109 protein-coding genes, 1 pseudogene and 1 riboswitch (1 of these 111 running past the window's edge) are annotated in these 115,343 nt (G+C 46.2%); of the genes and pseudogenes, 27 read left to right on the forward strand and 83 right to left on the reverse strand.

Features of this window, described 5'->3' with window-relative positions:
• On the forward strand, nucleotides 1-194 hold a 194-nt coding region (locus CEG13_RS18980), incomplete at its 5' end, for a hypothetical protein (RefSeq protein ID WP_204758493.1).
• Here CEG13_RS18980 and CEG13_RS13600 read toward each other — a convergent pair.
• Both CEG13_RS13600 and mbcS read right to left on the reverse strand, forming a co-directional pair.
• Nucleotides 181-2,319, reverse strand: coding sequence for an ATP-dependent Clp protease ATP-binding subunit (locus CEG13_RS13600; protein ID WP_100012445.1), 2,139 nt, complete (start codon nucleotides 2,317-2,319; stop codon nucleotides 181-183). The two genes, CEG13_RS18980 and CEG13_RS13600, sit on opposite strands and share 14 nt — an antisense overlap.
• A 279-nt stretch (nucleotides 2,320-2,598) precedes the next feature.
• The gene (gene mbcS / locus CEG13_RS13605; RefSeq protein WP_100012446.1) at nucleotides 2,599-4,179 is read right to left on the reverse strand and encodes an acyl-CoA synthetase MbcS; all 1,581 of its coding nucleotides are present in this window, start codon (nucleotides 4,177-4,179) and stop codon (nucleotides 2,599-2,601) included.
• 183 nt (nucleotides 4,180-4,362) lie between these two features.
• Between mbcS and CEG13_RS13610 the strand changes: the two genes are divergently transcribed.
• A complete protein-coding gene (locus CEG13_RS13610) occupies nucleotides 4,363-4,704 on the forward strand; it encodes a YflT domain-containing protein (protein WP_100012447.1) in 342 nt (113 codons plus the stop codon).
• A gap of 178 nt (nucleotides 4,705-4,882) precedes the next feature.
• Here CEG13_RS13610 and pdaA read toward each other — a convergent pair whose 3' ends face one another.
• Together pdaA and CEG13_RS13620 are read right to left on the reverse strand one after the other, a co-directional pair.
• Nucleotides 4,883-5,671, reverse strand: coding sequence for a delta-lactam-biosynthetic de-N-acetylase (pdaA, locus tag CEG13_RS13615; RefSeq protein ID WP_100012448.1), 789 nt, complete (start codon nucleotides 5,669-5,671; stop codon nucleotides 4,883-4,885).
• Nucleotides 5,672-5,966: 295 nt separating this feature from the next.
• Nucleotides 5,967-7,277, reverse strand: a complete 1,311-nt coding sequence (locus tag CEG13_RS13620; protein ID WP_100012449.1) for a Na+/H+ antiporter family protein — start codon at nucleotides 7,275-7,277, stop codon at nucleotides 5,967-5,969.
• On the opposite strand from CEG13_RS13620, the gene CEG13_RS13625 reads away from it, so the two are divergent.
• Nucleotides 7,243-7,539, forward strand: a complete 297-nt coding sequence (locus CEG13_RS13625) for a hypothetical protein (RefSeq protein ID WP_143469679.1) — start codon at nucleotides 7,243-7,245, stop codon at nucleotides 7,537-7,539. The genes CEG13_RS13620 and CEG13_RS13625 overlap by 35 nt on opposite strands.
• A gap of 315 nt (nucleotides 7,540-7,854) precedes the next feature.
• Here the strand turns inward: CEG13_RS13625 and CEG13_RS13630 are convergent, their stop codons facing one another.
• The 5 genes from CEG13_RS13630 to CEG13_RS13650 form a co-directional block, all read right to left on the reverse strand.
• A complete protein-coding gene (locus tag CEG13_RS13630) occupies nucleotides 7,855-8,454 on the reverse strand; it encodes a response regulator (protein WP_100012451.1) in 600 nt (199 codons plus the stop codon).
• A complete protein-coding gene (locus CEG13_RS13635; RefSeq protein WP_100012452.1) occupies nucleotides 8,451-9,593 on the reverse strand; it encodes a sensor histidine kinase in 1,143 nt (380 codons plus the stop codon). The genes CEG13_RS13630 and CEG13_RS13635 overlap by 4 nt, the downstream gene beginning before the upstream one ends.
• An 84-nt stretch (nucleotides 9,594-9,677) precedes the next feature.
• Nucleotides 9,678-10,730 carry a Delta(5) desaturase DesA gene (desA, locus tag CEG13_RS13640; protein ID WP_100012453.1) on the reverse strand — a complete coding sequence of 351 codons (1,053 nt, stop codon included), beginning with the start codon at nucleotides 10,728-10,730 and terminating at the stop codon, nucleotides 9,678-9,680.
• A 213-nt stretch (nucleotides 10,731-10,943) separates the two neighbouring features.
• On the reverse strand, nucleotides 10,944-11,741 hold the full coding sequence (locus CEG13_RS13645; protein WP_100012454.1) for a YfkD famly protein: 798 nt from the start codon (nucleotides 11,739-11,741) through the stop codon (nucleotides 10,944-10,946).
• A gap of 96 nt (nucleotides 11,742-11,837) precedes the next feature.
• Nucleotides 11,838-12,230, reverse strand: coding sequence for an OsmC family protein (locus tag CEG13_RS13650; RefSeq protein ID WP_100012455.1), 393 nt, complete (start codon nucleotides 12,228-12,230; stop codon nucleotides 11,838-11,840).
• Nucleotides 12,231-12,479: 249 nt separating this feature from the next.
• Between CEG13_RS13650 and CEG13_RS13655 the strand changes: the two genes are divergently transcribed.
• Nucleotides 12,480-13,640, forward strand: a complete 1,161-nt coding sequence (locus tag CEG13_RS13655) for an MFS transporter (protein WP_100012456.1) — start codon at nucleotides 12,480-12,482, stop codon at nucleotides 13,638-13,640.
• 243 nt (nucleotides 13,641-13,883) lie between these two features.
• On the opposite strand, the gene CEG13_RS13660 is transcribed toward CEG13_RS13655, so the two are convergent.
• The 6 genes from CEG13_RS13660 to CEG13_RS18800 all read right to left on the reverse strand — a co-directional run bounded on the left by CEG13_RS13660 (nucleotide 13,884) and on the right by CEG13_RS18800 (nucleotide 18,277).
• Entirely contained in the window at nucleotides 13,884-14,567 is a 684-nt protein-coding gene (locus tag CEG13_RS13660; RefSeq protein ID WP_100012457.1) for an amino acid ABC transporter permease, read from the reverse strand.
• Between the two features lie 11 nt (nucleotides 14,568-14,578).
• The gene (locus CEG13_RS13665) at nucleotides 14,579-15,460 is read right to left on the reverse strand and encodes a transporter substrate-binding domain-containing protein (protein ID WP_100012458.1); all 882 of its coding nucleotides are present in this window, start codon (nucleotides 15,458-15,460) and stop codon (nucleotides 14,579-14,581) included.
• 120 nt (nucleotides 15,461-15,580) lie between these two features.
• Complete coding sequence (locus CEG13_RS13670) at nucleotides 15,581-16,408, reverse strand: YihY/virulence factor BrkB family protein (protein ID WP_100012459.1); 828 nt, start codon at nucleotides 16,406-16,408, stop codon at nucleotides 15,581-15,583.
• A 24-nt stretch (nucleotides 16,409-16,432) separates the two neighbouring features.
• Complete coding sequence (locus CEG13_RS13675) at nucleotides 16,433-16,729, reverse strand: hypothetical protein (RefSeq protein ID WP_100012460.1); 297 nt, start codon at nucleotides 16,727-16,729, stop codon at nucleotides 16,433-16,435.
• A gap of 172 nt (nucleotides 16,730-16,901) precedes the next feature.
• The gene (locus CEG13_RS13680) at nucleotides 16,902-17,897 is read right to left on the reverse strand and encodes a glutaminase (RefSeq protein WP_100012461.1); all 996 of its coding nucleotides are present in this window, start codon (nucleotides 17,895-17,897) and stop codon (nucleotides 16,902-16,904) included.
• Between the two features lie 224 nt (nucleotides 17,898-18,121).
• Nucleotides 18,122-18,277, reverse strand: coding sequence for a hypothetical protein (locus CEG13_RS18800; protein WP_158234697.1), 156 nt, complete (start codon nucleotides 18,275-18,277; stop codon nucleotides 18,122-18,124).
• A 167-nt stretch (nucleotides 18,278-18,444) separates the two neighbouring features.
• Between CEG13_RS18800 and CEG13_RS13685 the strand changes: the two genes are divergently transcribed.
• Complete coding sequence (locus tag CEG13_RS13685) at nucleotides 18,445-19,350, forward strand: nuclease-related domain-containing protein (protein WP_100012462.1); 906 nt, start codon at nucleotides 18,445-18,447, stop codon at nucleotides 19,348-19,350.
• A gap of 353 nt (nucleotides 19,351-19,703) precedes the next feature.
• On the opposite strand, the gene CEG13_RS13690 is transcribed toward CEG13_RS13685, so the two are convergent.
• Nucleotides 19,704-20,687 carry a CAP domain-containing protein gene (locus CEG13_RS13690; RefSeq protein WP_338033015.1) on the reverse strand — a complete coding sequence of 328 codons (984 nt, stop codon included), beginning with the start codon at nucleotides 20,685-20,687 and terminating at the stop codon, nucleotides 19,704-19,706.
• 328 nt (nucleotides 20,688-21,015) lie between these two features.
• On the opposite strand from CEG13_RS13690, the gene mreBH reads away from it, so the two are divergent.
• From mreBH to CEG13_RS13720, 6 genes are all read left to right on the forward strand, one after another.
• Nucleotides 21,016-22,023, forward strand: a complete 1,008-nt coding sequence (gene mreBH, locus CEG13_RS13695; RefSeq protein WP_100012609.1) for a rod-share determining protein MreBH — start codon at nucleotides 21,016-21,018, stop codon at nucleotides 22,021-22,023.
• Nucleotides 22,024-22,140: 117 nt separating this feature from the next.
• Complete coding sequence (kynU, locus tag CEG13_RS13700) at nucleotides 22,141-23,412, forward strand: kynureninase (protein ID WP_100012463.1); 1,272 nt, start codon at nucleotides 22,141-22,143, stop codon at nucleotides 23,410-23,412.
• Nucleotides 23,412-24,053: an arylformamidase gene (gene kynB, locus CEG13_RS13705; protein ID WP_100012464.1), complete on the forward strand. Its 642-nt coding sequence runs from the start codon at nucleotides 23,412-23,414 to the stop codon at nucleotides 24,051-24,053. The genes kynU and kynB overlap by 1 nt, the downstream gene beginning before the upstream one ends.
• Nucleotides 24,053-24,889, forward strand: coding sequence for a tryptophan 2,3-dioxygenase (gene kynA, locus CEG13_RS13710; protein ID WP_100012465.1), 837 nt, complete (start codon nucleotides 24,053-24,055; stop codon nucleotides 24,887-24,889). The genes kynB and kynA overlap by 1 nt, the downstream gene beginning before the upstream one ends.
• Nucleotides 24,890-25,105: 216 nt before the next feature.
• Nucleotides 25,106-26,449 (forward strand): sodium-dependent transporter, encoded by a 1,344-nt coding sequence (locus CEG13_RS13715; protein WP_100012466.1) that lies wholly within the window; start codon nucleotides 25,106-25,108, stop codon nucleotides 26,447-26,449.
• A 17-nt stretch (nucleotides 26,450-26,466) separates the two neighbouring features.
• Nucleotides 26,467-27,807, forward strand: a complete 1,341-nt coding sequence (locus CEG13_RS13720) for a CoA-disulfide reductase (protein WP_100012467.1) — start codon at nucleotides 26,467-26,469, stop codon at nucleotides 27,805-27,807.
• A 212-nt stretch (nucleotides 27,808-28,019) separates the two neighbouring features.
• Here the strand turns inward: CEG13_RS13720 and CEG13_RS13725 are convergent, their stop codons facing one another.
• From CEG13_RS13725 to CEG13_RS13745, 5 genes are all read right to left on the reverse strand, one after another.
• Nucleotides 28,020-28,691, reverse strand: coding sequence for a hypothetical protein (locus CEG13_RS13725; RefSeq protein WP_100012468.1), 672 nt, complete (start codon nucleotides 28,689-28,691; stop codon nucleotides 28,020-28,022).
• A 109-nt stretch (nucleotides 28,692-28,800) separates the two neighbouring features.
• Complete coding sequence (locus CEG13_RS13730; protein WP_100012469.1) at nucleotides 28,801-29,853, reverse strand: C45 family autoproteolytic acyltransferase/hydrolase; 1,053 nt, start codon at nucleotides 29,851-29,853, stop codon at nucleotides 28,801-28,803.
• Nucleotides 29,854-29,923: 70 nt separating this feature from the next.
• Nucleotides 29,924-30,493 carry a hypothetical protein gene (locus CEG13_RS13735; RefSeq protein ID WP_100012470.1) on the reverse strand — a complete coding sequence of 190 codons (570 nt, stop codon included), beginning with the start codon at nucleotides 30,491-30,493 and terminating at the stop codon, nucleotides 29,924-29,926.
• Nucleotides 30,494-30,640: 147 nt separating this feature from the next.
• Complete coding sequence (locus tag CEG13_RS13740; RefSeq protein ID WP_100012471.1) at nucleotides 30,641-32,530, reverse strand: ABC-F family ATP-binding cassette domain-containing protein; 1,890 nt, start codon at nucleotides 32,528-32,530, stop codon at nucleotides 30,641-30,643.
• 292 nt (nucleotides 32,531-32,822) lie between these two features.
• Complete coding sequence (locus CEG13_RS13745) at nucleotides 32,823-33,404, reverse strand: redoxin domain-containing protein (protein WP_338033016.1); 582 nt, start codon at nucleotides 33,402-33,404, stop codon at nucleotides 32,823-32,825.
• A 135-nt stretch (nucleotides 33,405-33,539) separates the two neighbouring features.
• Between CEG13_RS13745 and CEG13_RS13750 the strand changes: the two genes are divergently transcribed.
• Nucleotides 33,540-34,526, forward strand: coding sequence for a DmpA family aminopeptidase (locus CEG13_RS13750; protein WP_100012472.1), 987 nt, complete (start codon nucleotides 33,540-33,542; stop codon nucleotides 34,524-34,526).
• A gap of 18 nt (nucleotides 34,527-34,544) precedes the next feature.
• Here CEG13_RS13750 and CEG13_RS13755 read toward each other — a convergent pair whose 3' ends face one another.
• The 5 genes from CEG13_RS13755 to CEG13_RS13775 form a co-directional block, all read right to left on the reverse strand.
• Nucleotides 34,545-35,060: a DUF6933 domain-containing protein gene (locus tag CEG13_RS13755; protein ID WP_100012473.1), complete on the reverse strand. Its 516-nt coding sequence runs from the start codon at nucleotides 35,058-35,060 to the stop codon at nucleotides 34,545-34,547.
• Nucleotides 35,061-35,082: 22 nt separating this feature from the next.
• Nucleotides 35,083-35,745, reverse strand: coding sequence for a VC0807 family protein (locus CEG13_RS13760; protein ID WP_192869556.1), 663 nt, complete (start codon nucleotides 35,743-35,745; stop codon nucleotides 35,083-35,085).
• Between the two features lie 45 nt (nucleotides 35,746-35,790).
• The gene (locus tag CEG13_RS13765; RefSeq protein ID WP_100012474.1) at nucleotides 35,791-36,147 is read right to left on the reverse strand and encodes a TipAS antibiotic-recognition domain-containing protein; all 357 of its coding nucleotides are present in this window, start codon (nucleotides 36,145-36,147) and stop codon (nucleotides 35,791-35,793) included.
• 62 nt (nucleotides 36,148-36,209) lie between these two features.
• The gene (locus CEG13_RS13770; RefSeq protein ID WP_100012475.1) at nucleotides 36,210-36,485 is read right to left on the reverse strand and encodes a MerR family transcriptional regulator; all 276 of its coding nucleotides are present in this window, start codon (nucleotides 36,483-36,485) and stop codon (nucleotides 36,210-36,212) included.
• Between the two features lie 91 nt (nucleotides 36,486-36,576).
• Nucleotides 36,577-36,807: an excisionase family DNA-binding protein gene (locus CEG13_RS13775; RefSeq protein ID WP_100012476.1), complete on the reverse strand. Its 231-nt coding sequence runs from the start codon at nucleotides 36,805-36,807 to the stop codon at nucleotides 36,577-36,579.
• Nucleotides 36,808-37,010: 203 nt separating this feature from the next.
• Between CEG13_RS13775 and CEG13_RS18805 the strand changes: the two genes are divergently transcribed.
• The gene (locus CEG13_RS18805) at nucleotides 37,011-37,166 is read left to right on the forward strand and encodes a hypothetical protein (RefSeq protein ID WP_158234698.1); all 156 of its coding nucleotides are present in this window, start codon (nucleotides 37,011-37,013) and stop codon (nucleotides 37,164-37,166) included.
• A gap of 145 nt (nucleotides 37,167-37,311) precedes the next feature.
• On the opposite strand, the gene CEG13_RS13780 is transcribed toward CEG13_RS18805, so the two are convergent.
• Together CEG13_RS13780 and CEG13_RS13785 are read right to left on the reverse strand one after the other, a co-directional pair.
• Complete coding sequence (locus CEG13_RS13780) at nucleotides 37,312-37,596, reverse strand: GNAT family N-acetyltransferase (protein WP_100012477.1); 285 nt, start codon at nucleotides 37,594-37,596, stop codon at nucleotides 37,312-37,314.
• Between the two features lie 167 nt (nucleotides 37,597-37,763).
• Nucleotides 37,764-38,102, reverse strand: coding sequence for a hypothetical protein (locus CEG13_RS13785; RefSeq protein WP_100012478.1), 339 nt, complete (start codon nucleotides 38,100-38,102; stop codon nucleotides 37,764-37,766).
• Between the two features lie 338 nt (nucleotides 38,103-38,440).
• Between CEG13_RS13785 and CEG13_RS13790 the strand changes: the two genes are divergently transcribed.
• The 6 genes from CEG13_RS13790 to CEG13_RS13815 all read left to right on the forward strand — a co-directional run bounded on the left by CEG13_RS13790 (nucleotide 38,441) and on the right by CEG13_RS13815 (nucleotide 45,915).
• Nucleotides 38,441-39,781, forward strand: a complete 1,341-nt coding sequence (locus tag CEG13_RS13790; protein ID WP_100012479.1) for a D-serine ammonia-lyase — start codon at nucleotides 38,441-38,443, stop codon at nucleotides 39,779-39,781.
• A 600-nt stretch (nucleotides 39,782-40,381) separates the two neighbouring features.
• Complete coding sequence (locus tag CEG13_RS13795) at nucleotides 40,382-40,759, forward strand: GntR family transcriptional regulator (RefSeq protein WP_100012480.1); 378 nt, start codon at nucleotides 40,382-40,384, stop codon at nucleotides 40,757-40,759.
• Nucleotides 40,756-41,625: an ATP-binding cassette domain-containing protein gene (locus CEG13_RS13800; protein ID WP_100012481.1), complete on the forward strand. Its 870-nt coding sequence runs from the start codon at nucleotides 40,756-40,758 to the stop codon at nucleotides 41,623-41,625. The genes CEG13_RS13795 and CEG13_RS13800 overlap by 4 nt, the downstream gene beginning before the upstream one ends.
• Complete coding sequence (locus tag CEG13_RS13805; protein WP_100012482.1) at nucleotides 41,622-42,419, forward strand: hypothetical protein; 798 nt, start codon at nucleotides 41,622-41,624, stop codon at nucleotides 42,417-42,419. Before CEG13_RS13800 ends, CEG13_RS13805 begins: the two co-directional genes overlap by 4 nt.
• Before the next feature lie 164 nt (nucleotides 42,420-42,583).
• Nucleotides 42,584-43,777 (forward strand): DUF418 domain-containing protein, encoded by a 1,194-nt coding sequence (locus CEG13_RS13810; protein ID WP_100012483.1) that lies wholly within the window; start codon nucleotides 42,584-42,586, stop codon nucleotides 43,775-43,777.
• A 95-nt stretch (nucleotides 43,778-43,872) separates the two neighbouring features.
• The gene (locus tag CEG13_RS13815; protein ID WP_100012484.1) at nucleotides 43,873-45,915 is read left to right on the forward strand and encodes a S9 family peptidase; all 2,043 of its coding nucleotides are present in this window, start codon (nucleotides 43,873-43,875) and stop codon (nucleotides 45,913-45,915) included.
• Nucleotides 45,916-46,010: 95 nt separating this feature from the next.
• Here the strand turns inward: CEG13_RS13815 and CEG13_RS13820 are convergent, their stop codons facing one another.
• Entirely contained in the window at nucleotides 46,011-46,781 is a 771-nt protein-coding gene (locus tag CEG13_RS13820) for an SDR family NAD(P)-dependent oxidoreductase (RefSeq protein WP_100012485.1), read from the reverse strand.
• Nucleotides 46,782-46,942: 161 nt separating this feature from the next.
• Between CEG13_RS13820 and CEG13_RS13825 the strand changes: the two genes are divergently transcribed.
• The gene (locus CEG13_RS13825; protein WP_100012486.1) at nucleotides 46,943-47,089 is read left to right on the forward strand and encodes a prolyl oligopeptidase family serine peptidase; all 147 of its coding nucleotides are present in this window, start codon (nucleotides 46,943-46,945) and stop codon (nucleotides 47,087-47,089) included.
• A 117-nt stretch (nucleotides 47,090-47,206) separates the two neighbouring features.
• Here the strand turns inward: CEG13_RS13825 and CEG13_RS13830 are convergent, their stop codons facing one another.
• Genes CEG13_RS13830 through CEG13_RS13840 form a run of 3 tightly spaced genes read right to left on the reverse strand, consistent with a single transcriptional unit; the run spans nucleotide 47,207 to nucleotide 49,922 of the window.
• A complete protein-coding gene (locus CEG13_RS13830; RefSeq protein ID WP_100012487.1) occupies nucleotides 47,207-47,773 on the reverse strand; it encodes an NADPH-dependent FMN reductase in 567 nt (188 codons plus the stop codon).
• Nucleotides 47,774-47,785: 12 nt separating this feature from the next.
• On the reverse strand, nucleotides 47,786-48,844 hold the full coding sequence (locus CEG13_RS13835) for an LLM class flavin-dependent oxidoreductase (RefSeq protein WP_100012488.1): 1,059 nt from the start codon (nucleotides 48,842-48,844) through the stop codon (nucleotides 47,786-47,788).
• Nucleotides 48,845-48,866: 22 nt separating this feature from the next.
• Nucleotides 48,867-49,922: an LLM class flavin-dependent oxidoreductase gene (locus CEG13_RS13840; RefSeq protein WP_100012489.1), complete on the reverse strand. Its 1,056-nt coding sequence runs from the start codon at nucleotides 49,920-49,922 to the stop codon at nucleotides 48,867-48,869.
• 119 nt (nucleotides 49,923-50,041) lie between these two features.
• Between CEG13_RS13840 and CEG13_RS13845 the strand changes: the two genes are divergently transcribed.
• Nucleotides 50,042-50,389 (forward strand): winged helix-turn-helix transcriptional regulator, encoded by a 348-nt coding sequence (locus CEG13_RS13845; RefSeq protein WP_100012490.1) that lies wholly within the window; start codon nucleotides 50,042-50,044, stop codon nucleotides 50,387-50,389.
• A 121-nt stretch (nucleotides 50,390-50,510) separates the two neighbouring features.
• On the opposite strand, the gene CEG13_RS13850 is transcribed toward CEG13_RS13845, so the two are convergent.
• From CEG13_RS13850 to CEG13_RS13950, 22 genes are all read right to left on the reverse strand, one after another.
• Entirely contained in the window at nucleotides 50,511-51,131 is a 621-nt protein-coding gene (locus tag CEG13_RS13850; protein WP_275661810.1) for a class I SAM-dependent methyltransferase, read from the reverse strand.
• Between the two features lie 44 nt (nucleotides 51,132-51,175).
• Entirely contained in the window at nucleotides 51,176-52,456 is a 1,281-nt protein-coding gene (locus CEG13_RS13855; protein ID WP_158234699.1) for an MFS transporter, read from the reverse strand.
• 49 nt (nucleotides 52,457-52,505) lie between these two features.
• A complete protein-coding gene (locus CEG13_RS13860) occupies nucleotides 52,506-53,624 on the reverse strand; it encodes a winged helix-turn-helix domain-containing protein (RefSeq protein ID WP_158234700.1) in 1,119 nt (372 codons plus the stop codon).
• 283 nt (nucleotides 53,625-53,907) lie between these two features.
• Nucleotides 53,908-54,894 (reverse strand): tRNA dihydrouridine synthase, encoded by a 987-nt coding sequence (locus tag CEG13_RS13865; RefSeq protein ID WP_100012611.1) that lies wholly within the window; start codon nucleotides 54,892-54,894, stop codon nucleotides 53,908-53,910.
• Between the two features lie 220 nt (nucleotides 54,895-55,114).
• Nucleotides 55,115-56,497, reverse strand: coding sequence for a 23S rRNA (uracil(1939)-C(5))-methyltransferase RlmD (rlmD, locus tag CEG13_RS13870; protein ID WP_100012494.1), 1,383 nt, complete (start codon nucleotides 56,495-56,497; stop codon nucleotides 55,115-55,117).
• A gap of 103 nt (nucleotides 56,498-56,600) precedes the next feature.
• Complete coding sequence (locus tag CEG13_RS13875; RefSeq protein WP_100012495.1) at nucleotides 56,601-57,509, reverse strand: diacylglycerol kinase; 909 nt, start codon at nucleotides 57,507-57,509, stop codon at nucleotides 56,601-56,603.
• A 252-nt stretch (nucleotides 57,510-57,761) separates the two neighbouring features.
• Complete coding sequence (gatB, locus tag CEG13_RS13880) at nucleotides 57,762-59,189, reverse strand: Asp-tRNA(Asn)/Glu-tRNA(Gln) amidotransferase subunit GatB (protein ID WP_100012496.1); 1,428 nt, start codon at nucleotides 59,187-59,189, stop codon at nucleotides 57,762-57,764.
• Nucleotides 59,189-60,655 carry an Asp-tRNA(Asn)/Glu-tRNA(Gln) amidotransferase subunit GatA gene (gatA, locus tag CEG13_RS13885; protein ID WP_100012497.1) on the reverse strand — a complete coding sequence of 489 codons (1,467 nt, stop codon included), beginning with the start codon at nucleotides 60,653-60,655 and terminating at the stop codon, nucleotides 59,189-59,191. Before gatA ends, gatB begins: the two co-directional genes overlap by 1 nt.
• Before the next feature lie 12 nt (nucleotides 60,656-60,667).
• Nucleotides 60,668-60,958, reverse strand: a complete 291-nt coding sequence (gatC, locus tag CEG13_RS13890) for an Asp-tRNA(Asn)/Glu-tRNA(Gln) amidotransferase subunit GatC (RefSeq protein WP_100012498.1) — start codon at nucleotides 60,956-60,958, stop codon at nucleotides 60,668-60,670.
• 277 nt (nucleotides 60,959-61,235) lie between these two features.
• Nucleotides 61,236-61,379, reverse strand: a complete 144-nt coding sequence (locus CEG13_RS18810; protein WP_158234701.1) for a hypothetical protein — start codon at nucleotides 61,377-61,379, stop codon at nucleotides 61,236-61,238.
• Nucleotides 61,380-61,392: 13 nt separating this feature from the next.
• Nucleotides 61,393-62,658, reverse strand: coding sequence for a helix-turn-helix domain-containing protein (locus CEG13_RS13895; protein ID WP_100012499.1), 1,266 nt, complete (start codon nucleotides 62,656-62,658; stop codon nucleotides 61,393-61,395).
• A gap of 564 nt (nucleotides 62,659-63,222) precedes the next feature.
• On the reverse strand, nucleotides 63,223-64,344 hold the full coding sequence (locus tag CEG13_RS13900) for a CamS family sex pheromone protein (RefSeq protein WP_100012500.1): 1,122 nt from the start codon (nucleotides 64,342-64,344) through the stop codon (nucleotides 63,223-63,225).
• A 15-nt stretch (nucleotides 64,345-64,359) separates the two neighbouring features.
• Nucleotides 64,360-66,369, reverse strand: a complete 2,010-nt coding sequence (gene ligA / locus CEG13_RS13905) for an NAD-dependent DNA ligase LigA (RefSeq protein WP_100012501.1) — start codon at nucleotides 66,367-66,369, stop codon at nucleotides 64,360-64,362.
• A 12-nt stretch (nucleotides 66,370-66,381) separates the two neighbouring features.
• The gene (gene pcrA, locus CEG13_RS13910; protein WP_100012502.1) at nucleotides 66,382-68,604 is read right to left on the reverse strand and encodes a DNA helicase PcrA; all 2,223 of its coding nucleotides are present in this window, start codon (nucleotides 68,602-68,604) and stop codon (nucleotides 66,382-66,384) included.
• 21 nt (nucleotides 68,605-68,625) lie between these two features.
• A complete protein-coding gene (gene pcrB / locus CEG13_RS13915; RefSeq protein WP_100012612.1) occupies nucleotides 68,626-69,300 on the reverse strand; it encodes a heptaprenylglyceryl phosphate synthase in 675 nt (224 codons plus the stop codon).
• A gap of 361 nt (nucleotides 69,301-69,661) precedes the next feature.
• A complete protein-coding gene (locus CEG13_RS13920) occupies nucleotides 69,662-69,958 on the reverse strand; it encodes a YerC/YecD family TrpR-related protein (protein WP_100012503.1) in 297 nt (98 codons plus the stop codon).
• 21 nt (nucleotides 69,959-69,979) lie between these two features.
• Nucleotides 69,980-71,068, reverse strand: coding sequence for a DUF3048 domain-containing protein (locus CEG13_RS13925; RefSeq protein ID WP_100012504.1), 1,089 nt, complete (start codon nucleotides 71,066-71,068; stop codon nucleotides 69,980-69,982).
• Nucleotides 71,069-71,234: 166 nt separating this feature from the next.
• A complete protein-coding gene (locus CEG13_RS13930) occupies nucleotides 71,235-72,977 on the reverse strand; it encodes an adenine deaminase C-terminal domain-containing protein (RefSeq protein ID WP_100012613.1) in 1,743 nt (580 codons plus the stop codon).
• Between the two features lie 114 nt (nucleotides 72,978-73,091).
• Nucleotides 73,092-74,000, reverse strand: coding sequence for an aminoglycoside phosphotransferase family protein (locus CEG13_RS13935; RefSeq protein WP_100012505.1), 909 nt, complete (start codon nucleotides 73,998-74,000; stop codon nucleotides 73,092-73,094).
• Nucleotides 74,001-74,019: 19 nt separating this feature from the next.
• Nucleotides 74,020-74,556: a DUF3267 domain-containing protein gene (locus tag CEG13_RS13940; protein ID WP_100012506.1), complete on the reverse strand. Its 537-nt coding sequence runs from the start codon at nucleotides 74,554-74,556 to the stop codon at nucleotides 74,020-74,022.
• Nucleotides 74,557-74,570: 14 nt separating this feature from the next.
• Nucleotides 74,571-75,293, reverse strand: coding sequence for a 3-ketoacyl-ACP reductase (locus tag CEG13_RS13945; protein ID WP_100012507.1), 723 nt, complete (start codon nucleotides 75,291-75,293; stop codon nucleotides 74,571-74,573).
• Nucleotides 75,294-75,321: 28 nt separating this feature from the next.
• Complete coding sequence (locus CEG13_RS13950) at nucleotides 75,322-76,032, reverse strand: AAA family ATPase (protein WP_100012508.1); 711 nt, start codon at nucleotides 76,030-76,032, stop codon at nucleotides 75,322-75,324.
• Nucleotides 76,033-76,207: 175 nt separating this feature from the next.
• Between CEG13_RS13950 and CEG13_RS13955 the strand changes: the two genes are divergently transcribed.
• On the forward strand, nucleotides 76,208-77,575 hold the full coding sequence (locus tag CEG13_RS13955) for an alanine/glycine:cation symporter family protein (RefSeq protein ID WP_100012509.1): 1,368 nt from the start codon (nucleotides 76,208-76,210) through the stop codon (nucleotides 77,573-77,575).
• Nucleotides 77,576-77,960: 385 nt separating this feature from the next.
• On the opposite strand, the gene purD is transcribed toward CEG13_RS13955, so the two are convergent.
• The 24 genes from purD to CEG13_RS14080 form a co-directional block, all read right to left on the reverse strand.
• Nucleotides 77,961-79,205: a phosphoribosylamine--glycine ligase gene (gene purD / locus CEG13_RS13960; RefSeq protein ID WP_100012510.1), complete on the reverse strand. Its 1,245-nt coding sequence runs from the start codon at nucleotides 79,203-79,205 to the stop codon at nucleotides 77,961-77,963.
• A gap of 17 nt (nucleotides 79,206-79,222) precedes the next feature.
• Nucleotides 79,223-80,746 (reverse strand): bifunctional phosphoribosylaminoimidazolecarboxamide formyltransferase/IMP cyclohydrolase, encoded by a 1,524-nt coding sequence (gene purH, locus CEG13_RS13965; RefSeq protein WP_100012511.1) that lies wholly within the window; start codon nucleotides 80,744-80,746, stop codon nucleotides 79,223-79,225.
• A gap of 10 nt (nucleotides 80,747-80,756) precedes the next feature.
• A complete protein-coding gene (purN, locus tag CEG13_RS13970; RefSeq protein WP_100012512.1) occupies nucleotides 80,757-81,323 on the reverse strand; it encodes a phosphoribosylglycinamide formyltransferase in 567 nt (188 codons plus the stop codon).
• A complete protein-coding gene (gene purM / locus CEG13_RS13975) occupies nucleotides 81,320-82,336 on the reverse strand; it encodes a phosphoribosylformylglycinamidine cyclo-ligase (protein ID WP_100012513.1) in 1,017 nt (338 codons plus the stop codon). The genes purN and purM overlap by 4 nt, the downstream gene beginning before the upstream one ends.
• 14 nt (nucleotides 82,337-82,350) lie before the next feature.
• On the reverse strand, nucleotides 82,351-83,757 hold the full coding sequence (gene purF / locus CEG13_RS13980) for an amidophosphoribosyltransferase (protein WP_100012514.1): 1,407 nt from the start codon (nucleotides 83,755-83,757) through the stop codon (nucleotides 82,351-82,353).
• A complete protein-coding gene (purL, locus tag CEG13_RS13985; protein WP_100012515.1) occupies nucleotides 83,733-85,961 on the reverse strand; it encodes a phosphoribosylformylglycinamidine synthase subunit PurL in 2,229 nt (742 codons plus the stop codon). The genes purF and purL overlap by 25 nt, the downstream gene beginning before the upstream one ends.
• Entirely contained in the window at nucleotides 85,945-86,628 is a 684-nt protein-coding gene (gene purQ / locus CEG13_RS13990; RefSeq protein ID WP_100012516.1) for a phosphoribosylformylglycinamidine synthase subunit PurQ, read from the reverse strand. Before purQ ends, purL begins: the two co-directional genes overlap by 17 nt.
• Nucleotides 86,625-86,876: a phosphoribosylformylglycinamidine synthase subunit PurS gene (gene purS, locus CEG13_RS13995; RefSeq protein ID WP_100012517.1), complete on the reverse strand. Its 252-nt coding sequence runs from the start codon at nucleotides 86,874-86,876 to the stop codon at nucleotides 86,625-86,627. Before purS ends, purQ begins: the two co-directional genes overlap by 4 nt.
• The gene (gene purC, locus CEG13_RS14000) at nucleotides 86,876-87,586 is read right to left on the reverse strand and encodes a phosphoribosylaminoimidazolesuccinocarboxamide synthase (protein ID WP_100012518.1); all 711 of its coding nucleotides are present in this window, start codon (nucleotides 87,584-87,586) and stop codon (nucleotides 86,876-86,878) included. Before purC ends, purS begins: the two co-directional genes overlap by 1 nt.
• 32 nt (nucleotides 87,587-87,618) lie before the next feature.
• Nucleotides 87,619-88,911: an adenylosuccinate lyase gene (gene purB / locus CEG13_RS14005; protein WP_100012519.1), complete on the reverse strand. Its 1,293-nt coding sequence runs from the start codon at nucleotides 88,909-88,911 to the stop codon at nucleotides 87,619-87,621.
• Nucleotides 88,908-90,038, reverse strand: a complete 1,131-nt coding sequence (purK, locus tag CEG13_RS14010) for a 5-(carboxyamino)imidazole ribonucleotide synthase (protein ID WP_100012520.1) — start codon at nucleotides 90,036-90,038, stop codon at nucleotides 88,908-88,910. The genes purB and purK overlap by 4 nt, the downstream gene beginning before the upstream one ends.
• Nucleotides 90,025-90,516, reverse strand: a complete 492-nt coding sequence (gene purE, locus CEG13_RS14015) for a 5-(carboxyamino)imidazole ribonucleotide mutase (RefSeq protein WP_100012521.1) — start codon at nucleotides 90,514-90,516, stop codon at nucleotides 90,025-90,027. The genes purK and purE overlap by 14 nt, the downstream gene beginning before the upstream one ends.
• A gap of 122 nt (nucleotides 90,517-90,638) precedes the next feature.
• A riboswitch (purine riboswitch) is annotated at nucleotides 90,639-90,738 on the reverse strand.
• Nucleotides 90,739-91,160: 422 nt separating this feature from the next.
• Entirely contained in the window at nucleotides 91,161-93,086 is a 1,926-nt protein-coding gene (locus CEG13_RS14020; protein ID WP_239984658.1) for an FUSC family protein, read from the reverse strand.
• 180 nt (nucleotides 93,087-93,266) lie between these two features.
• Entirely contained in the window at nucleotides 93,267-94,772 is a 1,506-nt protein-coding gene (locus tag CEG13_RS14025) for an acyl-CoA synthetase (protein WP_100012523.1), read from the reverse strand.
• A 125-nt stretch (nucleotides 94,773-94,897) separates the two neighbouring features.
• On the reverse strand, nucleotides 94,898-95,641 hold the full coding sequence (gene fabG, locus CEG13_RS14030; protein ID WP_100012524.1) for a 3-oxoacyl-ACP reductase FabG: 744 nt from the start codon (nucleotides 95,639-95,641) through the stop codon (nucleotides 94,898-94,900).
• A complete protein-coding gene (gene phaZ / locus CEG13_RS14035) occupies nucleotides 95,642-96,556 on the reverse strand; it encodes an intracellular short-chain-length polyhydroxyalkanoate depolymerase (RefSeq protein WP_100012525.1) in 915 nt (304 codons plus the stop codon). It abuts the gene before it with no gap.
• Between the two features lie 646 nt (nucleotides 96,557-97,202).
• On the reverse strand, nucleotides 97,203-98,225 hold the full coding sequence (locus tag CEG13_RS14045) for a 3-oxoacyl-ACP synthase (protein WP_100012527.1): 1,023 nt from the start codon (nucleotides 98,223-98,225) through the stop codon (nucleotides 97,203-97,205).
• 18 nt (nucleotides 98,226-98,243) lie between these two features.
• Entirely contained in the window at nucleotides 98,244-99,230 is a 987-nt protein-coding gene (locus CEG13_RS14050; RefSeq protein WP_100012528.1) for a branched-chain amino acid ABC transporter permease, read from the reverse strand.
• Between the two features lie 6 nt (nucleotides 99,231-99,236).
• Nucleotides 99,237-100,097 (reverse strand): branched-chain amino acid ABC transporter permease, encoded by an 861-nt coding sequence (locus tag CEG13_RS14055; protein WP_100012529.1) that lies wholly within the window; start codon nucleotides 100,095-100,097, stop codon nucleotides 99,237-99,239.
• A gap of 15 nt (nucleotides 100,098-100,112) precedes the next feature.
• A complete protein-coding gene (locus tag CEG13_RS14060) occupies nucleotides 100,113-100,820 on the reverse strand; it encodes an ABC transporter ATP-binding protein (protein WP_100012530.1) in 708 nt (235 codons plus the stop codon).
• A complete protein-coding gene (locus CEG13_RS14065) occupies nucleotides 100,804-101,568 on the reverse strand; it encodes an ABC transporter ATP-binding protein (protein WP_100012531.1) in 765 nt (254 codons plus the stop codon). The genes CEG13_RS14060 and CEG13_RS14065 overlap by 17 nt, the downstream gene beginning before the upstream one ends.
• 85 nt (nucleotides 101,569-101,653) lie before the next feature.
• The gene (locus tag CEG13_RS14070; RefSeq protein ID WP_100012532.1) at nucleotides 101,654-102,859 is read right to left on the reverse strand and encodes a substrate-binding domain-containing protein; all 1,206 of its coding nucleotides are present in this window, start codon (nucleotides 102,857-102,859) and stop codon (nucleotides 101,654-101,656) included.
• Nucleotides 102,860-103,222: 363 nt separating this feature from the next.
• Nucleotides 103,223-106,480 (reverse strand): AfsR/SARP family transcriptional regulator, encoded by a 3,258-nt coding sequence (locus tag CEG13_RS14075; protein ID WP_100012533.1) that lies wholly within the window; start codon nucleotides 106,478-106,480, stop codon nucleotides 103,223-103,225.
• A gap of 166 nt (nucleotides 106,481-106,646) precedes the next feature.
• A complete protein-coding gene (locus tag CEG13_RS14080; protein WP_239984659.1) occupies nucleotides 106,647-107,291 on the reverse strand; it encodes a DUF2179 domain-containing protein in 645 nt (214 codons plus the stop codon).
• A 311-nt stretch (nucleotides 107,292-107,602) separates the two neighbouring features.
• Between CEG13_RS14080 and CEG13_RS19390 the strand changes: the two are divergent.
• A pseudogene (locus CEG13_RS19390) lies at nucleotides 107,603-107,698 on the forward strand (DUF1648 domain-containing protein); the annotation flags it as partial.
• Between the two features lie 6 nt (nucleotides 107,699-107,704).
• The gene (locus tag CEG13_RS19145; protein ID WP_239984660.1) at nucleotides 107,705-108,010 is read left to right on the forward strand and encodes a hypothetical protein; all 306 of its coding nucleotides are present in this window, start codon (nucleotides 107,705-107,707) and stop codon (nucleotides 108,008-108,010) included.
• 119 nt (nucleotides 108,011-108,129) lie between these two features.
• Here the strand turns inward: CEG13_RS19145 and CEG13_RS14090 are convergent, their stop codons facing one another.
• Nucleotides 108,130-108,735 (reverse strand): MOSC domain-containing protein, encoded by a 606-nt coding sequence (locus tag CEG13_RS14090; RefSeq protein ID WP_100012535.1) that lies wholly within the window; start codon nucleotides 108,733-108,735, stop codon nucleotides 108,130-108,132.
• A gap of 111 nt (nucleotides 108,736-108,846) precedes the next feature.
• Between CEG13_RS14090 and msrA the strand changes: the two genes are divergently transcribed.
• Nucleotides 108,847-109,371, forward strand: a complete 525-nt coding sequence (gene msrA, locus CEG13_RS14095; RefSeq protein WP_100012536.1) for a peptide-methionine (S)-S-oxide reductase MsrA — start codon at nucleotides 108,847-108,849, stop codon at nucleotides 109,369-109,371.
• Between the two features lie 191 nt (nucleotides 109,372-109,562).
• Here the strand turns inward: msrA and CEG13_RS14100 are convergent, their stop codons facing one another.
• Nucleotides 109,563-110,873 carry a lysine N(6)-hydroxylase/L-ornithine N(5)-oxygenase family protein gene (locus CEG13_RS14100; RefSeq protein WP_100012537.1) on the reverse strand — a complete coding sequence of 437 codons (1,311 nt, stop codon included), beginning with the start codon at nucleotides 110,871-110,873 and terminating at the stop codon, nucleotides 109,563-109,565.
• A gap of 126 nt (nucleotides 110,874-110,999) precedes the next feature.
• Entirely contained in the window at nucleotides 111,000-111,728 is a 729-nt protein-coding gene (locus tag CEG13_RS14105; protein WP_100012538.1) for a gamma-glutamyl-gamma-aminobutyrate hydrolase family protein, read from the reverse strand.
• 211 nt (nucleotides 111,729-111,939) lie between these two features.
• Between CEG13_RS14105 and CEG13_RS14110 the strand changes: the two genes are divergently transcribed.
• Entirely contained in the window at nucleotides 111,940-113,112 is a 1,173-nt protein-coding gene (locus tag CEG13_RS14110; protein ID WP_100012539.1) for an MFS transporter, read from the forward strand.
• 455 nt (nucleotides 113,113-113,567) lie between these two features.
• On the forward strand, nucleotides 113,568-114,419 hold the full coding sequence (locus CEG13_RS14115; RefSeq protein ID WP_100012540.1) for a formate/nitrite transporter family protein: 852 nt from the start codon (nucleotides 113,568-113,570) through the stop codon (nucleotides 114,417-114,419).
• 193 nt (nucleotides 114,420-114,612) lie between these two features.
• Here the strand turns inward: CEG13_RS14115 and CEG13_RS18815 are convergent, their stop codons facing one another.
• Together CEG13_RS18815 and CEG13_RS14120 are read right to left on the reverse strand one after the other, a co-directional pair.
• Nucleotides 114,613-114,765, reverse strand: coding sequence for a hypothetical protein (locus tag CEG13_RS18815; RefSeq protein ID WP_158234702.1), 153 nt, complete (start codon nucleotides 114,763-114,765; stop codon nucleotides 114,613-114,615).
• A 124-nt stretch (nucleotides 114,766-114,889) separates the two neighbouring features.
• Nucleotides 114,890-115,343, reverse strand: partial view of an NADPH-dependent FMN reductase gene (locus tag CEG13_RS14120; RefSeq protein ID WP_100012541.1) — the 3' portion only. Its footprint extends 128 nt past the window's final position; 454 of the gene's 582 nt are visible here — the last part of the coding sequence; its start codon lies off the right edge, out of view; the stop codon is at nucleotides 114,890-114,892.

Below are 115,343 nucleotides of genomic sequence, written 5' to 3' on the forward strand. Positions count from 1 at the left end.
GGAAGTTTTCTCTCTCGGGCGGAAGTTTTCTCTCTCGGGCGGAAGTTTTCTCTCTCGGGCGGAAGTTTTCTCTCTCGGGCGGAAGTTTTCTCTCTCGGGCGGAAGTTTCCGCCCGTCGTTCGACCCCCACGCCAAACACAAAAACCCTGCTGGCAAAACCAGCAGGGCTATCACATTCACTTATCCTCTTTTAACCGCAATTTCGCCTTCTTCCACATCAACCTGTACCGATTCAACTGTTTCTTCTTCCAGAACCAGGTCGGTCAGCTGATCTTCAATTTTGTCCTGGATCACCCGGCGCAATGGTCTTGCCCCAAACCGTTTGTCATATCCAAGACGGACCAGTTCGCGTTTCGCTGCTTCGGAAATGCTGATCTTAATGTCGTTTTCCTCGATGTTCTCTTGCAGATCTGCAAGCATGAGGTCTACGATTTCCATTAAGTTATCCTCTGACAGTTCATTGAAGTTGATGATCGCATCGAAACGGTTCAGGAATTCCGGCTTAAAGTAGTCACTCAGGTTTTCCAGTGTGGAAACAGATTCATGGGCGGCCTTGTTAAAGCCGACATTGACTGTTTTCACACCGGTTCCTGCATTGCTTGTCATGATAATCACGGTTTCCTTAAAGCTTACCGTGCGTCCATGGGAATCGGTCAGATGCCCGTCTTCCATAATTTGCAGAAACATATTCTGTACGTCCGGATGAGCTTTTTCAATCTCATCCAGCAAAATAATTGAATATGGGTTATGGCGGACTTTTTCCGTCAGCTGACCTGCTTCCTCATGACCGACATAGCCTGGAGGAGAACCGATAATTTTTGACACCGTGTGTTTTTCCATATATTCGCTCATGTCGAGACGAATCAACGAGTCACGTGAACCGAATAATTCCTCGGCAAGTGCTCTGGTCAATTCTGTTTTACCAACACCGGTCGGTCCGACAAACAGGAAGGAACCGATTGGACGATATTTGGATTTCAGTCCTGCGCGGCTGCGGCGGACGGCCTTAGCCACTTTGTTGACTGCCTCATTCTGACCGATTACTTTCGTGCCAAGCTGATCAGCCAGATTTTTCATTTTTTCCCGTTTATCTGTTTGTAGCTTCGTCACAGGAATGCCAGTTTTTTCTTCAACAATTAGTTGAATATCGGAAACATCGACATCAATTACCTGTTCCTCGTCTTTGGCTTTTTCCAGCTGTTTTTGCAGCTGAATTTCCTGATACCTCAAGTTGGCAGCACGTTCATATTCTTCCTGCTCAGCTGCTTCTTCTTTTTCCTTGATGATCTCTTCAAGACGCTGATTGATGGTACCAGAGTCTTTTTGCGCATTGGACAAATTCAGGCGGGAGCCGACTTCATCCATCAGATCAATTGCTTTGTCCGGGAGGAAGCGGTCTTGGATATAGCGGCTTGATAGTGTGACAAACGCCTGAATTGCTTCCTCGGAATAGCGCACTTCATGGAATTTTTCGTAACGGTCTTTAATGCCATTCAGAATCTGTACGGCCTCTTCAGCAGTCGGTTCTTTGACCATAATCGGCTGCAAACGGCGTTCCAGTGCAGAGTCTTTCTCAATCTGACGGTATTCCTTCAGTGTTGTTGCCCCGATTAATTGGAGTTCGCCGCGGGCTAGTGCAGGTTTTAAAATATTGCCTGCATCCATTTGCGAGCTTTCCGCTGTGCCGGCACCTACCAGCAGGTGGACCTCATCGACAAACAAAATGACCTCGTCACGCTGCTGCAGTTCCTGAATCAGCTGTTTCATCCGTTCTTCAAACTGACCGCGCATGCTTGTATTTGCTACAAGGGACGCCACATCCAGCACATAAACTTCTTTGTTGATCAGCTTGGCAGGGACATCGCCTTCTGTAATTTTGACGGAAAGTCCTTCCGCGATCGCTGTTTTACCAACACCTGGTTCACCAATCAGTACAGGGTTGTTTTTATTTCTTCTATTCAGTGTTTCAATAACACGTTTGATTTCATTTTCCCTGCCGATGACGGAATCAACTTTTCCTGATCTTGCATCATCAGTGACATTTTTGCCTAATTGATCCAGCAGGCCATTGCCGCGTTTTCCTTGTTTTTGCTTCGTTCTTGTTCCGGTTTGGCCGCTGCCTCCCTGGGCAAAGTTCTGAGAATATGCATCATGCGCATTTCCAAATGGAGAATTCGAGAAAAAGTCATTGGAATTCATCATTTTCCCCTGAATTTCACGGAAACAATCATTGCAGAGATGCACTTGTGTCTTTTGATTATTAATATTCATCGCCAAGTTAATATTCGCTTGGTTCTCACCACAATTTTGACAAAGCATGTGCTAATTCCTCCTTATATATTGGCTGATAATTAAATTTGACTTTGACTATCTTTGACCTATTAATTACATTATAATCTTCCTTTTGCTGTTTGACAAAAGATTTGTTTACAGCTTTCGGTTATTGATATATCAAGCTTGTTGTTGATTTGACTATTTTTGACCTTTGACTTTATTATACATTGACCTTCTTTGACTTTCAAGGACTTTGGTTAAATTTTTTTAGAGAAATTGAAAAGACAGACAAGCACACTGCCTGTCTGTCCATTCTCTTCTCTATTATTTTGCTGCCGGGTTGCTGCTGGCGCGGAGTTCCACCCGTCGAATCTTGCCTGATGTTGTTTTCGGCAGTTCATCGATAAACTCGATCTCGCGCGGATATTTATAAGGAGCAGTGAGCTTCTTGACATGATCCTGCAGCTCCTTCACAAGTTCATCCCTGTCTGACTTTACGTTTTCTTTCAAAACTACAAAAGCTTTGACGATGCTGCCTCTGACCTCATCCGGCGCAGCAACAACGGCACATTCCTGGACGTATGGGTGTCTTACCAGGGAATCTTCCACTTCAAACGGCCCAATAGTATAGCCGGAGCTGATGATAATATCATCACGGCGGCCTTCAAACCAGAAATAGCCGTCCTCATCCTTGGATGCCTGGTCCCCGGTAATATAGTAATCCCCGATCTGCGACATTTTTGTCCGCTCCGGATCTTTGTAATATTCGCGGAACAATGCCGGACAGTCCTGCTTCACCGCAATATCGCCGACCACATTTGGCGCGGCAGGGTTGCCATCTTCATCGATAATCTCCACATCATTTCCCGGTGTCGGCTTGCCCATCGATCCTGGCCTTACTTCCATTCCTTTGACAAATCCGAGCAGCAGCGTATTTTCCGTCTGACCATAGCCATCTCTTACAGTAAGATCAAAATGTCTGCGGAACGTATCGATCACTTCAACATTCAGCGGCTCACCTGCTGAAACGGCGTCGTGCAATGCTGGCAGCTGATAGTCCTCCAGGTTGTCCACTTTTGCCATCAGCCTGTATTCCGTCGGGGTGCAGCAGAGCACGTTAATTTGTTTATCCTGTAGTAGCTGCAGATATTTGGACGGGTTAAACTTGCCATCATAAATAAACCCGGTCGCTCCTGAGCCTAACACGGATAAAAATGGACTCCAGATCCACTTCTGCCAGCCTGGCCCGGCTGTCGCCCAAACTGTGTCCCCTTCCTCAATGCAGAGCCAGTTTTCCGGCGCTGTCTTCAGATGGGCAAACCCCCAGCCGTGTGTATGTACAACCCCTTTTGGATTGCCCGTTGTCCCTGAGGTATATGGCAAAAAGGCGATATCATCACGGGTTGTTGGTGCCATCGCTCTCTGCCCGTCCGCATCTTCTTTCAGTTCATCAAGAAACAACCAGTCTTCAGCAGGGCCGCCAACCGAAAATTTGACGAGCTGATCATATTCCCCGATATCTTTAAACTGTCCGGTGAAAGCTGCCTGACTGACAACTGCCTTGGCTTCCCCGTGACTGATTCGATATTGTAAATCTTTTGTCTTCAGCATTTCCGAGCTTGGTATGATAACAATCCCGCTTTTCAGTGCAGCAAGATATACTTCATACACTTCGATCGAACGTGGAATCATGACCAGGATTTTATCTCCTTTTTCCAGACCATTTTCCGCAAAAATATTTCCGATTCGGTTTACGTTTTTCATCAGTTCGGTGTAGGTTATCTCGCGTGTGTCTCCTGCTTCATTTTCATAGATCAGGGCTTTTCTGCTTCCCGTTCCTGCATATTTTTCCATTTCCATTACGATATTATAGTCATTTGGTGCAATCAGATCTTGTCTCTCCACTCCGTTCACTCCCCCTTGCTGATTTGTCCCTCTATTATAACAAAGGTTGTGAAATTTTTAAACGTTCCAATCCCTCGAAACCTGATCCCGATGTGAAAAATTGGAGTACATTCTACGTTCCTGTTTTCTGTTTACCTGACAATAAAGGAGGGTATTCATATTTAAAACAAGGAGGGATTCAGAGTGGAACCTAAATATAAGATATTCCATGATGATGATCAATTGAGTGAATCGATTGATAAACTTAGAAATGACGGCACACCGGATGACGATATTTATCTTCTTGCGCATGATAACGATCATGACAGGCGTGCCAGAAAGGAAACAGATGCTAATAAAATCGGTGTGAAGGTAACAGGAATAGGCACTGCTACGAAAAATATCTTTAGAGGTAAAGGGGACACTTTAAGATCAAAAATGGAGGAAATCGGGTTTGATAAATCGAAGGCAGAGCAATTGAAAGTAGAACTCGACAAGGGTAAATCGTTATTAGTGGTCACCAATCAAGATAAAGTTGAGTTTTAAAACATGAGCTTGCGGAGGAACGATTGTTTTTCTGCAAGCTCTTTAGGCATTGAAATCCTTACGGTTGAAGCATGCCTTTTCGACGTCTACGTTTTCACAAGACTTTTGAACACCTTCTAAAAATAAAACAGACGGGACATCCATCTGTCCCGTCTTCCATTACTGCTCTCGCCACAAACTAATAACCATATATCACTTTCGGCAGTTTATCCCGCAGCACTAAGTCATCCAGGCTCTTAAAGGAGTAACCCTGATCTTTCAATTCACTGATCATCTGCTCCAACCCCTTAGCATTATCCTCAGACACCGTATGAAGCAGGACAATAGCCCCTGGGTGGATTTGTTTCATTACCTCGTCAAATGCGTACTCCCAGCCTTTTTGCTTGTTGGTTTCCCAGTCCACAAATGCAAGGGACCAGAAAATGTGAATATAACCGAGCTCGTTGGCCCATTCCAATGTCTGTTCATTAAACATTCCTCGCGGCGGCCTCAAATATTTCAATTCTTCCTGGTCCGACACTTCTGCCACAGCATCTTCCAGTGTTTCCAATTCCTTTTTCATCGATTTCTTGGAAATCACGGAGAAATCCGGGTGATGATAGGAATGGTTGCCAATAATGTGTCCTTCCTCCACCATACGCTGGACAAGCTCCGGTTCACTTTCCACGTATTGGCCAGTGACAAAAAACGTTGCCGGCACATCGGTTTTTTCCAGCACATCCAATATGCTGTCGGTATAACCTTGCTCATAGCCATTGTCAAAGGTAAGATAGATGTTTTTCTCCCCGGAAAGATCGGCATAATAGGCGTTGTACTTATTCAGCATTTGCTGATAGCTGCCTATCTCGGGAACTTCATGTTCGGTGTTTTTCTTAAAACCCCATCCATATCCGTCGGCAACCACTGCAGTAGTCCCAACAGAAAAGACAAGAAAAATGATGAATGGTGCCACAATTAATTTGCGCATAATAACCCACCCTGTTTTTTCTTACCTTTTCCTGTTGGTGTGTGATTTATTCAAGTTGCAGAGGATGTTCAAATACGCGCGGTGCGTCTTCTGGGAGGTGTGCTACTAAAAACTCGGTTCTTTACAACATTCCGGGCGCTCTTCCCGCCAGTTTTGTTGGAGAGAACGACTCTCTAATGCATTTCAACCACTCTGCTTGATACTTTTGCACGAGAGAAAGCTTCTCTAATGCATTTCGGGCGCTCACCCTGCCAGTTTTGACGGAGAGAACGACTCTGTCCGCATGTACCTCTACTTACAGCACAAGCGCGGCAACCCATCCAAAAATAAACAGGGGAATATTATAGTGTATAAAGGTCGGCACCACGGTATCCCAAATGTGGTGGTGCTTGCCATCTGCATTTAAGCCGGAAGTCGGTCCAAGCGTACTGTCAGAAGCTGGTGAACCTGCATCGCCTAAACCTCCAGCCGTACCAATTAATGCCGCGGTTGCTAGCGGCGAGAATCCGGCACCTACACAGATTGGCACAAACAGCGCAGCCACGATCGGTATCGTGCCAAAAGATGAACCAATCCCCAGGGTTACAATTAATCCGACAAGCAACAAGACGAACGCAATCAGTGGCTGATTATCTCCCAGGATTCCGGAAGACATTTCAACCAGCGCCTCAATTGAACCTGTCTCTTGAAGCACCTGAGCATAACCTGAAGCGATCAGCATAACAAAGGCAATTGTCCCCATCATCCCGATTCCCTCTGAGACGACTTGATCTCCACGGTTAAACGGAACAGCCAGAAAAACAAACATTAATACCAGCCCGGTTAAAGCACCAGCAATTAAGTTTCCAGTAATGATTTGTACAACCAAAGCCCCGGCAATCGCAATAAGTGTAAAGAGATGGGTCCGGTTAAACTTCACTTCTTTTAATTCTACTTGCTGTTCTGGTGCGACCGTGCCGCCAGCACCTGAAACAGCATCCCTGTCTCCACGGTAGCTGAAGAAAACAGCGATCAGCAAGCCAACGACCATCCCAAGTCCCGGAATCAGCATAGACAAGGCAGTCTCCTGAACAGATAACTCCACTCCGCTGGCTGCCATACTTTCCACCATTGTCTGATGGAAAATAAGCCCAAATCCTGCAGGAATCATCAAATAAGGTGCTTTCAAACCAAAAGTCAGTGCAGCTGCTACTCCGCGGCGGTCGATGCGCATGTTGTCAAATACCTTGAGCATCGGAGGAATTAATATAGGAATAAAAGCAATATGCACAGGAACCACATTTTGCGACAAAGACGCCGCTCCCGCAATAACCAGGACCATCATGGTTTTCTTTCCGGTAAGCACCCTGATCAGAAAATTGACCAATATGCCGGTTATGCCTGTGTAGCTGATCGCTACAGCAAACGCGCCAAGCAAAATATAGCTTAAAGCTGTGCTCGCCTGTCCCCCCATTCCGCTTACGAGCATTTCTATGGATTCAATTAAACCTAATCCTGTCATCATTCCAGCAGTCAAAGCAGCAGCTATAATAGCAATAATTACATTTACACGCAATAAACTGAGGATGGTCATGACAAGAACCGATACAATCACAGCCCATTCCATGGATGTTTCCCCTCTCTATCAATCAGCAGTTATTTTTTCTTTAATACTTCATCATGATAAAGCATTAAAGCTAAAAAATCAACCCCCTCTTAAAGAGGAAAAAACTGGATGCTGGTTAGCAATTGTGCTAACGGCAGCCACTTTATCCAGGTGGTTTTCTAAAATTGTTGTTCTTTACAACCTCAATAAAATGCAACGTAAATTAGTGTGGGCTATGATCGCCGCTGCGGAAATACCCTTCGCTTTCCGCGGGCGCTGGTGAGCCTCCTCGTGCTGCCGCACTGCGGGGTCTCACCTATGCTTACCATCCCGCAGGAGTCTACGGGTATTTCCTCCGCTAACTGTGTGATGCTTGATTAAATTAAACGTCAGCTAACCGCTTTGTTGATGATTGATTGGAGCGGAGGGCATCCAACTCCTGCGGGAAAGCACGAGTCTGAAGACCCCGCAGCGGCGGTTTTCCGCGAGGAGGCTGAAGCCGTGCCCGCGGAAAGCGGATGCCCGCAGCGGTGGGGGGGGCGTCACAGTTTCCTTCAACTCCGAAATTAATAACCAGCAAAACTTACGAAAGGACCCGTTATTTAAACCAGCCTTTCTCCTTAAAACGGGAGATCGCTTCAATCCGGTTGCTTACATCAAGCTTATCGAGAATGACGGACACATAATTTCGTACAGTGCCATTCGTGATAAACAGCTCTTTGGCAATCTCTTTCGTGGTTTTTCCATCAGCGATCAGCTTGATTACCTCCTGTTCCCTTGCTGTCAGAGGATTTTCGTCGTCATATGCCATGTCAACAAGCTCTGGCGCATAGACCTTTCTGCCACTGACAATGGTGCGAATCGCACTTGCCAACTCATCACTTGGACTGTCTTTGAGCAAATAACCGCTCACATCCGCTTTTCGGGCACGTTCAAAATACCCTTGGCGTGCAAAGGTGGTTAATACCACTACCTTACATGGATGATCCTTTAATTCTTCCGCTGCGTCCAGTCCGCTTTTTAACGGCATCTCAATATCCATAATACAAATATCAGGCTCATGCTGCTTCACCAAAGCCAGCGCCTCTTCGCCATTTCTCGCTTTGGCAATGACCTTCATATCTTCTTCTAAATCAAGCAATGCTCCCAATGCCCCGAGCAGCATCCCCTGATCTTCGGCAATTACAATACGAATCACGGTCTCTCCCCCCGTTCCGTTTGCTGGATAACCCGCGGCACTTTTATGATAAGCGTGGTGCCGCCAGAAGATTCCATTTCAAGGCTCCCATTGACAAATTCCAGTCTTTCCTTCATACCCTGAAGTCCGTTTTTCTTAAATTGAAGAGGATCCCCAGCTATTCCAACTCCATCGTCTGTCACCTTCATCATCACTTCGGTAGGACGGGGCGCAATAGACACATGGCAGTTGGACGCCTGACTATGCTTGACGACATTCGTCACCGCCTCTTTCAGGCACATACTAAGCACATTTTCTATCAGCAGCGGAGTATCGTCCAGCGTTGCATCTCCTTCAAATTGAAAACCAACATCGGCCGCTTTCAGGATTTCCTGGACACGATACAATTCATCTTTCAATTTTGTGCCCTTCATATCTGAAATCAGCTCACGCACTTCATTCAATGCTGTTCTTGCCGTCTGGTTAATGTCATTCATTTCCGCTTTCGCCGTATCGGGATCAGCGGTAATTATTTTTTTCGCCAAATCACTTTTTAATCCGATCAGTGAGAGCTTTTGTCCCAGTGTATCATGCAGATCACGAGCAATCCGCTCCCGTTCTTCCACAAGTCCCAGCCGCGCTATTTTTTTATTTGCTTCCCGCAATTGTTCTTCCAGTCTCTCCCGTTTGTTGCGATTATACAAGGTGAACGGCAGCAAACTGACTCCAATCACAGCAATAGCAATAAATGGAAGCTGGGTGTAAAAGAAATCGCTTTGTGTAAAAAATGCAGCGGCAACCGCACCAAGAGTCGTCACCAGATTAACGACATACAAGGTGATAAACCCGCCTTTATGCTGAATGTTTCCGATATAGAAGGCGAGAAACAGCGCAAAATAGACATATCCCCAAAACACTGTCATCAGCACACTGATTATCATATTGATACTGACTGATAAATACACGGTCCATGTGCGTTCCCGCGAAAGGAAAGAAACCCTGTATGTAATAAAAAACAACAAAATCATGCAAATCCCAAAAACAACTTCCCAAAGGCTAGAGGAACGAAACACGAAATAAAACGGCAGGATACAAAAAATCGTCCATGCAAATGCGCCAATCCCCGTGTTTTTCGGGAAAATATGATACCAATTCTGCAAATGGGTCCCTCCTTCCTTAATAAGAGTATATACCAAAAAAAGAGTCCCTCCAATATATCATGGAGAGACGCAAAGTTAACAGTTTTATTTTTCCTGAAGAGTCGAAGTACGTGTGCCTAATTGTGCACGGTTGCTGCTTTCTTTTAAACGATCCTTGATCTCCCGGAAACTGACAAAGCTCTTGTTTGCTTCATCATAAAGCCGGAAGCGAATCGATTTCAAGCTGGAAGCAAGCGTGATCGTCGTCGCCTTCTGCAGCGGCGGTGTCGATTCATGCGCTTTTTCCAGATTATAATTCGGAACCCGGGGACTCAGGTGATGAACATGATGGTAGCCAATGCTCCCTGTTACCCATTCGAGCACTTTTGGAAGCTTATAATAGGAACTGCCATCAACAGCAGCTTTTACAAAATCCCACTCGGATTCATGTTCAAAGTAGGAATCTTCAAATTGATGCTGCACATAAAACAGCCAAATTCCAAGTGAACCTGCCACAAAAAGAATCGGAAGCTGGATCAGAAGGAACGCCTGCCAGCCAATTGCCCAAATCAAACCTGCATAAATTGCCACAATCGAGAAATTAATCAGGTATGTGTTCATTCGTTCTTTTCGTTTTGCGCCTTTTCGATTAAAGCGATTGGAAATCAGAAACAGATAGATCGGACCTAAACCAAACATGACGAACGGATTCCGATAAAGGCGATAGGATAGTCTGCCCCAGAAGGAAGCTTCTACATATTCATCGACGGTCATGACCCAAACATCTCCCGTGCCGCGTTTATCTAAATTGCTGCTTGTAGCATGGTGAATCGCATGGCTTCTTTTCCATTTGTCATAAGCAAAATGGGTGAAAATCCCGGTTATTGTGCCGACTACCCGATTTGCCTTGCTGCCTTTGAAAAAAGACCCATGGGTACAATCATGGAAAATGATAAAGAGTCGAACAACAAACCCGCCTGCGATTACAGCGAGGCCCATTCCAAGCCACACGGATATGGATAAACTCTGGTATGCCAGGAACCATAGCAGCAGAAATGGGATAATGGTATTTATTAACTGGACGATACTAGCTTTTGTATCCGAATTTGCAAAGGGCATCACACTTTTTCTTAATTGCGCTTGTTTTTGTTTGCTCATAATTGCCTCCCGCTGATTAATGTAAATTCAACTAACTATAACTGTACTACAAACGTTATCTACGTTTTAAGACACAACTGTCAATTAGTGAGTATGACAAATGTCATGTTTTTGCCGTGTGGATTCTTTACACATGCAAAAAACGAGCCAGATTGCTCAGCTCGTTTTCCATCTTGTTTCTATTTAGGTGAAACGGCAGAGCCGGCAAACCCTTTATTTTAAATTAAATGAAAAGGAGATATGATCCTGAATTGGGATCCATGCGCCGATTCCCTGTTTGGTCACATTTTTAATGACAATGGATTTGCCTGATCCCTTTAATTGAATATATACCTCGCCAAAGGTTACTTCTCCTTTTTCACTAACGGCCGGGGCATAGGCCTTTAGTGTTGCTTGTTTTTTGGCTGGTACATTATAAGAGTTCTCTTTTTTTGTGCCTTTTCCGATTACCGTCTGATAGGAAAGCGGGAGTTCCGTCTTATCCTTAGAGGTCAAGAGCATCATTGTCTTTACTTGATCCGGATTGGCAATTTTGCTGGTCAGTGCTCCTGTGACTTCTTCCTCCGCTTCTTGGGAATAGCTCATTTCGTGATTAGAGTCCCCACCCAGGTTGTTCAGTTCATTGGTGTTGATCTGCCGGTATTCCCAGTTGATATTTGTTTCACTCGACTGGTAATTCAGCGGCCATCGACCAAGGTAAATCATCCCGCGGTAGCCGATGGCGATCGGGGAGGGATTCAAGTCCGTTTCATTCAGCATTTTGATCAATTCCGGATTTTCAATCGCAGTGTCCAGGTCCTCCGTGAGTTCTTTGGTCAGCTCGCTCGGCTCCACTACTTCCTGATCCTCACTCGAATTGGGAAACGTGTTTTCCTTGGAAATGTTCAGCACGTGGCTGGGAACTTCATACTCACCCTTAGTGTCTTTCTCTTCTTCACTGAAAGCCTGGGACGGAAAAAGAAAAGCAAAAACAAATGCAAGGAGTGCCAGTGCAAATTTGCTTTTAGTCATTTTTACATTCCTTTCCTTTTTCCTTTAGTTTTTTCGGAAAGGCAAATATTATACCAGTTTTTTTCGGGCAGACTAAGGTGCTGCGAGTGAATCTTCCTATCGGCTCAGTTCGATGGTATCCAGTCTTTCCTTGATTGTGATACTGTCTTCTACAGAGCGGATCATGGAGCAATTTTTTCTAGCGGTTGCGATGCTTTTTTCCAGGCGGTCAGGGTTTAAGTGGTAGCCTTTGATCGTAAAATTAAGGGTGATGCTGTCAATTCGGTTGGCTTCTTCGGGGTTACGCACCACATCTGCGTGAATCAGCAAGTCATCCACTTGCACCCGTTGTTTCTCCAAAATTTTCCTGAGCACCGAACCACAGCAGCCTGCGATGGAAGCCACCATTAACTGAAAAGGCCGGAACCCGTAGTCTTCATTTCCCGATACGCAAAGGTCACCATAATGCAAACTCGTCTGAATGCCATTTTTCTTTAAGTGGAAATCCATAGCTGTACCCTCCATTTCTGCTGTTCTTAATATATTTCCTTATTTGCCCGATTGATAACCATTTTTTCTGATTCAGCTTGGTTGACCTTCTTTAGCAAATTGATTAGATTGGAAGCAGATGTCTTTCTTCTGAGTTTGTGGCTTCATACGCTTGATGAGTGCACGAATGAAAGATTTTCTTTGGCGTTCGTGTTTTCATACGCTTGACGAGTGCACTAAAAAGAATTTTTTCAGGATTGGATGAACAACATGGTTTCGGCAAAAACAAGATTTTGGATATTAATTGCACTTGTAACGATTTCCGGTTTTTCTCAGGGGATGCTGCTGCCGCTTTTGGCAATTATTTTAGAGCAAAATGATGTCCCGTCATCGGTCAACGGCCTTCACGCAACAGGACTTTATATTGGCGTGCTTCTTGCTTCCCCATTTATGGAAAAGGCGATGCGACGCTTTGGTTTCAAGCCGATCATTGCCACGGGCGGTGTACTTGTTTTTCTTTCCCTTGTTCTGTTTCCGTTTTGGGAGGCGCTGTGGTTCTGGTTTATTTTGCGCATGACCGTGGGCATCGGGGATCAGATGCTGCATTTCGGCACACAGACATGGATCACAACAACGGCGGCAAAGGAAACAAGAGGGAAAAGCATTGCATATTATGGAATGTTTTTCGGTCTTGGTTTCACCCTCGGCCCGTTGATGACACGGCTGCTGTCTGTCCATGAAGCATTGCCTTTTCTTTTGTCGGCTCTATTAAGCATGCTTGTCTGGTCCTCCCTTCTGTTCGTCCGCAATCAAATGCCGGAGCAGGATTTCCAGACAAAGACGGCCGCTACTTCCCTCGGCAGATTCGTGCAAACGGGTAAAATTGCCTGGGTCGCATTGCTGCCGGGTTTTGGCTATGGATTTCTGGAGGCTGCATTGCATAGTATTTTTCCCATATATGGTCTTAGGATCGGGCATGAAGTTGGCATTCTATCTCTCATCATTCCCTGTTTTGCGGCGGGAAGTCTTATCACCCAGCTGCCACTTGGAATCCTAAGTGACCGAGTAGGGCGAAGAACGGTGCTGCTTGCAGTCATGACAGCAGGAACCGCCTGCTTTTTGCTCGCCGCATTTTTGGAAACATCTGTCGTTGCTTTGTTTATCCTGTTTACCTTGGCGGGCATGTTTGTCGGATCCCTTTTCTCATTGGGAATCTCTTATATGACAGATCTGCTGCCCTCAAATCTCCTGCCGGCAGGGAATCTCATGGTTGGCATTATGTTCAGCATCGGCAGTATCAGCGGCCCGCTGCTGGGAGGTTTCTACGTCCAGCTCCTGCCTGGAGTTTCCTTCTTTTATTTAATTGCCGCGGTTCTTCTCGTGATGACAGGAGCGCTTTATTTTCATAGAGGCAGCAGGGTTTCTATTTAATAGAAAAAGACACTCTTGTGGAAGTGTCTTTTTCAATGGTGTTTTCTATAAAAAAGAGTGTTTTTAGTTGCTGTTTGGTTTAAACAAACACCACTCAGTTAGCGGAGGAAATACCCGTAGACTCCTGCGGGAGGAAAGGCCTAGGTGAGACCCCGAAGTGCGACAGCACAAGGGGGCTCACCAGTCTCCCTAAGGTGCGCGAAGGGTATTTCCGCAGCGGTGGCCTATACAATCTTTCAACTTTCAAATAAACCGGCTATACCGCTTCTCCAAACGATCCTGCATAAAACCAATAAGGATACAGATCGGCCAGTAAATAAATGCAACCAGGACATACATGGTCATCGCATCAAATTCCCTGCCTGCGACAATCTGTGTCTTCTGAAATAATTCTGGCACCGTGATCACCGCCGCCAACGACGTCGCCTTGACAATATCCATGAACACATTGGTCAATGGGGGAATGGCAATTCTTGTGGCTTGTGGTAAAATAATCTTCCGCAATGTCGACCAATAGCTCATATTCAGGGCCCTTGCCGACTCCCACTGGCCCTGATCAATGCTGTTTAAGGCCGAGCGGTCAATTTCCGCAATATAGGCCGCGCTGTTCAGCCCAAAACCCAATGATGCCGCGACCACCGCCGAAAATTCTATCCCGACAACAGGCAGTCCAAAATACAAAATGAACAAAAAGACAAGCATTGGCGTGCCCCGCATAAACGAGATATAGATCCGGGCTGGCCAGCGAAGTGCCATCGTTTTTGATCCTCTTGCCAAGGCAAGAAACAGACCAAGCACCAAGCCCATTGCCATGCCAATAATTGATACCAGGAGGGTCATCGGCAAGCCTTCCAGCACAAATGGCAAGCTTTCCAGAGCCAGTTCTATATCAAATAAACCGCCAAAATCGAACCCGTTAAAATTCATAAGATAACTCCTTACAGATCCAAGCCTTCAATCTCTTGAATATCGCCCTCTGGTGGCTGTGATGCATCTTCTTCATAGAATTGGATGGCCAGATCCGACAACGTTCCATCTTCGCGCATTTCATTCAATGCCTGGTTGATTTCCTCCGTCAGTTTGTCTGCACCTTTAGGAATAACAACCCCTTGTTCTGTTGGATGGAATTTCAAATCTGGATGCAAATGGATATCAAACTGAGGAAATCCTGCTACTCCAAATTTTGTTAAATAATAATCATTGATCACGACGTCCGTTCTGCCGTTATGCACATCACGTAAATATGCCTCATTCGGTGCATTGCCATATGTAACAACTTCTGCACCATAGTGTTCAGCAATTTGACTGAAGATCGTAGTAGCTCCCCCTCCAGCTTTTTTCCCTTCCAAATCTTCCAATGTTTCTATACCGGAATTATCATCCTCGCGAACAGCCATCGTGGTATAGGAATATTTGTAAGGCTCACTGAAATTAAATTCTTCCATTCTTTTGTCCGTAATCTCAATATCATTCGCTGCTACATCTATTCTTCCGCTTTGTACAGCTGTCAGCATGCTGTCAATTCCCATTACCTCAAAAGAGACATCCAAACCCAAACGATTTGCTACCTCTCTCATTACTTCCACATCAAAACCAGTTAATTGATCTTCACTTTCTTCCTCACCATCATAAAAAGAAGCTGCGATCAGCGTACCAGAAGTCCCAACAACAAGCTCACCGGATTCCTGGACCTCCGCCCACTTTCCATCATCTGTACTACTATTCTCATTGCCATTTGTTCCTTCACCGCCGGAACCCCCACAAGCAACTAAAACAGCAGAAAAAACTAGCAAAATAAGGAATAACTTAACACTTTTCAATCCAATACACCCCTTTGTAAAAATCTGTTATATTAAATATATAAAAATCATTATAACAGTTATCCCTTTATTTAGCAAAATGGGTGCTTTGTTTCTTTAACACATAAAAATAGCCAGCGTTCATCGCCGGCCAATCTTCTTATTATTCCGAATCACTGCGTTAATAATGCCTCCGGTCAGGATAATGATCCCGGAAATGTAAAACCAGATCATCAGTATGATAACGGCACCGAGACTGCCGTATGTTGCCGTATAATTGCTCATATTATTGACATAAAAGGAAAACCCGAGTGACACCAGCTGCCAGCTTACCGTCGCAAAAAGCGCCCCCCACATGGCATTCTGGAAATAAACTTTCAAATTCGGAGCCAACTTGTAAAGTGCCAGAAATACGATAAAAAATATCACGGAGGAGACGAGATAGCGCAATGTTTCCCAAATCTCCAGGAAAGCCGCGGACCAGCCAAACCAGGAAAAGGCATACTCTCCGATCACCCGCCCGAACACCGGCAAGAGTAAGGCAACTAAAATAACGATAACCATCGCAACCGTCAGCACCATGGCAATCAGCCGCGACACAATAAACGACCGATCCTCATTCACTCTATACGCCTTATTCAATGTTCGCGTCAGTGCATTAATCGCATTGGAAGCCGCCCACAACGTACCGATAATCCCGATGGACAAAAGGCCGCCATGCTGCTCATTTACCAGCGCATCGATATTTGTGTTAATCAATTCCATAATCTGCGGTGGCGCATAATCTGCAAGGATGCCAATCACCTGCTGATCCCCGATCGGGAAATAACCGACAAGAGTCAGCAAAAATAATAAAAAAGGGAATAGTGACAAGAGAAAAAAGTACGCCAGCTGTGCAGCCATCCCAAATAGTTCCTCATCCATCATACGGTAAAATACCTGCACACCTATACTTATTACTTTTTCCATGCACGCTTCCCCCGATCCCGGTTGCTATTCGATATGTTTTGTTTCGTTTTTGCTGGTAAACCGATCCAACTGATTCTCCACCTGTTCCAAAGCATTAATCACATTGGCAGCACCGCTTGGGAAGTTTTCATTCAGCTTGCCTAATGCCAATATTGCTTTGCGCACTACTTCTGATGGGTTTTTCACCACATAAGCAGAACCTGATTTCGTATCATTCCATTTGGTTTTCGTGTACATTCTTGTCTCTCTGTCCAACAGCATCAAGATCCCGCCAACGGCAGCACCTGCTGTCATGCCCAATAATAATTTTCGTTTGCCCATTTCTGTTCTCTCCTTTACAGGTATATTCTGTTTTGTTTCTCCTTATTCGTATGTATGGTCAAGGTATTCACCTTCGACCATAAAAGCTTCCTCTCTATTATAATCATCGTTTTACAATTTAAGCAAAAATATGACATGTTTTTCCTCTTATATCCTTCAGTTAAAAGTTGCCTTAAAACAAACTAAGATCCCACTGATTAGCGATATGCCTCAGCAATTTAATTCCGGCAATGCTGTTTCCTTTTGGTTCAAGGGCAGGCCCATACACGCCGATGCCGCAGCCTTCAATAAATGGCAGTTCCTCATCCCGTACTCTTGGCGGGGCAAGCGCAATAATACCGCCGGAGACACCGCTCTTTGCCGGTACCCCGACATAGGCCGCGAATTTTCCGGAAGCATCATACATGCCGCATGTCAGCATCAGCGCCTTGGCAAGCCGGGCAATCTGCCGGGGGATGATTTCTTCTCTGGTGTCCGGGTCTTCTCCGTCGTTTGCCAAAATCATCCCCATTCTAGCCAGATCCTCTACCGTAATTTCAATCGAGCATTGTTTGAAATACGTCTCCAGTGTGATATTCAGGTCTGATTCCAGGTAACCGACCTCCAATAAATAATAGCCAATCGCCCGGTTGCGCATGGAAGAATCCCGCTCTGATTCATAGACATCGACATTAATGGCCGGACGATAGCCGAGCATATTTTCCATAAGCACGAAAAGTTTTTCCAGTTTTTGATCAGAGGTTTTCCCTTCAAGCATCGAGGTCACTGTAATTGCACCAGCGTTTACAAACGGATTGAATGGTTTATCCAGTTTCCTTGTTTCCAGGTGCATAATCGAGTTAAATGCCTCACCCGTCGGCTCCACATCCACGCGGTTGAGCACATAGGAAACACCTCTGTCCATACAGGCCGCAACAAAACTGAACACCTTGGAGATGCTTTGAAATGTGAACGGGATTTCCGTATCCCCTGATTTGATTGTCATTCCGTTTTTGCCTATGATCGTAATGCCCAGATGATCCTGATTTGCTTCTTTGAGGATGGGAATGTAGGATGCGACTTCCCCGTCACCCGTTTGCTTCCGGTAGAAAGCAACCCAATCATCGACGTAATCCTGCAGCCATTCCTTTGTCGTCTCTGTACTCCAGTTGGTTATTCCCTGCACCATCTCACTCACCTCCGTGGAATTGATATGTAAAATCTAAAGTTAATTCATTTTATACCATTCCCTAAATGGCAAAAGAAAATCATGGAAAATAGCGGAGCAATAGTTTTATTTCACTTCCTGTTGCACAGTGGAGACGTTTATTCTTATATCTTCTCTTTTCATTTCCGGCTGCAATCTTTCCTAAATAACAGCCTGGATTTCTTCAGCCAGTTCCCCGGTTTTTTTCAGCTTGTATTCTTCCGGGTAAATAGGGTCCAAATGAATTCCTCGGCTGTCTGTTCGTGTCCCGTCTGCACTCGTTTTTTTGCCAGCCGCAGCTTAGCGAGCATTCCAATAACAAGCATCCCCGCATATATGTATATTCCAACAGTGCGGATCATGTTATCCCCTCCGTCGTCTCCCTTTTATTATACAACGGCGAGCGGGAGGTTCAAGTTAAGGGTCGTGCGCTGGTCCTTGAAAATTTTCCCCTCCACTGCTACCAAAGTACAGAAACATTTAGTATAATGAACTCAGATTAATAGAAAAAGAAAGAAGGGATAAAAACATGGTATATAAACCTCGCACGAAACCCGCTGAATTACTCCTCTATGAAATCCTCGACACGAGAACGACGCTTCCATCCAAGGAAAAACAGCAATATCTGAATTTGAAGAAAGGTTATGAAGGGGAATGCATTTTTGATTTCCTGCTGGAAAAACTGCAATATGACTGTTTGCTGTTAAATGACCTGTTGCTTACTGTGAAAGGTACAACCTTCCAAATCGATTCAGTGTTAATCACCGCAGAGATGATTTATTTATTCGAAGTAAAAAATTATGAAGGAGATTTTTACTACGAGGGGGATACCTTCTTCAAGAAACCCCGTCAAGAATGGACTGACCCTTTAATTCAGCTGTCCAGAAGTGAATCTTTATTACGGCAGTTGCTCCATCAGCTCGGTTTTGTCTTTCCAATTAACGCTAACGTTGTTTTTATCAACAAAGAATTCACTCTGTATCAAGCGCCCCTCGACCAGCCTATTATTTTTCCAACTCAGCTCAAACGCTATCTGAATAAACTTAATTCCACCTCCAGCAAACTGACCAGAAAACATAAACTGTTAGCGGATAAACTGGTGGCCCTGCACATTCAGAACTCTCCATACACCAAGCTGCCATCCTATGATTATGATCAGCTTCATAAGGGAATTACTTGTGCGAACTGCGGGTCGTTTGAGGTTCATGTTAAGAGCAGGAATTGTGTCTGTGAAAAATGCGGACAGGGTGAGCTGGTTGCTGATGCTGTGATGCGGAGTGTAGGTGAATTCAGGGTGCTGTTTCCGGAGAGAAAGGTTACTACGAGTGGGGTTCATGAGTGGTGTGGTATTGTGGAATCAAGGAAACGGATTAATAGAATACTGGAGCATTATTTTAAGAAGGTCGGACAGAATCGTTGGATTTATTTTGAGTAAACTGTAGGGTCTCGTGGACATTTCGAGTGCTCATTGGGCTGTTTTTGTCCTCGAGAATGGACCTCGTGGACATTTCGAGCGATCATTTGGCTGCTTTTGTCCTCGAGAATGGACCTCGTGGACATTTCGAGCGGTCATTTGGCTGCTTTTGTCCTCGAGAATGGGTCTCGTGGACATTTCGAGTGCTCATCCGGCTGTCTTTGTCCACGAGAAGTGCTTTCTACAACATTTCGAGCGCTCTTCCTCCTACTTTTGTCGTTAAGAAACTCAAAAGCTAACCGCAACTGAGACAATTTCATAATTCCATAAAAAAAAAGAGACAAGCAGCGCTCGTCTCTCATCTCAAAATCTATTTATTTTCCAATAAACTGTTGGGTCCAGTGGTTGCCATCTTCAACATAACCAACGCCGATATGAGTGAAATTTTCATTAAGGATATTGGCGCGGTGGCCTTCACTGTTCATCCAGCCATTAACAACCTGTTCCGGTGTGGTCTGTCCTTTGGCGATGTTTTCACCAGCAGTTCTGTAATCCACACCAAAGCTTTGCATCATATCGAATGGAGAACCATAAGTTGGACTGTTATGGGCAAAGTAATTATTTGCTGCCATATCACGGGATTTTTCCCGGGCAACTTTACTCAGCTCTTCGTCTACTTTCAATGGGCTCAAGCCATGCTTCGCTCTTTCCGCATTGGTCAGCTCTACTACTTGCTGTTCAAATTCGTTCAGCTGCTGAGACTGTTCCTGATTTTGCTGCTCTTGTTGCTGCCCTGCAGGCTGCTGTGGTGCTGGAGCTTGAGGCTGCTCTTTTGGCTGCTCCTGAGTTTGCTCCGGTTGTTTTTGTTCAGCTGGCTGTTCTGGTTGCTGCTCTTTTGCCGGCTGTTCTTCTTTTGCAGGCTGCTCTGGCTGTTTCTCTTTAGCTGGCTGTTCCTGCTTAGGTTCTTCTTTTGATTCTTGCTTATTTACTTCTTCTTTCTTTGTATCCTGCTTTTGTTCAGCTTGGGCTGTATTCCAATCCCAATTGAATGAAAAGTTGTTCCAGACTTTGTCAACAAATTCTTTCGCTTTCTCACCTGACAGGCTGACCGATTCCCCATTCACAGAATAATAGACATTATATGATGTCTTTATATTTGTTTCTGGCTTTTCAGCAGCAGATGCTGAGGAAACTCCAGTGAATACCAATGCTGCGGATAAAGCCGTGACGGCAGTTATCTTTTTGAACATTTCGCGTTCCACTCCTTTGGTTGTTTTTTCTTGCACAATCATCATAGCACGGACTTTTCTGTAATATTTCTGGCAGGCCTTTCCAGCAAGCGAAAAAGACTCGGCCATAGCGGCAGACCCCTCTATTTTTAAGCAAACGATCAACAAAGCAAAATGCCAGAAATGGAGATTTTTATCGTGACTGGCAAAAACTTCATGAAATTTAGTGTTGACACCCTCGAAAACTCTCTCGTTTTGTTACATTTGGGCGGAAAATGTAATGAAATTGTTACTTGCCAACCCCCAGGGAGATGGCGTAGTTTTAATAGTAGAAACTCAAGGAAAATGCCGGTATTAACAGAATTTGTCACCTTTATTATCACCCCCGGAAAACAGAAAAAATGGTAGAATAATATAAGTAGAAATCTGTCATCATTGGAGGAGCAATCAAATGGCTATGTTATCAAATACGGAAATCGGAATCGATTTAGGTACGGCAAATATATTGATCTACTCGAAGTCAAAAGGAATTGTCTTAAATGAACCGTCTGTTGTAGCGATTGATATTAATACAAAAAAAGTGGTAGCTGTCGGTCTGGAAGCAAAAGAAATGGTTGGGAAAACCCCGCAAAATATCGTCCCAATTCGCCCGCTGAAAGATGGAGTAATTGCAGATTATGACGTTACCGCGCAAATGCTAAAGGAATTTTTGAAAAAGGTGAGCAAGAAAATTGGCATGTCGATGCGCAAACCGACCGTTGTGGTCTGCACCCCATCAGGAAGCACATCAGTAGAACGCCGGGCGATTCATAATGCGGTCACAAGCTATGGAGCAAAGCAGGTTCATTTAATTGAAGAACCGATAGCTGCTGCGATTGGTGCAGACCTTCCAGTCGATGAACCGGTGGCCAATGTGATTGTTGATATTGGCGGCGGCACCTCGGAAGTCGGCATCATCTCATTCGGCGGCGTGGTATCTGTCAACTCCGTCCGCATTGGCGGAGATAAAATGGACGAGGAAATCATCACGCATATCCGCAAAAACTACAATATCCTGATCGGGGAGCGCACAGCGGAGAATATTAAAATGGAAATCGGCAACGCCCTGCCTGATCACAAAGAAGAAACCATGGAAATCCGCGGCCGCGACATGGTGAGCGGACTGCCGAAAACAGTCACCATCACCTCCACAGAGATTCATAATGCGCTAAGCGAGTCCCTGCAGCAGATACTCGAGACAATTCGCTCCACACTGGAAAATTGCCCCCCGGAACTGAGCGGCGACATCGTGGATCACGGAATTGTGCTGACAGGCGGTGGCGCCCTGTTAAAAGGGATGAAGGAATGGCTTTCCAATGAAATCATTGTGCCTGTACATCTTGCCCCAAATCCGCTGGAATCTGTTGCGGTCGGCACCGGGCAGGCACTGAAAATGATCACCAAACTGCAAAAAGCAGCGAAATAACTTTCTAAGGCTAACACATCCAATCACACATGGTTGGGTGTGTTTTCTTTGCTTCTCCGCCTTCCCCCGCTATATCTGTTACAATGTACTAAACCGTAAAAAGGAAGAGGTGCAAACATGCAAAACACCAGAGACGAAGCCCTTCGTCTGGACAAACAAGATGAACTGAGAACGTTTCAGCAGGAATTTTATAAAAAAACAGGCACAATCTATTTCGACGGGAATTCCTTAGGCCTGCTCTCCAAACCGGCTGAACGTGCGGTAAAAGAGATTATGGAGTCCTGGAAAACTTTTGCGATTGATGGCTGGTCTGACGGGGAATATCCTTGGTATTACTTGTCGGAGCAGCTCGGCGATATGTCGGCCGGTTTAATTGGCGCAAATCCGGAAGAGGTTATCGTCACCGGATCGACCACGGCCAACCTCCATCAGCTGACAGCGAGCTTTTTCCGGCCTGAGGGAAAGAAAACCAAGATTCTTGCTGATGAGCTGAACTTTCCATCTGATATTTATGCGTTGAAGAGTCACCTGCGTCTGCATGGTCTTGATCCGGAAGAGCATCTTGTGCGTGTGAAAAGCAGTGACGGCAACACATTAAAAACAGAAGCAATTGTTGAGGCGATGACCGAGGACATCGCTTTGATTGTCCTCCCCGGTGTGCTTTACCGAAGCGGACAGATTCTGGATATGGAAAGATTGACGAAAGAGGCTCATGCACGGGGTATTCCGATCGGCTTTGATCTATGCCACTCCATCGGTTCGATTCCCCATCAGCTTTCCGATTGGGGTGTGGACTTTGCTTTTTGGTGCACCTATAAGCATTTAAATGGCGGGCCTGGCAGCACGGGCGGACTTTATGTGAATGAAAAGCATTTCCGCAGGGAACCTGGCCTAGCCGGCTGGTTCAGCTCCTCCAAGACGAAACAGTTTGATATGGAACATACCCTCGAGCCGGCAGCAGATGCGGGTGCTTATCAGGTCGGCACACCGAATTTATTGAGCATGGCTCCACTGATCGGTTCACTGGAAATGTTCCAGCAAGCCAGCATCGAAAAAGTGCGCAGGAAATCGCTCGCCCTCACCGACTATTTGATGAAGCTGGTGGAAGCAGAATTGCCGGATGAAGGTTTTACAATTGCCAACCCGCGAGAGAGGTTAGAACGTGGCGGTCATGTTTTTCTGGAGCATCAGGAGGCCGCACGAATTTGCAAAGCATTAAAAGCGGAAGGTGTCGTTCCAGATTTCCGCAATCCAAACGGCATTCGCCTCGCACCTGTCGCCTTGTACAATACATTTGAAGAGGTCTGGCAATGTGTACAGGTTTTGAAAGTGATCATGAAGGAAAAACGATATAAAAACTATGAAAACAAACGAGGAGTGATCGCATAATGGCCGACTGGATTGATATTTCCCAGCCGCTGACCAATGATATGGCGCATTTTCCGGGTGACACGCCATTTTCTTTTAAGCTTACCTATACCAAAGAGCAGACAGGGTCGGTTAATATCGGGCAAATGACCGCAAGCCTGCATAATGGCACCCATATTGACGCGCCCTATCATTATGATTCCAATGGAAAAACCGTTGATCAGCTCGATCTGGACCGCTATATCGGAAAAACAGCCGTTCTGGATGTCAGCCAGACGGACACCATTACAGCAGCTGTCCTCAGCGAGTTGGAATGGGAACAAACAGAGCGTGTTTTGATCCGCACATCCCTGCCGAATGATCCTGCTCGTTTTCCGGAGACGATGCCGTTTCTGGATCCGGACGTTGCACCTTATTTGCAGGAACGAGGCGTGAAACTACTCGGAGTAGATATGCCGTCTGTTGATGCAGCGGACAGCAAAGATCTTGCCACCCATCATGCTTTGTATAAGCATGGAATTAACATCTTGGAAAATCTCATGCTGGACCACGTGGAGCCCGATGTCTATCAGCTGATTGCTTTGCCGCTGGCGATTCACGGTGCTGATGGAAGCCCGGTGCGCGCTGTGCTGCGTCCCCTAACAGATGAGGAGGGAAGCTGATGACGGACGATACATTCAACTCGGAGCAAGGCATACATACCGATTTTAAGGAAAGAATGACGTATGGCGACTATCTGCAGCTGGATGCACTTTTGTCCAGTCAGAAAAGGCTGTCCGGCCATCATGATGAAATGCTGTTCATTATTATCCATCATGTCAGCGAATTGTGGCTGAAACTGATGATCCACGAGATACAGGGGGCTATCAACGCAATCAAGCAGCATGATCTGGGCTCCTCTTTTAAAATGCTTGCCCGTGTCTCCCGGGTCCAGACGCAGATCATTCATGCATGGGATGTGCTGTCCACCTTGACACCAGCCGAATATATGGAATTTCGCGATCGTCTGGGCAATGCATCTGGCTTTCAGTCCTATCAGTATCGCCTCGTGGAATTCGTGCTCGGCTATAAAACACCGTTCATCCTGGATATTTATGAAAAAGAACCGGAAATTCAGGGAATACTACAACAGGCATATCATCAGCCCGGGCTCTATGATGTAGCCATCCAGGCAGTGGCCAAAGAAGGCTTTCCAATTAATAAGGACGTGCTGGAGCGCGATTTTTCTGAGACATATCAAAAGGATGGCAGTGTGGAGGATGCGTGGCTAGAGATATACAAAAATGTTGATAAATACTGGGACCTGTACGAGCTTGGTGAAAAGCTCGTCGATGTGGAAGACGGCTTCCAGCAGTGGCGTTTCCGGCATATGAAAACCGTTGAGCGCATTATTGGGCATAAGACAGGCACCGGCGGCTCTTCAGGTGTGGGTTATTTGAAGAAAGTGCTGGAGCATTACTTTTTTCCTGAGCTATGGGAGATTCGGACGAGGTTGTGAAGGGGTTGAATTGGGCGCTTTGGCGGGGGGTTGTTGGAGAGAACGACTCTCTACATCATTTCGAGTACTCTTTCATCCAAGTTTGCACGAGAGGACGCTTCTCTACGACATTTCGAGCTCTTCGGGGAGCTGTTTTGACTAATAGACACACCCTACGCGGAAAAATCCTAGATTTTCCCGCTATATCATGATGCTCAGACAGAAAGGAAATCACGTATGAACAATAAGACCGATCAATGGACAACAAAACTTGGCTTTATCCTATCTTCGGCCGGAGCGGCTATTGGGCTTGGGGCAATTTGGAAATTCCCCTATATGACCGGCACCAATGGAGGCGGGGCTTTCTTTCTCGTTTTTATCGCCTTCACCCTGGTGATTGGCCTTCCTATTCTACTATCGGAATTTATCATCGGTCGGGGTTCCAATAAAGAAGCAGTAAGTTCCTATCAGTCACTGGCTCCGGGAACACCCTGGGCATTTATCGGCCACCTGGGAGTAGCTGGCGCATTTCTGTTAATGTCTTTCTACAGTGTGGTCGGCGGCTGGGTGCTGATTTACAGTCTCCTTTCCCTGGTCGGGATGGTGATTCAGGACGGGACGAACTATGAGCAGCTGTTTGCACAGATTACCGGATCACCGGCAATTTCCATTCTTGGGCTGGCTGCTTTTATGGCGATTAACATTTCAGTGGTTTCACTTGGTATTAAAAATGGAATTGAAAAATCAAGCAAGATTTTGATGCCATTGCTATTTGTCTTTTTTATTATCCTGGTTATACGTGCATTGACGTTCGAAGGAGCAATGGAAGGCCTGCGCTTCTTTCTCCGGCCGGATTTCTCCCAGTTATCCTGGGAAAGTATTCTTTATGCACTCGGTCAATCCTTCTTTGCACTGGCGGTAGGTATTTCTGTAATGGTCACATACAGCTCGTACTTAGGCAAAGATGTGAGTCTGCCAATGTCGGCAGGATCGGTATCGATCATGAATATCTTCGTGTCTCTCCTTGCCGGACTGGCCGTTTTTCCAGTGGTGTTTGCTGTTGGGCTGGAGCCGACAGAAGGACCAGGATTATTATTTATGGTGCTCCCAGAAGCATTTGCGCAAATGCTGTTTGGCGAAGTTTTTCTCAGTTTATTCTTGCTGTTGTTTCTCTTTGCCGTGCTCACTTCCTCTTTCAGCATGCTGGAAATAATCACGTCCGCATTTACGGCAAAAAGTGAGCGCTCGAGGAAAAAAGTGGCTGCAGTAGCCGGCCTGATTGTCTTTTTGGCTGGAATTCCGGCTGCTTTATCATCGAGTACCCTGTCAGATTTTCTGATCTCCGGTATGACCATATTCGATGCAACAGACTTTCTCGTCAGCAATATCATCCTGCCTGTGGGATGTTTGCTAATCGCCTTATTTATCGGATATAAAATGGATAAAATACTTGTGAAACAGGAGTTCATCTCGAGCACGACTTGGGCTGCCGGGTTTTACGGCACCTGGTATCAGCTGATGCGCTGGGTGGTTCCTGTAACAATCATCGTCGTCTTCCTGGGCTCAATTGGACTATTTTAACGGAGGAGTGAATCGAATTGGCACAGAAAATTGTTATTGTAGGCGGGGTCGGCGGCGGAGCAACCGTTGCCGCGCAAATCCGCAGAAATGATAAACAATCAGAAATCATCATGTTTGAAAAAGGTGAGTATATCTCGTTTGCCAATTGCGGCATGCCTTATTATATTGGCGGGACGATCGAGGAGCGCGACAATCTGCTGTATCCTCCAGAGAAATTTAGCAGCAAATATGATGTCGAAGTGAGGAGAAATTCCCAAGTACTCTCCATTGACCGCCACCAAAAGCAAATTCAATACCGAACCGACTCTGCTGTCATGGACGAGAGCTATGATAAGCTGATTCTTTCTCCCGGTGCTACCCCGGTCGTGCCTGATATGACTGGCAAGAACGAAGCATGTGTTTTCACCTTGAGAGCGATCAATCATATGGATCAGATTGAGCAGTTTATCCGGGAAAATCAGCCAAAAACCGCCGCGGTGATCGGTGCGGGATTTATCGGGATGGAGATGGCGGCCAACCTGCAACTCCGCGGATTGGATTGCACCATCGTCGACCGCTCGGACCAAGTAATGAAAGCAGTGGACAAGGACATGGCTGCGGAGATTCAGGAACATCTTCAGGACAAAGGTGTGAAAGTGATCCTGAACGACAAGTTAACCGGCTACAGTGAAGGCGGAAAAACGATCCACCTGGGAAGCGGCAATACATTGCAGGCGGATATGACCATTATGTCCGTCGGCGTCCGCCCAAACACCTGGCTTGCGGAAGAGGCAGGCCTTGACCTCGGCAGCACCGGCGGGATTGCTGTGAATGATTTTATGCAGACGAGTGACCCGGATATTTACGCAATCGGCGATGCAGCGGAAACGAAAGACTTTCTGACAAAAAAGCCGCGACATATTCCGCTTGCCTGGCCCGCACACCGTCAGGCCTATTTCACGGCGAGTCACTTGATGGGCCGTGATGTGCCGAACCCTGGGCAGATCGGCACCGCTATACTCAAACTGTTTGATCTTACCATTGGATCGACAGGGCATAACAGCTATACGCTGAATGAGATGGGATACGCATTTAAAGAAGCTGTGCTGGAAACCCGCTCCCATGCGCCCTACTATCCCGGCGCAGAGAAGCTGTGGCTGAAAATATTATTCGATCCGAAAAAAGGCATTATTTATGGCGCGCAAACCGTCGGGTATGAGGGTGCAGATAAACGGCTCGCCGTTCTTGCCACTGCGATGAAAGGCGGTCTTAGTGTTACCGATTTGCCAGATTTGGAGCTGGCCTATGCTCCGCCTTATTCCAGTTCTAAAGATCCGGTGAATGCGATCGGTTATAAGGCGAGTGAGATGCTGGAATAGTGGGCTGCTGGTTCTCGGCTTGAAGTTCTGCCTCTGGAGTTGAAGTTCTCTCTCCGGTTGAAGTTTCCTCTCTCCGGTTGAAGTTTCCGCTCTCGACCGGAAGCCCTCGCCTCGGGTTGAACTCCAACGACTTAACCTCCCGCCCGCTCTCCCGCCAAAACCAAAAAACTCCCATCTGCCCCTGGCAGGTGGGAGTTTATTATTCCAGCTCTTTACAAATCTTCTTCAAACCGATAAACGAGTTCGAAATTGTTCTCATCCAGCAACTCGGCAACATGTACGCGCACCCCGTGTCCAAAGACAACTTCATCTTCGGTCATGGCCACGATCATGGCTTTTGTTCCCTGTCTGACATCAATATAGATATCGCCAACCACTGGTTTCAGTGAGTCATCTTTTTCTGACAGGTACGAAATGGATTCGTCTTCGATTTGCTGTGCTTCCGGAACCAGGTTTTTGTCAAAATAGGCAATTTCCTGGCTGGCTTCCGTTTTGCCCGGCACCATCACGACATATTCATGATGTTTAACCCCGTTATCCCGGGTAGTGGTTACATTTCCGTCCTCGACGCTCTCTACTTTCTCGATTTCGTTTAATGAATAGTGATCGAGAAAATCCGGGGCGGGTTTTACGATTAAGATGTAATCTCCCTCTTCAGGCTTTCTGTCTTTGTCAATCGTATACCGCTTGCCGTAAAAAATGAACGTGTCATTATGTTTTGGGCGGTACAGCGTGATTTCACTGGCTTTGGTCAAAACCTGCTGCATGTCTTTCAACCGATACAGGTGGATCGACTTTTTGAAAACCGGTTTGACAGAATACACCTTGTGCAATTCATTCTTGAAAAAAACAAATTGCCCCTTCCTCACTTGATACAATTTCATGAGAGCAACCTCCTTATTTCCTTGTGCTTTAATTATAACGATATTTTACAAAAAGGGAAGCATTTACCTAAATTCCCTTGCTTTCTTCCCATTAAACCAGATTGTTGAACTATCGTACATTGGCATCCATATGTACGAAAGGCAGCTCGGTATCTACCCAGCCGAGCAGGCGTTTAACGGAAGTGTTCTTCCCTTCAAGCCATTCGTTAAAATCAAAAATGACTGGATCGCGGTCACCTCCAAGGACAAACCATGCCTTTCCCTGCTTCGGAAAGTAAGCGGATGTATGAATTGTTCCGGCCCACTGCTTATACTTATCGGAAAATACGCCGCGTCCTGTGTCGTTCAGCATGCGAAATGCCTGATAGCCGTCCATCTCCGGATGACGATTTGCTTCAAGGGCCTGCATCCGTTTATAAGAATCCTCCAAATGATGGCGATTTTCATCAGCGAGAATTTCAAAATGATTGGTGCAGACATTGGACTGGCGCACCTCGGCTCCCCTTGGTGTGGCCTCCACAATGAACGTCTCGCCCTCTTTATCAAGCACTGTATAGCTGAAGGAATGGCGGTGAGGGATTTCTCTAAGCAGGTCAACTGCCTCCTGCACATCCGCACAAGTCTCCAAAACAATCCGGCCAATCATATTACAGATGAATCCGTCACCGGGTTTCTTGCGGTGAATAAAGTTATAGCCCATCGCAAGCCCCTTCTCATTCATACCGTCCATCCGTCCGGTAATCCGCTGCGACGGCCCGATTACTGCATAGCCGCCATCATCAGGCTGATAAATCGTATAACGCCCTTCATAGGTCTTCGGATGGTAATCATAATTGCGGATCAGATAATCGCTGCCGGTAAAAATCGAGCATCCACTCTTTTTGTATTCCAGCCGGTAGCCGCCAAATTCCTGCAGTACCTCCTCCATCGTCCAGTTGAGGGCCTCCTGGAAACCTTTGAGCTCCTCCCAGATCCTTGGTGCAAACATCCCGAAGACCTCTTTTGCTTCTTTTACATTGAGGTCAAAGCGCGGACGCCTGATTTTCCACTGTTTCTGCCGGTTCTCCAGGGTAAAGGAATCCTGCAGCAGCTCCCCCTGCATTTTGCCAAATTCATAATGACTGCCGCGAAATTGAATGATATCACTATATATTTGCTTCATGCCCTCATCCCCAATATCTATTGTCTACATACAGTCTAAAGGATATAACCATTTTTGGGAATAATCGCGCTCAGATTCTTCGCTTCGTCCTTTTTATTCGCAGGAAAAGCCTCGTCGCCCACAGGGCCACAAACACGACTGCCACATCAATCAGAAATAGATAGGTCAGATTCATGCCTTTATGCATTCTCAACAGATCCAACAAATCTGACAATCCGCCAAGGACGTATGCAAATATAGCAGATACAATAACAGCGTACAAATAAAAGTTTTTTCCTTTATTCGTGCAATGCTGATAAAGCAGCATGAACGTTACGGGAAAGAGCACCGCTGTCACGGTGATCCCGATAGGAAACAGGTGACTGATACCATGTGGGTGGGTCAAGAAATTTTGCGCAGACAAAATCGTATCTGTATTTAGCCACAGCATATGAGCAGAGTAGCCAAAAAAAGAGATTTCAAAAATCCGCTCCCGGTCAATGACAAAGAATAATAACACCAAAGGCAGCACAACGCTTGCAAGGTTGAACCAAAAATACCAGGTTTCCGGTCCTGCAAAGTTGCTCCAATACTCGGAATAAAGACTTGCGAGCCTATCTTTCGTCTCGTAAATTTCATTATACAACTGGGTTCGGTTCATTGGATTAACCACCTAGATAAAGATCTCGGATATATTTTGATCTTCTGCTGAATTATTATTCAGGGATTACATTCCTTTTTGGAAACTTAGTGAAATGGAGGAATTACCATCACCAAAGAAAAAAACCGCCTGCTTCAGGCGGTTGCTTCATGATTTTTCATTTTCCAACTCTTCAACAATGAGGGAAAGTTCTTCCCATCTTTCCATCTTGGATTCCAGCTCTTCTTCTAATCTTTCCTGTTCGGTAAATAGCTTCTGTACCTGCTCGGAATTACTGCCTGCCTCTACGATCCCACTCTTCATCTCTTCAATCTTTTCCTCAAGTGACATGATCTCATCTTCAATGCTATCCCACTCTTTTTGCTCCATATAGGAAAGCTTCTTTTTCTGTTTTTTCGGCTGGCTCGCCGGTTTTTTTGGCTTTGGCTTGGAAACTTCCGCACCCGGCGTCCCGTTTTTTTCCAGATACTCGCTGTAGTTTCCGGTGAATTGCTCTGTCTTCCCCTCGCCGGTAAAAACAAGCAGCTGGCGGGCAACACGGTCCAGGAAATACCGGTCATGGGAGACGCTAATCACCACTCCCGGGAACTGATCGAGATATTCCTCCAGCACACTCAGGGTCTGGGTGTCGAGGTCATTGGTCGGCTCATCTAGAAAGAGCACATTTGGTTCGCGCATCAAAACTTTCAGCAAGTATAGCCTGCGCTTCTCTCCGCCAGACAGTTTGCTGATATAGTTCCATTGCTCCGACCGGGAAAATAAAAACCGTTCCAGCATCTGTTCTGCTGTAATGACCGACCCGTCCTTGGCATGAATCACTTCAGCCACTTCTTTAATGTAATCGATCATCCGCATGCTGCCGTCCAGTTCCTCTTCGCCCTGGGTATAGTAGCCAATTTTTACCGTTTGGCCGACCTCTATCTCTCCCTTATCAGGTTTCGTCCTTCCTGCCATAATGTTTAAGAGTGTTGATTTCCCGGCGCCATTCGGTCCAATAATGCCGATCCGGTCACCAGGGTTAATCAGCTTGCTGAACGCATCCAGCAGTTTATGCCCGCCATAGGATTTTTCTACATCTTTCAGCTCCATCACTTTTTTCCCGAGCCGGGTGGAGCCTGTTTGAAAGGCGACGCTTTCCTTTTTGGTATCGAATTGTTTCTGCTTCATTTCCTCCACACGTTCCGATCTTGCCTTCTGTTTCGTGCCCCTCGCTTTTACACCACGCCTCAGCCAGGCAAGTTCTCGCCGTAAAGTATTCTGATGCTTCCATTCTTCGCTTCGTTCCTGTTCTTCGCGTTCTGCTTTTTTCTCTAAAAACACTTCATAATTTCCTTCATAGATATATAAATTTCCTTTATCCAATTCAAAAACCCGATTCGTTACCCGGTTGAGAAAATAGCGATCATGCGTTACGAGCAGCAGTGAACCCTTATAGGAATGGAGGTATTTTTCCAGCCATTCGACTGTCTGGTTATCAAGGTGGTTGGTCGGCTCATCTAAAATCAAGAGATCTGCTGGCTGGATGAGTGCTTTTGCGATAGCCACCCGTTTCCGCTGACCGCCTGACAGTTCAGCAGGCAGCTTATCAAAATCCGTGATCCCAAGTCTTGTCAGGATGGTTTTGGCAGCAGCATTGGTCTCCCACGCCGCGTGTCGGTCCATCTTTTGCTGAGCTTTAAGCAGCTGCTCCTGGACTGCCTCATTGGCAGGGTCTTTCTCAAGAAGATCAAGAGTCTGCTCATATTCCCGCATAACACGCATGATATCAGCTTCTCCGTAATAAATTTGCTCGATGACGGTTAAATCGGACGTGAGCTGCGGATCCTGCGCCAGGTATTCAACCCGGTAGTCCTTCGCATGCTTGATTTCGCCCTTTTCCGGAGTATCAAGTCCGGCAATGACCTTCAGCAGGCTGGATTTACCTGTGCCGTTTACCCCGATCAGCCCGATCCGTTCCTGCTTTGTTATTGTAAAGCTGATATCTTGAAACAATACTTTATCCCCGTAAGACTTATGTAGATGTTCGGTAGTTAGCATGATGGATCTTCCTCACTTTTCCGTTCTATTTCTCAGCCATGCCATTATGATAATAACCAGCAAAAACAGCAGCCAGGAGGTAACGAGGTAAAAAATCACTCTGCTTCCCTCATTCATATCGGAATAAAAGAAAGCCATCCCCAGCCAGACGACTGCAATGATTGCCAGCTGTGTCAAAAGTAGTTTGATTGTTCTCTCCTCCGATGCATGGACTTCTATCCTTTATGTTATCTTATCAGAGGCTGTTTTGCTAGAAAAAGAAAAGGAAACCAGCCAGCCCGCCGGTTTCCTGTTATTCCATTTTCTCCAGTTCTTCCACCATCATCTCATAGGTCATGGCACCATAGGACCTGTACTGAATCCGCCCGCTTTCATCAATCATAAAAGACGCCGGGATGGGTTTGATCCGATAAAGCGTACTCACTTCCGCTTCTTTATCCATTAAGATGGGAAAGGTCAGATCATATGCACTGACAAAATCGGCCGCGTTCTTTGGATTGGTCTCCGTGTCCGTCAGATTCACCGCCAATACCGTCACATCATGCTCTTCGTAAAACTGCTGCATAGCGGGCATTTCTGCTCGGCACGGCGGGCACCATGTTGCCCAGAAATTGAGCATCACCCGCTCCCCCCGGTAGTCAGAGAGTTTGACGGTCTCCCCCTCCAATGTGGTTATTTCAAAATCGGGAGCAACATCGCCAACTTGTACGCCTACTTCTTCAGAATTAGCAACAGCCATGGTTTCCTGAGCAGCCGGGGGACGCTCTGCATTATTTTCATAGGAGGCGATGCCACCCGGCGGCGGGGAGTAATCATAGACTACCCATGCCAGCATTCCAACCAGCGCAAAATACAAGATTATTTTTTTCAACATGATATCCTCCGTAAAACTAGTGTCATTCGTAGTATTGTATTCCTTTGTCCCATCGTCTATTCATAGAGATGAAGGGATTCCGTTTACCCACAAAACTGCTATAATAGCGATAACAAGATGGGAGGAGCGGTTCAAATGTCTCTTTTAAAAGGGAAATCCAATTGCATTACAGATGTAGATAGAGTAAAGGTCGGGCATGTCACACTTTATGAAAAAATCGACACGGAGACGACCGTTTGCACAGGGGTGACAGCCATTTTGCCCCATGAAGGTAATTTATTTCAATCGAAAACACGTACAGCGAGTGCGGTGCTGAATGGCTATGGCAAAACGACCGGCCTTGTGCAGGTGGATGAGCTGGGGCTGTTGGAGTCGCCGATCATGCTGACCAATACGTTCAGTGTCGGGGCAGTCTGGCAGGGCACGTTACAGTACATGACCGATCAGAATGAAGATATTGGGGATACTGCAAGCACCATCAATCTTGTCGTTGGCGAATGCAATGACAGCTATTTAAACAGCATCCGGCACCAGGCCGTTAAGCCGATACATGCTATCGAGGCGATTAAAAATGCAAAGGCGGACCCTGTGGAAGAAGGTGCTGTTGGAGCCGGAAAAGGAATGGTCTGTTTTGAATATAAAGGGGGCATTGGCACATCGTCACGCCAGGTCTCAGACAAGAAGAACAATTTTACCGTCGGCTGCCTGGTGCTGAGCAATTTCGGAAAACGGGAGGATGCGCTGTTCTCAGATTGGGCTGAGAATCGTTTGGAAACGCCGGATGGCTCGATCATGATGGTGATTGCCACCGACGCTCCACTATATGACAGGCAGCTAAAACGGCTGGCTAAACGCTGCGGAGCAGGTCTCGGGAGGGTTGGCAGTCACATGGATAACGGCAGCGGTGATATTGCGATTGCTTTTTCCACTGCCAATCGTGTTTCACATAATACGGATTCTGCGATGGAAGGCATCACAACTATTCGGGATGATAATCCGCTGATGAGCCAATTATTCCGGGCGGTTGTGGAGACGACAGAAGAAGCGATCCTCAACTCGCTGAGGAAAGCGGAGACAACGGAAGGACGCAAAGGGCGTGTGGTGGAGAAAGCGCCTTTGTGAGGACTGCCGCTGCTGGCGTCAGTCCTTCAAAGTTTTCATAGCTTTTTTCATCGCATCAAGCGAATACGTTTCCGGGAGTGACAGAAAGGGAACCTCATTGGTCTTCCGATTTAAAGCCTTCAAGTCGATGTCCGCCGGTTCCAGACCATCAAACTCCCACCCAAGTTTCGTAATTTTAATGCTATCATTCATTTGTCCGATGATCGGCCGCAAGCTGGTGGGAGCATAATCGACTGAGTCGCATTGCTGCATGTAAATGTCTACATCCCTTTCGTCAAATTCGTCTGCCAGCAAGTTTTCGCGAATACCCTCCGTAATCAGCGCATCAAAGTTCATAAAATCTTTTTTCACCAAACTGCCTAAAAAGAAATTGTATCTTGACTGATTATTCATGACGATTACATAATTCTTTCGCTTATACAAAAACAAATGCGCATGCCAGGAGAACAGCGGAGATATTTCATCCAGCCCATCTGCCTGTGTCTCTACCTTCAGTTTGTCTTTTAGTTTTTTCGTCACTTGGATTGCTAACATGGAAACGTCCTCCTTTTAAAAATCAAGCCTGCTTCTCAGCACCATCTTCAGGCAGCGATGATGCGGCCTCCCAACTCATGACTTCTTTGTTTATTTTCACAGAAATCCATACGAATCCAGCAAATATCAGAGCGCTGAAGATCCATCCGCTAATATTCATGTAAATAATCATCTGCCCATACCCATCCGCGCCATACACCTGAAGCAGCCATGCCTTCAGTGAATTCTGAAACACGCCGCGAAATACAAATAATCCTGTCAGCAACTGAAAACCCGAAAAAAGTCCTTTTGTGGAGAATAACGCTTTGCTGTCCTCCCTGGCATGTCCCAGCAAATACGCCCAGTCCACAGCAAAATAAAGTGCCAGCGGTTTCAAAATCAGTATTGACAACAGATGAATTCCCGCAAAACCATAGCCCAAATAAACCTGGTTCCACAGCATGGATTCTGCCGAGGACGACAATAGATTTACCATCGTAGTGATAAGAAGCGAGCCGATAATAAAAATCCCGGCGATATTAAATTGCTTTTCAACGATGAAACGGTAAATCGTATAAATAAACCCGGGCACAGTGGAGAGCAAAATAGCAAGATAATCTCCTAGCGGCTCCCTGGCGTAATTCCAGATTAAAAACGGGATGGCGGCATAACAAATCAAGTCCAGCAGCATCAGTTTTTTATTCATGGACTTTGTCCGCCTTGTTGTTATAGTAGTATCCCCCTGCTTTTTCTATAAAACGGAGAATCTCAGGGTCAAATTGATAAAAACCAACCTCCCTTTTTCTTTATAAACATTCAAAGCTTTTCGGGATAACTCTCTATCCCCTTGAAACATGCTATCCACGTTCTCCATCCATCTCCTTGCCAGATCCTGTGCTTCCGGAGAAGATGGTGGTTTCTCGATATGCAACCATATATCGTTAACCAGCTTAACCCATTTATCTACTTCTTCATGGTCCTTGCCAACTTTCGGCAACTTACTTATTGCTTCCTGCTCTTCTTTTGTAAGATTTTTCTCCCTGTACTTTCGTATTTGCTGAGACAATTTCGGATGCAAAAAAGTATCAAAAATAGCCTCCCAGTTCATTTGCTCTTCTGATTCTATTTCTATTAACTGAAGGATGCCGCGAATTCTATCTTCGGCGCTTCTTAACTTCTCCTCTGGATCATTTCCAATCGCATTTGCAGAAATTCTTTAGAGGTTTTCTTCTGGAAGTTGGTCAGAATGTCGTGAATGGTATCCAGCTCAAAACCCATATCTTTCAGCGTCATGATCTGATGAAGTTTTTCCACTGCATTTTCATCGTAATACCGATGTCCGCCATCCCCTGTCTTTGATGGTTTCAAAATACCGATTTGGTCGTAATACCTCAGGGTGCGGACTGTCGTATTGCTTAATTTAGCGAGTTTTCCGATTGCGTACACTTCGAACCCCCGTGGCTTGTGTTAAAAACATTATAACGGATGACGCCACGTAAGATTCAATCTTTTTTCAAGAATTTTTATAAAAATTTTTTTAATCTTCATCTTTTACATCAATATCTTCAGGGATTGGATCGTTTAAGTATTCCTGGATCATTTTTCGGTATTTCTCCACTTGCTCCAGGTGGGTTTGGAATTGTTCTTTATTGATGAGGTATTGGGTGCCGTCATGGATGGTGCGGATGCGGCCCTGCAGAACCAGTTGCCTGATGGCCTGTTCATCTGTGGATAGATATTCTGCTGTTTCGGGGATGGTGAGGTACATGGCTGTGAACTCCTTTTTTTGCTGATTCGGCGGGAGTTTAGTCCATTTGATTATTATTCTACCTATCAGCCAATTTTTTACAACAATATACTTAACGAACAAATTTTCGTGTGCTATAATTAACTTGGTAGCCGAATTGTTTCGGGGTGGGAGATTGCTCTTCCTTTTTTTCTCTACGTCAGAGAAAGAAGGAGGTGATCGACATGGAGTTTCTTACAGATGTGTTAACTGCGGCAATGAAAGCAATCATAAATCAACTGGTTGCTCTCGTTTTCAAAACCGTTCGCAGTAAAAAGTCCAATAAGAAAACCACCCCACAACGCTCTCACAAAGGCGGGGGTGGCTCTTCTAAAAAGTAGGGCAGCCTCTCGCTTCGAGCGATAAGGTTACCAAGAAGGCGATGTGTTGTAGCACATCGTCTTCTTTCATTCTACCCTTATTATAGCATATTCATCCGAAATTTCAATATACAAAATCACAAATAAAGAAATCCTGATCCTCCACCTATTTCTGCTCGATCAGCACATCATGAAATCCCGGGTTTTTTTCCATTTTCCCTTTGGCGTAAGGACACAATGGAAGCACCTTTTTGTTCTTCTCGCGTGCATACTTTACAACTTCTTTCAGCAATTCTCCGCCCATTCCTTTGCCCCGGAGATCGCCCGATACAAAGGTGTGATCCACGACGATTTTCCCTCCGCCGTTTTCCACAAAGGTAATTTCCGCCAGCGGATCTTTAATATCCTCACCGACATAAAATTTATTGGCCCCTCTATTAATAGCCGTCATTGCAAAGCCTCCATATATGTGTAGTTTCGAGAAATTCATAAAAGATAATTAGTACTTTATGTCTATTATACTCTTTTATTTCGATTATGGAAATACCTCTTTCAGCTTGACAGCGTTATCATTTTTAAAAAATTGTAAATCCCATTCACTATAAGCCTATATCGGCTTTATCGTTCCCTATTCAAAAAATACATTGCGGAAAGCAAACTCTCTTGGTGCTGAAAACATCCGTCTGATTCTCTCCCGTTTGTTTCAACCCCGGGTGTATAGGGCACTTCCAGCTTTAATTCACCCGAATAAATCCAGCTGAATAATTCCGCATCACTAAAGTCTCTGAATGGTTTCGGCCGGGAAGAAAGAATTTTCATCGCAAACATCTGTTCAACAGGTGGAGTAAGCAGGTGCAGATTTTCGAAACGATGAAATTCCTCCATGTCTTCTTTTTTCACATATTGCAGCGGCTCGCTTATATCCTGGTTTATCCAGTCCGGATCCAGTTCATACACTTCTGCCATTCCGTTTAGTATATGATCAAGCTGCGGGTAATATTGAATATAGCATCAATATCCTTGGTGGCCGGTCTTGCATTAAAGCAGGCCAGCACAATGGTTTCATCATAAATGTTCATCAACACCACCATTTTGTCTCGCCAATTTTACCATCCAACACTTCCATCAATCACGGAAAAGCTCATTTGTTATTTTCCCCAAATCCTCCCGCTCCCCATATATCGTTATCTCTCTTTTATACCAAACCGAACACTGGAAAAATATAGTGTCATCGGCCTCTTTTTAGGGGACAATATACATAGCGCGACAATACAATGATAACGGAGGATGATCAAATGGTATTTTCCGACAGCAAAATGGAAACATGGAAAGAAAAATTTCCTTTATTCAATAAGATAATCAATCTACATCCAGTCATCTGGCAAAATCCCAACCTCATCACAGCGAAAGACTTTGATCAACTGCCATTAACGAAAGAAAATATGGAGGAAGCGGACCGTCTATGGGATAGGTTTGCCCCATTCTTGGCTAAAGCATTTCCCGAAACAAGTGCAACAAATGGGATTATTGAGTCCGAATTACGCAAATTAACAAATATGAAGCAATTAATGGATGATGCGGGCCATGAAACATTAGGGGAACTATACTTAAAATGCGACAATGACCTGCCGATTGCTGGCTCCATTAAAGCAAGAGGCGGCTTCTTTGAGGTGCTTCATCATGCAGAGACCTTGGCGATAAAAGAAGGGCTTGTGCAAAAAGGTGATGATTATGAAGTCTTTGCAAGTGATAAGTTCAAATCCTTCTTTCAGCAGTTCTCCATCGGCGTTGGTTCCACCGGCAATTTGGGACTAAGTATCGGAATCATGGGGGCAAAGCTGGGTTTTAATGTTTCTGTCTACATGTCAGCAGACGCAAAACAATGGAAAAAGGATTTGCTGCGCAAGAAAGGTGCAACCGTACATGAATTTACGGGAGATTTCGGTGTAGCCATTGATGAAGGAAGAAAGCAAACCATTGCTGATCCTAAAGGATATTTTGTGGATGATGAAGATTCGAAGTTGTTGTATTTGGGCTATAGTGTAGCTGCCCTTCGCCTGAAAAAGCAATTGGAAGAAAAAAATATTTCCGTAGATGCGGAACGTCCGTTATTCGTTTACTTACCATGTGGAGTTGGTGGATCTCCAGGTGGTATCACGTTCGGGTTGAAACAGCTATTCGGTGACCATGTTCATTGCTTTTTTGTGGAACCTGTCAACTCCCCTTCCGTCTTGCTGGGCTTAATGACAGGTGAGATGGATCAACTGAGTGTGCAGGATGTCGGTGTCGACAATGTAACCGAGGCCGACGGATTAGCAGTTGGCAGGCCGTCGAGTTTCGCCACGCCCATCAGTGATAAATTAGTAAGTGGAATATATACGATTGAGGATCATACATTGTTCGAATTGCTTACTATGCTTGCTGATTCCGAGAATATCTTCCTGGAGCCTTCAGCAACTGCAGGGCTTGTGGGGCCAGGTCGGATTTTACAAACGGATTATGTGCAGAAGCATAATTTAAAGGCGGAAAATATTACGCATATTGCTTGGGCTACAGGGGGAGCTCTTGTACCTGAAGGGGATATGGAGTTGTTTTATGGGAGAGGGAAGGAGTTTCTTGAGTCTTGGAAAAAATAATTGGGAGCAGACATATGTAACGAGAGACTTGATTGAAAGGTCTCCTGTTTTTATTTTGGCGAAAGTAAGTAAACAAACACTTTAATTCTTTCTGTTTCTCTCCCCTATAAGCTTAATGTAATGGTATCATAAATATATATAATATTTAGAAATCCCATCACAATAAGAGGTGAACTGCCATGATTAAATATGCCTTTCCCGTTATCTTAATGCTGCTTATTTTCCTGACCTAGATATTGAACCATTTATATTTGAGATAACTGCAGAATAAGAAAAGAAAAACTCTTTTACTAAATCCCCACTTGAACTCTGGTGGGGATTCTCATTTCAGTCTCATATTCCTGTTCGTTTTTCCATTCTTTAATTGATTTCGCTATTTAAGAAATAATACTTCACCACCCAAGTATGTGCACTTATGCAGATGCTTTTTTGTACGCTTTCTTCCTCCCCTTAAATATGCACTCTAATTCATCCCACCTAGACGTATTTTTTCCTTTCTTCACAAAAAAACACTTGACCAATCAAAATCACACTGTTATGGTTATATACATAACTATATAACCATAGCCCATAACACACTAAAAGAATAGTAGGGATAACATGAAAGGACCTTTTGATCAGGATAAACCGATATATATCCAAGTCAGAGAACGAATTGAAGATCAAATACTTAATCATCAGCTAAAAGAAGGGGACCAGGCCCCTTCAACAAATCAACTCGTACAATTTTATAAAATCAACCATGTTACGGTCTCAAATGGCGTGAACCCATTAGTTGATGAAGGAATTCTTTATAAAAAGAGAGGGATTGGGATGTTTGTTGCAGAGGGAGCGAGAGAGAAACTTATCCGAAAACGAAAAGAATTGTTTGTCGAGGACTATGTTGTCAAATTGGTTCACGAAGCCGAAAAGCTGGGGATCACCGAAAATGAAATCATCCAATCGATTAAGAATGTAAAAGGACGTGGTGCAGAATGAGTGTGAAGGCAGAAAATTTAGGATTAAGCTATGGAAACCATATGGTACTAAAGGATATCACCTTTGAATTAAGCAGCAAGAAAATATATGGCCTGCTGGGGAGAAATGGTGCAGGGAAAACATCACTTCTCTCGACTTTGGCATCATTCCGACAGCCATCCTCCGGGTCCATTACTATTGATGGGGAGATTCCTTTTGAAAATCCCCTTATCATGCAGCAAATTGCATTGATGTATGACAAAGGTTATAAAGATGAAACCGATAATATAAAATCAATGCTTCAGGATCTGCAACGGTATCGCCCCCATTTCGATATGGATTATGCTGAATATCTGATCGGCCGTTTCAAACTCGATAAGAAGAAGGCGATCAAGAAATTTTCAAAAGGGATGCAGTCTGCTGTGAATGTGGTCATCGGTTTGGCATCGAGAGCACCAATAACGATTTTTGATGAGGTCTACCTTGGCATGGATGCACCCTCAAGAGATATCTTTTATAAAGAGTTATTGGAAGATCAGCAGGAACACCCGAGGATTATCATCCTGTCCACTCATCTCGTATCGGAAATGGATTATTTGTTTGATGAAGTGATTATATTAAACAAAGGGGAGATTATCCTTCAGGAAGAATACGATTCGCTTGTTTCCAAAGGTGCTTCGATTACTGGTAAAAGCGAATTGGTCGATGACTTTGTTCAGTCGAAAACACAGCTTCATGTCCAGCAATTGGGCGATACAAAATCTGTCATGATATATGGATCCTTGAGTGATGAGGAAAGAAAAACGGCGATGGACAAAGGGTTGGAAACAGGGCCAGTCTCGCTTCATGATTTATTTATCCATTTGACGAAGGAGGATGACCGATGAAGTCGAAATCTATGTTTCCAAAAGTGGTAATGGATATGTTTTGGATTCAAATGACCTGGGCACTAGGATTTTTAGGCATTATGCTGATAGTGAATATAATTAAGATTGGGAGAACGCTCCTCGGGAACGACAGTGTAGACAACTACTATGTTGCTGTTTTTATTGCGGCCAATATATTCATGCTTGTTATTGGAATAATTTCCACCTCGTTTCTCCCCCATTATGTGGAAAATGGTGTTACAAGAAAGGATTATTTTAAAGGGGGACTTCTTGCTGCTGTGGGACTGTCCGTGATTATCCCCATTATCGCATTCTTTGTTGCTGCGATTGAACGATTGATCGTGACCAATCTGACAAGCATAACTTTTGGTGATACCGATCTAAACTCCGTGTTTCAGGAAATTCCTGATGTTGGTGGCATTGGCGACATTATTAGTACTATTGTACAGTCTGTCATATTTACTCCTTACGTTGACCCAGGGAGTAATTGGGTCTTAGGCATGGCGGTTTTTAGTTTGAATATTTTTCTTTACTACTTACTCGGCTGGTTAATCAGTGCAAGTTTCTACCGATTTGATACACCCGGTGGCCTAGGATCTATTGTTATTGCATTAGTTCTTTTAATGCTGGGAGATACATTGTTAAGAGTTGCAATAGATTTGCCTGTGCTTGAAAGTTTAGCAGCAATAAACTCTCTTCCAGCGGGTGTTGCGGTTCTTGGTTTGTTGTTTATTGTCATTGTTTCTATTTGGATGATTCGGTTATTGACTAAGACTGTTTCTATTAAAATGTAATTGTTATGGAATAAGGAGAGCCCATGCAGAGAGAATCAGGATGGCACGGAACGCTTAGGTCTGGATGCTGACAGGGTATGTCGCGTGATTCGGAGCCAGATAGAGGGAATTTGCAAATCCTCCCAATAAATAATGTTTCTATACCAGATGGATGAGGGGATTTTATGGAGCAATCCACACGTATTCGTTTACTCGATGTGCTGCGCGGGTTTGCCATTATCGGTACGCTCGGAACTAATATCTGGCTGTTTGCGCGTCCTGGGGATTTTCTTTCTGTAATGTCGGCCGGCGGATGGCTGGAAAGTTTTGAGACATTGCTCGACAACTTACAAACCGTATTTATAAACGGTAAATTTCTCGGATTGCTGACAATTATGTTCGGCATAGGGTTGGAGCTGAAATATCGAAAAGCACAGCGAGATGGCTTGCCATGGCTGCCATTTTATATTTGGACAATGGCGCTTTTGTTTTTAGACGGATTACTGCATTATATTTTTGTATTTGAATACGACATTTTAATGAGCTATGCGATCACGGGCATCATTGTCGCCTTTCTGATACGCAGTCGAGAAACTGTAATGAACCGTTGGATGAAAGGTGCTGCAATTGTTCATGTAATCGGGGTGCTTCTTGTTTCGCTCCTTTGGATGGCTATCCTCCGCGAGGAAAGCTTAATTGCTGAGATTACCAGAGGGTTCGATGAAGTTGAGGACCTCTACACGGAAGGCAGTTATTGGGAACAGGTTGCTTTCCGTTTGCGTGACTTTATCAGTTTACGTTTCGAAGCAATCGCCATCTTATTTATGAATATTGCACTCTACATTGTAGGCATCCGCCTCTTCCGAAACGGTGCCTTTCATGAAAACGAGAGAGGGCGGCGCATCCGCAGAAGACTATTAAAATGGGGGATGAGTATTGGAGTGCCGTTAAACATGCTTCTGCTTGTGCCAGGAGGTATATTCGATTTGCCGGTCCGTTATTTGTTCGCCCCAATTCTTTCGCTTGGCTACGTTGGCTTGCTTGCCTGGATGCTTGAAAATGGGCGGTGGAAATGGCTGCTTTCCCGTTTTGAAGCGATTGGAAAAGCGGCATTAAGCTGTTATGTGCTGCAAAACATTATCGCCTCCTTGCTGTTTTATAGTTGGGGATTTGAGTTGGCGCCCGTTCATAGTGTGTATATCACCTTAGCAGCTTGGATCGGTATCAGCATCATAATGATGATCGCGGCCCATCTATTCATAAAGTCAATGGGTACTGGTCCACTCGAATGGTTGTGGCGAAAACTTTCTTATATGCCTTTTAAACGAAAAACACTGAAACAAGCTGATGCAGGAGCTCGTTTGAAAACCAGGGATTAATTACCGAAACGGTGATTAGTTTCGTTTTTTCACAGAAAAAGAAGGATTTCCCGCCCCTTCTCACGAAAATATACGTATAGAGAAAGGAGAATTTCATGAAACCACCTGTAGCAAAACGCATTCCACATTCCCTTGAATTGCATGGTGATGTGCGCGAAGATGACTTTTATTGGCTGAAAGATCGCGACAATCCGGAGGTCATCGATTATCTGGAGAAGGAAAATCGTTATTACGATGAAATCATGCGTCCATTGGAGGAAAAAACAGAACAAATTTACGAGAGCATGGTGGACCGTGTTCCTGATTCAGAAGTGAACGTGCCGGTGGAGCATGGGCCATACTTCTACTATTCGCGTTTGGAAAAAAGCAAGCAATATCCGATATATGCACGCAAGCGGGCGGCAAGTCGTGAGTTGCTGGATGAAACACCAGAGGAAGTGGTACTTGATCTGAATGAACTGGCTGTTGAGGGCGAATATTTAAACGTCACGGTAAGGCGTATGACTGCTGATCATAACTATCTCGCTTATTTGGAAAATCGGGATGGCACGGACCGATTTACCATCTACGTAAAGGACATGGAAACGGGAGAGCTTCTGCCCGACCGGATTCCGGATGTATTCTTGTATGGCAGTATGGAATGGAGCCGCAGCGGTGAATATATTTTTTACGTTACCGTTGATGAGAATCAGCGCCCATACCGATTATACCGGCATAGCTTGGGAAGTGACGTGGAAAGTGATGAGCTGATTTTTGAGGAAAAAGACACGACGTATACGCTCGTCATCACGAAATCGCAAAGCGGTAAATTTATTTTTGTGCAATCAGAGTCAAAAACGACGAGCGAAATTCGTCTGCTGGACGCGGATTCTCCGTTATCTCCATTGCAGCTATTGGATGAACGATGTGAGGGGATAGAATATGGTGTCGAACACTCTGGAGATGACCTGCTCATCCTGACAAATGAAGGTGCGCCGAACTTTCAGTTGCTCCGTTGCCCGCTCAATGATCTTCATTCACGGGAGAACGTCGTAGCATATAATGAGGACCGCTATCTTCAAGCCGTGTATCCGTTTCGCGATGCATTGCTTGTTGCCGGCCGGGAGAACGGGCTGACGCAAATCTGGATGCTGCGTGGAAATGAACTGAAACAAATTAAATGGGATGAGCCGCTCTACAGCGTGTCTGTATTATCCGGGCAAAGCTATGGAACGGCTGAAGCATTAATCCAATACGAGTCTTTGCTCACTCCGGAAACAACGTACGGGCTGAATCTGCAGACTGGGGAGAAACATCTTCTGCAAGTTGCTCCCGTCAGCGGGGAATATGATCCATCCCACTATCGTCAAGAACATTTGTGGGCGGAAGCCGAGGATGGCGTGAAAATGCCAATGACTGTCGTCTATCGAAAAGGAGCCCTGGATAATGGGCCAGCGCCGCTGATTCTGGACGGATATGGCTCGTATGGTATGAATGAAGATCCGTATTTTAGTCCGTATCGTCTTCCGTTCCTGGACAAAGGAATTGTGTTTGTTACGGCGCAAATTCGCGGTGGTTCCGAAATGGGACGGGGCTGGTATGAAGATGGGAAGTTCCTGTCAAAACGAAACACATTCACCGATTACATCGCAGCAGCGAAATACCTGATTGAAGAAAACTACACAACACCAAGCCAATTAGCTGCCCGCGGAGGAAGTGCTGGAGGCATGCTCGTTGGCGCAGTTGCCAACATGGCAGGTGAACTGTTTCAGGCCATCGTTCCGGCGGTTCCGTTCGTCGATGTCGTCACAACGATGCTCGATACCACGATTCCGCTCACCACCCTGGAATGGGATGAATGGGGCAATCCGCAAGATCGGGAGTACTATTTCTATATGAAGTCATACAGTCCATACGACAATGTAGAAGCGAAAGACTATCCGCATATGTATGTCACAACCGGCCTGAACGATCCGCGGGTCGCATATTGGGAACCAGCCAAATGGGTTGCGCGCCTGAGAGAGAAGAAAACTGATGACAACACCCTTGTGCTCAAAACGAACATGGGTGCAGGCCATTTTGGAGCGTCTGGCCGTTTTAATCACTTAAAGGAAGCCGCTGCAAGCTATGCGTTTATTTTGGATAAGCTTGGTGTTTAATAAAATTTAAAACCCCCGGAGATCGGGGGTTTTTACTATCTTGAGAGTTGCATCATTCATAATGAAATTAGACTATTTCAAGTCTGGGTTTATTTCTACAATGCGCCCATACCACCGTCTACCCGATATTGGGAACCAGTAATAAATTTACTTTCATCAGAGGCAAGGAATAATACCAAATTGGCAATATCCTTTGTCTCAGCATATTTATTAAGTGGTATCGCACCCATGTACGTTTCTTTTACCCCTTCTGGATTATCAGGGTTACGAACTGATTCAACACCCCGCATCATTGATGTATCTACTGGTGCCGGATGGATGGAGTTAACACGAACGCCTTTCTCAGCCATTTCCAAAGCTGCAGTTTTAGTCAGGCCTACTACTGCATGTTTAGAAGCGGAATATGCTACTTGTTCTGGTGAGCCACGCATAGCATCAATAGAAGAGGTGTTAATCACACTTCCGCTCCCCTGTTCGGACATTACCTTCAACACATGTTTCAATCCAAGAAATACACCCTCAGTATTTACTGCAAGCACTTTTTGGAAATCTTCCAGTCCCAGCTCAATTATTGGAGCTACTTCCCCAATGATACCTGCATTATTGAAGAAAATATCAACGGACCCGAATAGATCTTTCGCTTTACGTACATAGGCTTTTACATCATCCTCTTTTGCAACATTTGCTGTAGCTATATCTACTTGACCGAAATCCTTCAGCTCTGATTTAGCTTCCTTCAAAGCGTCTTCATTCATATCCACAAGAAGTACTTTTGCACCTTCTTTTAGAAATAACTCAGCTGTATTCTTTCCAATTCCGCCAGCTGCCCCTGTGATTATTGCTGTTTTACCTTCTAGCCTGGCCATTATCGATACCACCTCACTGAAATATTTAGGTACTCAAATGTAATATTACCCTTCCACTCAATAAATAATATAAACACGTATTTAAAAATTTGCTGTAAATTTTTCCAAACAACCTTCGGGGAAAAGTGGGACAGAGTACTCTGTCCCACTTTTCCCCGCATATGTATGTCACAACCGGGCTGAACGATCTGCGGGTCGCTTATTGGGAACCGGCTAAATGGGTTGCGCGCTTGAGAGATATGAAAACTGATAACAATACGCTTGTACTCAAAACGAATATGGGTGCAGGTCATGGACGTACCACATAAAGGAAGCCGCTGAAATGTATGTATTCATTTCGAGCAGGCTTGGTGTTGAATAACCTCAAAACCCCCAGTGTTCGGGGGTTTTTGGCTGTGGTGTAATTTTTTTAAATACCATTTTATCTAAAAATCATACTCCGCTTCTTTCGCTTCACGTATCTTCGTATAGGTTTCCGCTAACACGAATGTATCTTCAACCAAACGGTCGATTCGGAATAACACGTCATCATTTGTAATTTCTTTCCGGTAGAAATCCTGTTCTTCAATAAACACATACGTCTGAACAATCTGTGCCTTCATATAACCCAAAATAGGTTTTACCTGTTGTTCTACAATAAGGTAGTGCTTGGGTGAACCGGCTGTCACAAGCATACTGACAACCTTATCACGAAATGCACCTGCAGGGAGTAAATCAAATACGTTTTTCAATGTCGCTGGTATAGACGCCTGAAAGATGGGTGTGCCAATAATAATGGCATCTGCCTCCATCACGGTTTCTGCTACATATTTGGTATCACCTTCATATTCCCGGTAGTCCCGCCCATCACTAAATTGCACATCGTATTCCGCTAAATCAATTAATGTGAGTTCAGCATCGGGATACTTTTCCGCTGCTGCTTTCATTGTATAGTCCATCGCCGTTCGGGTTTTCGATCCGACTTTTGAACCAGATAAACCGACAATCTTCATATTCTGTACCTCCTAGTTCTGCGCCGTATATTTTTTTATGGCTGGTAAAATTTCTGTTCCAATTAATTCGATATTTTTCTTTAATTGATCGAATGGCACACCGCCAAAGTCCATTTGTGCGATATAACGCTGATGACCAAAAAGCTCATGCTGATAAAGGATTTTTTCAATGATTTGTTGTGGACTGCCGATATTCATGACATCCCTTTTGTCTGCTCCCTGTGCAAAATGCTGTTTTGGATAGCCCTGTCCGTTAATTAGCTGCATTCCCTGATTGACATGCGGGTATACCTCTCTCTGCGCCTGCTGGGTTGTTTCAGCTGCATAGAAAAAACCAGCAGTGGCAATCGGAAGTTCTGAAGGGTCGTGACCATTCATTTGTGCTGCCTGACGATACGCATCGATGGATCTTTTAAAACTGGTGGCTGGTCCACCCAAGGTAGCCAGGAACATCGGAACACCTGCATAACCTGCCTTTATCGCACTCGCGGGCGGTCCACCTACTGCACGCCAAATCGGCATGGATCCGTTAAGTGGACGCGGAAGAACTTTTGCATTTTTTAAAGGGGCCCGAAATTGCCCGTCCCAATTGACCACTTCCTCTTCATTGATCTTCAGCAATAGGTCAAACTTTTCTTCGTACAATTCTTCATAATCACGAAGGCTATAGCCTAATAAATCGAAGTTTCCGACCCTTGATGCGCGTCCGGCAATAATTTCCGTTCGTCCCTCAGAAATCAAATCAATCGTCGCAAAATCCTCATATACACGTACGGGATCTAACGTACTAACAATCGTGGAGGAACTGGAAAGTTTAATTTTTTCCGTTGCCTGCGCAAGAGCTGCCAGAACAACAGAATGTGCCTGTGTTGTGAAGTACTCCTGATGACTTTCCCCTACACTAAAGAAGTCGATTCCGGCCTCTTCAGCCAGCTTGGCCAATTCAATAATTTCCTTAATCCGCTGCTGAGCAGAAATTCGCTCTCCAGTTGACGGATTTGGTATGTGATCGCCTAGCGTGTACAGGCCGAACTCCAATCCTTTGCTTGGATCAATACGATATTTTTCCATTTCTATACCAACCTTTTCTTTATCATTTTTTAGTTGCTTTTCTTACTGCTGGAACTACCTCTGTTGCATACATCTCGATAATTTCCTGTACCTTTTTAAAAGGGAGATTTCCGGTATCGATTTGTGCAACGAATCTCTGATGGCCAAATAACTCATACTGATACAAGATCTTCTCTGTAATCAGTTGCGGACTTCCTACCATGACAGCATTCTTTATACTGGTGGCTTCGGCAAAACGATCTTTTGGAAAGGAAACCCCTCGAACCTGACGAAATGTATCATTCAAATAAGGATAAAAATCCCTCATTGCTTTTCGGGAATCCTGATCAATATACATGATCGTTGCCGCTGCAACTGGCAGCTTTCCGGTATCATGACCAGCTTCTTCAGCAGCACGTCTATAAGCATTTACCCTTTTCTCAAATACGCTGGATGCGCCGTAAAGTGCTGCCAAATGCATTGGTGCTCCCATTCTTCCAGCCTGCATCGCACTGGAATGATGCTGTCCCACTGCCCGCCAAATGGGCAGGTTTCCTTCCAATGGCTTTGGAAAGACTTCAGCATTTTTCAATGGCGGGCGAAATTTGCCTTCCCAGGTAATTGGTTGTTCCTTATTCAACTGAAGCAACAGTTCAAATTTCTCTTCAAACAACTCATCATAATCGTTCAAATCATATCCGAACAACTCATATGCGCCATATCTGGAACCCCGACCTGCAACAATTTCTGCCCTTCCATCAGAAAGCAAATCCAGTGTAGAAAAATCTTCATACACACGTACAGGATCAGCGGTGCTCAAGACCGTAGAGGTACTGATGAGTTTGATGTTATTGGTAACTCCTGCTATTTTTGCAAGAATGGTTGGAGCAGACGAGGCAACAAAATGCTTTTGATGGCTTTCACCGACACCAAATACATCCAATCCAGCATCCTCTGCCAGTTTTGCCATCTTCACCATTTCCTGGATTCGCTGATGCTCGCTGCTGTGCTTTTCTGTTGCATGGGTTGATAAAAGATCTCCTAACGTATACAGCCCCAGTTCCATACTCTGGTTTTGATTGATATGAAATTCCTCCACCTTCATCTCCTCCTTTCCTTTATTTCGTTCTAATGCTATTATAGGATATATAAACCAATATAGTAAGTACGCACTTATAAGTGCCATAGTATACAAAAAGATACTAAGGAGGAACAAAAATGGAAAAGGTACCGGAACTTTGTCGTGTAGAAGATGCTTTAGGTATATTGGTTGGCAAATGGAAGCCTATTATTTTATTGCATTTATTGCAGGAAGGCACAAAACGATTTAATGAATTGAAACGAAGTATGCCTGAAATCACCCAGAAAATGCTGACAAAACAACTAAGGGAATTAGAAGAAGAAGATATTATTGAGCGTGTAGTTTACCCTCAGGTTCCGCCGAAAGTGGAATATTCCATTACAGAATATGGCAAGAGCCTGGAGCCGATTTTAGAGGCAATGCATGAATGGGGGACGAAACACACGATGCATAAGAGGGAAAAATTGAATCAAAAAAGTATGTAATTTAAAAAGGCTGTCTTTATTGGCAGCCTTTTTCTTGTGTTTTATTTTAGACAAAGTGAGCTATTTCATCCTGATTGAATAACAGTTATGCTATTCTACAAGCGCGCGATTGTTTAAGAAATCATTTTATACTACTCGCTATAAACATGGAGGCATCCTTGTTCATGAAAATACGATTTCCGCGATAGAATGTCTTCATATTGGTGGATTTGAATCCAACTTCGGTCAATACTTCTTTAAGGCTTTCATGCGAAAAACCATTATGAACCTTTGGGTGATACACTTTATCATTTTTGTCAAAATCAATTATAATTAATTTGCCGCCATTGTTTAAAACGTTAAATAATTCTTGGAGAATTTTTTTAGTATCCGGGATATGCAGAAGAACTAGGGACATTAAGACTATGTCAGCCTTAAGATTATGTGTTTCTTCGGTGAAATCAGCATAAGTCACCTTGGAGTTTGTAATTCCTTTACGAGAAATTTTTTCTTCAGCGACACCCAGCATTTGTTTTGATGAATCCACCAACAAAACGGAATCCACCATGTCTGATACTTCTAAGCCAATAAGACCAGTACCACCCCCGTAGTCTATTAAAGATTTTGATTTACTATTTTGTAATTCTGGTCTTACTTCCTTAACTATAATTTTGGCTAATTCCATTCGTTCTTCTGTATCATATTTCTTTGCCATCTGTTCAAAAACATTATTTTCCATATTCTGCTCCTTTAGCTTAAGTATATTTCTATGAAAACTTCAATCCAATAACAATTATGGTAATTATATCAAACAACCTCCTGCTCGCCTTTCCCTTCACATACCTCTTCATCACTCCCCCACAACACCTTCTGCATCACAACTCCCAAAAATCCTATCGCTAATGTTGCCATTCCAATCATCTGAAAAATAATTAACACACCAAACCATTGAACGAGGAATCCACCGACAATGGGTGCAAGCAGCAAAACGATGCCTGTCAGAGAATTGTACATGCCAGACATTTGTCCAACCTTCCCATCAGGGCTCTCCATTTGCAGGATATAGCTAAATACGGTACTAAAGATACCTACCCCTATGCCAATCAAAAGCGCAGCAGCGAGCGTCCACAGAATATTTACCTCGGGCGGGAACATTCCAACGGCAAGAAATCCTCCTCCAATTAATATTCCGGAACTGCCCAAATACCAGCCATAGTTTTTTATTTTCTTCAACCGGCTCAAATATAGAATGATCACTACGGACCCAAAACCTACTGCAGACATAAACCAGCCTAATACAGATGGGTTATCAGGATAAAGCTGCCTAAATAAAACAGCAAATTGAGCATCTACTAATTGTATAACTAAAAATGCGACTAAAACGAAGGAAAAACTGGCGATCAATACCTTTGAGCGAAACATGGTACGCCAGCCATCTCCCCATGTTTTCCAAAAAGAAGAATTCCCTGACTGCCCTACTGCAAGAGCAGCCGCAGATTCGTCCGTATCCACATGGCGAATGAATAGGAGAATACATACTGAAATCACCAGAGCGGCAATGTAGACAACAAAACTTACCTTTGGTGAAAATGCAGCCGCAATTGAAGCACCTAGAAAAGGACCGATTATTTTTGATAACTGATTGACGGTTCCATTTAACGTGACAGCTTTTAAGATTAAATCCGGATGCACCACCTGTTTGACGAGAGCCTGCTGAGCCGGAAAATGGACGACAGTAAAACTGGAGCGCGCCAGAATTATTCCTAACATGACCCATAGGTTTGAGGTAAATAGAAGCACAATAGTTAACAATGCTGTCATTATATCAGCAAGCAGCATCAGCCTGACTTTTTTACTCCTGTCAATATAGACACCGGCAAATTGGCTGAATAATGCATGAGGCAGCGCGTACGCCACAGGGATAAGTGCAATCATCCAAGGCTCTGCTGCCCAACCATAACTAATTAACAAAATGACCGCGAGACTATCGAAGTACTTTCCCATTGTTGATATAGCATACGAACTAAACAAGATGAGATACGTGCGGTTCTTCCAAATGGAGACATTTTCTGTTGCGTGATTTTCCATATTCATCACCTTCCTGTACTCAGGATAAGTGATGAATATCAGAGGAATATCAGATGGACGAATGAATGTGTTTTATAATGGATTCTTTTAAACGATGTAAATTGGTCGTTTTGTGATAGTTGTTTTCTTGTCTTTTATATTCGTTTATTAGTGCTTGATCGGATTTAGCTTTTGGCAGCAGCAGGTCCAATATCTGATAGATAAACAGAAAATAATAAGTGTGTCCTGTTTGATCAATGGTCTGTATTCCTTCAGCAATCATGCTTTTTCCTGTTTGCCTCTCACCGTTAGCGATGTGGAATAACCCTTTTACGACCCTGAAGGCTCCCTGTTCTCTTAAATAGGGATGTCGCTTGAGTTCCATTTCTACAGCAGCAAGCCCTTCTTTTGCTTCATCCATTTTATGCTCGTAAAGCAGAATCATGGCTTTCATTAACTTCAGCAATGGCAAGAAACCATGATCGCTTGTTTTAATCGCGTTTAATTCTTTGGTAACAAGTTGCATCGCCAGTCCCGGTTTGTCTACCTTCATATAGAGCATCGGCAGGCTGAAGCAGCTTATATCCATACGCTCCTTTTCATCCAAGATATTTTTGTGAAGAACCTTCTCATGGGTGGATATCACTTTAACTTTATCGTTTTCCACATACGCATAAAGCATTAACGGGACAAATTTGTTTTCATTGGTGTCGAGGTTTTCAAGCAAGGATTCAAAGTCGCTCCGCAGCCAGAGCAATGTCTGCTGTTTCTCCTCAAGAGGATAGCCTAGCGTTTGATTCGACATCAATTCTTTCAGCGCTTTTCCCTGACCATATTTATAATACGTGTTAAATAATTGGTTTGCATGTTCAGATATTTCTTTAGGGACTGGCATGAACGGTTCCGGCTGCTGCTCCTCCATTTTCAGCAAATAGCCGAGACCTTTTACTGTTTTAATCTGTACAATATTTCGGAAAGGGAATAGTTTTTTCCGGAGCCGGTAAATATGATCATCAACGGTACGATCGGTCGGTTCCTCAAGCGGCCAGACTGCATCCAGTAATTCCGCCCGGGAAAAGGCTCTTCCTTTATTTTGATATAGGAATTTCAGTAAGTGGAATTCTTTTCGCAGTAATGTGACCTTGGTCTCTTCCAGTGTTACTGAATAATCTTCTTGTGAGAAATTCACGGTCTTCCCCTCCGCAAAAAATATCTATATCTGCCTTATCTATTTTTAAGATTTTAAAATCTGCTGATGGTCTGATTGCTGCTTTCATGGTACCACCTCTTTTTAATGTATTCCATTATAATAATTATACCGTATCACAATATAATCAACACTTAATATCCAACGCAAAAAACAGAAACTGGCTGGTGTGAGTTAGGTTCAATACCCTACGCACACCAGCCAATTAACTGTTTTATATTGAGTTTAACGTCCAACTTCGCTCTCACCTTGAATCAGGACACTGCTACTGTTGTTCCACCGTACTTTCAAGATTCTTCCATTCAAATTCATCAAGCAATGCACGCACTTCATCTGTCGATTCTGTTTCCATCAATTGATTTCTTAATTCACTCGCCCCTCGATACCCACGTACATATATCTTAAAAAAACGACGCAGCGGCCTGAACGGACGGGCTCCTAATTCTGAATATTTATCATGGAGATCCAGTTGCAACCTCAAGAGATCAAGTAATTCCTTACTGCTATGATCTTTCGGCTCCCTTTCAAACGCAAATGGATTTTTGAAAATACCCCGTCCAATCATAACCCCATCGACACCGTACCTGCGAACGAGCTCCAAACCAGTTTGGCGGTCAGGGATATCTCCATTTATCGTCAAAAGTGTATCCGGAGCAACCTCGTCACGAAGCTTCTTGATTTCCGGAATTAGTTCCCAATGTGCATCCACTTTGCTCATTTCCTTTTTTGTACGCAGATGAATGGAAAGATTAACAATGTCCTGTTTCAATAGGTGCGTCAGCCAATCGCGCCATTCATCCACCCTGGTGTAACCGAGTCTTGTCTTCACACTTACAGGAAGTCCCCCTGCTTTTGCAGCTTGTATGAGCTCTGCAGCCACTTCCGGACGACGGATAAGGCCACATCCCCTCCCGTGCCGGGCCACATTCGGTGCAGGACAGCCCATATTGATATCGAGGCCTTTAAACCCTTCTTTCGCCATACCAATACTCATTTCCCGAAAGTGTTCAGGCTTATCGCCCCATATATGGGCTACCATTGGCTGCTCATCCTCTGTAAAAGTCAGACGCCCACGCACACTATGGACTCCCTCCGGATGGCAATAGCTCTCTGAATTTGTAAACTCTGTAAAAAACACGTCAGGCCTGGCTGCCGCGCTTACTACATGGCGAAAGACAACATTCGTCACATCTTCCATTGGTGCTAATATAAAAAACGGCCGTGGTAATTCACGCCAAAAATTTTCTTTCATATTTAACTTAAATCCTTTCATCATCGGGTACCAGGTCAAACCTTTTTCCAAAATTAAAAAGCAAAAATGTTTTTGCTTCCTTAATACTTATATCATGCATAAGCACATTTTATCAAGAGTGGAGAAAGGGGACAGACACCTCGTCCCGCCCAATATCAATTAGGGATAGTGTACCTGTCCCTCTGTTCACATTCGACAAAATTCGGGAAGTGACAGGCACCTAATCAGAGTTTCTGACCAACCACGCAACCCCTTCCACATGATTCGTCTGCGGAAACATGTCCACCGGCTGTACTTCCTGAGTCTCATACCCACCATCTTCCAAAATCCGCAAATCGCGGGCCAAGGTGGACGGGTTGCATGACACGTAGACAATGCGCTTTGGCTTCATAGCAATCATGGCATCGAGGAAATCAGGTTCACAGCCTTTGCGAGGTGGATCGACGACAATGACATCTGGGTCGAGTCCCTGCTCTTTCCACTGCGGCATGACTTTTTCCGCTTCACCGACAACGAATTCCGCGTTGGTGACGCCGTTTAGCTTGGCATTCTTCTTGGCATCACTGATCGCCTCTGGCACGATTTCGATTCCGTACACTTTTTTTGCCTGCTGTGCGAGAAATAAGGAAATGGTTCCAATGCCGCAGTATGCATCAACGACAACTTCATCTCCATCCAGCGCGGCATACTCCAGAGCTTTTTCATACAGCTTCGTCGTTTGCGGCTGATTGATCTGGTAAAAGGACTTGGGCGAGATAGCAAAGCGGATATCCCCGATCGAATCATAAATATAGTTATCGCCCCAGATTACCTTGGTTTTTTTGCCCATAATCACATTCGTACGCTTGTTATTGATGTTATGCACAATCGACTTGACGTGCGGATAAGTCTCCGTCAGTTCTTGAATCAGCTTGTCCTCGTGCGGCAGTTTTTCCGTACGGGTAATGAGCACGATCATCGTATCCTTGGTTTCCCTGCCGGTGCGCACCATGATATGACGCAGCGCGCCGCGGTCTTTATCTTCATCGTATGCAGGGATTTCCAGGCGATCGGCAATCCGGCGCACGGCTTCCACCATCCGGTCATTGACCTCATCCTGCACGACGCAGGTCTCCATATCTTCAATAATCTGGTGGGTCCGCTTCTTGTAAAATCCAGTGATCAATTCGCCGTTCTTTTCCCCTACTGGAATCGAGACCTTGTTGCGGTAGCGCCACGGATCTTCCATGCCAATCACCGGATGAACCGGAACATGCTCCAGATGGGCAATTTTCTTCATGACGTTCTTTACCTGATTCTGCTTCATTTCCAGCTGCATGGAGTAACTCATATGCTGGATCTGGCAGCCGCCGCATTTATAAAAGACATTGCAAGGAGGCTCGACCCGCTCCGGGCTGGGCGATTTCACATCGAGTAGTTTGCCGAACCCAAAGTTTTTATTGGCTTTTACGACTTTCACAGTAGCCTCTTCCCCTGGCAGTCCGTATGGCACGAACAGTGGATAGCCGTCCACTTTTGCCACCCCATTTCCTTCATGGGTGAGGTCTTCGAATGTCAGAGTGAGGGTTTGGTTCTTTTTTACTGGAGCGGTATGCTTTGCCATGGTTATCTTCCTTTGCTTTTGTAGAATTCGTGTATTTTTGCCGGATAAGCGTTTTCTGGTTCCCATCTTACCACAATCTCCACAAAAAAGAGAGATTACCCGTTCAGTAATCCCCCTTCTCCAAAAACTCGTCCGAGACGATAAATTCGATGTGCTGCTGCAGGATGTGAAACTCCCCTGGCAGCAGGCCGCCGTATTCGCCGTCGATATTCAGCTGCATTTTTTCATCGGTTTTTACTTTGATATCCTTCGCCTGGGCATAGATAATGTTTTCATCCTCCAAATGGGCTCCCCTTTGAGCTAATGAAGCGATTCGAATAAACTCGGCCAGATTCATTTTCTTCAAAATCAATAAATCGAAATAACCATCATTGACTTTAGCATCCGGTGCGAGCTTCTCGAAACCTGCGACCGAATTCGTATTGGACAGCAGAAACAGCATGATGTCATCCTCAAAAACCTTGCCGTCGTACTCAATCCGGGCCCGTGTCGGCTTTAAGGATGGAAGCATCTCTACCCCTTTTACATAATATGCCAGATGGCCGATTACTGTCTTTAATTTACTTGGCACCTCATAGGTGAGCTCGGTCAGTTTACCGCCGCCGGCAATGTTCATGAAATAATGGCCGTTTACCTCGCCAATATCCATCAGCATCGACTTTTCCCCGAGAATAATATCCACAGCACGTTCGATGTCTCTCGGGATATACAGGGCTCGGGCAAAGTCATTGGTCGTTCCCACAGGGATAATGCCAAGTCTCGGCCGGCGCTCCTGCTCGGCAATGCCATTAATCACTTCACTGATTGTTCCATCGCCGCCTGCTGCAACAACCAGGTCATACCCTCTTTCCACCGCGGTCCTTGCCGCGTCCGTTGCATCCCCTTCACAGGTGGTGGCATGGGTGGAGGTTTCATACCCAGCAATTTCAAATCGCTCCAGAACCGTCGGCAGTTCGCGCTTGAATGCCTCCCGTCCGGATGTCGGGTTATAAATGATCCGGGCTTTTTTCATACGTATTCCTCCAATATTTCCATATGCAAGGCTTTTCTCTCTCTATGTTCAAAAAGTTTTTCTACAGCAATAGACAATAGCCGCAGCGAGCCGGCCATGTGCAGCAATGACTTCTTTAACAGCCTAGCGTCCTTTACAATAAATTAATATATCCAACCCTTATCATAGCCCCTTTTATGACATTTGAAAAGGACTTTGCGCTAATAGACCGGAGATGCAACGACAGCGTTCAGCGTGCAATTTTTCGCTGGTTTATTTTTCCAATTCTTCTTTCAAAATCTTGTTAACCATTGGCGGGTTGGCTTGCCCTTTGGTTGCTTTCATGACTTGTCCGACCAAAAAGCCCATTGCTTTGCCTTTCCCGTTTTTATAATCTGTGACGGATTGCTGATTGTCTTTTAGGACACCGCTGATGATTTCCCTTAGCTGCCCTTCATCGGAAATCTGCACCAGACCTTTTTCTTTGACGATTTTTTCCGGATCGCCGCCGTTTTCCAGCAGTTCTGCGGAAACTTTCTTGGCAATTTTTGAGGAGATCGTGCCATCCTCGATCAGCTGGATCATTTTAGCCAGTGCTTCCGGGGTGATTGGCAACTCCTCCAGCTCTTTCTGATGCTTGTTCATGTAGGCGGAAATTTCGCCCATCAGCCAGTTGGCCGTCTGCTTGATATCGGCCCCCGCTTTTGTTGCGGACTCAAAAAAGTCAGCCATCTGCTTGGAGCTTGTCAGCACATCTGCATCATATTCCGATAATCCCATTTCAGCGATATAGCGTTTTTTCCGGGCATCTGGCAGCTCAGGGATTTCGTTTTTGACCCGTTCCTTCCATGCTTCATCAATGTAAAGCGGCACAAGGTCCGGTTCCGGGAAATAACGGTAGTCATCCGAGCCTTCTTTGACCCGCATGAGAATCGTTTCTTTGGTTTTCTCATCATAACGCCGGGTTTCTTGTAAAACTTCTCCGCCGGAAAGCAGCTCCTTCTCCTGACGTTTTTCTTCAAATTCCAGCCCTTTTTGGACAAAGGTAAAGGAGTTGAGGTTTTTCAGCTCGGTTTTTTCACCAAACGCTTCCTGTCCAATTGGTCTTAACGATAAATTAGCGTCACAGCGCAATGAACCTTCCTGCATTTTCACATCAGAGACACCGGTATACTGAATAATATTTCTCAGCTTTTCCAAATATGCATAGGCCTCTTCCGGGGACCGCATATCTGGTTCAGACACGATTTCGATCAACGGGGTTCCCTGCCGGTTGAAATCGACATAGGAGTAGCCGTCATCACCATGAGTAAGCTTTCCTGCATCTTCTTCCAGGTGCAGCCGGGTAATGCCGATGCGTTTTTTCTTGCCGCCCACTTCTATCTCAATCCAGCCATTTTCGCCGATCGGCTGATCAAATTGCGAGATCTGATAGGCTTTCGGGTTATCCGGGTAGAAATAATTTTTCCGGTCAAATTTGGTATCTGTGGCAATTTCGCAATTCAGTGCCATGGCAGCCCGCATTGCGAAGTTCACTGCTTCCTCATTTAAGACGGGAAGTGTGCCCGGATAGCCAAGATCAATCGGGTTCACATTGGTATTTGGTTCTGAACCAAAGGCGTTCCGGGCAGGACTGAAGATTTTCGATTCTGTTTTTAACTCAACATGGACCTCAAGTCCAATAATTGTTTCAAAGTTCATTATCTCGCACCTCCTAATTGAGGTCGTTTCGTATGATGGTCGGTTGCTTGTTCAAACGCGTGGGCAGCTCGGTAAACCGTGCCCTCCGCAAAATGCTTGCCAATAATCTGCAGACCGATCGGCAGACCATTCTCGGAAAATCCGCATGGCACAGAAATTCCCGGAACACCTGCGAGATTCACCGGAATGGTTAAAATATCATTGGCATACATGGTTAATGGATCAGCGGTTTTCTCTCCGACTTTGAAGGCCGGGGTCGGCGTCGTCGGACCGATTACCACATCATATTCAGCAAATATTTTTTCAAAATCCTGTTTGATCAGGGTACGCACTTTTTGCGCCTTTTTATAGTAGGCATCATAGTAGCCGGAGCTCAGGGCGAATGTTCCGAGCATGATCCGGCGCTTCACTTCCTCGCCAAAACCTTCGCTGCGGGATTTTTTGAACATGTCGATCATGTTGTCCGCATTTTCTGAGCGCACGCCATAGCGGACCCCGTCAAAGCGGGCAAGATTGGCCGATGCTTCCGATGAGGACAGCAGATAATAGGTTGCCACCGCGTATTTGGAATGCGGCAGGGATACTTCTTCCCATGTGGCCCCTAAGGATTCATACACTTTAAGGGCACTTATTATCGTCTCTTTGACTTCCGGATCAACGCCTTCTGCCAGATATTCTTTCGGCACGGCAATCTTGAGGCCTTTAACATCCCCTGTGAGCTCCTCGGTATAGGCCGGCACTTCCACATCAGCGCTCGTGGAGTCCATCGGGTCAAGTCCGGAAATTACTTCAAGGACACGGGCATTGTCTTCCACATTGCGGGTGATCGGGCCAATTTGATCAAGCGATGAAGCAAATGCAACCAGTCCGAAGCGGGACACACGGCCATATGTAGGCTTCAGTCCGACCACACCGCAAAATGCTGCAGGCTGGCGGATCGAGCCGCCGGTATCTGAACCTAGGGCAAAAAGCACTTCTCCTGCCGCGACCGCAGCCGCTGAACCACCGCTTGACCCGCCTGGCACGTAGTCCGTGTTCCAAGGATTGCGTGTTGGTGTGTAGCCGGAATTTTCGTTGGAAGAACCCATTGCAAATTCGTCCATGTTCAATTTCCCGATGGCGACCGCATTTTCGTTATTCAGCTTTTCCGTAACGGTTGCATCATAGAGGGGATCATGGAAATTATCGAGAAAACGGCTGGCGCAAGTAGTACGCAGTCCTTTTGTCACAATATTATCCTTGATGCCAGCTGGGATGCCAAATAATTTTCCGGATTGTTCTGTGGCAGCGTCCAGCTGTTTTGCCTGACTAAGTGCACGTTCCTCATCGAGCGTCAGGAATGCCTGTACATCGCCGTCTACTTCTTTTATCCGGCTATAGGATTCGTTCACCAAATCCTCTATGGTAATTTCTTTATTCTGCAGCTTCTCTTCCAGCTGCTTGATCGTGTAATCAAATAATGCCATGGTTTATCCTCCCTACTCCAAAATCGATGGTACTTTAAATTGGCCGTCCGCCTTATCAGGAGCATTTTTCAGTGCTTCTTCCTGGGTAATCCAGTCTTTTGGCTCGTCCTTGCGCAAGACATTCTTCAGATCGAGCACATGGGTCGTTGGCTCCACACCGTCCGTATCCAATTCATTTAACTGCTCTGCATAGTTAATAATCGAACTGAGCTGCTCGGTCAGCATCTCCGCTTCTTCTTCACTGACGTCCAGCCGCGCCAGATGTGCTACATGCTTGACCTGTTCTTTTGAAATAGCTGTCATTGTTTTGACCTCCAAACTTGTTATTCACGATGTATGTAAAGTCGTATTCATTCCCTTTTGGTAACACTATAGATAATAGCAGAACCAGCCAGCGATAAGCAACTATTCGGCAAGGGAACGTGCGGCTCGTCCGGGTTTTACTGAGGATTAGGTGCGCAATTTTTTCGTAATCACAAAAAAGTCCCGGGACAGGTTCCACGCCATCCCGGGCAAATCATCCATCATATAGGTAATAGGGTAAAAATGTGTTGCGTAGCCACTGTTCCTCTAAAGAAAATTAGAAGTAGACAGTAGGCTGTTTAACTGAGAAAATAGTCGGTTCCATTTCCATTGATAGATCAGCAGGTTGACTGTCTTGTGCAAAAGCCAGACCAACTAACAGAAGAGATCCTAATGCTAAAGAGGTAATCATTTTTTTCATTTTCTCCCCTCCTTTATAGATTTATCAACTCATCAAATGTTGAGTTTGCAAGTTTATAGTATTTAACAGACTCTTTATACTTACCAAGTGACTCATAATGTTCAGCTAACATGTTTGAGTATGTGACCAAATTGGCATAATCCTTGTTATCCATTAAGTAAGGTATAAAGTCATCCGTTACTAGCTTCCTAAACTTCTCGTGGTCTTCATTAATAGCATAAGTGTATGTTTGTATAACATAATCAAATAGCTCTGTATATATATCTTTTTTTGCTACATCAAGGATTTCGTGTGCTTTATTAATCATGTTCTCTGTCTTTTCATAGTTATCAATACCGTAATATTCTTTAATAAGCGCAGTAATTGCACCTAACCTTTCACTATGGGCAACTTGTTCATCTTCAGCTACCTCAAGAAAGTAACTTATTGCTTCATTGGTCTCGTTAATTGCTGAATGTAGGTATCCTAAATTAAGATTAGTTAGTTGAATTACTTGTTTATCTTTATTTAATTGGCCTAGGTGCTTTGCCAAATTATAATTCTTAATCGCTTTATCGTACATTTTTATTCTTCGGTATGCTATCCCTAATACAATGTGGCACTGAGCACATCGATTAAAATTATATTCCCTTTGAAAAACATCCATAGCCTTATTGGCATAATCAATGACTTCCAAGGTATTACGCAATTTACTATGTGTAACAGCTATAATGTATTGCAAATCTCCTATTTCTTTATCTTCAATATCAATTTGATTTAATTTTTCCTCGGCCTGTTCATATAATTGCATGGCTTGATTAAAGTCACCACTTGCCGAGTTATAATTCCCCCGATACTTAAACCAGTAAAACTGCTCCACATGATTAAAAGATGGGGCCATTTCATTCAATTCATTAATCACATTGAGCGCTTCCTTAAACTCACCTAGCACCAAGTAATAACGAATCTTATGAATCTCAAACATTACCAGCCCGCCGCTCAGGCTGCGGTTCATTACTTCTTGGAGTTCATTGTAAAGAGAAACAATTTCCTCCTTATCATTCACAGCGAACAGCATGCCGTACCAGCGCTTGCATTTTTCCTGTGTGTCTGCATCAAGTTCATTATTCATTTGAACGCCCAGTCGGGTGCAGAGCATTTGCATGATCTCAGGGCTTGCGTCTGTTTTCTTGTTCTCAATTTTCGATAGATAGGATAAGGAGACGATCCCTTTAGCCAATTCTCCTTGTGTCAATTCTTTTTTCTGACGATGTAGTTTGATAAAGGATCCCATTTCCATCTATTTACCCACCCCAATATCCTTATTGGCTTTCTTAAATGGTATATTTACAGTATAACATTACTTTCAGAGAATTCATATTGGGAAAATCAAACGAAATATAGGCCTTTTTTGGCTAAAAAACAGCTTAAAAACTGCTCGATTTTCCTGGGAGAGGAAAATTGACCCCTTTTTGACCGAAATCAGTCAAAAAGAGGCCAATGAGTTTTCCTGTCAAGAAAAAATTTACAACATTTTAGAAGTTGTTTTTCCTTGCATATGATGGATCAGGTAATCCGGCCCACCTGCTTTGGAATCTGTGCCAGACATATCAAAGCCGCCAAATGAATGGTAGCCGACAAACGCAGCTTTATTTATATGAGATAGGTGTAGGGACGTTGTTATTTGGTTGGAAACAATTTTGAAAAACTACAAAGCACAATCCCAGCGGAGGAAATATACGGAGACTCCTGCGGGAAGAAAAGCCTAGGCGAGACCGCGAAGTGCGTCAGCACAAGGGGGCTCGGCAGCTTCCCGCGGAAAGCGTAGTATATTTCCGCAGCGGCGGGCTATGTCACTATATCTCTAATCAAAAATATGCACAGACGGTTCTTCCGCTCCAGCCTCGCGAAAGATCACACTTTCCACGTTTTCGCCAGTCATCACTTTAATCTCCAGATCATAATAATTGGCAAACATATCCTGCACCAGACCAACGGCATACTGGGTAAAACCAATCACTTCCGCTTTTCCGTAAAATTCAATCGGTATCTCCAGTGTCAGCTGCTGCAGTTCCTCATCAACGTAGAAACCTTCACCAATTACCCCGACATAATTAGGGAAAAACTGGGCGATTTCATTTCCAAAGCTTGTCACAATTTCATGATCTTCAAAGTATTTCTCTTGCCCTTCCGCTGACGGGAACAGAATATTTTCTTCATTTACTGTTTCCCATTCCTCAATCGAATTGCCGTCTGCCGAAATGGTTGTTTTGGCAACAAAGTTTCCTGGTACTGGGGAGGACTGTTCTTCCTCACGATAAAGAGCAAACAGGATCGGCACATTTTCCAGTCCTTCAATCTGGCGGACACGATCGAGGACTTCCTGAGCAATCTGGCTACCCTGCTGCATCATTTCATCCAGCGGAATGTCTTCATAATAGTAAGGTCCTCCGGTTTCTGTCTGGAAACGGTAGACAGATTTTAAGGCCAGGCCGATGGAAATCCCGGCAAGTTCGACCGAGTTATCTTCCCGCTGCACCACATAATTCTGTTCAAGAATATGGGATAGATAGCGCGGGTTCTCCCGGTAGGTATCCTCATTTGCGCCTTCTTCTATTACCGGATTCAATTCGTCAATCCAATTCAGCGCCATTTCTGATGTAATATACTGGCCTTCCTGGAAATAATGATCATTCGGGCCAAACACTGCTTTGGAATGGCGACGCAGGCCTGTCTCCATTTCATCAATATCCACCCGGTTGGCCAGCTGGTTGCTGATGACTCCTCTGGCTGCACTCACCTCATAAGGCAGGATGATCCGATATGTTTCATCAGAGAGCTGGTTGCTTGGAACGATAGATGTCTCGGTATCGTTCGACTCTTCATTTTGCAGGACTTCTTCTTCGTTTTCATTTATATTCAAATTTGGAGCACAGCCCGTGAGTACCAGAAGGACAATGATCAGCCAAATGCTTATTCGTTTCACAGGGATCCTCCCTCCTTACCTTTCCAGCGCTTCCTGCAGTTTTTCTTCATCCCAGATTTCCACTCCAAGTTTTTCGGCTTTATCGTATTTGGAACCGGCGTCTTCCCCGGCAATTAGCAGATCAGTCTTCTTACTTACACTTCCGGTCACCGAACCGCCCTGTGCCTCAATCTGTTCCTTCGCTTCATCACGTGTATATCTTTCCATTTTGCCGGTCAGCACAACAGTTTTTCCTGCAAATACACTGGCTTCTTCGTTTTCTGCAGTTTTCCGCTTCCGGCCAAGATAGGTCATGTTCACCTCAAGCTCGCGCAGTTCATCTAATAGAGCGGCAACCTTTTCCTCGGAAAAATACTGAACGATGGAATCAGCCATCTTATCACCAATTTCGTCTATCGCAATCAGGTCTTCATCCACGGCATTTTGCAGATTTTCCATTGTTTCAAACTCCTCGGCAAGCGTCTTGGCTGCCTTGGAGCCGATGAATCGAATTCCAAGACCAAACAGCAGCTTCTCCAGTGAATTCCCTTTGGAAACGTTGATGGCCTCCAGAAGATTGCTGACAGATTTCTCTCCCATGCGTTCAAGTTCCAGCAATTCTTCTCGCTTGAGCCGGTAAATATCAGCAATGGTGTGAATCAGGTTTTCCTGGAACAGCTGAATGATTACTTTTTCGCCAAGACCATCAATATTCATGGCATTGCGTGAGACAAAGTGAATCAACCCTTCTTTCAGCTGAGCGGGGCAGTTCGGATTGATGCATCGTAATGCAACTTCCTCTTCCAGCCTTACTAGCTCGCTGCCGCAATCAGGGCAAGCATCCGGCATGTGGTATTCCTCTTCCTTGCCGGTGCGCTTGTCCGCGACGGAACGGACCACTTCCGGAATAATATCCCCGGCTTTTTTAACAACGACCGTGTCGCCAATCCGGATGTCCTTCTCCCGGATCAGATCTTCATTGTGCAAGGAGGCTCGTTTTACTGTGGTGCCAGCCACTCTTACAGGTTCGAGGATCGCCGTTGGTGTAACAACTCCGGTTCTCCCGACGTTCAGTTCGATATCAGTAAGTGTGGTGATCACCTCTTCGGCCGGAAATTTGTAAGCAATCGCCCAGCGCGGGCTTTTTGCCGTATAGCCAAGCTCCTCTTGCTGATCGAGATTATCGACTTTGATGACAATCCCGTCAATTTCATAGGAAAGATTGTTGCGCTCAGCTTCCCAATGGGTCACATAATCAATCACTTCTTCGATGGTTTCGCATTTTTTCCATTGTGGATTCGTCTTGAAGCCGAGCTGCTTTATCCGCTCCAGACGCTCACTGTGCGACTCCAGCTCGCTCGCTTCCCATTCACCGACACCATATAAAAAGATATCCAGGTTTCGGCTTGCGGCAATTTTCGGATTCAATTGCCTCAAAGAACCCGCCGCAGCATTCCTTGGGTTGGCAAAAGGCTCCTCACCGTTTTCCTCTTTCGCTTCATTTAAGGATAGGAATGATTTATGCGGCATAAACGCTTCGCCGCGTATCTCAAGCCTTTCCGTTTCCTTGATCGAAAGCGGGATCGAGCGGATGGTACGGAGGTTGCTGGTAATGTCCTCTCCCGTTGTGCCGTCCCCCCGGGTTGCACCGCGAACAAATTTTCCGTTTTCATAGGTCAGTGACACCGCCAGCCCGTCGATCTTCAATTCACAGACAAAAGCAATCGGCTCATCGGTGCCGCCGGTTGCCCGTCTTGCAAAATCACGCAATTCCTGGTGGTTAAAGGCATTGCCGAGACTGAGCATCGGAACATTATGCTGTACTTTCTGAAAGCCTTCCAGCGGTTCGCCGCCAACGCGCTGGGTTGGAGAGTCCTCAGTGATCAGCTCAGGAAATTCCCCTTCCAGATCCTGCAGCTCCCGCAGTTTCTCATCATATTCGGCATCCGGGACGCTTGGCTTGTCGAGAACATGATATTCATAACTGTATTGGTTCAATAATTCGCGCAAATTTTTTGCTCGTTCCTGTGCTTGCTGCTGATCCACGCCAAGCACCTCCTATTGTTTCGTGATCGGGGCGAATTTTGCCAGCACCCGTTTAACGCCGGTCGGGGCTGGAAAGGCGATATCGAGCTCCATCGCTTCGCCTTCTCCCTGCACCTTGACAACCGTACCGGTGCCCCATTTTTTGTGGGCTGCTTTATCTCCGGCACTCCATGTCTCGCTCTCGGCGCCTGTCGTTTTCTGCATCCGTTCTGCTTTCCGTTTGACAGGAGCCGGCCGATCAGGAGACATGCCGATGCGGCCACCGAACATCGATGTTTTTTCCTCCTCGATGCCGTCGATCAGATGCTCAGGGATCTCATGAATAAACCGGCTGACCGGATTCATATTGGTCCGCCCGTATAATGTGCGCATCTGGGCATGGGTTAAGTAAAGCTCCTGCTCGGCACGGGTTATCCCGACATAAGCCAGCCTGCGCTCTTCTTCCATTTCATCTTCTTCAAACATGGAGCGGCTGTGTGGAAAAACATTTTCCTCCATGCCGATCAAAAAGACTACCGGAAATTCCAGGCCTTTTGCCGCATGCAGGGTCATCAGCGTAATTTTCGGCTCATTTTCCTGCTCTTCCGCATCTACCTTGTCAATATCAGCGATCAGCGCAAGGTCTGTCAGAAAAGCCACCAGTGTTTTGTCTTCCTCCGCTGCCTCTTCAAAATCCTTGGTCACTGTCATGAACTCTTCCAGGTTTTCCAGCCTGCTCTGCGATTCCAATGTGGCTTCATTCTTCAGCATCTCTTGATAGCCTGTCCGTGCAAGCACCGCTTCAACCATATCGGTTGCGGTCAAAAATTCCTGCTGCTGGGAAAGTGATTGGATCAGCTTACCGAACTCTGCCAGTGCATTGGCCGCCTTTTTGGATACGCCGGTAAAATCGACCTCTTTGACCGCTTCATTAAAGGAAATGTCATGTGTTTGGGCGTGGGCTCTGAGTCTGTCTACAGTGGTTTTGCCAATTCCCCGTTTCGGCACATTGACCACGCGCTCAAAACTGATATCATCATCCGGGTTGGTAATCAGCCTCAAGTAGGCAACCATGTCCTTGATTTCCTTCCGCTCATAGAACTTGGTGCCGCCAACCATCTGATATGGAAGATTGGATTTCATGAATGTATCCTCTATCGCCCGAGACTGTGCATTCGTCCGGTACAGGATGGCTATATCATTCGGCGTGAAATCTTCTTCACGTGTAAGTTCCTGAATCTTATCCGTGATAAACAGCGCCTCTTCCTGTTCGGTCGCTCCTTTATAATAATGGATGTTCTTGCCATCCGGGTTTTCCGTCCAGAGATTCTTCGGCTTGCGTCCCGTGTTGTGCTCAATCACATGGTTCGCCGCCTCCAGAATCGACTTGGTGGAACGGTAATTTTGCTCAAGAAAAATCGTCCGTGAAGACGGATAGTCTTTTTCAAACGAGAGGATATTCGCAATATCCGCGCCGCGCCAGCGATAAATCGACTGATCGGAGTCTCCGACAACACAGAGATTCTGATAGCAGCTCGCCAGCTGTTTAACCAGGAAATACTGCGCATGGTTCGTATCCTGGTACTCGTCCACATGGATATACTGAAAGCGCCGCTGATAGTATTCCAGCACCTCAGGAACGCGCTTGAACAGATGAATCGTCTGCATAATCAGATCATCAAAGTCCAGTGACTGATTTTTCTGCAGCCTCTTCTGATATGCCGTGTACACCTGGGATACCTGTCTTTCAAAAAAGTTCCCGACCTTCTCGCTGTATACTTCCGGGGTAATCAGTTCATTTTTTGCCGCACTGATATGCCCTAGCATCGCCCGCGGATCAAATTTCTTCGGGTCGATGTTGTGATCCTTCAGTATTTGTTTAATGACGGACAACTGATCACCGCTGTCGAGAATCGTGAAATTGCGATTATAGCCGATTCGGTCAATGTCGCGCCGGAGAATCCGCACACACATCGAGTGGAACGTGGAAACCCACATCATTTCACTTGCCGGGCCGACGAGCCGTCGCACCCGATTTTTCATCTCCCGTGCTGCCTTGTTGGTAAAGGTGATCGCCAGAATATTCCTTGGTGCGACGTCCTTCTCCCCTAGCAGGTAGGCAATCCGGTGGGTCAGTACCCGTGTCTTGCCGCTGCCCGCACCGGCCATAATCAAAAGTGGTCCTTCTGTATGCTTGACTGCCTCTTGCTGCTCCTTATTCAGCCCTTTTACTAATTCGTCGATCGTTTGACTCATGGTTATTTACACCGCCCTGCGTTAATCTTTAACTGCCTTTACTGTTTTCATTGCACTGTTGAAATTGGTATAAATACTATTGCCGACAATGATGACATCGGCATTGTCTTTCATTTCCCGCGCCTGAATAGGGTTTTCAATGCCGCCGCCGTAAAAAAGCAGCGCCTCCCCCAATTGGTCTTTCACTTTTTTCACAAGCTGCGGATCGCCGTACATCCCGCTGTACTCCATATAGAAAATCGGCAAGTGAAAGACATGCTCTGCCATATAGGCATATGCCACCACATCCTCATTATCCGGTAAATAGCTGTTCGTATGTGTAAATGCTTTTGCGTCTTTATTTAAAATACAATAGCCTTCAAAAAAGATCTGACTGTATTCCATCATATCAATGTATTGTTTAATCGCCTGATGCTGCATATCCATCATCCATTTTTTCTCCCGGGAATTCAACACCATGGGAATCAGATAATCATCAAAACCAGGCGTGATCGAATCCATATTGGAAACTTCCAGCAGACATGGTACCGCATGCCGGCGAATCCGTGACAAGAGATCCAGCACCCCGTCCAGCGTCACATCATCCGTACCGCCGACAATAACCGCATCTGTCCCGGACTCACATAGGAGGTCGAGATGCTCATCGGAAATCTCCTTCGCCGGATCCAATTTAAAGATGTGCTTCCATTCGTTCATGTTCGTATACAAAGTCGTATCCCCCAATGTTAGGTTCCATTTGTCTATTATAGCAAAAAATGTGTCGGGAATTTAGAGATATGGTGAGATTTTTTGTGGGGAGGTGGTGGAGGGGATGTCCACTGTAGCGCCAGCGGCTCTCGGGCTGAAGTTTTCGTTTTCGGGTTGAAATTTTTGTTTTGGGGTTGAAGTTCTCGCTCTCGAGTTGAAGTTTGCGCTCTCCGGTTGAAGTTCTCGCTCTCCGGTTGAAGATTGCGCTCTCCGGTTGAAGTTCCCCGCTCTCCGGTTGAACACCCCGACCACCCCACCAACACAAAAAGAAAAACCGCCACCCGGCCAGGCAACGGCTCCCTTAAAAAATTTATTCCTCTTCCTCCACTCGCCCCAGCACCATCTGATACCCATCATTCCCATAGTTGATACAGCGGCGCACGCGCGAAATGGTGGCGGTGGATGCGTTGGTTTCCTGCTCAATTGCGTTGTATGTATGGCCCTCCGTCAGCATCTTTGCCACCTGGAGACGCTGGGAGAGGGCGTGGATTTCCGACATGGTTGCAATGTCATCAAAAAAGCGGTAGCATTCCTCCCGATCCTTTAATGAAAGAATAGCATCAAATAATTGATCCAGCTGCTCTCCACGTAATTTATCTATTTGCAATCCAGACCCTCCTTCTCCATCTTATTTTGATATTGTTACAGACTGCCCGATCCCGGGACTCGACGGAACGACATTGATCCATGTTTTCCCCGGAACAAATCCGGCTGGCTCTCCGTCAATTACTGGAATAATCCGCCCATCGCGGTTTTCCCATTGCACCTCTCGAACGATTCCCTCCTGGATGAGATACCCGTTCCCACCGGAGACCAGGTCAATCGCCCGGCGGCCTGCATCATCAATGATCTGATGCGGGGACTCTACGATAAATACATTGTCCACCTGAATCGGCTCTCCGGATTCCAGCTCTACCGTCTCTTCCCCATCATTATACCTGATATATTTTCCCGTATCAGCTTCATAGAAAAATTCTACTATTTCCATCGGTGAATCATCATAAACAACTTCCACATGGTTCGCCGGATCTCCGGATAAATTTCCAGTCTCCTCTGCAGTCAAAAACGGGAGTGGCTCCATGTCAGCGCTTGTAGCGTAGCCTTTTTCCTCCGCTGCCGGGTAGACACCGTCCACCTGCAGATAGGAATTATGTGGTGCCTGGCGGAAAGATTCCCGCTGAAAAAGCGTGCCATTATTATCGTAAATCGCCCCATCCAGATGTGGAATCCCACGCTCGGCAATCATGTCGTTAACAAAACCGGCTGCGCCGTGATAGACATACAGTGCATTATAACCATTCGCAAGCTCAAAATAGTATTCTCGTGCACTGCGCACAGGACCTATTTCCTCAGGCAGTTCACTTTGATACAATGCCAGAAAACGGGTGATGCTTCCCTCTGCCAAAATTTCAAATACCATATCCGCTTGTGACAGCCCACTTTGCGGCCTTGCAGAAGTGTGGTTGTTCACCATTACCGAGATAATCCGGTTGTTCGAGAGGTCCCCATCTGCCTCTATGCCAGTCAACGGATAAACAGGGCCGGATTCTTCCGTGTCTTCTGCTGTTGCCTCTTCCGCTACTTGAACCACGGGAGCTTCTTCCTTTATTTCCACCCCAGGTTCTTTAAGTGGATTCTCTCTTGCTACCTTCTCTTCCCCTGCACAGCCAGCAAGCAGCAGCACTGCCGCCAGCATCCCCAAAATAAGCTTTCTCATATCCCCCAACACCTTTGTGAAAAAAACTTGGCTTATCGTCAATTTTCATGGACAGGCCATAGTACAACTTATGCAGGATAAGGAAGTATATATACGTTCTTATTTGTCCAGAAATTTTGGTTGCTTTCTTCCCGCCCCACAAGCTATCTATAACTATTAGTATATGCTAACACATCGTTGCTGGGAAGAGTATTTCTCTTTTCATTACATCAATGATCCCCTGAGGTGTAATCCGGACGTACGGCAAATGGGTGGATGACAGAAAAAAAATCGTATAAATCGGATCATTAAACGTATAGCCGAACTCTGTCAAAATGCTTCTTAACTGCTTCTCTTTCTCAATTAGTTCTTCCATCCCCCCGTCAAACATAAATCCGCCAAGCGCGAGCGGGATTTCCAGAAGCACCTCACCATCATGTACAAGTACAATTCCGCCGCCGATTTCCTTCAGCCGCTGCCAGGCGAGCCGGATATCCTGCTTGCTTTTTCCGATAAATACCAGATCTCCCGTTGTGGAGAAAGAGCTGGCGAGGGCTCCAAGTTTTTCTGTAAATCCGCGGATCGTCGTGTTCACCCGCCATTTCCCCTTTCTGTCAAGAAGCAGGGTGAACGCATCGTTTTTATTTTCCGGCAGCACATCTGTTGTGATGTCAATATCAATCGGGTATGGGTTCATGATCACGTCATTGACCATCTCCAAGCCGATGGGAACTGAGAATTGCAGTTCTTTTTGCTCGAGATTCCAGTCAAAATTAAGCGGACCGATTCCGTATTTTTTCCAATCAATCACTGGTCCCTGCTGCTGGTTCTGTCCATCCCGCACAATCCATTGCCCCTTAGCCAGCACACTTTCCGGATGCGGATTTTCTTTTTCCGATAAAATATTAATGTGGGCAATCCGGCCAGGAGAAATGCTTCCAATCAATTCATCCAGATGAAGGTGTCTCGCCGCATTATAGCTGGCGATACTGTAGGCCTCTTCCACCGGGATTCCTTTTTCGATGGCGATCTCAATGCACACATTCAACAGCCCGTTTTCATAAAAAGCAGGCGTGGCCCCGTCGGTCGTAAAGGTTAAATGATCAAACGAAGTCAGCCCTGCCTCCAATAGTTCTTCCGCCAGTTTTGGCAAATCCGGCCGAATCGATGAATAGCGCAGCCCCACCTGATATCCCAGCTCCAGCCGTTTAAGCACCTCCTTGCCAGACATCGATTCATGATCTGCCCCCACACCGAGCAGTTTCATCTTCGTCAGTGTTTTCTCTGATGCGCCCGGAAAATGCCCTTCGACTGGTTTGCCATGCCGGCCTGTCTCCTGCATCCAGTATAACAGGCGGTCATCCCCTGCCAAGAGACTTGGCCAGGATGTCAGCTCCCCGCCCTGGACGACCGCAGGATGAGCGATCCATTCGAGAATTTCTTCTGTATTGAATAACTCTTCTTCATCCTGCCTCATCGTTTGTGAGTCAAACCGCGCCCACCAATACATGGAAACAGGTAGTTGTGAAAATTCTTCCATCAAAGTAAACGCTTTCTTTCTCTGGAGCAAAAAAAGCCAAAGCATATTGTCATTGACCAGGGTTGTTGTCCCGAACCGTGCTGCATGGTTGGCCAGCTCCTCGGGGTTGTACAGTTGAAATGGATGGGCATGCGGCTCGATGTACCCCGGCACCAGATATTTTCCACTGCAGTCCACGATTTCAGCAGCACCCGCATTCTCCGGCATCTTCTCCCCGACATAGACAATCCGCTCATCGACAATCCAAATATTTGCCTGGATCCATTGTTTGATAAACATATTCAAATACTTGCCGTTGGTTAAAATCAGTGTTGGAGCTTCTGCACCATCAATAACACTGACATGCTGCCTGAGTTCACGGTTTCTCCAGTACATTTCGTTATTCTGCATCACGCATTCTACTTTCTGCAATTGGTTTCTTCTATTTTAGCATAATTTTCACTTTAATACTTTAAAGTTTTTATTAAATGTCGTGACTTTTTTGTGACGTTATTCACATGATCGTTAATGGGCATACCACTTCGGAACCTTTCTGGTGAATTGCTCATGATCATTGATCACATCACGCGAATAGGTTAATAGTTTCTCCTTCGTATCCATGTTTTGTGACCAGACAATTGCAGACACGACGTGCATGGCACTGTATAATGCGTACAGCTCCCAGAATTGCTCGCTGACTGGCCGGTTATCGTGATACCCGTCGATAATCCCCCTGGTGAAAGGAATACTTACCGGCTTGGAAAAGAACCCCAGCTTGTGGAGGTCATGCAACGGATCTCCCCAGTCCATCCGCTGAAAGTCAATAATGCCGTTAAACGTTTTATTATGTATCAGCAGATTTGCCGGGTGGAAGTCGTCATGCTGAAAAGTGTTCGGACGTCCTTTCATCAGCTTTTCATTTTCAAGGATATAGGAGCCCAGCAATTCCTTGATGGATGGATCCAGCTCAATCTTCTCCAGTGCAGCCAAGTATCTGTTACTTTTCTTTTTTTTGAAGGTATACCAGTCCGGCTGATCGGCAGGCGCTGGAATCTGATGCAGTTTTTTCAGCTCTTTTCCAGCAAGGACTCCTCCCTGATACTGCTCATCTTCGGTAAGTTCCTTCAATGCTTCCTCGCCATCGATGCCGGGTAGATAGGTAAGCAGCATATAGCTTGCTCCCACTTCAGTTAGAGTTTGATAGTCAATTGTCTCCGGGACATAGCTTGAGTATGCTGCAGCCTGATTAATATAGAAAAATTCCTCCCTTCGCTGTTCATCAGCCTCACTGGAGAAAATCCGCAGCAGGTACTTCTCATCAATTACATATTTCTCATCATGAGAGAAGCCTTTGTTCAGTTCTCTGATTGAAGCAGCTTTGCTTAAATATGGAGATGAATCTATAACGGACTGGTTTATAAAATTTCTCTTCATACTATTCCTCCCGGCTATATCATTCATATACAGTAAACTGCGGCTTGGTCGGATGATCCAAAACAAGTGCCTCATCCGGAAATTTCATCACTTTCCGATATAACGCCACATCACCGAAACAACCGACCGTCAAGATAACCCCAAGCATGGATATAGGCAAGAAATTCATGGATACGCCTAGGATTAGCGGCAGAAGACCCGTTGGCACAAATGGAAGCATGAGCACTTTCTTCATTTGCGCAACGGTAATCGGCTTTTTCGCATGCGCGTAGGCGACGCCCATTTTCCAATTGACACCCCATGCCAGCTCTTTTCGTGGCACATCGCCAATGTAGCGAAAGCCAATTAAGTGTATTGCTTCATGGATGACCACCATTATGATCATACCAGCCAAAAACAGCAGCAGCCCAGAAAAAGTAAAGGTAATGGCGCCTCCCCCAAACAATAAAAGATGCAGTACCAACACTCCGAAAAGCATGCCGATGGTCGCCAGCAAGACCACTATATTTAATTTGCCCATGGAGATGAACACAACTGTTTCCTTCTTTCCTCCCATCAATCGATCACCACCTAAAACGGGTTTGTTCCCCACTGCAAAGATTGTTTAATAAAAATCCGTGGATGCAGTTTCAGCTGGGCCACCATATATTCCGCAAGATCTTCCGGCTGCATGAATTTTTCTTTGTCGTTTGCTTCCGGGTTGTCACCGAACGTCAAATCTGTTGCCACCAAGCTCGGATTCAGTGTAAATACGCGAATATTCTGCCTGCGCACTTCCTGCATCAGCGCTTCCATCATGCCTTGCACCGCGAATTTTGACGCACTGTAGGACGTCGATCCAGCTGTCCCTTTCAGTCCGTTGCTGGAAGATATGTTAATGATGTCCCCACTGTTTTTTTCGATCATTTGCGGCAGCACAGCCCGCGTGACATGATAGGTGCCAAAAACATTGACTTCAAACGTGCGCTTCCAGTCTTCCGGATCAATCTCCAAAAAATTCCCATGTAAACCGATACCGGCATTGTTGATGAGAATATCTGCGGAACCGACATCCCGCTGCAATTTGTCTATCGCCAGATTTACTTTCTCCATATCCGCAATATCACAGGCTGCATAAAATGCCTTTACACCATGGGATTCAGCCTCTTCTGCCACTGCCTTCAGCTTTTCTTCCGTACGGGCGATCAGTCCAACATGCACCCCTTCACTCGCCAGTTGCAAAGCAGTCGCTCGGCCAATACCACTCCCGGCACCCGTTATGTATGCGATTTTTCCTTGAATGTTCTGTCCCATTTTTATCCTTCCTTTCGTTTATGAAAAATTAATCTCTCAGCAATTCTTGCAAAAAACGCTCCCTGTTCTCTAAAAAATATTTCGTTATCTTATAATGGTCTGTCTGCTCATACCCCATTTCGCTAATCTGATCATCATCAAAATTATAAATCGCCGCATCCGGGTAACCTAATAGAATAGGAGAATGGGTGGCTATGATGAACTGGCTATCACCAGTTGTAACCAGATCGTGCAAGACCCTTAAAAATGAGAGTTGCCTTGAAGGTGATAATGCGGCCTCCGGTTCATCCAATAAATAGATCGCTTTCCCGCTGAACCGGTTTAAAAATAATGATAGAAATGCTTCCCCATGGGACTGATCATGCAGGGATTTCCCTCCATAAGCATCATAGCCTCCCACTTCATCAATGTGCGAAGCAAAGTGGTAGAATGATTCTGCGCGTAGAAAGAAACCGTTCGTGACTTTCGGCATCCATGAAAGCCTGATATACTCTCCCAGTGCTGATTCAGAAGCATGCAGATCATATTGATTGTTGCGGCCTCCACCTGCAGGATTAAATCCACACTTATCCGCAATGCCCTCCAGCAACGTGGACTTGCCGGAACCGTTCTCCCCGACGAAGAAAGTAACATTGCTTTTAATATCCATTCGCTCGAAGTTTTTAATAGAAGGAATGGAAAAAGGATAGGCATCCTTTGGAATACTATTCTGCTTGAGCACAATTCTTTTTAGAAACATGACATCACCCCGTTTGTGTAAGATTCAATTATTCAATGTTAATTTTCTGGCGGTGTCTTTCTTGAAATTTTATCATACCTAAACAATTCCCTCTATAAAATTTCATTTATTCGCTTGACATACGCCCCTAATTTTTGTACTTTTAATTTAATTCAATAAAAAAGGGAGGAAAACAATGGGAGCTTGGCTAGAAAATATAAGTGGTGACATTAGCGGATTTATTTGGGGGTTGCCGTTAATTATTTTTCTGGTAGGTACAGGATTATACTTAACCGTACGATTGATGTTCTTTTCATTCCGAATGCTGCCTTATGCGCTGAAATTGGTGTTTACGAAAGACGAATCGGGTGGGAAAGGGGATATTTCCCAATTCCAGGCGCTTTCAACTTCACTGGCAGCCACAGTCGGAACTGGTAACGTTGCCGGGGTTGCAACTGCTGTGGTTGTTGGTGGGCCTGGGGCTGTCTTCTGGATGTGGATGACGGCACTGGTCGGTATGGCTACAAAGTATTCCGAGGCAATTCTTGGGGTCAAATACAGAGAGGAAAATGCCAAAGGAGAAATGTCTGGCGGCCCGATGTATTACCTTGAAAAAGGGATTGGTCAGAAATGGCTTGGTATCCTGTTCGCCTTTTTCGCGGTTTTTGCAGCAATCTTCGGCATCGGCAATATGATTCAGGCAAATGCGGCTGCCGGTGTTGCGAATGATGTTTTCAACGTGCCGCACTGGGTCACAGGTGGAGTGATGGCAATACTCGTCGGGCTGGTGCTGATCGGAGGGGTAAAGAGTATTGGCCGGGTCGCCGGTATCATTGTCCCAGTCATGATTGTTTTCTACATTGGTGCAGGCTTGCTGATTATTGTTTTACATATGGATCAAGTCCCCGCTGCCTTTGGAATGATTTTTTCAGATGCATTCAGTGGGCAGGCTGTTGCCGGGGGTGCGCTGGGGACAGTTATCCAAATGGGTGTACAGCGCGGACTGTTTTCCAACGAAGCAGGTCTGGGAACGGGAGGCATAGCCGCTTCGGCTGCACGGACGGATGTCCCTGCACGGCAGGCATTAATTTCCATGACCCAGGTGTTCATCGATACTATTATCGTTTGTACCATTACCGGCCTGACCTTGACCATGGCCAACTTATACACAACAGACGCAAACGGAGCAGCATTGACGTCGCAGTCGTTTGAAGCAATGCTTCCGGGATATGGCGGCATCATTGTTGCGGTGACTGTTCTATTCTTCATCTATTCCACCATTTTGGGCTGGGGTTATTTCGGGGAAAAATGTTTCACCTACCTGGTCGGCGACAACTTCTCCATACTGTATCGCATAATCTTTGTACTGGCGATCGTTCCAGGGGCTGTCATGTCGCTGCAAACCGTATGGAATTTTGGAGATATTTTCAATGGATTAATGGCTATCCCGAACTTAATCGGCCTCTTGCTTCTCTCCGGTGTCGTAGTTAATGAAACGAAAAAATTCATTGAACTGCGCAAACGGGAGAAGAGTGGTTTTGGGGATAATAGGAGGAGAGCTTAGTAGGGACCGGGCCCCTGATTATGGGGCCTGTTTTTTTTGTGAAGATTAACGGTTGATAAATCCTGTGAGAATAGCTATAAGGAATGAAAATACCTTATTAATTCTGGAATGTCTATTAGGTCGCTTCTATTGGAGAATTCTCCTTGGAGAATAGGGTTGAAATGTCCGTTAAAATGATTCTATCGGACAAATTTATCGGAGTAGATGCTTGAAATGACCATGAGAACAACTCTATCGGTCAATTCTTCCGTATTTGATGATCGAAATGTCCATTAGAACAGCTCTATCGGTCAATCCTACCCGGCAGATCCCCAGAAATGCCCGAAAAAACCCCACCACAAAGAAAACCACCCATTACAACCGTGGATGGCTTTCCCTCAATTTATTAAATTCCAATATCATTCCGATAAAAATACCTTTCCATACTTGGAGCGCTATGCATAACCCCATAAACACGCCCAGACGCCACACTCAGCTGCTCTGCTTTGGCTCCAACCAGCATCACTCTGCCACCATCTGAGACAAGCGAATCCCCCTTCATTTTCGTTCCTGCATGAACAATGAACGTGCCCTGCCCTGATGAAAATTCCGGTACCGGCAACCCTTTTTCATAAGAATCCGGGTAACCGTTCGCTGCCAGCACCACTCCAAGGCAAGCAGAATCTTCCCACTCTAATCGAGGATTCTCGCCGGCCATTACTGCCTCGATGACCTCCAGCAGATCATTTTTCAAAAGTGGCAGGACCACCTGAGTTTCCGGATCACCGAAACGGGTATTGAACTCGATGACTTTGGGCCCGTCCTCTGTCATCATCAATCCGGCATACAGGATGCCTGTAAAAGGGCGTCCCTCTTTCATCAGCCCATCAGCGGTTTTTTGCAGAATGTTTTCCTCACAAAATGCCAACTGCTCCCTGGAAATATCACCTGCCGGAGCATAAGCGCCCATTCCGCCGGTATTTGGCCCTTTATCCCAATCATATGCCCGCTTATGATCGCGGGAAGTTACCATCGGATAAACATGATCCTCATGGACAAATGCCATCAGGGAAAATTCCCGGCCTTCGAGAAATTCCTCGATCACTACCGTCGCCCCTGCTTCAGCAAACTTCCCTGAAACGAGCATGTCGTCGACAGCCTCCAGTGCCTCCTGCTGCGTCAGGGCGACAATCACGCCTTTACCTGCCGCCAGTCCATCTGCTTTGACAACAAGAGGTGCACCTTTGTCTGTAATATACAGCTTCGCCTCATCAGCATCGGAAAACACAGCATAACCTGCAGTAGGAATCTCATATTTTTTCATAAATTCCTTGGCAAACTGCTTGCTTCCTTCCAGCAGTGCGGCCCGCTCATTCGGGGCAAAAATCCGCAAACCTTCCTCCCGAAAACGGTCTGCAATCCCGGCATTTAATGGATTTTCCGGCCCGACGATGGTCAGGTCAATTGCCTGCTCTTTGGCAAAAGCCACGAGTCCATCCATATCCATTTCATCAATGGCGACACATTCCGCCTGCTGCTGGATGCCGCCATTTCCCGGTGCTGCATACAGCTTGCTCACGCGGTTGCTCATCACGAGTTTGCTGATGATGCTGTGCTCCCGTCCACCGCGGCCAATCACTAAGATGTTCATCTCCGTACCCCCTTTGATCAGTGTTTAAAATGGCGCATACCGGTGTAAACCATCGCGATCCCATGTTCATCACAGACATCTACGGAATCCTGGTCGCGTTTTGAGCCACCTGGTTGGATGACCGCTGTCACACCTGCTTTTACGGCAGCCTCCACAGTGTCTGGCATCGGGAAAAATGCGTCTGAGGCCATAACGGCTCCCGCAGCTTTATCCCCCGCCTGTTCGATCGCAATCTGTGCAGAACCAATCCGATTCATCTGTCCGGCACCGATGCCCACAGTTTGATTGTCTTTACCGAGCACGATGGCATTGGATTTTACATGCTTGACCGCTTTCCAGGCAAACAGCAGGTCCTTGATTTCCTGCTCCGTCGGCTGTCGTTTCGTCGCCACCGTCAGGTCCTCAGCTGTCATATCGCCGGCATCTTCCTGCTGAACGAGCACTCCGCCTCTAACGGTAGTCAGCTTGTGTTGCTCTTTCTTGCTGCCCGCCATCTCCAGCTTCAGCAAGCGGATATTTTTCTTCCGGGTTAATGTCTCCAATGCTGCTTCAGTGAAACTTGGCGCGATGACAATTTCCAAAAATATCTGGCTGAGTTTCTCGGCGGTGTCGGCATCGATTTCCCGATTGATCGCGACGATTCCACCGAAAATCGATAAAGGGTCGGCTGCATATGCTTTTTGAAATGCTTCAAAGACTCTATCTGCCGTGGCAATGCCGCATGGGTTCATATGCTTGACTGCAACCGCCGCGGGCTCGGCATAATCGGCTAACGTCTCCAGGGCAGCATTGGCATCCTGAATATTATTAAAGGAAAGCTCCTTCCCGTGCACCTGCTCGGCGGAAGCAATGCTCATCGCTTCCTGGAGCGGATCCTGGTAAAACGCTGCCTGCTGGTGCGGGTTCTCCCCGTAGCGCAGATCCTGTTTTTTCTCATATGTAACGGTGTATGTCTCCGGAAAATTTTCATCCGCAAAATAGCCGGCAATCATCGCATCGTAATTGGCGGTATGGCGAAACACTTTGGCTGCGAGTGCTTTCCGTTTTGCTTCATCTAATCGCTTCGACTGCAAATCAGCCAACACACCGTCATAGTCCGCCGGGTCCACTACAACTGTAACATCCGCGAAATTTTTGGCAGCGGCGCGCAGCATGGACGGTCCGCCGATATCAATATTTTCGATGATTTCCGCATCAGAGACACCAGATTTTTGCAGTGTTTGTTTGAATGGATACAGATTGACGGCTACCATGTCAATCGGGGAAATGCGGTTTTCTTCCAGCTGGTTCATATGCTCCGGATGATCGCGTTTGGCAAGCAAGCCTCCATGAATTGATGGATGAAGGGTTTTTACACGGCCATCCATAATTTCCGGAAACCCGGTGACTTCCTCCACCGATTTGGCAGGCAGCCCTGCTTCCTGCAAAGTAAGTAATGTGCCGCCAGTGGAAATCAGCTCATATCCCAGTTCCACGAGGCCTTTGGCGAATGGTGTGACGTTTTCTTTATTGGACACACTGATCAGTGCGCGTTTTTGCATGAACAATCCCTCACTTTTCCAGAATTAACTGATTGATGACTTGTGGGTAGAGCTGGTGCTCGAGTCTCTGAATTTTCTGCTTCAATGTTGCTTCGTTATCGGCTGGGGATACATCAAGTGTAGCTTGAGCAATCACCGGTCCAGTATCGATTCCCTCATCGATATAATGCACGGTGACGCCTGTCTGCCGGGCTCCGGCTGCCAGCGCCTGGCCAATCGCATCCTTTCCGGGAAACGCCGGCAGCAGGGAAGGGTGAATATTGATGATCCTTTCCGGAAACGTCTGCAGGAGAACCGGTCCGATTAGACGCATATAGCCGGCAAGAAATATCCATTCTACCCCGGCCTCTGTTAATTTCTGCTGCAGCATCTGTTCATACTCCGCCTTGGATGAATAGTCCTTCGGGTTAAACGTCAGCACCGGCACCTGATGCGTGGCAGCCTTTTCCACAACTGCCGCTCCTGCCTTATCGCAAACCAGCAAGACAATTTCACAAGCCGTGTCCGCTTCCATAATTGCCTGAAAGTTACTGCCGGACCCTGAGGCAAAAACAGCCGCCTTTACCTTGTGCGTCATTGGATGTGCACCCCTCCATCTGTGACAACTTCACCGATCACGGATGCAGTTTCCCCCTGTTCCTGCAGCAGTTCCACGAGTGAAGCTGCTTCTTTAGACGGAACAACAAGCGCCATGCCAATCCCCATATTAAAGATACCGTACATCTCCGAGTTCGAGATATTCCCTTTTTCCTGCAAAAATGGGAAAATAGCTGGCACTTCCCACGCTGCTGCGTCGAGCTGGACACCGAGACCTTTGGTGAGCATGCGCGGAAGATTTTCATAAAAACCGCCGCCGGTAATATGGGAAATCCCTTTGATGTTGTGCTGCCCGAGTGCTGCGGCAACCGATTTGGCATAAATTTTTGTCGGGGCCATTAGGGTTTCTCCAAGTGTCTGGTCAAGTCCCGGATAGGTTTTGTCCAAATCAAGTCCGGCAATCAGTTTACGGACAAGGGAATAGCCATTGGAATGCACCCCGCTGGAAGCGAGTCCCACAACGGCATCGCCCGCCTGGATCGACTCTCCTGTCACCAATCTTGATTTTTCTGCGACCCCTACAACAAAGCCGGCCAGATCATATTCTTCGTCCGCATACATCCCCGGCATTTCCGCAGTTTCCCCGCCGATCAGTGCCGCGCCAGCCTCCTGGCATCCCTGCGCAACACCAGCAACGATTTGCTCAATCATTTCCGGACGGTTTTTTCCGCAGGCAATATAGTCAAGGAAAAATAACGGCTCTGCCCCTTGTGCGACAATGTCATTGACACACATGGCAACGAGATCCACCCCGACGGTATCGTGTTTTTCCAGCTGAAAAGCCAGCTTCAGTTTGGTGCCAACGCCATCTGTTCCAGACACCAGCACCGGTTCTTTGTATGAAAACTGGCTCAGATCAAACAGACCGGCGAAGGCCCCAATGCCCCCGAGCACTTCAGGCCGAGCGGTTTTGGCGATATGCTTTTTCATCCGTTCCACTGCTTCATAGCCCTTTTCCACATCAACCCCGGCTGTTTTGTAACTATCCGACATCTTCATTTCCCCCTTCAGCTGTTTGTATAAGACATTTCTCTTTTTCCGTCTTGAACAGGGTAATTCCCTGACATGCATGCCGTGCAGATTCCCTGATGGATCGTTTTGTCTTTAACGATTGCCTTTTCCAGTCCTGCCTCTGATAAATAGGAAACACTGTCGGCACCGAGGATGCTGCAGATCTCACCCACCGTATTGTTGGCGGCGATCAATTCCTCTCGCGTGGACATGTCGATGCCGTAATAGCAGGGATGCTGGATCGACGGAGAGGCAATCCTTACGTGCACTTCCTTGGCGCCTGCCTCTTTCAACATCTGTACAATTCGTTTGCTTGTTGTGCCGCGGACAATGGAGTCATCAATCATCACAATCCGCTTGCCTGCAACAATTCCCCTTACTGGGGCGAGCTTCATTTTTACCCCCTGTTCCCGCAGTTCCTGTGAAGGCTGAATAAACGTGCGGCCAACATAACGGTTTTTGATAATCCCCATCTCGTAGGGCAGGCCGCTCTCCTCTGCATAGCCGATCGCTGCGGAGATGCTGGAATCAGGCACGCCGACTACCATATCCGCTTCTGCCGGAGACTCTTTCGCAAGCTCGGCACCCATCCGTTTTCTGGACGCATGCACATTCACCCGATTAACATCACTGTCGGGACGGGATAAATAAACGTATTCCATCGCACACATGCTACGTCTCCCCCGCATCGCAAACCGCGTTGACGAAAGACCGTCCTCACTGATCGTGACAAGCTCTCCCGGCAAAACTTCCCGTTCAAAAGTAGCTCCAATCTGGTCAAAGGCACAGGTTTCCGAGGCGACAACATAAGCATCGCCAAGCCGGCCGATCGACAATGGACGAATGCCGCTTGGGTCAAGCGCTGCATACATTTTTTCTTCGGTTAAAATTAAGTACGCATAGGCGCCTGTAATCTTTCCGAGCGCATTGGCAATCGATTTTTCACTGATCTTCTCACCACTCCGCTTGATCAGATGGGCAAGCACCTCCGTATCCGAGGAGGTCTGCAAAATGCTTCCCTGGTCTTCCAACTCGCCGCGCAGCTTATGGTTATTCATGATATTGCCATTATGGGCGAGTGCCATGCTGCCGTTCTGGGTGTGGAAAAGCAGCGGCTGGACGTTTTCGATTCCTTTGCCGCCTTGGGTAGAGTAGCGCACATGGCCAACAGCAACACGTCCTGTGAGCTGGTCAAATTTCGCATGTTTGAACACATCATTCACCAGACCGAGACCTTTATGCGCCTTCAGCTCCAATCCGTCGCTGACGACAATGCCGGCACCCTCCTGGCCGCGGTGCTGCATCGCATGCAAGCCGTAATAGGTCAGTTCTGTGGCTTTATCATGATCCCAAATTCCAAAAACGCCGCATTCCTCATTTATGCCTTTGATTTCAGCAAGCATGGAATAGCTCCCTTCCATAATTCCTCAAGTTTGACCGCATCTTCCTGAATGACAGTGCTACCGTCAATATTGATTGTGTAAAGGTGATCGTCCGTAACTGTGCCTATTTTCCGAGCATCTTCTATCTGCTCTTCAAAACGCTGCTGGTCTTCCAGTTTAACGGATACGAGAAACCGTGACTGTGACTCACTGAACAGGGAAACTGTCGCATCGCCAGCAAGTTCGGCTGTCAGCCCCAGTCCTTTTCCGTTAAACACACTTTCCGCAAGTGCCACGGCCAAGCCGCCTTCTGCCAAATCATGGGCGGACTGAACCAAGCCGCTCTGGATCGCTGCAAGCAACTGCTGTTGCCTGCGTGCTTCTGTTTCCAGATCAATTGCTGGTGCTTTGCCTGTATACTCTCCCTCGATAACATTCTGCAGTTCACTGCCGCCAAATGCCGCTTCTGTTTCCCCGATGACATAAATGATGTCACCTGCAGACTGGAAATGGCTCGGCGTGATATGTTCCAATGATTCATGCAGGCCAACCATGCCGACAATTGGTGTCGGGAAAATTGACTTGCCGCGGGACTGATTATAGAGTGAGACATTGCCTCCAATGACCGGTGTTGCTAAAGCGCGGCAGGCAGCGCTCATTCCTTCGACACTCTGCTCCATTTGCCAGAACACTTCCGGATTTGTCGGGTTGCCGAAATTCAGCCCGTCAGTCAAAGCAAGTGGTCGGGCTCCGGAGCAGACAATATTTCGTGCCGCTTCAGCCACCGCAATTTTGCCTCCGGTTTCCGGATCCAGATAAATGTAGCGCGAGTTGGCGTCTGTAGAGATGGCAAGGGCTTTTTCGGTTCCCCTAATGCGCACCACCGCTGCGTCCGATCCAGGCGTGACAACTGTGTTCGTTTGCACCATCGAATCGTACTGGTCATACACCCATTCCTTGCTGGCAATGGTTGGCTGCTGCAGCAGTTTGATGAGCATTTCGCCATGATCCGCTACGTGCGGAACTGTTTCCGGAAGTTGCTGAAATTCATTGAAATACGTCGCCTGCTCCGAAGGCATATGATAGACAGGTGCCTCTTCTGCCAGCGCGTCGACTGGAATGTCTGCAGCCACTTCGCCGTGCTGCTTGATCCGGAAAACTTTTTCCTCAATAACCTCACCGACAGCAACGGCCTGCAGTCCATATTTTTCAAATACATCGATAATTTCCTGTTCTCTTCCCTGCTTCACGACAAGCAGCATCCGCTCCTGCGATTCCGAAAGCATCAGCTCATAGGCATTCATTCCTGGCTCGCGCTGTGGCACGAGATCGAGATTCATTTCCATTCCGGTTCCTGCCTTGCTCGCCATTTCACTGGCAGACGAGGTCAGACCGGCTGCACCCATATCCTGCATGCCGACAAGCGCATCGGAATGGATGACTTCCAGCGAGGCTTCAATCAGCAGTTTTTCCATAAACGGGTCGCCAACCTGCACGGCAGGGCGGTCCTTATCCGAATCCTCCGCCAGATCATCCGAAGCAAAAGTTGCTCCATGAATGCCGTCTCTTCCCGTTGGAGCTCCTGCGTAAATCACCGTGTTGCCAATGCCGGAAGCAATCCCTTTTTGCAGTTCATCATGTTTCAGGAGACCGATGCACATGGCATTGACAAGTGGGTTATCCTCATAGCTGTCATCAAATTGCACTTCCCCGCCAACGGTCGGTACGCCGACACAATTTCCGTACCCGGCGATTCCGTGAACCACTTCGGAAAACAGATACTTCATCCGGTCTGTGGTTAAATCTCCAAAACGAAGCGAGTTCATCAGGGCAATTGGTCTCGCCCCCATGGAAAAAACATCACGGATGATGCCGCCAACTCCAGTAGCTGCACCCTGATACGGCTCGACTGCGGAAGGGTGGTTGTGGCTTTCGATTTTAAACACAACAGCCTGATTGTCGCCGATATCCACAACACCTGCGCCTTCCCCTGGTCCCTGCAGCACATGTGGTCCTTTGGTGGGAAATCGCTTCAGCAGAGGTTTGGATGTTTTATAGCTGCAGTGCTCCGACCACATAACAGAGAAAATGCCGGTTTCCGTAAAATTCGGGCGCCGCTTGAGGATGTTTTTGACCGAATCATACTCCTGATCGCTCAGTCCCATATCGCTGTATAATTTATCCATTTCTACCGTTTCCGGGCCAATATCATGCGTTTGCAGCATAGGTTTCCCTCCAGTTCTCCACCATTGAGCGGAACAGCCGGAGACCGTCATCACTGCCAATGAGTGCTTCCATGGCACGTTCCGGATGGGGCATCATCCCCAGCACATTCCCCTCTTTATTGATAATCCCGGCAATATCGCCGGCCGATCCATTCGGGTTGTTCTGATAAGTGAAGACAATTTGCTGATTTGCCTTTAATTCTTCCAAAGTTTCGTCGTCACAATAGTAGTTTCCTTCCCCGTGGGCAATCGGAAAGCGCACTATTTCTCCCTGTTCGTATCCCGAAGTAAACTTAGTCGCAGCATTGGCAACGACCAGTGGCTCCTGATGACACATGAAGGCGAGATTCTTGTTGCGTAAAAGCGCACCTGGCAAAAGACGCGCTTCTGTCAGCACCTGGAATCCGTTGCAGACACCGAGCACCGGCTTTCCTTTTTCTGCGTGCGTTTTGATTTGCTGCATAATGTCCGATGTGGAAGCAACTGCTCCCGGGCGAAGGTAATCCCCGTAGGAAAAACCGCCCGGCAAGAGGATGCCGTCATAGTTTTCCAGATTGCTATTCTGATACCATACGAGATCAGCTTCTTCCTGCAAGACGTCTTTCACCGCATGATACATATCCCTGTCGCAATTGGAGGCAGGGAAAACGACTACTGCAAATTTCACAACCGCACCTCCTCAGAGGTAGCAATCTCGTAATCTTCTATGACCGGATTGGCCAGCAGCCGCTCGCACATCTCCTTGACACGCCCTTCGATATCCGGACCTTCCTCCACTTCCAGTTCGATATATTTTCCGACGCGTGCTCCGAGAATTTCCTGGTATCCAAGGGAATGAAGGGATTCCTGTATCGCCTTCCCCTGCGGATCGAGCACACCCTGCTTCCATGTGATATAGACATTTACCTTTTTCATCATTGTGCCTCCAGACGTCGTAAAATTTCTTCATACACTGTAATCAAATCGCCAGTCCCCTGCCGGAAAACATCCTTATCCAGTTTTTCCTGGGTTGTTTTATCCCACAGCCGGCATGTGTCCGGGGAAATCTCGTCCGCGAGAACAAGCTTGCCATCTGCCATCCGTCCGAATTCCAGCTTGAAATCGACAAGGGTTATATTCATTGCTGAAAAAAGATGCTGCAACTGCTGATTAATTTCCAATGCTTTGTGCTTGATCTCCTCCAGCTCTTCTGCTGTCAGATCTGTCAGCAGAAGGGTATGCGCATCATTGATCAGCGGGTCGCCGAGTTCATCATTTTTGTAAAACAGTTCCAGCAGCGGTGAGGCGAACGCGGTTTTTTCCGGGATGCCCAGCCTTTTTGTAATGCTCCCTGTTGCAAGATTACGCACCACTACCTCTACCGGTATGATCGTGGTCTGATGAACAAGCTGTTCGGTTTCATTCAGCCGTTCGATAAAATGGCTTTCCACCCCACGTTTCGCAAGCATCGGAAAAATCAGTGAGGAAATCTCGTTGTTCAGGCGCCCCTTCCCGCTGAAAGTAGCCTTTTTCTCGCCATTAAACGCAGTGGCGGCATTTTTATAAGATAAAACAAGCTGTCCCGGTCTGTCGGCTGACTGATATACTTTCTTTGCTTTTCCTTCATATAGCAGTGTGTTTTTCATGGTGCCTGTCACTCCCCGAATTTTGTCGATTATTATAGGTCAATCCGTTCAAATATCGCATCAACGTTTTTCAAATGGTAGGTATAGTCAAAACAGGCTTCAATCTCTTCCTTGGTAAGCTGAGCGGTAATCGTTTCATCCGCTTCCACCAGCTTTTTAAACGATGTGGCTTCCTCCCACGCCTGCATGGCTTTTGGCTGGACCGTATCATAGGCAGTTTCCCGGGCCATCCCTTTATCGATCAGCGACAGAAGAACTCGCTGGGAAAAAATCACGCCATGGGTCCGGTCGATATTCCGCTTCATATTTTCCGGGAAAACGGTGAGATTTTTGATAATCCCGGCAAACCGGTTGAGCATATAATTCAGAGCAATGGTCGCATCCGGCAAAATCACCCGCTCCGCAGAGGAATGGGAAATATCGCGTTCATGCCAGAGTGAGACATTTTCATATGCGGTCATCATATAGCCGCGCACGACCCTGGCCATTCCTGTCATGTTCTCCGAGCCGATTGGATTGCGCTTGTGCGGCATGGCCGAAGAACCTTTCTGCCCCTTGGCAAACCGCTCCTCTACTTCCCGTGTTTCCGTTTTTTGCAGGCCGCGGATCTCGGTGGCAAATTTTTCGACCGATGTGGCGACAAGGGCGAGTGCAGACATATAAGCCGCATGCCGGTCGCGCTGCAGGGTTTGCGTGGAAACAGGCGCCGGTGTCAATCCGAGTTTTTCACAAACATACTGCTCGACAAATGGATCGATATTCGCATAAGTGCCGACTGCCCCGGACAGCTTGCCGAATTCCACATTCGCTGCCGCCTGATCAAACCGCTCCAGGTTCCGCTTCATTTCTTCATACCACAGGGCGAGCTTCAGTCCGAACGTCGTCGGTTCTGCATGCACCCCATGTGTCCGACCCATCATGACGGTATGCTTATGCCGGGTCGCCTTATCCTTTAAAATTTCGATGAACTGGGTGATGTCATTGCGGATGATGTCATTTGCCTGCTTTAACAGGTAGGAAAGCGCGGTGTCCACAACATCCGTGGAGGTCAGGCCGTAATGCACCCATTTGCGCTCATCGCCCAGTGTTTCGGAAACGGCCCGCGTAAAGGCAACGACATCATGCCTTGTCTCCTGTTCAATTTCCAGAATCCGGTCAATATCGAAAGAGGCATTTGCGCGCAGCTCCTTCACATCCTGCTCCGGGATCACGCCCAGTTCGCTCCACGCTTCACAGGCCAGAATCTCTACCTCCAGCCAAGCTTTAAAGCGGTTCTCATCCGTCCAAATTGCACCCATTTCCTCTCTGGTATACCGTTCAATCATCGTTGTTTTGCCTCCTCGAATTGCTGCAGCTGCTGCTGAATTTTCTCTTGTGATGCTGCAATAAATGTGACATGGCCCATTTTTCGTTTTGTTTTCGCTTCGGACTTGCCGTACAGATGGATGAAGCCATTCTCTGCAATAGGCAGTGCATGCAGCACTTCTTCCATATCCTCGCCCAGAATATTTACCATAACAGCTGGCTGAAGGAGAGTGACGTCCATCAATGGCAGTCCGCAGATCGCGCGGATATGCTGGCCAAACTGCGAAATATTACATGCCTCAATGGTATAATGCCCGGAATTATGCGGCCGCGGTGCCATTTCATTAAGAAAAATCTCTTCCCCTTTAACAAACAGCTCGACAGCGAATGTGCCGACCACATTCATTTTATCCGCAAGTTTGTTGACTGCTGCATAGGCCTTTTCCTGAACAGCTTCACTGACTGCTGCAGGTATCGTTGTCTGGTAAAGAATGTGGTTTTTATGTTCATTTTCCGCAATCGGGAAAAAGGCTGTTTCGCCGTCCAGGGATCTCGTGAATACTACGGAAATTTCTTTATCAAAAGGAATCCACTGTTCGATAATGCAGTGCTCGTTTTCCTCGGCAAAATCAATCGCTTGCCGGGCGTCGTCCGCGCTGTTTAATTTCAGCTGTCCTTTCCCGTCGTAGCCGCCGCTGCATGTTTTAATGACCACTGGATAGGTGAAATTGCTCAATGCGGCTTCACATTCCCCGCCATTTGTCACGATGGCAAATGCCGGAACCGGCAGATCGCAAGCCTTCATGATTTCCTTTTCTTTCTGCCGGTTTTGGGTAATTTCCAAGGCATACGCTCCCTGCGGCAATTTACCCTCAACTTCTATATATGCTGCAGATTCCAGATCAACATTTTCAAATTCATAGGTCACCACGTCACTGAGTTGAGTGAGTTCTTCAATTGCCTCTCTGTCATCATAGGCCGCGGTAATTTGTCTGTCGGCCACCTGGGCAGCCGGGCAATTTGTTTTTGGATCAAGGACGGCTACTGAATAGCCCATCTGCTTTGCTGCAATAGCCATCATTCGTCCAAGCTGTCCGCCACCGATTATCCCAATCATTCCTGGCGGTAAAATGTTATTGTTTGGCAAGGTCTTCCCTCATTTCTGTTACTTTTTTTTGCATGGTTTTCCGGTATTCAGCCAGCTTCTCGGCAAAATCCGGCTGGAAAGCACCAAGGATTTCTGTCGCAAGGATCGCCGCATTCTTTGCCCCGGATTTACCGATTGCCACTGTGGCTGTCGGCACACCGCCAGGCATTTGCACGATCGACAGTAAGGAGTCCAGCCCGCTCAGTGCTTTACTTTCGACAGGAACGCCGATTACAGGGAGGGTGGTCTGTGCCGCCACCATGCCCGGCAAGTGGGCCGCACCGCCCGCTCCGGCAATGATGACTTTGAGCCCGCGACCCCGCGCTTCTTTGGCATATGTAAACATGTCATCCGGCGTGCGGTGTGCAGATATGACATTCTTTTCATAGGCAACGCCCAATTCTTCAAGCAGCTTGCATGTATGCTCCATCGTTTCCCAGTCCGAAATGCTTCCCATAATGACACCGACTTCTGGCATGATCATCCCTCTTTCTTTATTGGTTGTGTTTTTCAATTAAAAAAGTCTATTCGTCTCCTCTATAATGAGAGAAGATGAATAGACTTTCTTAAAAAGGACGTATGAAAACAGACCATTGTCCGAGAATGTTCATCCTCCCTCATAGTCCGGCATTTACGGTGCCTGGTAGAGACTTCCGGGCCATATTCCCGGAAATATATGAGGTGGTTTATTTTATTTGAGTGGTTTCTGATCTCGCATCTTTAGAATAGCAGATCAGAAAGGAAAAATCAATAAAATATCGAACGATTTATTGTGGTTTTATTTTATTGTTCGGTTTTTGTGGAGGGAGCGTAGTTGGTAAGCGATACGCTAGCTTTCATGTGCAGCATTTGATCGCGTGGCACGCGATTCGAGCGTGGAGGTGCGCGACTTGAGCGCGAGGGTGCGCTATTTGGCGTGTCGGTGCGCGACTTGGCGCGTCGGTTGCGCGACCTGGCGTGTGCCCCGCGCGATTCAGTTCGCCCGACTTGAATATGAGGTCGCCCGATTTGACCGCTGACTCGCCCGACTTGGACCGTCACTCGCCCGATTAGACGTTCGACTCGCCCGACTTAAGCCGAAGCTCGCCCGATTCAATCAATCAACCACTCACCAGCCCAAAACTACCTCATCTGTCCAACCCCACGCTCTCCCGGCAACTCATGCATCTGCAACGCCTGCTGAAGATCCCCAATCTCTTTTTGAATAAGGGGATACCCTTCAATTTCCGGAACATATCTCGTGGCAGGCGACCGTTTCCCCCCTGCAGCCTTTGCCATCATTTCAAAGACAAGCAGCAATTGGGATAAATCTTCATCACGAAGCACGGGGCGGTTTGTTTTTGCAGCCGCTGCTTCCAGTAAATATCCAAGATGTTCAATGGAATAAATTACCGGCCAAAGGTGGTCCAATGCTTTTTTATTTCGCGGTATTTCCCCCAGCGCTGTTGTATAAACGATCCCCAGATTGTTTAAATTGGTTTTCATCTTCTTCATTTCCCCGCTGTCCATCACCTCAGCCTCAGACCGCTGCTGGGAAAACAGCAATACAACCAGGCCCATCTGGCTGCGAATCGTTTTGGATAACAGATGAGGAATGCGGCTGGAAGCGGAGCGTCTGCCAATCAGGTACGTTCCAATCAGCCCGATCGCACAGCCAATAAAAATGTCTATAATTCTTGTCGAAGCAAAATAACTGACATCATATATTTGGGTTGTATTTTCGGCCATAAAAATAGCATTTGGAGTAATAAAAAACAGTGCAATTGCATAGTTCCGCGGAATAAACAGCTCCGTCAGCGATGAAAGAAGAAAAATGATAAGTACAATCAGATAACCACCCGGGTGTGTGGAAAGAAGTACGCTAGCTAAAAGAATCCCAACCACTGTCCCCACCGACCTCTGAATAGCACGGTGGAATGTCGTCACAACCGTTGAACCTAGCATAACGGCAGCACAGGACAGCGGTATCCAGTATGAACGATCAAAATCAAAAGAAAATGCGATAAGTGCTGCAACCATAAGGATAAACCCATATCTTATTGCTGACACGAAAACAATGGAATTCTTATGGAAGGCGCCACTGAACACCTCATTTACGGATGGTTTGGAAATACGCATTTTTCGTTTTGTATTTTCCTCGCGCCCGCTCAAAATCTCATGCACTTCAGCTATTTCATTCATCAACCGGTTTGTTACCGCATCCGTGTATTCCGGCAGCTGTATTGGTTTAGATGCTTTCCCTCCAATAGAGGCAGTTAGCACCCGTAAAGATTCTCCAAGTTCTCCCGGCAGCCTGGTTTTTCTTGGGGCATGAAATTCCAGCACCTCGGAAAATAGGCTATTTGCCTGCTCATATAGCCGGTATAACTTTTTATACTCGGATGATTTATCCCATGGAATATATCCCGAATGCAGTGTGTTTTCTGCCGCCCTAACTTGCTGCAGTGTACGCTGTCTTGCACTGCTGAACTCCTCCGTTCCCACGGAATCAAGTAATTGGGCCAATTGGGTGTAGACACGTTTAATGGCAGCTGTTTCCGGACCCCGGGGGTTAATAAACCAACCGTACATAGCGACCAGCCACGAGAACGCGCCTCCAAGCAGTACAAGTCCTGCACGAAGCGGAGCCTGTGACGGGTCTATTTCCATTGCCGATGTCATCGTGAAAACCAGAATAAAAAATATAGCGGCAGGACCGGGTATTTTCAATGCGCCAAATATAAATGTCCCGACCAAGCCGATTACCCCCGCCGCAACAGCAATCGCATAAGGATATGGCGCGAGCAGTGTCCCCATCCCTACAGCCGCAGCAAGACCGATCATCACAAAAAACAGCTTTTTCGCCCGCTGTGCATATGGCTCATTGAACATGTACAGATAGGTGAAACCGCCGATCCCTGCATATAATCCATTTTGTAAGCTTCCGAATAACAACCCAATCAAAACGGGAAAGGACAAGCAAATCCCAGCACTGATCGCCTTATTCCATGGATATGGATTGTTTTTAATTTCAAAAGCCTGTCTGATTGTTTTCCAAGTATTGCTCAAGATGCTTTATTCCTCTTTTCCTCCAAGAACTTTTCGCATTCTTACTATTTGCTAATAATGTGTAAAATAAAGAAGAGCTGATAAGAAAAATCAGCCCTTCCTCATTTTACGCCTGTTCAATAAAAGATTCAAAGCTTTACGGTTTGCGCCTATCCCACTTGCAAAAAAAGCACAACCCCCTCAGGAAATTGTGCTATCTTTTTGCTTCGCCGCTTCCTTCTTCAGCTTAGCTTTATCAATTTTTCCGACTGGAGTTTTCGGCAATTCATCGACAAGGTAAAACTGCTTTGGAACCTTATAGCGGGTCAGTTTCTGTTTGCAGTAGGTTTCCAGTTCCGCTACGCTCAGCTCGGTTTTCAATACGACAAATGCGGTGACGACTTCTCCCCACTTATCATCCTCGAGCCCTATTACTGCAACTTCGTCCACTGCCTCATGTGCCTCCAGCCAGTTTTCCACTTCCAATGGATAAACATTCTCCCCGCCGGTGATGATCATATCCTTCTTCCTGCCAACGATGTAAACAAAGCCTTCTGCATCACTTCTGGCCAAGTCGCCTGTGTGAATCCAGCCGTCACGAATAGTGTCCGCTGTCTGATCCGGTTTGTTCCAGTAGAATTCAAAGGAATGGTTTCCCCGCAGCAATAATTCACCTACTTCCTCTGCAGCTGCCTGAACTCCGTCATCGGTTACAATCCGGATATCATTGAACAGCATCGGCTTTCCGACAGATCCTGGTTTTTGCATTACATCCTTCGATTCAATGTAAAAATTATTCGGCCCCGCTTCGGTAAGTCCGTATCCTTCTTTAAACGCCAGCCCTTTCTTGGCAAACGCTTCATAAATGGGATTCGGGCAAGGCGCCCCGCCGGAGACAAACACTTTCATATCCGGGAAACTGGATCGCTGAAAGACTTTAGTCTGAATAATCATATGGTACATCGTTGGTACAAAAAGAACGACCGTGCATCTATATTTCAGCAAATCCTCTACTGCCTGTTTCGGGTCAAACTCCGAGGCAAGCACGATTTTCCCGCCCACCAGAAGAAGCGGCAGGCAATAAACATTGAGCCCGCCTGTATGAAACATCGGCATGCAGGTGAGCGTCGTATCTTCCTTGCTCAGACTCCAGGTGATCACCGTATTCATCGCATTCCACAGGATGGAACGATGGGACAGCACCACACCTTTTGGCCGGCCGGTTGTCCCTCCGGTATAGATCATGGCAAGAGGGTCAGTTTCCTTTAATTCCGTATGAAACGCGGCCGGTTCAGCCGACAGCAGGTCCAAATAATTGCTGTCAGGAATCAACTGCACTTCTGCTTCTGTCTTACGAGACGGGAGTTTTTCCAGATACTGTGGTTCCACTCCGATAAGCACTGGCGCGGCATCATCCAAAATGTAAGTCAGTTCCGCCTCAGCCAGGCGCCAGTTTAGCGGCACAAAAATCGCGCCTGTTTTCATACAGGCAAAAAAGAAGTCAAAATAACTGATATGATTGGAAGCTAAAATCGCTACACGATCGCCTTTTTGTATACCATTACTCTTAAAATACTGCGCTAATCTTTCTGCACGCTCCCGCAGTTGCTGATAGCTCCATGATTGATCTGTCCTGGCCTCAATTACAGCTGTCTCTGTCGGTGTCAAACGCGCGCGGCTTTCAAACCAGTTGATGTCCCCTTGCATTCCTCCCACTCCTTTTCCTGCCAGTTGCTTTTATAAGTGTAGAGGAGGATAGTTACATCGCAGTTACAGATTCTATGAACAGAACAACCGGTCTTTCCCTTTTCACAGGAAAGACCGGTTGTCCATCACATCATAATCCCGCCATCCACATGAAGCACATGACCATTAACATAGGCTGCTTCATCGGAAGCCAGAAATAAATAGGCATTTGCGATGTCTTCCGGCTTGCCCAATCGTCTCATCGGTACCTGTGCTTTCATCCGCTCAATTACCTTATCCGGAACATTTTCCACCATCTGCGTTTCGGTAAAGCCCGGAACGACAGCATTGACATTAATGCCTTTTGATGCCAATTCCTTTGCCCAGGTTTTCGTCATTCCGATGATGCCGGCTTTAGCTGCGGCATAATTTGTCTGACCGATGTTTCCATAGATTCCCGTTACGGACGAGGTGCTGACGATCTTGCCACTGCCCGCTTCCAGCATCGATGGCAGCACTCCCTGTGTACAATGGAAGACACCGGTCAGATTCACATCGATCACCTGCTGAAATTGCTCGGTAGTCATCTTGGCAAGCATCGCGTCCCGGGTGATGCCTGCATTATTGATAAGGATGTCAATTTTCCCGAATGCCTCCACCACTTTCTCTGCCATAGCCTGTACACTGTCCTTGTCCGCAACATCCACCTGAATAAAGCGGCAGGACAGCCCTTCTCCGGCCAGTTCCCTCTCTCTGGCAGCTCCCGTTTCCGCATCAAAATCAGCAATCACAACATGGGCTCCCTCTTTTGCGAAAGTCCGGGCAGCCTGTAAGCCAATTCCATTCGCCCCACCAGTTATAATTGCCACCTTATCCTGTAATCGACTCATCTATAAAGCTCCTTTACTGGTTTTCTCACTTGTGAAAAATTCCTCCATGACCGCAAGCAGCTGATCGAGATCATCGACAAGCGGAGAGTGTCCGCAGCCCTTCAGCTCCCTGTATTCGGCTTTTTCACCGTAGTCTTCCCGCAGTTCCTCGGTCATCTGTTTTGTTACCACCAGATCATGCTCTCCCCACACAATCATCACCGGTATATCAATTCGGTCGATTAGACCATTGCCCGCGGTAAGTCCGTTGTGCTGGTGACTGATGTTAAAAATATTCAGCGCCTGATAGCATTCCGCAAGATTCCGCTGGGTGGTCATGTCTTTTAAATACTTCCGATACCTTTTCTCCTCCGGCTGACGCTGGGTGTAGATTGCCATATTCCACATTTGCCTGAGAAAATCATAGTTGTGTGTATCGTAAGCCGTCTGCACCGTTTTCCGCTTTTCATCCTCAAACATTTCCGCCAGCGTCTCAATTCGGTTGTCAAGATCTGGTCCATCCACGCCAAGCGGGTAATAGGCATACCCTCTTGAGGAGCCCGACGCAAGCAAAAACAGTTTCGTGCAATAATCTGGGTAATCGGCGCAGAACTGCTGACAGACCGTGCCTCCAAGCGACCAGCCAGCCATCGCAAAACAGTTAAGCCCCAACGCGTCAACAAACAGTTTTACATCATCGGAAAAATCCTTGATTTCAGTGATCGGATGATGATAGCTGGATTCCCCAAACCCGCGCAAATCGATGGCATATACTTTGTATTCTGCCGCAAGATTTTCCAGCACCAGATCCCAGTGGACCGAGGAAGTCATATTTCCATGCACCAGTAAAAGCGGGTGCTCTCCTCCCTCCCGTTCCCGGTAAGCAATTTCTTCCCCATTGGATAATGCAGCCTTTCTCAATTTCACATTGTCCATAGGTGATCCCTCCTTTTTAAAATAGGCGCTTTTCGTAAGTACTGTATTTCGCAGTTGATGGAAATTGTGACCTAGTCTGCCGCTGCGGAAATACCCCTCGCTTTCCGCGGGAAGCTGCCGAGCCTCCTCGCGCTGTCGCGCTGCGGGGTCTCGCCTATGCTTTTCATCCCGCAGGAGTCTCGGGGTGTTTCCTCCGCTAACGGTGTGTTTTTTAAAAGCAACCAATAGTTTCCCACTCTGTTGGTAGTGGTTGGGGCTGACGGCAGTCAACTCCTACGGGGAAGCACGAGTCTAAACCTGAGCAGGAAGCACTTTTAAACCGCGCTTGCGGGAAGCTACTGCCTGCAGCAGAAATCAACTATCAAGAGTGGTGGCTGATTTAAACAGCAGTAGAGTCAAAAAACACATCAGTCAGCGGAGGAAATATACGAAGACTCCTGCGGGAGGAATGGCCTCGGTGAGACCCCGCTGTGCGACAGCACAAGGGGGCTCACCAGCCACCCGCGGAAAGCGTAGTATATTTCCGCAGCGGCGATCATGAAACCCACTGATTTACGTAACAGTTTATAGAAATTCAGATCAAAGCAACATTCTAGCCTAAAAAATACAACATCAAAAAATTTAAGCGTAATGAATATCACTTTCATCAACGGCCACCTCCTGCTCCTCCCCAGCGAATGACATTGGCGCCCCATGCATAGCCAATTCCTGCTGAAACAAGGACGACAATATCTCCATCCTTTAACTTGCCTTGCTGCTGAGCGAGTTCCAGTGACAAAATCTGATCCATCTGACCGATATGGCCGTAATTTTCCAGATAAATAGATTTCTCCTGATCGACCCCGAGCTTCTCCAGCACATAGCTGTGTGCCGTGCGTTTCATGTGCAGCATTGCAACATAATCAATATCTTCCTTGGTGCAGCCGCTTTTTTCCAGCGCTTTTTCCACACAGGCGACAAAATTATCCATTGATTTCTGATCCAGCCGCTCTTTCATCCCCTCTGGATCAAGCACATCAAGCTGATAAAGTCCTTCTTCCAAAGCTTCTGCCGTCAGAGGCGTTTTCGTCCCGCCGCCAGGCACGACGACATCTTCGGAAAAAGCGCCATCGGTAATCAGATGAGTGCCCAAAAGCTGATTGGCGGTATGCCCTTTTTGCAGGATAACCGCTGCACCGCCTGCTCCCAGGTTGAACATGAAACGGGTGCGGGGATTTTGATAATTGATAAAATCCACATTTCGGTACCCTCCGGCCAAAAGCACCGTACCCACTGTCTCATCCGCTGTCATGATATCTTTTGCCAGCTTCAGGGCCATAATTGTCGTGCCGCAGCGCAATGCTGTGTCAAACGCCCAGGCATTTCTTGCGCCTATTTCATACTGCAGCTTAATCCCCGCTGTCCAGAGCGGATATTCCTTATGCTCTTCACCGATGTAAATCACGAGATCGATCGTTTCCGGATCCATTGCGGCTTTTTCAATCGCTGTTTTGGCAGCACGGATGCCCATCTCTCCTGTATGGTCTTCCTCACCAGGCACCGGTTTTTCTCTTATTCCCATCTTATATTCGACAACCTCCAAAGGAAGTCCTGCTTCTTCAGCAATTTCTCTGGATGTCATCCGTTTTTCCGGCAGATAAACCCCGGTGCTCACGATGCCGATGTCCATCCTTCAACCCTCCTATGATCATTTTTTTATTGAACGCGCCTGAACGGCTGTACGTTTGGCCATCTTTTTTCGGATGGTGCCAACGATCCCAAGCGGGAAAAAGATGACAACAAGGATATAAACCGTTCCATAAAGAATGATCCAGCGTTCAAATATCCAGTGCACATCCGACAAGCCGGACAGCCAGTGATGTGCCAGTTCGACCAGACCGGCTCCAAGAATCGGCCCTACCAGGGTTCCGACCCCACCGATGATGGTCATCAGGAGCACATCAATCGTTATATCGGTCGCAAAAACACTTGTATCCACAAATCGGAGGGAGAGCATGTAAAGCACCCCGGCAAAGCTTGCCACCACACCGGAAACTACACTGGCAATCACCTTGTAATGCAGCACATTATACCCGAGCGATTCTGTTCGCTCCTCATTCTCCCGGATGGTCATCAAAACTTTTCCAAAAGGCGAATTGGTAAACCGCCGAAGTCCGAAAAAAATGAGGATGAGTGATATCAAACTCAGCGTATATAAGGATTCGGAAGTACTTAGCAAATCCGGCACCCGAAAGGTAAATCCGTCAAACCCGCCAGTCAGCGGGCGCCATTTTTCCGCAACTACAAGAAATAAGCCGGCAAGACCCAGTGTGAGCATCGCGTAAAAATGGCTTTTCAGCCGGAGGGTCAGCATCCCGACAATGAAACTGACTATCGCCGCTAAAATCACCGCAACGGCAACTGCCAAGACGAGGGCACCAATCGAAGCATCGAGCCGATCCATAAAAATTGCAGTAGAATAGGCACCGATTCCAAAGAACATCACATGCCCAAAAGAAATAATTCCGGTATAGCCAAGCAGCAGGTCATAGCTCATTGCAAAGATAGCAAAGATGAAAATTTGTATCATAATGAACTGCGCACTTCTTCCCGTCAAAATAAACGGAACAATAAACAAGGCGAGTGCAATGCCCAGATAGATCCAGGTTGTTTTATCGATATTGCCTAATCGCATGCTTCCTCACTCCTTTCCCCGAAACAAGCCCTGCGGCCGGAAGATGAGTACAATGACCATTAAGAGCATATTGACCGCCAGTGAAAGAAACGGAACATAATAGGCCATGAATGCCTGCGCCAGACCAACCAGAATGGCGGCAAACAAGGAACCTTTAAAACTGCCCATCCCGCCGATCACCACAACAATGAAGGCCAGGATGGAAAATTCCAGTCCCATCTCCGCATAAATAACCCCCGAATACAGTGCATGAAGAATGCCGCTGAGCGCTGCCAGTGCCGCTCCTGCCATAAATACCAGCATGAACACCACCTGAATATTAATCCCGAGCGCCTGTACCATTTCCTTATTCATCACCCCTGCCCGAACAACCAGACCGATCTTTGTACGTTTTAAAATGAACGAGATCACAATAAACACAAGCAGCCCGACAGCAATAATGAACAAGCGGTATTTGATTAAGACAATATCTCCAATAAGGAAACTTCCATCCAGGTATTCAGGTGGCGCAACAGCAACCTGATCCGGTCCGTACACTACCTTGATCAATTCCTGCAGAACCAGCATCAATCCAAGTGTAATCAGAATCTGCTGCATCGTATTTCCATAAACCGGCCGGATAATCAGCCGTTCCGTAATTAGCCCAAGCACCAGGCCGGTAAAAATCGCCGCTCCTATTCCAAGCAGCAGACTGCCACTGAGCTGATAAACCCAAACCCCGGTAAATGCCCCCCAGATAAACAGCCCGCCATGGGCAAAGTTCAAGACATGCATCAGGCCGAAAATCAGTGTCAGTCCTGCAGCTAGGAGGAAGATCAGCATGCCTGTCGCGAGGCCATTAATAATAAGCGTAATGATTAAATCCATTCAGGAAACCTCCCCCTACGAAATGCCAAGATATTTTTTCATGACTGCTTTATCTTCCTGCAACTCTTCCATCCGGCCGCTGTGGACAGTCTGACCGTCATCAATAATATAAAACTGATCCCCCACCTTGTTTGCCATGGCAAAGTTCTGTTCCACCAGAAGGATCGTCGCTTCCTCTTTCATCTGCTCAATCGTTTCTGTCACTTTTTCCACCACAATTGGAGCCAGCCCTTTGCTTGGTTCATCAATCAAGAGCAGCTCATTTTCATTCAGGTAGGCCCTGGCAATGGACAGCATTTGTTTTTGCCCGCCACTCAGCTGTCCGCCGGGTTTTTTCCAGAATTTCTTAAGGTCCGGGAAGAGTTCCAGCACCCATTCCATTCGTTTCGTCGTTTCCTGGTTTTCTTTCTTCATAGCGACCCGGATATTCTCGCCAACCGTCAGTTCACCGAATATCCCCTGATCTTCAGGGACATAGCCAATCCCTTTACCGGCAATATGATGTGGCGGCAGATTGCGGATTTCCTCCCCCTTAAAGGTGACGGAACCCTTATTTACTTGATTGAGCCCCATAATCGTCCGCAATGTCGTTGTTTTTCCTGCACCATTTCTGCCAAGGAGGACAGTTACGCCGCCCTTTGGCACGGAAATAGAAACCTCATGCAGAATATGGTATTTTTCAATAAATGCTTCAACCTCTTGCAGCTTAAGTAGACTGTCCATGAAAATCCCCTCCCAAATATGCGGATTGAACAGCTTCATTCTCGACAATTTCCTGTGGTGTCCCCTTTGCCAGCAGCTCTCCGTGATACAGCACGAGCACCTCATCCGACATGTCCATAATCATGTCCATTTTGTGCTCAATCAGCACGATCGTCCGGTCCTTTTGCTCCTTGATCTGTTTAAGCACCGCAATAATTGCCGGAACTTCCTCCAGCGACATTCCTGCCGTTGGTTCATCAAGCAGAAGAATTTCCGTATCCAGGGCAAGCAGCATAGCGATTTCCAGTTTTCTTTTTTCTCCGTGTGCGAGATTTGCTGCCAGCATCTCCGCTTTATCTGTCAGGAAAACTTTCTCCAGAATTTCATAGGCTTTATCCAGGAATTTTTTATAATGCAGGAAATGGGCAGCCATCTGGTAACGGACTTTTGCCTCGGATTGCACAGCGACCCGCACATTTTCCAGTACTGTCAGGTTAGGAAAAACGTTGGTAATTTGAAAAGACCTGCCAATACCCATCCTTGTCCGTTCCATTGCCGACAGTCCAGTGATTTCGCTGCCTTTAAAATAAATGGAACCGCCGGTGGGAGATAATTGCCCGCTGAGCAGATTAAAAAAGGTGGTTTTCCCCGCCCCATTCGGTCCAATAATCGAGGTAAACTTCTTTTCGGGAATCTGGATGGAGACAGTATTCACCGCTACATGTCCGCCAAAGGTAATCGACAGCTCGTTTGTTTCTAAAATGGCCACTTCTGTCTACGCTCCCTTTCCTTTGCCTAAGATTAATGACAAGCCCTCGCCGGAAACAGGCAAGGGCATTGTCCGCACACCTTTATTATTGGTTCATAATCGGTGGTGCCGTTTCTTCCGGTGTCAGCACCTCGTTCAACACAGGCACCGGATAATCAACTTCCTCACTTTCTTCCAGCGTAATCGAGTACATTGACTGCAATGCTTGGTGATCCTCCGGTCGGAAGGTCATGGTGCCTTTCGGTGTTTCAAAACTCATCCCTTCCATTGTTTCGATCAAGGTGTCCGCATTGGTGTCCCCCTCTGTCTGTTCCAGCGCCTCAACAATTGAAATTGCCGCGCTCATCCCACCAGGGGTAAACAAATCTGGCACCTCCCCGTCGTAACGCGCTTTATGCTCTTCAACCAGCCAGTCATTTACTTCGTTATCCGGCAAGGTATGGTAATAGACAGTGAACCCTTCCATCCCGACAAGGTCGTTCATCGTACGTAATGCAGCAATATCCGGGGCACCGGTCGTGATTTTTATGCCCTGCTCCTGCAATTGCATATCGACAATCTGGCTCCAAGGTGAATTTGCCCCTGACCAGACAACGAATAAATAGTCCGGATCTGCTTCAATGATTTTCTGGATATTAGCAGTGAAATCTGTTGCCGCCTGATCAGCATATTCTTCATGAATGATTTCGGCTCCCAGGTCTTCTGCAGCCGTCTTAAATGCAGCAACTCCATCATGCCCAAAGGAATAATCAGGAGCCAATGTGGCAATTTCCACTCCTTCTTCGGCGATCGCAGCAGCCGCTGCCACTGCATCCTGGGCCGAATTTCTCCCTGTCCGGAAAATGTAATCATTGTATTCCGACCCGGTAATGCTGTCCGCGGTAGCCGGTTCCACGACCATAATTGTTTCATATTGTTCAGCCAGCGGTGTCACCGCAAGCGTATCCCCTGAGCTGGATGATCCCACCAGGAAATCCACCTGCTCATCTTCCAGGAGAGCCAATGCCTTTTGCCGGGCTACCGTAGCGTCGGTCTCTGTATCTTCAAAGATGACTTCAATTTCCTTTCCCGCCACTTCCATTGTTCCGTCGGTCGCATATTCCAGACCCAGCTCAAAACCACGCTGCGTTTGCTCCCCATATGCCTCCAACGCACCAGTCAAAGATGCAAGCACCCCGATTTTCACCGTATCATCCGAGCCGCCTGAAGCTTCTTCACTGCCCCCGCATGCTGCCAAGAAACCAGCCAGCAGCACAGCAGCAAGCAAACCAACCATACGATTAAACTTCATTACTGTTGTCCCCCTTTATTTGTGGTGCTTTTTTGCTTGTCATTATCATAATCCGAAGCAGTTACAGGGAAGTTACAATGGGCGGGTAGTTGCGGCACAGGGTAGTTGCTTAACCGTGAGTGGGGGCTTCCGGGCGTAAGTGGAAATCTCGGTGCGTGAGCGGGGACTTCTGCCCTTCTGCCGAAACTTCTGCTCGTGGGCCGAAACTTCTGCCCGTGTGCGGGAACTTCTGCTCGTATGCCGAAACTTCTGCCCGTGGGCCGAAACTTCTGCCCTTGCGCGGGAACTTCCGGCCTTGAGCGGGAATCCCACCTCCAAACCAAACAAAAAACTGCCCAAGCTATAACAAGCCTGTGACAGTCCTCAATAATGCGTATACAATTCACCGGACGCGATGATCAACTCATACATCTCCTGTGTCGCTTCCATTGGCTCCACGCCCAGTTCCTCATTCAGGATTCGGCTGCATCGTTCATACCAGCGGATCGCTTGTGGCCGGTTGTTGTTCTGGTAATAACTGTACATCATCAGCCGGTAAGCCTCTTCCCATGTATTATCCACCGCCAGTATTTTTTCACACCATTCGATACAAAGGTGGAAGTCAAGCAGCCGGACGGCAAGCTGGGCCAATTTCTCCGCCCCGCGCAAATATAACAGCTGCAAACGTTCCCTTTCTGCCAAACTCCAGGAAGCAAAACGAAGCTCAGCCAGATAATTTCCCTGGTACAGCTGCAGCCCGCTTTCCAGCAGTTCTTTTGCCGATTTGGGATCTTTCTCCTCCAGGCCGCTCATGATTCGTTCCTCAAACTGATGAATGTCAAGTTCATAACCTGCATCCATATTTAAGCCATAGGCACTGCCGCTGCGCGTAATGAAAAAGGAATCTTCTCTCGCCTTGCGATGCGGTTCCAGCGCTTTCAACAAAGCATTCAGCGTCACTTTGAATTTTTTGTTTGCTGTTTGCTCCGCTTCTTCGGGCCACAGATGATGAAAAATTTCTTCCTTGACGAGTAAGTGGTCCCGATTCGTAATGAACAGTGCAAACAATTCTTTTGCTTTGCCCCGCTGCCAGTCCTGCGGTTCCAGTTTCTTTGCGCCAAGCCATACATTCAGCCCGCCAAGTGTATGAATGGCCAGTGTATATCCGGGATGAGTCTTGATATCTTCCCCATAGCCCAATTCATACAGCAGCCTGGACACATAAAGCGGATCGATTTGCAGCTCTTTTGCCTTCAAGAGCATTGGAGCAATATTCTTCATATCTGCCGGGCCAAAGGTCGTCCGTTTTTGCAGGAAAAATTCATACTGCCCTGTGCGCACTTCCTGGAGAAAACGCTGCATTTGCTCATGGAAGGCGGGGTCATCCTGCTTTTCCATGGCAATATACGCAACCCAGAAATCAGTAACCATCACGCCATAGCGGTCGCCGCAGGATATCATATCCGCCCGCACCTTCCCTATAAGACATGAGGCCTTTAGATAATTTCCATTGTAAATTTCCGTCAGACCGCGACCCAGTTTGATCATCGCACTCAGCCAGCGGTCATTCACCTTTTCCGTTTCGATTAAGCCTTTATCAGCATGCCGGATTGCCCGTTCATAATCCTGCTTCTTTCCATAAAGAATAGCAAGTCCCATATGCGGTTCTGCTTTACCGCGGGAGACATTGATTTTTTCCATAATGTCCAGCGCCGTCTCATAACATTCGACAGCCAAATCCATATCATACTGATCAAGAAGCTGCACGGCATGACCCATCCGCATCCAGCCGCAGGCCTCCACAAATGGTGATTGAATGGAGAGCCCTAACTGAATGCCGGCGGCGCCCAGCTTTTTCCCCTCCAGCGCATTGCCCATATATGCCTCAATGATTGAAAGCAGGATATCCGTTTCCCTGTGGGACTGCGGCAGGTGCTTGGTGTTCTGTTCCACAGCTGCACCTTTTCGTTCGATGAGCAGTTGTTTCGCTTTTGTCAGCCTGCCTGTTCGAAGGTAAATGCGTGCCAGCAGATTGCTTTCTTCCACCGGGAGATCCAACAAGGTAGCCCGGTCGTACCACGTCTCCGCCTTAACTGCCTGCCCCGCATTCAATAGATTTTCCGCCATCAGCATATACAGCCGGGCCATCTCCTCCTTGGGGGCCTTTGCTTTTTCCCGCATGTGGATCGCCTGATTGACGAAACGTTCCGCCTTATCCGGCTGGATTGTATCCAGATAAATTCGCGCCTTCCCTTCATATGCCAGTCCTGCAAGGTAATAGTAATCTGCCTCGTCTTCCGGAACCAGATTAATGATTGTTTCATAGTTTTGCTCCGCCTGTTCATATAGCGAACGATAGCGCTCAATCTCCCCCTGGTAAAAATACAGCGCCGGATATTTTTGCTTACATACACCTGGCAAGCTGATCAGCAGTTCAAACAAAATTTGCAGTCTGCCTGTGCGCAGCATTTCTGGCGCGTGCTGATTCAGGAGAGAGGCTATGGCAGGGTAGGCTTCTATTCGTTGATAATGATAGAGTGCAGTCTCTATATCCTGCCTGCTTTCATAATAATCTGCCGCTCGTTTATGCAGCTCCTTGTATTCCGCTTCATACTGCAAATGCAGGCGATTTTCCAAAAACGCTTTAAACAATGCATGATAGCGGTAATACTCTCCTTTCGCCTCCACAATAAACGCATTCTGTTTCACGAGCCCTGCCAGAATCTCCTTCGACCCCTGCAGCTGCAAGATTTGATCGCAGGCATCTGGACTAAGCACCTCCATTACACTCGACTGCAGTAAAAATTGCTGGATGATTAAAGATTGCTTGGACAAAACTTCCGAAGCCAAATAATCAAACAAATCCTCCAGCGACTTCTGCCTGTTTTGGAAAATCTCCTCGATCGAGATTGACTCTGCCTGCAGCTGCTGGATCAGCATGTTGAAGGCAATGGTCCACCCCTCGGTCAATTGGAAAATTTTACTGACCTCATCATCACTGATCTTAAGATGCTGCATATCTTCCAAAATGAAAGACATCTCCTCCTGTGATAAGGACAAGTCTTCCTGCGTGATCTCTAGCAGCTCTCCTTTAAGTTTTAATTTGGGAACAACCTCCCAATCCGGCTTGGTCCTGCTTGAAACCACCAGGTGCAAATTGGACGGAATATGCTCAAGGACAAACAAAAGCCACTGTTTTATCTCCTTCGAATGCACCACATGGTGAAAGTCATCCAATACAAGCACCACTTGACTCCTGAGTTCCATTACTTCGTTTATCCAAGTAGAGGCGAGTGCATAGACCTCCTCCGTCGATAAGTAATTAGCAATGGCTTCCAACTCTTTTTGGATGAGCGTTCCAAATTGCGGATGCCTATATTTGATGGACCGAATTAATTTTGTCAGAAAAGGCAGGATGTCATCATCATTTTGCGAAAGGGAATACCAGCAGGCATCTGTGGCATTATCATGAATAAACAAAGACATCGCTGTGCTTTTTCCATAGCCGGCACCTGCATATAGCAGTGTCAGCCGATATGCAGGGATATTGCTTAGTTTTCTGTTCAGCTGGTTGCGCCGCACAAACCATTCCTTCACAGGCGGCGGAGCAAACTGGCTTTGAATAATCGGTATCGTTCCCATGCTGGTTTTCCCTCCTTTTTGGTGATGATCTTTCTTTTCCTTTTATACTAAAAATCATATGTTGAAACCGCTTTAATTTATGCCCTCATCAATACTTCTTCCTTTTATTTTAAAGGAAAATATAGAAAATGAATAGACCGTTTTCGATCTATTCATTCTTTCCTCTCTATTCCGGCTTGCTCGGACCTGTTTGATTTTTTAAAGGCGGTGTGCCTAAAGGTTCCTCCGGCGGAGCTTCAGCCGGTGCACCAGCCTCTTTTTTCTTCCTTGGGTTCATCAGTCTTCCTTTGCGTACCTGCTTGACCCAGAAACCGCCATGGATCTGTTTCGGTTCATAGGAGATAATGAAGGCTTTCTCATCAATTTCTTTTATCGTTTCATAAAGACGCAGCTCGTATTTCCGTGGTGTCAGGATTTGCATGGAAAGCCGGTCGCCATCCATTCCATAGGCAAACGAACTGGTTACGCCATAGCCCTTATCCCGGAGTTTGCGCGTAAATTCAAAATCCGGATTGGTCGAAATCACATTCACCGTAATATAGCCCAGCGCCAGCTTTTCCTCAATTTTCGTGCCGACAACAACCCCTGTGCCAAATCCGACAGCGTAGGCAATAAGGTTTTGGATCTGGTCCAAATTATCCAGCACCAGCCCAAGCCCAAGTACATAGATCACAATTTCAAACATACTGACAAATGCCGCGACATAGCGCCGTCCCTTTAATGTAAGGATCATCCTTAGAGTTGATAGGGTGACATATACGATATTAATTACAAGTATGATCGCGACCATGGCAAACGCGTTTTCCAGCAATGTGAAGACCTCCTGTATTTCTGTTACTTTAGAATAACCTATATAGAAATTATATGGCAATTAATTGAGAGCAATGAAGGGAAATTCATTCCCGTACCATTATTTTATAATTTGTTAACCCACTTGTTTCCACAGACCTATTGAGCTATCCTAAAGAAAGTAATCCCTTCCCGTAAGTAATAATAAGCCCCCTTGATTAGCACATGTAAAGGAGCGCCGCCGTTATTGTAAAAATAAAGTCGTCTGAAGTTAAGTCCAAAATATTTTTATTACACGATGTAATTTCCATTGGTTCCATCCTTGCTTTATCCCTGTATTTAATTAACATTTGGGATTATCTTCCTGACCAGATCCCCGTTCATTTTACAAATGGAGAGGCGGATCGATACGGGTCAAAATGGTATACAACTTTAATGATCTTGATTACTGTTATTTTTTACGTATCAGGATTACTCATCAGACGCTTTGCACATAAATTTAGCTATCAAGGAAAAAAGATAGACTCATACGCTGAACTGAAGAAACAAAAACTGATTATAAGCTGGACTTCCCTTGGGGCTGTTTTGCTCTTCTCCGTTTTCAGCTTGGAGTTTATACAAATTTCCCTGCCATCCCAAAATGGGCTTGGACAAATTCATTTGAGCTTTATAGGTATCCTGGTGATCGGCGCGTTTACCTATCATATTTTTGAAGGTATTAAGCATGCCAAAAAGAAATAAACCAGGTTTCTTTCAAGAAACTGCTAAAAACATGCCACCTCCTTACAACTATAATCGATTATAGTTATGAAAAGGTGGCATTTTCATTTAAAAAAGTAAATTCCCAAAGCTGTTTGCCCTCAAGAACGGTTATAAATCAGCTTGCGTTCTGCGGATACCTTGCCGAAAAGCCTTTGCTTAAGTGGACGCTTCCAGCTCTTAGCTAGCAAGTCGCATTCCAGAAGGTCATGTGCCAATCGCAGATCATCCTGATTTAGAAATAGAACTTCATTACAGGCGGCAACCGACCATCTCGAATAAGGCTGTTCGATCAAGGCCAAGTCAGTTTGCGGCTGCACGTAGCCTTCCTCAAGCACACGGAAATACCAGCCGGTTTTGCCGCTTTGCTGCATCTGCTGCACAATCTCCCGGTCTGCTGACGGATCCCAATAAGGCTGATATGGCTGGGAGACCTGCAGAACGGCGTTGCCCATTTGAAAAACATCGCCAATGCAGACGGTAAACTCGTCCATTTCCAATACGGAAAAATGCTCACCCATTGAACCGATATCCAAGTCAGGGCGCTGCAGATCATTTTGCCACGCTGTATAGTGTTTTATCGGGTAGGCGAAAACGGCTATGTCCGCATCCTTGGCTTCACCGGAAAATCCGCTTTTGCCAAGCCAGAAACCATTCTCGCTCGAATCTGCCTCGGTGAATATTTTATGTACGTATGGTTCGTCCATCGTGCCACCCGCTCCCCATCTGTGATATAGTATAGTTTATTAGAAAAGCTTAAGATTCGCTACTGTTTTACAATATTCGGCAAAAATCCTGAATATGAGGAGGGGGCAACCATGTCAAAAACAAAAACAGCAACATTTGCCGGCGGGTGCTTCTGGTGTATGGTAAAACCATTTGATCAGTGGGACGGCGTGCACAGCGTCATTTCCGGCTATACCGGCGGCCATACAGAAAACCCGACATACGAGGAAGTGAAAAGCGGAACGACTGGTCATTTTGAGGCAGTGGAAATCACTTATGATCCAGACATCATTGCGTTTGAAGAAATCCTCCCCATCTTTTGGCAGCAAATCGACCCGACAGACGACAGTGGGCAATTTCAGGACAGAGGAGACTCGTACCGGGCGGCGATTTTTTATCATAATGAAGATCAGCAGCGGCTGGCGGAGAATTCCAAACAGCAGCTTGCGGACAGCGGGAAATTCTCCAAGCCGATTGTGACCCCAATTTTGCCGGCAGCGACTTTTTATCCTGCAGAGGAATATCATCAGGACTTTTATAAGAAAAACGAAAAGGAATATAAAGAAGACCGTGCTAAGTCCGGACGGGATGAATTTATTGAAGAAGTTTGGAAGTGATAAGGACGGCAGCTCATTTTGTTTGGGAGTCGCACTTAGGGTTGAAGTTTCCACTCTGGGGTTGAAGTTTCTGCGGGTTGAAGTTTCCGCTCTCGGGTTGAAGTTTCTGCTCTCCCGCCGAATCCCCCGCTCCTGGACGCTCAATAAACGCGCAAAAACCGGTGCAACAAATGAGTGCACCGGTTTTTCAGTTAATCCTCCATCCGAAACTGCTGAAAAATCGTATCACGTTTGTTTGGATATACCTCACGACCAGCAACCGAATTAATGATCTGAATGTTTCTTATCACCGACAAGCCCAGATTTGTGGCGGATGTTCCATGGGAATGCTCCAAATTCGTCAGGGTGAAAAAATGATGATCTCGCTGCTCTTTAAAGACGAGTTGATGATCTCTGGTGACTTTGTAACGTTTGTCGTCCTCCCACTCAATTTTGTCCCCGAACCTATCATAGAACCAGTCAGGAATATGAGGTTTATACCCTGTTGCCAGGATTACCTTATTTGTCTCATAATCAAAGGAATTTTCTTTTTGCCATTGATGACAGCGAAGGACATACTTGCCGTTCTCTTTCTTAAGATCTCTTACTTCTGTATTCGGCTGGATCGTCACCGGCTGCCTCTTTTCACCAATTGTTTTATGGTAAAGAACCTTATATAATTCCCTTAGAGTATTTGGATTGATCCCTTTTCTTAACGTCCCCAAGGTGTCCAATGTGTCATTGCGCTCCTGAAAGTTAAGGGAATGAAAATAATCCACAAAGTCAGGTGAGAAATATTCCAGGCCAAACTCTCCCTTCTCCAGCTGAAACAGCCCGCTGGAACGGGTGAACAATGACAGGTGAAATTCTTTATTTTCCTGTTCCTTCAAAAGATCAAGGAGCACTTCTATTGCACTCTGGCCGGATCCCACGATCGTAATATGGGGAGAATGCACTAACTTTTCCTTTTCAAACATGTATCGGCTCGTATGCAGCACATCCTCCTCCGGCTGGCCTTTCATCGTATCCAGCACCAGAGGGTTACTGCCAGTTCCCATCGATATGTGTTTGGCAAAATAGGAGCTTCGTTTTTCGGTCGCGACCTCTTCTACGACCACCTCATAGTGCGGAACATCAGCTTCTTGATGATCAATCACATCCACTACTTCATACCCGAAGTGCAGCTTTTCCAACTGTCCAACAACCCATTGCAAATAATCATTATATTCCTGGCGCGGTGCCTCAAATTTGCTGAGGAAATAGAACTGATGCAAGCGGTTATGTTCATGTAAATAATTGATGTAGGTGAATTTGCTTGTTGGATCGGCAAATGTAACGAGATCCGCCAAGTAGGGGATGGTCAAGTCCATCCGCTCAATCAGCATCCCGGGGTGCCATTCAAATTTTGGTGTCTTATCGAAAAACACCCCTTCCAGTTCGGGTGTATTCTCGAGAAGAGCCGCCATGCCGAGATTGTAAGGACCTATGCCAATTCCAATAATATCGTGCAATTCGCGCGACATTTTTCCACTTCCCTCTATGGTTAGCTTTTTGCTTAATGTAACCATATTTTGCGGGTGCTATACTTTTGTGGGAAGTAGAGGTGCGGTTGCTTTACTTCATGGTTGTGACAGAAGAATCCGCATGCCCTAAGACATACGGTCCCCTTTCCTTTCACATGCTCGAACAAATCCCTGATAAATCGCTTCTGAAGCCTCATCACCTGCCAGCACCATCGCCTCCGGGTGCCATTGCAGTCCCAAGGCAAATAGGTGGGTTTTGCTTTCGACTGCTTCCACTACTCCATCATTTGCTTTTCCGCTGATCTGAAAAGATTCGGAAACATCGCGGTTGGCCTGATGATGCAAGCTGTTTACTTTCAATGTCTCTGTCCCCGTCAGCTTGTGCAGCAGCGATCCCGGCAGAACATCCACATAATGGGATCCATGTTCCACCGGTGCTTTCTGTGTATGCTGCAGCAGATCGGAATCGATCTGCGCATATATGTCCTGATACATATCGCCTCCAGCAGCAATGTTCAGCGTCTGAGCCCCGCGGCAGACACCAAGGATCGGTTTGCCGTCTTCCAGCAGCCTTTTCATTAAGAAAATTTCCGAGTGGTCACGGGCAGGAATGATCGTGCCAAGATTAGGGTGCGGCTCTTCCCCGAAAAGCGTTGGGTCGATATCATAGCCCCCTGTAGCGTAGAGACCGTCGAGTTGCCTTGCAATCTGACCAACGTCTTCTTCTTTCAGTAAATAAGGCAGGATGACAGGCATGCCACCTGCCTGCAAAATGGCTTTAATATTCCGGTTCGTGACGAAGTATTGTGATTGATCGGTTTCCATCGATGCGGTTACCCCGATAAGTGGTTTCATTCGTTCTCCCTCCTGATCCAGCTTATGAGCGGACGGTATTTTTGTTTAAGTCTACGTCAGATTCATCCAATCTGTCCAGAGGTGCCTGTCACTTCCCGAATTTTGTCGATTATCATAGGCGGTGATACAAATCATTGGAAACGTGGTATAGTTGTATAATGTGGCTTTCGTTTCAGAAATCACAACTGTCATGCAGTCAGGAGTGAAGCACATGGCAAAAGATGAATCTTTAATTCCATTAAAAATGCTATTGTTCTGTTTTCATGCATCAAACACGATAATCCTCAGTTTTTTGCCTTTATATTTACAGTTTAAAGGACTGAGCGGGACTGAAATTGGCTGGGTACTGGCGATCGGTCCGTTTGCATCTATCTTTGCGCAGCCGATTTTCGGATATTTGAGTGATAAATTTAAAACCGTAAAATGGGTTTTGTTCATTTGCATTATTGGTTTGATCATCGGAAGTACGCTCTTTTTCCAAATGAACACACTGGTTTCCATTATCCTGATGGGAGCGGTGTTTTACTTTTTCACTACGCCGATTGGAGCGCTTGGCGACAGCCTTGCCCAGCGGCGGGCGGATGATCTGAACGTTTCATTTGGCACGATTCGCACATGGGGTTCGATTGGATTTGCGACATCCGCCTTGATCGTGGGCGCGGGGCTGGATTATTTTGGTGTGCAGTACATGATCGTTCCTTACCTGTTTTTCGGAGTCGCTGCACTGATTGTTTCACTTAAATTGAAAGATGTAAAAGTGGAATCCGAACCTGTTCAACTGCGTGATGTCAGTCAAATTATTAGGAACAAACCGTTTCTTATCTTTTTATTTCTGGTTCTCTTTGTCACGATTGGCCACCGTGCGAACGACAGTTATATCGGGCTTTATATTGAGCAGCTTGGCGGCAATGAGAGCCTTGTTGGGATTGCCTGGTTTGTCGGGGTGGCCACGGAGGCTGCTGTTTTCGCGTTTGCGGGCTTTTGGTTCCGGAAATTTCATCCGCTGATTTTCATTATTATTGCGGGGATATTGTTTACACTGAGATGGTTTTTATTTTCTGCGGCTGAGGATCCGATGTTCATTATCGCGCTGCAGGTCTTGCACGGTCTGACATTCGGCGTGTTTTATCTGTCGGCATTCAGTTATATTACCCGGCTGATCCCAGCACTCCTGCAGTCGACCGGACATCTGGTGTTTTTCGCTACCTTTTTCGGGGTATCAGGTATTATCGGCTCGACGGTTGGCGGTGTGATCATGGATAACTTTGGCGGGGGCACGCTATACTTCGGCATGGGTTGTCTGGCGCTTGTTGGGACGGTTCTTATGACGCTTTATCATGTGTTGCCGTTTGGGAAGGAAGTAGGGGCACAGGAGCGGAGTTAGGGAGCGGGCAGCGGGGCCGACACTTTTCAGGCTGAGTTTTCATGAGTGGTATGGGTAATCTGCGGCATGATATAATTCCCGTTCAAAAGTTTTTTTAAATAGAATGTTTAAGATGTTTTCGCAGAGGTTATTTACTTTTGCAGGAACATCTTTTTTTCATTTTGCTTGTGCCATGTGTGTATACTTGCATTGTAATATTTGTCATGCTCTCTTTTGATTAACCCTCTTGCCAGTATTTTGTAAGAAAATAATAATGCTGCAAAATAAAATGCCCTTTCTTCCCTTGCTCTTCTTCATAAGAAGTTTAAAACGCAATCCTTCCTATTTCAACTAAAAGTCGTATCTTTTGAATAAGAAATGTCAGCCCACTTATCTTTCATAAGGTAATATGTAAAATTAGAAAGCAGAAAACGTTGAAATACGATATTACCCAACACAGAAGCAGGAGGAATACTATGGCGGATAATAACCAGGAATCTTCAAACCAATCCAATAATGCAGAAAAGGAACCTGAAAGACAGTATTTCCTTCCGTCAGAGGTGATGCAGTCATTCGGCGCAAAAGGAAAAGAACATCTTGATAAAAATATGCCATCCCAGTTCACTCTATCTTTAACAGCCGGTTCATTCATGACCTTTGGGGCCGTTTTTTCCGTGTTGCTTGCCATTGGTATTGATGCTAAAGGCATAACCTTTCTGCTGGAAGGAATCGGGTTTGCAACAGGGTATCTTATGGTGTTTGTATCAGGAGCAGTTTTGTTTACTGAAGTGAATGTGCTTTTGCCCACCTATTATTTACAAAAGTCTTATTGGAGGAAATACAAATACGTCAAATTCTGGGCTGCCACCTATATCGGCAACATTGCAGGTGCATTGTTTGTTGCCCTATTGATCATCAGTTCGAATTCCATGACGCCTGATTTCACAAAAGATCTTGAAACCCTTCTGGACAATAAAATGAAATTTGCCGAGCGAGGCTGGATTGGGTGGTTTCAGGTCGTTTTATCGGGTATCATCGCTAATTGGCTCATTGGTATGGCCGCTTTTCTAACAACATCCGCCAGAGATATGGTCGGCAAAATCCTGGGAACAGCCTTACCTGTCATTCTTTTTGTAGCAGGTAACTTTCAGCACAGTGCCGCAAATATGGGTTATTTCAGCCTCGGTCTGTTCACCACTGACAACTATGCATGGCATGAATATTTATTGCTTAATTTAATCCCGGCAAGTATCGGCAATATCATTGGAGGAGCCATTTTCATCTCCTTGCTCTTTTCTTTCGCGTTTCGGAAAGAGATCCGAAAGTAAAATGACCTTTGCTAAAGAGGCTTCCATCGAATATTTATTTGGTGGTATCCTCTTTTATAATTATGATTTGTATTCGCTGTTTACCTCATGTATAAGTTTTTGAAAGTCTTCAATGTTTTCTATGTCTTCATTCTCCCTATTCACGTTAGAAGTGTTTAGTTGCTCAAGTATCTGTTTGTTTTCAAATATTACTTTAGCCATTTTTTTGGTCTTCACTGAAGCTGTTATAAAGTTTATTGAGATCTGAGTTATATTCTTCCCCTTCAATAGAAACAACAAATGTATTGTTGTCTTTTTGTTTGGCTTCATATATTTCACCTGTCAGACCTTGCAATTGAATTTCCATATTTAAAACCTCCTTGTATATTATAGCGGACTTTATAACACATTTAATACAAGCGAAATGCCAATAGCATAAAAAAAACTGCAGAGAAATCAATCCCCTGCAGCCTTTCATATTTCCTTATAACTTACGCATTAACTGCTTGCTCTTCTCTCACTGTTTTCAACGCACGGCTCCAGGCAATTACCTGATCCAGCATGGTGTTTGCATTAGATGCATGGTAATCAGCCGGCTTGAACACAGAGAAATTTTCAAAATCTGTCATTAGCGAGAACGTCACAGCAGTCTGCACATCAGCTACTTGCAATTCACCGAAGATCAAACGCATATTTTCATGTGCACGGGTTCCGCCAAGGCTGCCATAGCCAACCAGCCCTGCTGCTTTATTCGCAACTTCAGGTTTTAAGTGATCCGTCGCATTCTTCAGCGCTGCGCCTACGGAATGATTGTATTCCGGTGTAACAAAAACATAGCCGTCAAATGATGCCATTTTCTCTGACCAGTTTTTAGCAGCTGTTTCTGCTGTTTGTACTTGCTCTGCCGGCACCTTCGCACCCAATAAAGGCAGCGGATAATCGGCA

The sequence above is a fragment of the Lentibacillus sediminis genome (genome assembly GCF_002763455.1).
Taxonomy (GTDB): domain Bacteria; phylum Bacillota; class Bacilli; order Bacillales; family Amphibacillaceae; genus Lentibacillus_D; species Lentibacillus_D sediminis_A.

Bases quoted from the DNA above. Each gene is read 5' to 3' on its own strand.
- purD (WP_100012510.1), bottom strand. From the start codon at position 79,205: ATGAACATCTTAGTGATTGGCCGCGGTGGACGGGAGCACAGCATCATC.
- CEG13_RS13815 (WP_100012484.1), top strand. From the start codon at position 43,873: ATGAAACCACCTGTAGCAAAACGCATTCCACATTCCCTTGAATTGCAT.
- CEG13_RS13725 (WP_100012468.1), bottom strand. From the start codon at position 28,691: ATGAAATTGTATCAAGTGAGGAAGGGGCAATTTGTTTTTTTCAAGAAT.
- CEG13_RS13930 (WP_100012613.1), bottom strand. From the start codon at position 72,977: ATGCAGAATAACGAAATGTACTGGAGAAACCGTGAACTCAGGCAGCAT.
- CEG13_RS13755 (WP_100012473.1), bottom strand. From the start codon at position 35,060: ATGTTAGCAATCCAAGTGACGAAAAAACTAAAAGACAAACTGAAGGTA.
- CEG13_RS13945 (WP_100012507.1), bottom strand. From the start codon at position 75,293: ATGGGACAGAACATTCAAGGAAAAATCGCATACATAACGGGTGCCGGG.
- gatC (WP_100012498.1), bottom strand. From the start codon at position 60,958: ATGACAGCTATTTCAAAAGAACAGGTCAAGCATGTAGCACATCTGGCG.
- CEG13_RS13650 (WP_100012455.1), bottom strand. From the start codon at position 12,230: ATGGATTTCCACTTAAAGAAAAATGGCATTCAGACGAGTTTGCATTAT.
- msrA (WP_100012536.1), top strand. From the start codon at position 108,847: ATGTCAAAAACAAAAACAGCAACATTTGCCGGCGGGTGCTTCTGGTGT.
- CEG13_RS18800 (WP_158234697.1), bottom strand. From the start codon at position 18,277: ATGATCCGCACTGTTGGAATATACATATATGCGGGGATGCTTGTTATT.
- CEG13_RS13715 (WP_100012466.1), top strand. From the start codon at position 25,106: ATGAACAATAAGACCGATCAATGGACAACAAAACTTGGCTTTATCCTA.
- CEG13_RS13750 (WP_100012472.1), top strand. From the start codon at position 33,540: ATGTCTCTTTTAAAAGGGAAATCCAATTGCATTACAGATGTAGATAGA.
- CEG13_RS13795 (WP_100012480.1), top strand. From the start codon at position 40,382: ATGAAAGGACCTTTTGATCAGGATAAACCGATATATATCCAAGTCAGA.
- CEG13_RS18815 (WP_158234702.1), bottom strand. From the start codon at position 114,765: ATGGAAATTCAATTGCAAGGTCTGACAGGTGAAATATATGAAGCCAAA.
- CEG13_RS13675 (WP_100012460.1), bottom strand. From the start codon at position 16,729: ATGGGCAAACGAAAATTATTATTGGGCATGACAGCAGGTGCTGCCGTT.
- CEG13_RS13765 (WP_100012474.1), bottom strand. From the start codon at position 36,147: ATGAACTGGGAGGCTATTTTTGATACTTTTTTGCATCCGAAATTGTCT.
- purL (WP_100012515.1), bottom strand. From the start codon at position 85,961: ATGCTGCAAACGCATGATATTGGCCCGGAAACGGTAGAAATGGATAAA.
- kynA (WP_100012465.1), top strand. From the start codon at position 24,053: ATGACGGACGATACATTCAACTCGGAGCAAGGCATACATACCGATTTT.
- purB (WP_100012519.1), bottom strand. From the start codon at position 88,911: ATGATTGAACGGTATACCAGAGAGGAAATGGGTGCAATTTGGACGGAT.
- CEG13_RS13800 (WP_100012481.1), top strand. From the start codon at position 40,756: ATGAGTGTGAAGGCAGAAAATTTAGGATTAAGCTATGGAAACCATATG.
- CEG13_RS13760 (WP_192869556.1), bottom strand. From the start codon at position 35,745: ATGAATAAAAAACTGATGCTGCTGGACTTGATTTGTTATGCCGCCATC.
- CEG13_RS13825 (WP_100012486.1), top strand. From the start codon at position 46,943: ATGTATGTCACAACCGGGCTGAACGATCTGCGGGTCGCTTATTGGGAA.
- CEG13_RS13620 (WP_100012449.1), bottom strand. From the start codon at position 7,277: ATGGAATGGGCTGTGATTGTATCGGTTCTTGTCATGACCATCCTCAGT.
- purS (WP_100012517.1), bottom strand. From the start codon at position 86,876: ATGAAAAAGGTAAATGTCTATATCACATGGAAGCAGGGTGTGCTCGAT.
- CEG13_RS13835 (WP_100012488.1), bottom strand. From the start codon at position 48,844: ATGGAAAAATATCGTATTGATCCAAGCAAAGGATTGGAGTTCGGCCTG.
- CEG13_RS13865 (WP_100012611.1), bottom strand. From the start codon at position 54,894: ATGAAAGAAAATTTTTGGCGTGAATTACCACGGCCGTTTTTTATATTA.
- CEG13_RS13600 (WP_100012445.1), bottom strand. From the start codon at position 2,319: ATGCTTTGTCAAAATTGTGGTGAGAACCAAGCGAATATTAACTTGGCG.
- CEG13_RS13690 (WP_338033015.1), bottom strand. From the start codon at position 20,687: ATGGCCGAGTCTTTTTCGCTTGCTGGAAAGGCCTGCCAGAAATATTAC.
- mreBH (WP_100012609.1), top strand. From the start codon at position 21,016: ATGTTATCAAATACGGAAATCGGAATCGATTTAGGTACGGCAAATATA.
- purF (WP_100012514.1), bottom strand. From the start codon at position 83,757: ATGCTTGCTGAAATCAAAGGCATAAATGAGGAATGCGGCGTTTTTGGA.
- purC (WP_100012518.1), bottom strand. From the start codon at position 87,586: ATGAAAAACACACTGCTATATGAAGGAAAAGCAAAGAAAGTATATCAG.
- CEG13_RS14105 (WP_100012538.1), bottom strand. From the start codon at position 111,728: ATGAAACCACTTATCGGGGTAACCGCATCGATGGAAACCGATCAATCA.
- CEG13_RS13775 (WP_100012476.1), bottom strand. From the start codon at position 36,807: ATGTACCTCACCATCCCCGAAACAGCAGAATATCTATCCACAGATGAA.
- CEG13_RS13845 (WP_100012490.1), top strand. From the start codon at position 50,042: ATGGAAAAGGTACCGGAACTTTGTCGTGTAGAAGATGCTTTAGGTATA.
- kynU (WP_100012463.1), top strand. From the start codon at position 22,141: ATGCAAAACACCAGAGACGAAGCCCTTCGTCTGGACAAACAAGATGAA.
- CEG13_RS13855 (WP_158234699.1), bottom strand. From the start codon at position 52,456: ATGGAAAATCACGCAACAGAAAATGTCTCCATTTGGAAGAACCGCACG.
- CEG13_RS14025 (WP_100012523.1), bottom strand. From the start codon at position 94,772: ATGCAAGGGGACATCAACTGGTTTGAAAGCCGCGCGCGTTTGACACCG.
- kynB (WP_100012464.1), top strand. From the start codon at position 23,412: ATGGCCGACTGGATTGATATTTCCCAGCCGCTGACCAATGATATGGCG.
- CEG13_RS13745 (WP_338033016.1), bottom strand. From the start codon at position 33,404: ATGTTGAAAAAAATAATCTTGTATTTTGCGCTGGTTGGAATGCTGGCA.
- CEG13_RS13895 (WP_100012499.1), bottom strand. From the start codon at position 62,658: ATGGAAATGGGATCCTTTATCAAACTACATCGTCAGAAAAAAGAATTG.
- CEG13_RS13875 (WP_100012495.1), bottom strand. From the start codon at position 57,509: ATGAAAAAAGCCCGGATCATTTATAACCCGACATCCGGACGGGAGGCA.
- CEG13_RS13810 (WP_100012483.1), top strand. From the start codon at position 42,584: ATGGAGCAATCCACACGTATTCGTTTACTCGATGTGCTGCGCGGGTTT.
- CEG13_RS14075 (WP_100012533.1), bottom strand. From the start codon at position 106,480: ATGGGAACGATACCGATTATTCAAAGCCAGTTTGCTCCGCCGCCTGTG.
- CEG13_RS14090 (WP_100012535.1), bottom strand. From the start codon at position 108,735: ATGGACGAACCATACGTACATAAAATATTCACCGAGGCAGATTCGAGC.
- CEG13_RS13740 (WP_100012471.1), bottom strand. From the start codon at position 32,530: ATGCTAACTACCGAACATCTACATAAGTCTTACGGGGATAAAGTATTG.
- CEG13_RS13660 (WP_100012457.1), bottom strand. From the start codon at position 14,567: ATGAATTTTAACGGGTTCGATTTTGGCGGTTTATTTGATATAGAACTG.
- rlmD (WP_100012494.1), bottom strand. From the start codon at position 56,497: ATGGCAAAGCATACCGCTCCAGTAAAAAAGAACCAAACCCTCACTCTG.
- fabG (WP_100012524.1), bottom strand. From the start codon at position 95,641: ATGAGTCGATTACAGGATAAGGTGGCAATTATAACTGGTGGGGCGAAT.
- CEG13_RS13955 (WP_100012509.1), top strand. From the start codon at position 76,208: ATGGGAGCTTGGCTAGAAAATATAAGTGGTGACATTAGCGGATTTATT.
- CEG13_RS13670 (WP_100012459.1), bottom strand. From the start codon at position 16,408: ATGGAAAAAGTAATAAGTATAGGTGTGCAGGTATTTTACCGTATGATG.
- CEG13_RS13625 (WP_143469679.1), top strand. From the start codon at position 7,243: ATGACAAGAACCGATACAATCACAGCCCATTCCATGGATGTTTCCCCT.
- CEG13_RS18810 (WP_158234701.1), bottom strand. From the start codon at position 61,379: ATGAAAAAAATGATTACCTCTTTAGCATTAGGATCTCTTCTGTTAGTT.
- CEG13_RS13820 (WP_100012485.1), bottom strand. From the start codon at position 46,781: ATGGCCAGGCTAGAAGGTAAAACAGCAATAATCACAGGGGCAGCTGGC.
- CEG13_RS13925 (WP_100012504.1), bottom strand. From the start codon at position 71,068: ATGAGAAAGCTTATTTTGGGGATGCTGGCGGCAGTGCTGCTGCTTGCT.
- CEG13_RS13685 (WP_100012462.1), top strand. From the start codon at position 18,445: ATGGTATATAAACCTCGCACGAAACCCGCTGAATTACTCCTCTATGAA.
- CEG13_RS18805 (WP_158234698.1), top strand. From the start codon at position 37,011: ATGGAGTTTCTTACAGATGTGTTAACTGCGGCAATGAAAGCAATCATA.
- CEG13_RS13940 (WP_100012506.1), bottom strand. From the start codon at position 74,556: ATGGGAGGAAAGAAGGAAACAGTTGTGTTCATCTCCATGGGCAAATTA.
- pcrA (WP_100012502.1), bottom strand. From the start codon at position 68,604: ATGAGTCAAACGATCGACGAATTAGTAAAAGGGCTGAATAAGGAGCAG.
- purM (WP_100012513.1), bottom strand. From the start codon at position 82,336: ATGTCGGATAGTTACAAAACAGCCGGGGTTGATGTGGAAAAGGGCTAT.
- CEG13_RS13730 (WP_100012469.1), bottom strand. From the start codon at position 29,853: ATGAAGCAAATATATAGTGATATCATTCAATTTCGCGGCAGTCATTAT.
- CEG13_RS14110 (WP_100012539.1), top strand. From the start codon at position 111,940: ATGGCAAAAGATGAATCTTTAATTCCATTAAAAATGCTATTGTTCTGT.
- purH (WP_100012511.1), bottom strand. From the start codon at position 80,746: ATGCAAAAACGCGCACTGATCAGTGTGTCCAATAAAGAAAACGTCACA.
- CEG13_RS13805 (WP_100012482.1), top strand. From the start codon at position 41,622: ATGAAGTCGAAATCTATGTTTCCAAAAGTGGTAATGGATATGTTTTGG.
- pcrB (WP_100012612.1), bottom strand. From the start codon at position 69,300: ATGAACGAATGGAAGCACATCTTTAAATTGGATCCGGCGAAGGAGATT.
- CEG13_RS13780 (WP_100012477.1), bottom strand. From the start codon at position 37,596: ATGACGGCTATTAATAGAGGGGCCAATAAATTTTATGTCGGTGAGGAT.
- gatA (WP_100012497.1), bottom strand. From the start codon at position 60,655: ATGGCATTATTTGATTACACGATCAAGCAGCTGGAAGAGAAGCTGCAG.
- CEG13_RS14100 (WP_100012537.1), bottom strand. From the start codon at position 110,873: ATGTCGCGCGAATTGCACGATATTATTGGAATTGGCATAGGTCCTTAC.
- CEG13_RS14115 (WP_100012540.1), top strand. From the start codon at position 113,568: ATGGCGGATAATAACCAGGAATCTTCAAACCAATCCAATAATGCAGAA.
- CEG13_RS13655 (WP_100012456.1), top strand. From the start codon at position 12,480: ATGGTTTCGGCAAAAACAAGATTTTGGATATTAATTGCACTTGTAACG.
- phaZ (WP_100012525.1), bottom strand. From the start codon at position 96,556: ATGGACAATGTGAAATTGAGAAAGGCTGCATTATCCAATGGGGAAGAA.
- purE (WP_100012521.1), bottom strand. From the start codon at position 90,516: ATGCCAGAAGTCGGTGTCATTATGGGAAGCATTTCGGACTGGGAAACG.
- CEG13_RS14050 (WP_100012528.1), bottom strand. From the start codon at position 99,230: ATGCGATTAGGCAATATCGATAAAACAACCTGGATCTATCTGGGCATT.
- CEG13_RS13935 (WP_100012505.1), bottom strand. From the start codon at position 74,000: ATGAAGAGAAATTTTATAAACCAGTCCGTTATAGATTCATCTCCATAT.
- CEG13_RS13830 (WP_100012487.1), bottom strand. From the start codon at position 47,773: ATGAAGATTGTCGGTTTATCTGGTTCAAAAGTCGGATCGAAAACCCGA.
- gatB (WP_100012496.1), bottom strand. From the start codon at position 59,189: ATGAACTTTGAAACAATTATTGGACTTGAGGTCCATGTTGAGTTAAAA.
- CEG13_RS13790 (WP_100012479.1), top strand. From the start codon at position 38,441: ATGGTATTTTCCGACAGCAAAATGGAAACATGGAAAGAAAAATTTCCT.
- CEG13_RS14060 (WP_100012530.1), bottom strand. From the start codon at position 100,820: ATGGACAGTCTACTTAAGCTGCAAGAGGTTGAAGCATTTATTGAAAAA.
- purN (WP_100012512.1), bottom strand. From the start codon at position 81,323: ATGACGCACAAGGTAAAGGCGGCTGTTTTTGCCTCAGGGTCCGGCAGT.
- CEG13_RS19145 (WP_239984660.1), top strand. From the start codon at position 107,705: ATGATCTTGATTACTGTTATTTTTTACGTATCAGGATTACTCATCAGA.
- CEG13_RS13645 (WP_100012454.1), bottom strand. From the start codon at position 11,741: ATGACTAAAAGCAAATTTGCACTGGCACTCCTTGCATTTGTTTTTGCT.
- CEG13_RS14070 (WP_100012532.1), bottom strand. From the start codon at position 102,859: ATGAAGTTTAATCGTATGGTTGGTTTGCTTGCTGCTGTGCTGCTGGCT.
- CEG13_RS14045 (WP_100012527.1), bottom strand. From the start codon at position 98,225: ATGGACATCGGCATCGTGAGCACCGGGGTTTATCTGCCGGAAAAACGG.
- CEG13_RS13680 (WP_100012461.1), bottom strand. From the start codon at position 17,897: ATGGTGCAGGGAATAACCAACTGGAGTACAGAGACGACAAAGGAATGG.
- CEG13_RS13735 (WP_100012470.1), bottom strand. From the start codon at position 30,493: ATGAACCGAACCCAGTTGTATAATGAAATTTACGAGACGAAAGATAGG.
- desA (WP_100012453.1), bottom strand. From the start codon at position 10,730: ATGAGCAAACAAAAACAAGCGCAATTAAGAAAAAGTGTGATGCCCTTT.
- pdaA (WP_100012448.1), bottom strand. From the start codon at position 5,671: ATGCGCAAATTAATTGTGGCACCATTCATCATTTTTCTTGTCTTTTCT.
- CEG13_RS13950 (WP_100012508.1), bottom strand. From the start codon at position 76,032: ATGTTTCTAAAAAGAATTGTGCTCAAGCAGAATAGTATTCCAAAGGAT.
- CEG13_RS14055 (WP_100012529.1), bottom strand. From the start codon at position 100,097: ATGGATTTAATCATTACGCTTATTATTAATGGCCTCGCGACAGGCATG.